The 115,343-nt window shown below is 60.2% G+C and carries 95 protein-coding genes and 1 pseudogene (2 of these 96 running past the window's edge); 45 read left to right on the forward strand and 51 right to left on the reverse strand.

Going from position 1 to position 115,343, the window contains the following annotated elements; genetic code table 11:
* From RMQ97_RS02215 to RMQ97_RS02235, 5 genes are all read right to left on the reverse strand, one after another.
* Positions 1-2,014 carry the 5' portion of an efflux RND transporter permease subunit gene (locus RMQ97_RS02215; RefSeq protein ID WP_413659196.1) on the reverse strand. 356 nt of this gene lie to the left of the window's left edge, so 2,014 of the gene's 2,370 nt are visible here — the first part of the coding sequence; it begins with the start codon at positions 2,012-2,014; the stop codon falls past the left edge of the window.
* Positions 2,015-2,266: 252 nt separating this feature from the next.
* Positions 2,267-2,722 (reverse strand): RrF2 family transcriptional regulator, encoded by a 456-nt coding sequence (locus tag RMQ97_RS02220; protein ID WP_413659197.1) that lies wholly within the window; start codon positions 2,720-2,722, stop codon positions 2,267-2,269.
* Positions 2,719-3,246, reverse strand: a complete 528-nt coding sequence (locus RMQ97_RS02225; RefSeq protein ID WP_413659198.1) for a hypothetical protein — start codon at positions 3,244-3,246, stop codon at positions 2,719-2,721. Before RMQ97_RS02225 ends, RMQ97_RS02220 begins: the two co-directional genes overlap by 4 nt.
* Positions 3,236-3,622: a group III truncated hemoglobin gene (locus RMQ97_RS02230; RefSeq protein WP_413659199.1), complete on the reverse strand. Its 387-nt coding sequence runs from the start codon at positions 3,620-3,622 to the stop codon at positions 3,236-3,238. The genes RMQ97_RS02225 and RMQ97_RS02230 overlap by 11 nt, the downstream gene beginning before the upstream one ends.
* The gene (locus RMQ97_RS02235; RefSeq protein WP_413659200.1) at positions 3,612-3,929 is read right to left on the reverse strand and encodes a DUF1971 domain-containing protein; all 318 of its coding nucleotides are present in this window, start codon (positions 3,927-3,929) and stop codon (positions 3,612-3,614) included. Before RMQ97_RS02235 ends, RMQ97_RS02230 begins: the two co-directional genes overlap by 11 nt.
* A gap of 235 nt (positions 3,930-4,164) precedes the next feature.
* Between RMQ97_RS02235 and RMQ97_RS02240 the strand changes: the two genes are divergently transcribed.
* Entirely contained in the window at positions 4,165-6,432 is a 2,268-nt protein-coding gene (locus RMQ97_RS02240; RefSeq protein WP_413659201.1) for a nitric-oxide reductase large subunit, read from the forward strand.
* Positions 6,433-6,525: 93 nt separating this feature from the next.
* Here the strand turns inward: RMQ97_RS02240 and RMQ97_RS02245 are convergent, their stop codons facing one another.
* From RMQ97_RS02245 to RMQ97_RS02280, 8 genes are all read right to left on the reverse strand, one after another.
* On the reverse strand, positions 6,526-7,701 hold the full coding sequence (locus RMQ97_RS02245; protein WP_413659202.1) for a saccharopine dehydrogenase family protein: 1,176 nt from the start codon (positions 7,699-7,701) through the stop codon (positions 6,526-6,528).
* Between the two features lie 75 nt (positions 7,702-7,776).
* Positions 7,777-9,396, reverse strand: coding sequence for an NTP transferase domain-containing protein (locus RMQ97_RS02250; RefSeq protein WP_413659203.1), 1,620 nt, complete (start codon positions 9,394-9,396; stop codon positions 7,777-7,779).
* Entirely contained in the window at positions 9,386-10,348 is a 963-nt protein-coding gene (locus RMQ97_RS02255) for an XdhC family protein (protein WP_413659204.1), read from the reverse strand. Before RMQ97_RS02255 ends, RMQ97_RS02250 begins: the two co-directional genes overlap by 11 nt.
* A 24-nt stretch (positions 10,349-10,372) precedes the next feature.
* Entirely contained in the window at positions 10,373-10,996 is a 624-nt protein-coding gene (locus RMQ97_RS02260; RefSeq protein ID WP_413659205.1) for a hypothetical protein, read from the reverse strand.
* A gap of 9 nt (positions 10,997-11,005) precedes the next feature.
* On the reverse strand, positions 11,006-13,216 hold the full coding sequence (locus RMQ97_RS02265) for a molybdopterin cofactor-binding domain-containing protein (protein WP_413659206.1): 2,211 nt from the start codon (positions 13,214-13,216) through the stop codon (positions 11,006-11,008).
* Positions 13,217-13,219: 3 nt separating this feature from the next.
* Positions 13,220-13,681, reverse strand: coding sequence for a (2Fe-2S)-binding protein (locus RMQ97_RS02270; RefSeq protein ID WP_413659207.1), 462 nt, complete (start codon positions 13,679-13,681; stop codon positions 13,220-13,222).
* 108 nt (positions 13,682-13,789) lie between these two features.
* Complete coding sequence (locus tag RMQ97_RS02275; RefSeq protein WP_413659208.1) at positions 13,790-14,803, reverse strand: AraC family transcriptional regulator ligand-binding domain-containing protein; 1,014 nt, start codon at positions 14,801-14,803, stop codon at positions 13,790-13,792.
* 52 nt (positions 14,804-14,855) lie between these two features.
* On the reverse strand, positions 14,856-15,680 hold the full coding sequence (locus RMQ97_RS02280; RefSeq protein ID WP_413659209.1) for an SDR family oxidoreductase: 825 nt from the start codon (positions 15,678-15,680) through the stop codon (positions 14,856-14,858).
* Positions 15,681-16,047: 367 nt separating this feature from the next.
* Here RMQ97_RS02280 and RMQ97_RS02285 point away from each other — a divergent pair, with 367 nt between their 5' ends.
* Together RMQ97_RS02285 and RMQ97_RS02290 are read left to right on the forward strand one after the other, a co-directional pair.
* Positions 16,048-17,163 (forward strand): efflux RND transporter periplasmic adaptor subunit, encoded by a 1,116-nt coding sequence (locus RMQ97_RS02285; protein WP_413659210.1) that lies wholly within the window; start codon positions 16,048-16,050, stop codon positions 17,161-17,163.
* Positions 17,160-20,282 carry an efflux RND transporter permease subunit gene (locus RMQ97_RS02290; protein ID WP_413659211.1) on the forward strand — a complete coding sequence of 1,041 codons (3,123 nt, stop codon included), beginning with the start codon at positions 17,160-17,162 and terminating at the stop codon, positions 20,280-20,282. The genes RMQ97_RS02285 and RMQ97_RS02290 overlap by 4 nt, the downstream gene beginning before the upstream one ends.
* A gap of 15 nt (positions 20,283-20,297) precedes the next feature.
* Here the strand turns inward: RMQ97_RS02290 and RMQ97_RS02295 are convergent, their stop codons facing one another.
* Together RMQ97_RS02295 and nhaA are read right to left on the reverse strand one after the other, a co-directional pair.
* Positions 20,298-20,975 carry a tellurite resistance TerB family protein gene (locus RMQ97_RS02295; protein ID WP_413659212.1) on the reverse strand — a complete coding sequence of 226 codons (678 nt, stop codon included), beginning with the start codon at positions 20,973-20,975 and terminating at the stop codon, positions 20,298-20,300.
* Positions 20,968-22,206, reverse strand: coding sequence for a Na+/H+ antiporter NhaA (gene nhaA, locus RMQ97_RS02300; RefSeq protein WP_413659213.1), 1,239 nt, complete (start codon positions 22,204-22,206; stop codon positions 20,968-20,970). Before nhaA ends, RMQ97_RS02295 begins: the two co-directional genes overlap by 8 nt.
* A gap of 379 nt (positions 22,207-22,585) precedes the next feature.
* Here nhaA and RMQ97_RS02305 point away from each other — a divergent pair, with 379 nt between their 5' ends.
* The 4 genes from RMQ97_RS02305 to RMQ97_RS02320 all read left to right on the forward strand — a co-directional run bounded on the left by RMQ97_RS02305 (position 22,586) and on the right by RMQ97_RS02320 (position 29,337).
* Complete coding sequence (locus tag RMQ97_RS02305; protein ID WP_413659214.1) at positions 22,586-23,500, forward strand: LysR substrate-binding domain-containing protein; 915 nt, start codon at positions 22,586-22,588, stop codon at positions 23,498-23,500.
* 87 nt (positions 23,501-23,587) lie between these two features.
* The gene (locus RMQ97_RS02310; protein WP_413659215.1) at positions 23,588-23,899 is read left to right on the forward strand and encodes a DUF4212 domain-containing protein; all 312 of its coding nucleotides are present in this window, start codon (positions 23,588-23,590) and stop codon (positions 23,897-23,899) included.
* A 9-nt stretch (positions 23,900-23,908) separates the two neighbouring features.
* Entirely contained in the window at positions 23,909-25,828 is a 1,920-nt protein-coding gene (locus RMQ97_RS02315; protein WP_413659216.1) for a sodium:solute symporter family protein, read from the forward strand.
* 104 nt (positions 25,829-25,932) lie between these two features.
* On the forward strand, positions 25,933-29,337 hold the full coding sequence (locus RMQ97_RS02320; protein ID WP_413659217.1) for an ATP-binding protein: 3,405 nt from the start codon (positions 25,933-25,935) through the stop codon (positions 29,335-29,337).
* Here the strand turns inward: RMQ97_RS02320 and RMQ97_RS02325 are convergent.
* Positions 29,334-30,008, reverse strand: a complete 675-nt coding sequence (locus RMQ97_RS02325) for a response regulator transcription factor (protein WP_413659218.1) — start codon at positions 30,006-30,008, stop codon at positions 29,334-29,336. The genes RMQ97_RS02320 and RMQ97_RS02325 overlap by 4 nt on opposite strands.
* A gap of 220 nt (positions 30,009-30,228) precedes the next feature.
* Here RMQ97_RS02325 and RMQ97_RS02330 point away from each other — a divergent pair, with 220 nt between their 5' ends.
* A complete protein-coding gene (locus RMQ97_RS02330) occupies positions 30,229-31,599 on the forward strand; it encodes a DcaP family trimeric outer membrane transporter (RefSeq protein ID WP_413659219.1) in 1,371 nt (456 codons plus the stop codon).
* A gap of 30 nt (positions 31,600-31,629) precedes the next feature.
* Positions 31,630-33,603, forward strand: coding sequence for an acetate--CoA ligase (gene acs, locus RMQ97_RS02335; RefSeq protein WP_413659220.1), 1,974 nt, complete (start codon positions 31,630-31,632; stop codon positions 33,601-33,603).
* Between the two features lie 93 nt (positions 33,604-33,696).
* Here the strand turns inward: acs and RMQ97_RS02340 are convergent, their stop codons facing one another.
* The 8 genes from RMQ97_RS02340 to RMQ97_RS02375 form a co-directional block, all read right to left on the reverse strand.
* Positions 33,697-35,169: a PepSY domain-containing protein gene (locus tag RMQ97_RS02340; RefSeq protein WP_413659221.1), complete on the reverse strand. Its 1,473-nt coding sequence runs from the start codon at positions 35,167-35,169 to the stop codon at positions 33,697-33,699.
* Positions 35,170-35,173: 4 nt separating this feature from the next.
* Positions 35,174-35,755 carry a hypothetical protein gene (locus tag RMQ97_RS02345; RefSeq protein WP_413659222.1) on the reverse strand — a complete coding sequence of 194 codons (582 nt, stop codon included), beginning with the start codon at positions 35,753-35,755 and terminating at the stop codon, positions 35,174-35,176.
* Positions 35,756-35,817: 62 nt separating this feature from the next.
* Positions 35,818-37,956: a TonB-dependent siderophore receptor gene (locus RMQ97_RS02350; RefSeq protein WP_413659223.1), complete on the reverse strand. Its 2,139-nt coding sequence runs from the start codon at positions 37,954-37,956 to the stop codon at positions 35,818-35,820.
* Between the two features lie 209 nt (positions 37,957-38,165).
* Positions 38,166-39,329 carry a CaiB/BaiF CoA transferase family protein gene (locus RMQ97_RS02355; RefSeq protein WP_413659224.1) on the reverse strand — a complete coding sequence of 388 codons (1,164 nt, stop codon included), beginning with the start codon at positions 39,327-39,329 and terminating at the stop codon, positions 38,166-38,168.
* Entirely contained in the window at positions 39,322-40,107 is a 786-nt protein-coding gene (locus tag RMQ97_RS02360; RefSeq protein ID WP_413659225.1) for an enoyl-CoA hydratase/isomerase family protein, read from the reverse strand. The genes RMQ97_RS02355 and RMQ97_RS02360 overlap by 8 nt, the downstream gene beginning before the upstream one ends.
* A 61-nt stretch (positions 40,108-40,168) precedes the next feature.
* On the reverse strand, positions 40,169-42,565 hold the full coding sequence (locus tag RMQ97_RS02365; RefSeq protein ID WP_413659226.1) for an alpha-amylase family glycosyl hydrolase: 2,397 nt from the start codon (positions 42,563-42,565) through the stop codon (positions 40,169-40,171).
* Positions 42,566-42,631: 66 nt separating this feature from the next.
* Positions 42,632-43,579: a sulfite exporter TauE/SafE family protein gene (locus RMQ97_RS02370; RefSeq protein ID WP_413659227.1), complete on the reverse strand. Its 948-nt coding sequence runs from the start codon at positions 43,577-43,579 to the stop codon at positions 42,632-42,634.
* Between the two features lie 30 nt (positions 43,580-43,609).
* Positions 43,610-45,235, reverse strand: coding sequence for an alpha-glucosidase (locus RMQ97_RS02375; RefSeq protein ID WP_413659228.1), 1,626 nt, complete (start codon positions 45,233-45,235; stop codon positions 43,610-43,612).
* A 142-nt stretch (positions 45,236-45,377) separates the two neighbouring features.
* Between RMQ97_RS02375 and RMQ97_RS02380 the strand changes: the two genes are divergently transcribed.
* The gene (locus RMQ97_RS02380) at positions 45,378-46,850 is read left to right on the forward strand and encodes an MFS transporter (RefSeq protein ID WP_413659229.1); all 1,473 of its coding nucleotides are present in this window, start codon (positions 45,378-45,380) and stop codon (positions 46,848-46,850) included.
* Positions 46,850-48,358 (forward strand): tryptophan halogenase family protein, encoded by a 1,509-nt coding sequence (locus tag RMQ97_RS02385; RefSeq protein WP_413659230.1) that lies wholly within the window; start codon positions 46,850-46,852, stop codon positions 48,356-48,358. The genes RMQ97_RS02380 and RMQ97_RS02385 overlap by 1 nt, the downstream gene beginning before the upstream one ends.
* A 1-nt stretch (position 48,359) precedes the next feature.
* Here the strand turns inward: RMQ97_RS02385 and RMQ97_RS02390 are convergent, their stop codons facing one another.
* Positions 48,360-49,874 (reverse strand): tryptophan halogenase family protein, encoded by a 1,515-nt coding sequence (locus RMQ97_RS02390; protein ID WP_413659231.1) that lies wholly within the window; start codon positions 49,872-49,874, stop codon positions 48,360-48,362.
* Positions 49,875-50,005: 131 nt separating this feature from the next.
* Positions 50,006-52,762, reverse strand: coding sequence for a TonB-dependent receptor (locus RMQ97_RS02395; RefSeq protein WP_413659232.1), 2,757 nt, complete (start codon positions 52,760-52,762; stop codon positions 50,006-50,008).
* Positions 52,763-53,103: 341 nt separating this feature from the next.
* On the opposite strand from RMQ97_RS02395, the gene RMQ97_RS02400 reads away from it, so the two are divergent.
* Positions 53,104-54,741: an alpha-glucosidase gene (locus RMQ97_RS02400; RefSeq protein WP_413659233.1), complete on the forward strand. Its 1,638-nt coding sequence runs from the start codon at positions 53,104-53,106 to the stop codon at positions 54,739-54,741.
* Here the strand turns inward: RMQ97_RS02400 and RMQ97_RS02405 are convergent.
* Positions 54,738-55,751, reverse strand: coding sequence for a LacI family DNA-binding transcriptional regulator (locus tag RMQ97_RS02405; RefSeq protein ID WP_413659234.1), 1,014 nt, complete (start codon positions 55,749-55,751; stop codon positions 54,738-54,740). The two genes, RMQ97_RS02400 and RMQ97_RS02405, sit on opposite strands and share 4 nt — an antisense overlap.
* A gap of 277 nt (positions 55,752-56,028) precedes the next feature.
* Between RMQ97_RS02405 and RMQ97_RS02410 the strand changes: the two genes are divergently transcribed.
* Positions 56,029-57,546 carry an MFS transporter gene (locus tag RMQ97_RS02410; RefSeq protein WP_413659235.1) on the forward strand — a complete coding sequence of 506 codons (1,518 nt, stop codon included), beginning with the start codon at positions 56,029-56,031 and terminating at the stop codon, positions 57,544-57,546.
* 75 nt (positions 57,547-57,621) lie between these two features.
* Here RMQ97_RS02410 and RMQ97_RS02415 read toward each other — a convergent pair whose 3' ends face one another.
* From RMQ97_RS02415 to RMQ97_RS02430, 4 genes are all read right to left on the reverse strand, one after another.
* Entirely contained in the window at positions 57,622-58,029 is a 408-nt protein-coding gene (locus tag RMQ97_RS02415) for a RidA family protein (protein WP_413659236.1), read from the reverse strand.
* A gap of 8 nt (positions 58,030-58,037) precedes the next feature.
* Positions 58,038-58,910 carry an RNA polymerase sigma factor SigJ gene (gene sigJ / locus RMQ97_RS02420; RefSeq protein ID WP_413659237.1) on the reverse strand — a complete coding sequence of 291 codons (873 nt, stop codon included), beginning with the start codon at positions 58,908-58,910 and terminating at the stop codon, positions 58,038-58,040.
* A 13-nt stretch (positions 58,911-58,923) separates the two neighbouring features.
* On the reverse strand, positions 58,924-59,298 hold the full coding sequence (locus RMQ97_RS02425; protein ID WP_413659573.1) for a carboxymuconolactone decarboxylase family protein: 375 nt from the start codon (positions 59,296-59,298) through the stop codon (positions 58,924-58,926).
* A 137-nt stretch (positions 59,299-59,435) separates the two neighbouring features.
* Positions 59,436-61,328, reverse strand: coding sequence for an alpha-amylase family glycosyl hydrolase (locus RMQ97_RS02430; protein ID WP_413659238.1), 1,893 nt, complete (start codon positions 61,326-61,328; stop codon positions 59,436-59,438).
* A gap of 151 nt (positions 61,329-61,479) precedes the next feature.
* Between RMQ97_RS02430 and RMQ97_RS02435 the strand changes: the two genes are divergently transcribed.
* From RMQ97_RS02435 to RMQ97_RS02470, 8 genes are all read left to right on the forward strand, one after another.
* A complete protein-coding gene (locus RMQ97_RS02435) occupies positions 61,480-63,570 on the forward strand; it encodes a glycoside hydrolase family 97 protein (protein ID WP_413659239.1) in 2,091 nt (696 codons plus the stop codon).
* Positions 63,570-64,589 (forward strand): alpha/beta hydrolase, encoded by a 1,020-nt coding sequence (locus RMQ97_RS02440; protein ID WP_413659240.1) that lies wholly within the window; start codon positions 63,570-63,572, stop codon positions 64,587-64,589. The genes RMQ97_RS02435 and RMQ97_RS02440 overlap by 1 nt, the downstream gene beginning before the upstream one ends.
* A gap of 159 nt (positions 64,590-64,748) precedes the next feature.
* The gene (gene glk / locus RMQ97_RS02445; RefSeq protein WP_413659241.1) at positions 64,749-65,723 is read left to right on the forward strand and encodes a glucokinase; all 975 of its coding nucleotides are present in this window, start codon (positions 64,749-64,751) and stop codon (positions 65,721-65,723) included.
* Between the two features lie 351 nt (positions 65,724-66,074).
* On the forward strand, positions 66,075-67,448 hold the full coding sequence (locus RMQ97_RS02450) for an alginate export family protein (RefSeq protein ID WP_413659242.1): 1,374 nt from the start codon (positions 66,075-66,077) through the stop codon (positions 67,446-67,448).
* A 55-nt stretch (positions 67,449-67,503) separates the two neighbouring features.
* Positions 67,504-67,704 (forward strand): hypothetical protein, encoded by a 201-nt coding sequence (locus tag RMQ97_RS02455; RefSeq protein ID WP_413659243.1) that lies wholly within the window; start codon positions 67,504-67,506, stop codon positions 67,702-67,704.
* 129 nt (positions 67,705-67,833) lie between these two features.
* Positions 67,834-68,898: a LacI family DNA-binding transcriptional regulator gene (locus RMQ97_RS02460; protein WP_413659244.1), complete on the forward strand. Its 1,065-nt coding sequence runs from the start codon at positions 67,834-67,836 to the stop codon at positions 68,896-68,898.
* 2 nt (positions 68,899-68,900) lie between these two features.
* A complete protein-coding gene (locus tag RMQ97_RS02465; RefSeq protein ID WP_413659245.1) occupies positions 68,901-70,346 on the forward strand; it encodes a sodium/proline symporter in 1,446 nt (481 codons plus the stop codon).
* A 140-nt stretch (positions 70,347-70,486) separates the two neighbouring features.
* Positions 70,487-70,828, forward strand: coding sequence for a MerC domain-containing protein (locus RMQ97_RS02470; protein ID WP_413659246.1), 342 nt, complete (start codon positions 70,487-70,489; stop codon positions 70,826-70,828).
* Between the two features lie 14 nt (positions 70,829-70,842).
* On the opposite strand, the gene glp is transcribed toward RMQ97_RS02470, so the two are convergent.
* The 13 genes and pseudogenes from glp to RMQ97_RS02535 all read right to left on the reverse strand — a co-directional run bounded on the left by glp (position 70,843) and on the right by RMQ97_RS02535 (position 80,769).
* Entirely contained in the window at positions 70,843-72,024 is a 1,182-nt protein-coding gene (gene glp / locus RMQ97_RS02475) for a gephyrin-like molybdotransferase Glp (RefSeq protein WP_413659247.1), read from the reverse strand.
* Positions 72,021-72,506 (reverse strand): cyclic pyranopterin monophosphate synthase MoaC, encoded by a 486-nt coding sequence (moaC, locus tag RMQ97_RS02480; protein WP_413659248.1) that lies wholly within the window; start codon positions 72,504-72,506, stop codon positions 72,021-72,023. The genes glp and moaC overlap by 4 nt, the downstream gene beginning before the upstream one ends.
* Before the next feature lie 3 nt (positions 72,507-72,509).
* Positions 72,510-73,034: a molybdenum cofactor biosynthesis protein B gene (gene moaB, locus RMQ97_RS02485; RefSeq protein ID WP_413659249.1), complete on the reverse strand. Its 525-nt coding sequence runs from the start codon at positions 73,032-73,034 to the stop codon at positions 72,510-72,512.
* On the reverse strand, positions 73,031-73,495 hold the full coding sequence (locus RMQ97_RS02490; RefSeq protein ID WP_413659250.1) for a molybdenum cofactor biosynthesis protein MoaE: 465 nt from the start codon (positions 73,493-73,495) through the stop codon (positions 73,031-73,033). Before RMQ97_RS02490 ends, moaB begins: the two co-directional genes overlap by 4 nt.
* Position 73,496: 1 nt before the next feature.
* The gene (locus RMQ97_RS02495) at positions 73,497-73,742 is read right to left on the reverse strand and encodes a MoaD/ThiS family protein (protein WP_413659251.1); all 246 of its coding nucleotides are present in this window, start codon (positions 73,740-73,742) and stop codon (positions 73,497-73,499) included.
* A gap of 9 nt (positions 73,743-73,751) precedes the next feature.
* Positions 73,752-74,774, reverse strand: coding sequence for a GTP 3',8-cyclase MoaA (gene moaA, locus RMQ97_RS02500; protein WP_413659252.1), 1,023 nt, complete (start codon positions 74,772-74,774; stop codon positions 73,752-73,754).
* Positions 74,775-74,856: 82 nt separating this feature from the next.
* Positions 74,857-75,486, reverse strand: a complete 630-nt coding sequence (locus tag RMQ97_RS02505) for a TOBE domain-containing protein (protein WP_413659574.1) — start codon at positions 75,484-75,486, stop codon at positions 74,857-74,859.
* Positions 75,477-75,930 (reverse strand): annotated as a pseudogene (locus RMQ97_RS02510) (ATP-binding cassette domain-containing protein); the annotation flags it as partial. The pseudogene RMQ97_RS02510 and the gene RMQ97_RS02505, both read right to left, overlap by 10 nt.
* Positions 75,927-76,586 (reverse strand): molybdate ABC transporter permease subunit, encoded by a 660-nt coding sequence (modB, locus tag RMQ97_RS02515; RefSeq protein WP_413659253.1) that lies wholly within the window; start codon positions 76,584-76,586, stop codon positions 75,927-75,929. The pseudogene RMQ97_RS02510 and the gene modB, both read right to left, overlap by 4 nt.
* Positions 76,583-77,356, reverse strand: coding sequence for a molybdate ABC transporter substrate-binding protein (gene modA / locus RMQ97_RS02520; protein WP_413659254.1), 774 nt, complete (start codon positions 77,354-77,356; stop codon positions 76,583-76,585). Before modA ends, modB begins: the two co-directional genes overlap by 4 nt.
* 46 nt (positions 77,357-77,402) lie before the next feature.
* Positions 77,403-78,641 carry a class I SAM-dependent methyltransferase gene (locus RMQ97_RS02525; RefSeq protein WP_413659255.1) on the reverse strand — a complete coding sequence of 413 codons (1,239 nt, stop codon included), beginning with the start codon at positions 78,639-78,641 and terminating at the stop codon, positions 77,403-77,405.
* Positions 78,641-79,408: a DUF1365 domain-containing protein gene (locus tag RMQ97_RS02530; RefSeq protein WP_413659256.1), complete on the reverse strand. Its 768-nt coding sequence runs from the start codon at positions 79,406-79,408 to the stop codon at positions 78,641-78,643. The genes RMQ97_RS02525 and RMQ97_RS02530 overlap by 1 nt, the downstream gene beginning before the upstream one ends.
* Positions 79,405-80,769 carry an NAD(P)/FAD-dependent oxidoreductase gene (locus RMQ97_RS02535; protein WP_413659257.1) on the reverse strand — a complete coding sequence of 455 codons (1,365 nt, stop codon included), beginning with the start codon at positions 80,767-80,769 and terminating at the stop codon, positions 79,405-79,407. Before RMQ97_RS02535 ends, RMQ97_RS02530 begins: the two co-directional genes overlap by 4 nt.
* Before the next feature lie 126 nt (positions 80,770-80,895).
* On the opposite strand from RMQ97_RS02535, the gene RMQ97_RS02540 reads away from it, so the two are divergent.
* The 18 genes from RMQ97_RS02540 (at position 80,896) to RMQ97_RS02625 (ending at position 98,390) form a co-directional block, all read left to right on the forward strand.
* Positions 80,896-81,549, forward strand: a complete 654-nt coding sequence (locus tag RMQ97_RS02540; protein ID WP_413659258.1) for a sigma-70 family RNA polymerase sigma factor — start codon at positions 80,896-80,898, stop codon at positions 81,547-81,549.
* Positions 81,546-82,229, forward strand: a complete 684-nt coding sequence (locus tag RMQ97_RS02545) for a ChrR family anti-sigma-E factor (RefSeq protein ID WP_413659259.1) — start codon at positions 81,546-81,548, stop codon at positions 82,227-82,229. Before RMQ97_RS02540 ends, RMQ97_RS02545 begins: the two co-directional genes overlap by 4 nt.
* A gap of 254 nt (positions 82,230-82,483) precedes the next feature.
* A complete protein-coding gene (locus RMQ97_RS02550) occupies positions 82,484-82,822 on the forward strand; it encodes an Hpt domain-containing protein (protein ID WP_413659260.1) in 339 nt (112 codons plus the stop codon).
* Positions 82,819-83,121, forward strand: coding sequence for an STAS domain-containing protein (locus tag RMQ97_RS02555; protein WP_413659261.1), 303 nt, complete (start codon positions 82,819-82,821; stop codon positions 83,119-83,121). Before RMQ97_RS02550 ends, RMQ97_RS02555 begins: the two co-directional genes overlap by 4 nt.
* Positions 83,114-83,479, forward strand: a complete 366-nt coding sequence (locus RMQ97_RS02560) for a response regulator (RefSeq protein ID WP_413659262.1) — start codon at positions 83,114-83,116, stop codon at positions 83,477-83,479. Before RMQ97_RS02555 ends, RMQ97_RS02560 begins: the two co-directional genes overlap by 8 nt.
* 8 nt (positions 83,480-83,487) lie before the next feature.
* On the forward strand, positions 83,488-85,515 hold the full coding sequence (locus RMQ97_RS02565; protein ID WP_413659263.1) for a chemotaxis protein CheA: 2,028 nt from the start codon (positions 83,488-83,490) through the stop codon (positions 85,513-85,515).
* A gap of 20 nt (positions 85,516-85,535) precedes the next feature.
* A complete protein-coding gene (locus RMQ97_RS02570) occupies positions 85,536-86,066 on the forward strand; it encodes a chemotaxis protein CheW (RefSeq protein WP_413659264.1) in 531 nt (176 codons plus the stop codon).
* A gap of 24 nt (positions 86,067-86,090) precedes the next feature.
* The gene (locus tag RMQ97_RS02575; protein ID WP_413659265.1) at positions 86,091-88,985 is read left to right on the forward strand and encodes a methyl-accepting chemotaxis protein; all 2,895 of its coding nucleotides are present in this window, start codon (positions 86,091-86,093) and stop codon (positions 88,983-88,985) included.
* Positions 88,986-89,010: 25 nt separating this feature from the next.
* A complete protein-coding gene (locus tag RMQ97_RS02580) occupies positions 89,011-89,871 on the forward strand; it encodes a CheR family methyltransferase (protein WP_413659266.1) in 861 nt (286 codons plus the stop codon).
* Positions 89,871-90,497 carry a chemotaxis protein CheD gene (locus tag RMQ97_RS02585; protein ID WP_413659267.1) on the forward strand — a complete coding sequence of 209 codons (627 nt, stop codon included), beginning with the start codon at positions 89,871-89,873 and terminating at the stop codon, positions 90,495-90,497. The genes RMQ97_RS02580 and RMQ97_RS02585 overlap by 1 nt, the downstream gene beginning before the upstream one ends.
* Complete coding sequence (locus tag RMQ97_RS02590) at positions 90,494-91,552, forward strand: protein-glutamate methylesterase/protein-glutamine glutaminase (protein WP_413659268.1); 1,059 nt, start codon at positions 90,494-90,496, stop codon at positions 91,550-91,552. Before RMQ97_RS02585 ends, RMQ97_RS02590 begins: the two co-directional genes overlap by 4 nt.
* Before the next feature lie 17 nt (positions 91,553-91,569).
* Complete coding sequence (locus RMQ97_RS02595; protein ID WP_413659269.1) at positions 91,570-92,613, forward strand: methyl-accepting chemotaxis protein; 1,044 nt, start codon at positions 91,570-91,572, stop codon at positions 92,611-92,613.
* 10 nt (positions 92,614-92,623) lie between these two features.
* Positions 92,624-92,929, forward strand: coding sequence for an STAS domain-containing protein (locus RMQ97_RS02600; RefSeq protein WP_413659270.1), 306 nt, complete (start codon positions 92,624-92,626; stop codon positions 92,927-92,929).
* Positions 92,930-92,940: 11 nt separating this feature from the next.
* Positions 92,941-94,146 carry a PP2C family protein-serine/threonine phosphatase gene (locus RMQ97_RS02605; RefSeq protein WP_413659271.1) on the forward strand — a complete coding sequence of 402 codons (1,206 nt, stop codon included), beginning with the start codon at positions 92,941-92,943 and terminating at the stop codon, positions 94,144-94,146.
* Entirely contained in the window at positions 94,146-95,015 is an 870-nt protein-coding gene (locus tag RMQ97_RS02610; RefSeq protein ID WP_413659272.1) for an ATP-binding protein, read from the forward strand. The genes RMQ97_RS02605 and RMQ97_RS02610 overlap by 1 nt, the downstream gene beginning before the upstream one ends.
* Positions 95,016-95,125: 110 nt before the next feature.
* Positions 95,126-96,019 (forward strand): peptidase, encoded by an 894-nt coding sequence (locus RMQ97_RS02615; protein WP_413659273.1) that lies wholly within the window; start codon positions 95,126-95,128, stop codon positions 96,017-96,019.
* A 455-nt stretch (positions 96,020-96,474) separates the two neighbouring features.
* The gene (locus RMQ97_RS02620) at positions 96,475-97,386 is read left to right on the forward strand and encodes a dihydrodipicolinate synthase family protein (protein ID WP_413659274.1); all 912 of its coding nucleotides are present in this window, start codon (positions 96,475-96,477) and stop codon (positions 97,384-97,386) included.
* Between the two features lie 5 nt (positions 97,387-97,391).
* A complete protein-coding gene (locus RMQ97_RS02625; RefSeq protein WP_413659275.1) occupies positions 97,392-98,390 on the forward strand; it encodes a 4-hydroxyproline epimerase in 999 nt (332 codons plus the stop codon).
* Here the strand turns inward: RMQ97_RS02625 and RMQ97_RS02630 are convergent.
* Together RMQ97_RS02630 and hemN are read right to left on the reverse strand one after the other, a co-directional pair.
* Positions 98,387-99,064 carry a GntR family transcriptional regulator gene (locus RMQ97_RS02630; protein ID WP_413659276.1) on the reverse strand — a complete coding sequence of 226 codons (678 nt, stop codon included), beginning with the start codon at positions 99,062-99,064 and terminating at the stop codon, positions 98,387-98,389. The genes RMQ97_RS02625 and RMQ97_RS02630 overlap by 4 nt on opposite strands.
* 71 nt (positions 99,065-99,135) lie before the next feature.
* The gene (gene hemN, locus RMQ97_RS02635) at positions 99,136-100,467 is read right to left on the reverse strand and encodes an oxygen-independent coproporphyrinogen III oxidase (RefSeq protein WP_413659277.1); all 1,332 of its coding nucleotides are present in this window, start codon (positions 100,465-100,467) and stop codon (positions 99,136-99,138) included.
* A gap of 429 nt (positions 100,468-100,896) precedes the next feature.
* Between hemN and RMQ97_RS02640 the strand changes: the two genes are divergently transcribed.
* From RMQ97_RS02640 to ppa, 3 genes are all read left to right on the forward strand, one after another.
* Positions 100,897-102,327 carry an NAD(P)-dependent oxidoreductase gene (locus RMQ97_RS02640; RefSeq protein WP_413659278.1) on the forward strand — a complete coding sequence of 477 codons (1,431 nt, stop codon included), beginning with the start codon at positions 100,897-100,899 and terminating at the stop codon, positions 102,325-102,327.
* Positions 102,324-106,862 carry a glutamate synthase large subunit gene (gene gltB / locus RMQ97_RS02645; RefSeq protein WP_413659279.1) on the forward strand — a complete coding sequence of 1,513 codons (4,539 nt, stop codon included), beginning with the start codon at positions 102,324-102,326 and terminating at the stop codon, positions 106,860-106,862. The genes RMQ97_RS02640 and gltB overlap by 4 nt, the downstream gene beginning before the upstream one ends.
* Positions 106,863-106,981: 119 nt before the next feature.
* Positions 106,982-107,509: an inorganic diphosphatase gene (ppa, locus tag RMQ97_RS02650; RefSeq protein WP_413659280.1), complete on the forward strand. Its 528-nt coding sequence runs from the start codon at positions 106,982-106,984 to the stop codon at positions 107,507-107,509.
* A gap of 126 nt (positions 107,510-107,635) precedes the next feature.
* On the opposite strand, the gene RMQ97_RS02655 is transcribed toward ppa, so the two are convergent.
* The 5 genes from RMQ97_RS02655 to RMQ97_RS02675 are packed head-to-tail and all read right to left on the reverse strand — an operon-like array spanning position 107,636 to position 111,269.
* On the reverse strand, positions 107,636-108,028 hold the full coding sequence (locus tag RMQ97_RS02655; RefSeq protein WP_413659281.1) for a phosphate acetyltransferase: 393 nt from the start codon (positions 108,026-108,028) through the stop codon (positions 107,636-107,638).
* On the reverse strand, positions 108,025-108,393 hold the full coding sequence (locus RMQ97_RS02660; RefSeq protein ID WP_413659282.1) for a MaoC/PaaZ C-terminal domain-containing protein: 369 nt from the start codon (positions 108,391-108,393) through the stop codon (positions 108,025-108,027). The genes RMQ97_RS02655 and RMQ97_RS02660 overlap by 4 nt, the downstream gene beginning before the upstream one ends.
* On the reverse strand, positions 108,390-109,889 hold the full coding sequence (locus RMQ97_RS02665; protein ID WP_413659283.1) for a class I adenylate-forming enzyme family protein: 1,500 nt from the start codon (positions 109,887-109,889) through the stop codon (positions 108,390-108,392). Before RMQ97_RS02665 ends, RMQ97_RS02660 begins: the two co-directional genes overlap by 4 nt.
* Position 109,890: 1 nt before the next feature.
* Positions 109,891-110,661, reverse strand: coding sequence for an enoyl-CoA hydratase/isomerase family protein (locus RMQ97_RS02670; RefSeq protein ID WP_413659284.1), 771 nt, complete (start codon positions 110,659-110,661; stop codon positions 109,891-109,893).
* Positions 110,658-111,269, reverse strand: a complete 612-nt coding sequence (locus tag RMQ97_RS02675; RefSeq protein ID WP_413659285.1) for a TetR/AcrR family transcriptional regulator — start codon at positions 111,267-111,269, stop codon at positions 110,658-110,660. Before RMQ97_RS02675 ends, RMQ97_RS02670 begins: the two co-directional genes overlap by 4 nt.
* A 157-nt stretch (positions 111,270-111,426) precedes the next feature.
* Between RMQ97_RS02675 and RMQ97_RS02680 the strand changes: the two genes are divergently transcribed.
* The 3 genes from RMQ97_RS02680 to RMQ97_RS02690 all read left to right on the forward strand — a co-directional run.
* Positions 111,427-112,260: an alpha/beta fold hydrolase gene (locus RMQ97_RS02680; RefSeq protein ID WP_413659286.1), complete on the forward strand. Its 834-nt coding sequence runs from the start codon at positions 111,427-111,429 to the stop codon at positions 112,258-112,260.
* Positions 112,257-114,569, forward strand: a complete 2,313-nt coding sequence (locus RMQ97_RS02685; protein ID WP_413659287.1) for a TonB-dependent receptor — start codon at positions 112,257-112,259, stop codon at positions 114,567-114,569. The genes RMQ97_RS02680 and RMQ97_RS02685 overlap by 4 nt, the downstream gene beginning before the upstream one ends.
* Before the next feature lie 82 nt (positions 114,570-114,651).
* Positions 114,652-115,343, forward strand: the 5' portion of a protein-coding gene (locus RMQ97_RS02690) for an alpha/beta fold hydrolase (RefSeq protein ID WP_413659288.1). 244 nt of this gene lie beyond the right edge of the window; the window shows 692 of its 936 coding nt (coding positions 1-692); it begins with the start codon at positions 114,652-114,654; its stop codon lies beyond the right edge, outside the window.

Consider the following 115,343-nt stretch of genomic DNA (forward strand, 5'->3'; position numbering starts at 1 on the left):
CAGCTGCCACCGAGAAGCCAACCGTTCCGACCAATAAGGCCCAGGCCCCGAATGTGGTCAGGATCGGCAGAGTATTGGGAACCAGGCTCATCAGGCCCAGACCGAAGGACCGCAAGGCCAGCATCATCACTAGGCCAATGGCCAGGATGGCGATGATATTCCCGCTGATCATGCTCTCGACATTGCGCTCGGCAACAAAGGCGAACATGACCTGGGCGCCAGTCGCCTGGGTGTGCATATAGGTCGGTGTATTGGCCGCCAGCCAGGTTTCGGCGTCGGTCAGGAAGTCCTTGGTTTCTTCCGTGGTGACATTGGCCAGGGTGACAGTCAGCCGGCTGGCGGACTTGTCGATATTGATGCGGTCATTGAGGTCCAGGCCGTAGGGCAGGGAGAGCTCGTACAGCAACAGATATTGAGCGGCCAGATCGCGGTCTTCAGGGATGCGATAGAAGCTGCGATCATCCTCATGCAGGTTCTGGTTCAGGCGCCGCATGATGTCCGTGATTGAATAGACGTGGGTCACGTGTTCCTGGGTGCGCGCCCACTGGGCGAACTCATCCAGATGTTGCAGGTATTCAGGATCCTGAACGCCACCCGAGCCATTGGCAGGCACGGAGAATTCGATCGGATAGAGTCCGAAATGTTCCAGCGCGATGTCGTTGGCTTGCCGGACCTCCAGGCTCTCATCGAAGTAATTCACCCACTGGTCGTTGAACTGGAGCGTCGGGATCATCGCGACCAGTGCGAGACTGGCGAAGCTGGATCCAAGAAACACCACACGACTGTTGCGGTTCACGAAATTGGCGAAACCCTCCATCAGGTCGCCGGCATCCCCCTTGCCTTCTGATTTGGGCGCAGCCTTCATCGGCAACAGGCTGACCAGGGCTGGCAGAAGCGTCAGGGACAACAGCCAGGCTGCTGCGATACCGATCGCTGTCATGGTGCCGAGGTGACCAAACGGTGGGCTGTCAGACAGGTTCAGCGCCATAAAGCCGATGATCGTTGTGACCGATGTAATGGTGACGGCCAGGAAGTTGATCCGCACGCCGTCAATAATGGCGTCACGCTTGTTCATGCCGTTGCGCATGCCTTGGCGGATACTCAGGAGTATGTGTATCGAGTCAGCGATGGCCAGGGTGAGGATGACCGTCGGAGCAGAAGCAGAGACCGGTGTGAGCCCGATACTCATATAGCCCGCTGCGCCCATGGCGATCATCGTGCAGAACATGATCAGGATGAGCGTGGCCGCTGTACCGCTAAACGAGCGGATGGACAGCAGCATGATCACCAGGAGCACGCCATACATCATCGGAATCAGGGTCGCCATGTCATTCATGCCCGATTCCATGAAACCGTTATTCATCATGGAGATGCCGGACAGGGCGATTTCGATGTCAGGATATTCAGCCTGGATCTCGTCGCGCATGGCGCGCAGGACGGCCACGGCTTCGGGGACTTCGAACGCGCTCAGTTCAGGATATTGAAGCACGATGTTCACGGCCGTGACATCGGCGTCGGGTGTGATCAACTGGTCGCGCAGGAGCGGTTCATTGACAGCGATCTGGCGGCGCTGGATCAGGTCCGCCTCGCTCAGCGATGTCGCGTTCCGCACCAGGTCCTCGACAATCAGATTGTCGCCTTCGGCATAGGTGTGCTGGAAATTGGTGATGGAATCGACGCGGATGGCATAGGGGATCTGCCAGCCGCCTTCGGTAATGGCCTCCACGGCCGCAAGGGTCTCGCGCGTGAAGACCTGGCCATTCGCCGGGCGGATGACGACAAGGAAATTATCATTCTTGGTATAGGTGGCCTGGAATTCCTCGAAGGCCGCCAGTTCGGGATTGGTTTCGGAGAAGAACGCCCGGTAATTGGTATCGAAGCCCAAGCGCGGCATGCCGCTGGCAAAGCCGAAAGTCATAATCACCGACGCCAGCAAAATGAGCCAGCGGAAACGGATCACCGTCTCGGCCAGACTCGTGGCAAATCTGTCGGTGCGATTTCTGATCGCGCCCATAGTCTATCCTTTCTTGCGCAGAAAGACCGTACTTGCCGTCCGGCATCGGCCCCCCTCATGGACAAGCCGGGTCCATTTCCGGGACGTGTTGCGGTTCACCGCATGCCGCAGGCACAGGCGGGTACGGGAAACATCCGTACCGGCAATCACGTCGCGGACTATTTGGGGGACGCCCGATATTACGCAAATAAATGAGGGCTATATCCGATATTCCCGTGACGAATATCGAAGGGCGCCACAGGTGGCCCAGGATTATTGTTCTGAAATTACAGGCGCTTCAGGCTCCAGCAGGGCTTTGAGGGTGTCGCGATTTGATATGAGATCTGCGATCGTATAGCGGTCGAGCACTGACAAAAATTGCCCCAGCGCCTCGCGCAGGACGAAGTTGAGCTGACAGGCGGGCGTGATACGGCACGTATTGCTGCCCGGTGAGAAGCACTCGACCAGATCGATATCACTTTCTGTCAGGCGGATGACCTGACCGACGCGGATCTTGCCTGCATCCCGGCCCAGTTTCAGGCCTCCGGAGCGACCCCGGGTCGACTCGACCAGTCCGGCGCGTGCCAGATCCTGCACGAGTTTCATCAGGTGATTGCGGGATATGTCATAGGCTTCGGCGATCTCGGCGATCGTGCTGCGTCGATCATCATGCACGGCCAAATACATCATCACTCTCAGGGCATAGTCGCTATAGGTGGTGAGTTTCATGATGACGTTCTCTCCCGGTGGGCGGAAAACGCGCGAATTTGCGCTGCAATGATCCCGCCCAGAGCCATGATTTTGGCGATCTCGAGCGTGGCATAAAGCATGTGATGCAGCGAAGACGGCTTGGGCGTGCCCGCTTGGACCGCAGAGACACGCTCGAACAGGGTGGGGAGCAGCCAGGTGGTATCAAGGATGAGTGTCGTGCCCAGCGCCATAACGGCGCAGCGAGCGAGACCTGATCGCAATGGCAAGACCAGGACCGCGAGCACCGCGAAAACACCCCACTCGATCCGGTTGAAGAGGGCGAACGTGACGCGCCCGACATCCAGCGCTGCGGCCAACTCCAGGCTCGGGGCCAGGAACTTGGCCGGGGTTGCTATCAGGCTGACACCCAGGACCAGACCTAGATAGAGCGTCGCGACGAGAAGCCGACTGAAAAGGCCGGCCTGTGTATGCACGAAGGCTTGAGAGACTGATCGGGCGTCGGGCTGTTCGGTCAAGATGTCGATCTCCGTGCTAGCGAGCATAAAGGACGCCTCGTAGATTGCTGCCCATGCGGTGAGCGGCAGACCGGAAGGTCAAGGCGGCATGACCTTCAGCCAGCTCGGCCACCGTTTCGTCCCAGACTGTGAGCCACAGGTCGAAATGCTCAGGACGTATGGTTTTGTGTCGCATATGTGCGACCGCCGGATTGCCTTTGAAGCGGCCGGTGCGCAACGTGATGCCGGACCAGAAATCGCACATCCGTGCGAGATGTGGATCCCATTCATCGCCGATCGCGTGGTTGAAAATGGGTCCCAGCACAGGATGTTCCCGGATGCGACCGTAAAATGTGTGGACCAGGTCTCTGATCAGCACTTCATCAATGGCGGCGCGGCGTGGGGGAAGGATTTCAGCTTGCATCGGTCAACGCCTCGCTCGTCTCGGTAAGTCGCAGGAAGTGAACACGAAATTCGACCGGCCCTTCCAGTTCCAGGTGGTGCCAGCGGGTGGGGGCGATGACCGCGCTCTGTCCGGCATTGATCCGATGGGTTTCCGGCACGTCTTCGTCCATCACGTAGTCGAGGTGTCCGGCATAGACATCCAGTCGCCCCCATACGCCGGCCTTGGTGTTGTGACGTGTGAGGAGCGCAGCGGGCACGCTTGTCTCGGTGAACAGGGGGGTCTGCGAATAGACGCGGGCCAGTTCGGGGAGTTCGGGCATAGGCATGATGGCCTCCTTTCCACCAAACATATATCCAAAATCCTTTTTAAAAGAAATGCACCTGCTACAATTTATCGCGGCGGAGCGCCTTTTGATCCTAGTTAGCGCTTTATTTCAGGCATTTATATTTCGGCTTCGGGTGAAGCCTAAGGCCCTCGGTTATTAAAAAGGTATCTAGAATATTGCATTAAGGAATATCGAGGCGTATCGGGGAGCCGTTTGAAACACAAAGGAGACCTTTATGACGTCCACTCGACGCTTGTGGGTGATCCTGGCCACCCTGGCCACGATTTCCTTCGGGGCGTTGCTCCTCATTGGCGCACAGATCGTGCGCGAGGCGCCGCCCATTCCGCTCCGGGTCGAAACCCCGGACGGACATGTCGTCTATACACATGATGATATCGAAACGGGCCGCCAGGTCTGGCGATCCATGGGCGGTATGCAGTTGGGATCCATCTGGGGTCATGGCGGCTATGTTGCGCCCGACTGGTCCGCAGACTGGCTGCACCGTGAAATCACCGCTCTGCAGACCCTATACGCGACTGACCTGGGCGCGATTGATTACGACACCGTTTCGGAGGACCAGCGGGCCATTGTCGATGCGCGTGTGCGAGCGATCATGCGGACCAATACCTATGACCCGCAAACCGAAACACTGACTGTCAGCCTGGAACGGGCGAGTGCGATAGCCCGGGTTGCAGATCATTATGTGGATCTGTTTGGCGATGCCCACGCCCTTGAGGGGTTAAGGGAGAGTTATGCGGTCGCCAATAATGCCGTCCCGGATCCGTCCCGGCGTGAGGCTTTGGCCGCCTTCTTCTTCTGGACGTCGTGGGCTGCAGCGACGGAACGGCCGGGGCAGGATATCACCTATACCTCGAACTGGCCGCACGAACCACGGATCGACAATGTCCCCACGCCGGGCGCCATCAGCTGGTCGCTGATCAGTATCGTTCTGCTGATTGCCGGGATCGGCGGGCTGGCATGGTATTACGCCGGTAGCCGTGAGGAAGCGCACCTTCCGGCTCCGGAAGCGGACCCGTTGGGAGCCGAGCGCCCCACCCCGTCCATGCTGGCCACCCGTAAATACTTTATCACGGCAGCGGCGCTGTTTCTCACACAGATCGTTCTGGGTGCCCTGACAGCCCACTACGCGATTGAGGGGCATGACTTCTACGGCATTGATATCGCGTCGTGGATACCCTACGCGGTGACACGCACCTGGCACACCCAGCTTGGAATTTTCTGGATCGCGACGGCCTGGGTGGGAACGGGGCTCTATGTGGCCCCGCTGATTGGTGGCGCAGAACCGCGCTGGCAGGCTCTGGGTGTCAATCTGCTATTTGGTGCCCTGCTTGTCGTGGTGATTGGAAGTTTCGCCGGTGAATGGTTGGCGGTGCAGCAGGTGCTGGATCTGAACATGAATCATTGGTTTGGCCACCAGGGATATGAATTCGTTGACCTGGGGCGCTTCTGGCAGATCCTCCTCTTTGTCGGACTGTTGATCTGGCTCGTCCTCGTTGCCCGCGCCCTGGCCCCGGCACTCAAGCGTCCGACCGAAGTACGGCCGCTGGTCATCATGACCTTGCTGTCCACGATTGCGATTGGTCTGTTCTACGGCGCCGGTCTGAACTGGGGAACCGATACACACCTCTCCATCGTCGAATATTGGCGCTGGTGGGTGGTCCATCTGTGGGTGGAGGGTTTCTTCGAGGTCTTCGCCACGACGGTGATCGCCCTGTTGTTCGTTCGGATCGGGCTTTTGCGCCCGGCACTGGCCAGTCAGGCAGTGTTGTTCGCCACGGTTGTCTTCCTGTTTGGCGGCATTCTGGGCACTTTGCATCACATCTATTTTGCGGGAACACCGCAGAGTGTGCTGGCGGTCGGGGCCTCGTTCTCCGCGCTTGAAGTGGTGCCGCTCAGCCTGATCGGTTTTGAAGCGATGGAGCACTACCGGCTGGGTAAACAAAAGCCCTGGATTGCGCGCTACCGGTGGGCGATCCTGTTCTTTGTCGCCGTGGCAGCATGGAATCTGATCGGTGCCGGAGTGTTCGGATTTCTCATCAATCCGCCCGTGGCCCTGTATTACCTGCAAGGCCTGAATACGACGCCGGTGCACGCTCACAGCGCACTTTTTGGTGTTTATGGCATGCTTGGCTTGGGGCTGATGATCTTCTGCGCCCGGGGTCTGGCCGCTGACCATCGCTGGGATGATCGTTGGCTGAAATACGGGTTCTGGAGTCTCAATATCGGATTGACGCTGATGATTGCCTTGTCGCTCCTGCCGTACGGTATGTTGCAGGTCTGGGCCAATCTTACGACGGGGTTCTGGTATGCCCGGTCCGCGGACTTCCTGGATCAGCCCATTTTCGACCTGCTGGTCTGGATGAGGGTGATCGGCGATGTGGTCTTCGCAGCCGGAGCTGTGGCGATTGCCGGCTTCATGGTGCGGCTGTGGATTCTGCCGAAACCGGACAGGAAACCGACAGCGGCCTTGCCTGCCGAATAATCCTGTGAAGAGAGCCGGACCTGGGGGTCCGGCTCTCATCTTTGGCTATACACGGTCTTTGGGTTCAACCGGGTCAGGTCCAACCAGGCGCGGTCAGTCCGCCGGGGACATGGAGAATGTCATGCCGGCATCCCGAGCCAGGCGCTTGATCAGGGGCTCGCCCATGGCTGGTGCGCTGGTCCAGACGCCGCCGGGCGTATCTTCCCGGTCCACATCCTGAACGAGGCAGAGTGCGCTTTCGGCAATCATTTTCGAGGTGCAGCCATAACCCGGATCCTTGTCGCCGGTGACGATGGCGGTGTGGCGTTTGCCGCTGGCATCCTCACCGGTGAACATTACGTCGAAATGGCCGGCTTCACGCTCCTCCTTGCTCGGACCTTCGCCGGGCTTGGGGGGATTGTCCGCCATGGAGCGATCCTTGGCGACATGATTGGCGATGGCCTCGCCCTGTTCGCCCGGTCCCGTCAGCAACATCTCGTCATAGACAAAGTCCTCGCCATAACGATGACCCAGGAGTGCGTTGGAGCGGTGCACATTCTTGGTGTTGATCGAGGCCATGATGAAGGGGGCCGACCACGATCCCAGATCGTCTTCATAGACCGGTTTGGATCCGCTGGGCTGTTTGGGCCCTTCAAAATCCGGAACAAGGCTGAACGGATCTTTCAGACGGGCAATCACCTCGGGTTCTTTGGCCGCGCGGGCCATGGTCTGGGCGAAACTGGCCGCGGTCCCGCCGGAGAATGTGCCCTTCATCTTGCGAACGCGGCCCTTGACCCGCGAGAGGGGTTGTCCGGTCTGGGCGATCACGGCCTGCTGCAGATAAAACACGCCCAGGTCAAAGGGGATGGAATCAAAGCCGCATGACAGCACGATCCGGGCTCCGCTGGCCTGGGCGGCGTCATCATAGGTCTGGATGATGTCATGCATCCAGGCGGGTTCGCCGCACAGATCGACATAATCGGTTCCGGCCACCACACAGGCCTTCACCAGCGGCTCACCATAACTTTGATAGGGGCCCACAGTGGTGATGACTGCCCTGGTCTGTTCTGCCAGACGCGCCAGGCTCCCGGCGTCAGCACTGTCAGCGACCAGAAGCGGTGTGTCCTCGGGCGCACCGATTTCGTCGCGCACAGCCGCCAGCTTGTCTGCCGAGCGTCCGGCCATGGCCCAGGCGACATCACCATGCTGGTTGGCCAGGTATTCCGCGACCAGGCGTCCGGTAAAGCCCGTCGCTCCGAAAACAACGACATCGTAAGTCCGGTTTTCCATTTTTCTCCCCATATTTATGTTTGTCTTTATCGACCGTTTTGGGCCGCCATCATGGACGCGGGACAAGGGGCCTGTCTATGGACGTCTCTGCGCCTCATAGGCTGACCAGGCTTCCGGCGTATCGAGATCGAGCGTGGCGGCATAACCCTCGATCCGGACAAGGCAAGTTTGCTCGCGATGGCGGCGGATCAAGGCCTGTGCGCCGCTATCGCCTTCCAGACCACGCAAACTCTCGAAGAAACGCCGGTCGAACAGAGTCGGGTGTCCGCCTTGTCCGTCTTGATCAACAGCCCGGAAAATCCCCTTGTCAGGCGTTTGGCGATAGGCATCCACGACCTCGTTGATGGCTGCCATACTCATTTGAGGCAGGTCGGCCGGAAGGATCAGCACGGCCTCGGCAGTATCGGGCAAATCGGCCAGGCCGGCGCGAATAGAGCCCGCAATGCCTTCGAGGTGAAGCCGGGTATCGATCCGACGCCAGTTCTCAAGCCCATTCAATGCCGCGCGGCGTGCCGTGTGACCATCGGGCAAAACAACGTGGACATGGTCTGCCGCACTGCACAGGGCTGTTTGCACGCTCCGTCGCAGCAGGGGTGTGCCATCGATGGGACGCAAAAGCTTGTCCTCGCCCTGCATGCGCCGGGACGCCCCGGCCGCCAGAACAATCAGATGGACACAGGCCTGGCGGCGGTCGACGGTTCCACGATTGAGCCGGGGTATGGCCCGGTCCGGATTCTCCTTGATGAGCCCACCGACACCCAGTCCCGCCATGTAGGAGGGTGTGACCGGCAGGTCGGCCGCGAGCCGTGCGAGGATACGATCGGCACCATTGGGCGCGGGAGAACGAACACAGCCTGGCAAGCCGACCACATCGTGTCCCTCTCGGGTCTGACCCAGCACCAGGAGATTGCCCGGATCGACAGGCAGGCCGAAGCGCGTCACCGACCCGCCTGCCGCGGTGAGCGCAGCGGGAATTGTATCGCGCCGATCACTTGTCGCGCTGCCGCCCAGAACAAGAATGAGGTCGGCGTCAGCCTGCGTGAGCGCGTCACGCAGGGCGCCGGTCTCATGCGGCAGGGTTTCGACGCCATTGAGTGACAAATCCCATCGGGCCAGTCGCGCCTCGATTTGAGTACGGGCCTTGGTGAGCAGAGAGGATTTGAGCCCCGGAGTTTCAGTTAGTATGAGCTGGATGGAGCGGTCGCGAAACCGAGAAAGGCGCAAACCGGGGGAGCGCGCGTGGGAGACCGCCGTATCGATCAGAGACCGGGGCAGGCCATAAGGGATGATCTTGATACTGGCGGCCAGTTCGCCCGTCTGCAGCACGGCGTCGTTCTCTCGCGTGGCGAGGCTGATACCCTCATCCAGCGCGTTGATCGCGTGAACCGTGTCCGCTTGGATCTGGAGAAGGCCGGGATGTTCGGCCATCAAATTGACCCGGCCATTGATGGGCGGCGTGGCGTTCAAGCCTGACCCTGACAGTGCCCGGGCCAGTGTTGTGGCGGCGTCAGCCTCTCCCATATCTGTTTGTGACAGCCGCGCGATGGTGACCGTGTTTTGCCCCGCGTCCAGCAGGGCGTTCACATCGTCCGCTTCGAGCACATGACCCTTGAGCCATCGGCGATCTCCCAGACGCAGGCTGTGCGCCAGAATACCGCCCTCGGCCTCGCGCGTCGGGCAGGTCCTAAACTCCATGGGATGCTCGTTTGGAATGCAGGATGGCTGTCAGTTCAGCCGCGATCGAGAGGGCAATTTCCGGAGCGCTTTTCGCACCGATGTCGAGGCCCACGGGCGCGTGAATCCGATCGATCTCATCCTCTGTCCGGCCCGCAGCCTTGAGGCGCTCGACCCGTTTTGCGTGTGTGCGTCTGGATCCCAGGCACCCGATATAGCAGGCCGGGCTGTCGAGTACGCCAAGTAGGGCCTCGTCGTCGAAATCGGCATTATGGGTCAGGGTGATCACTGCCGTCCGACTATCGATTTCAACTTCTTGGAGCGCGGCCTCCGGCCAGGCATTGATCAGGCGTTCTCCGGGAAACCGTTCCGTCGTGGCAAAGGCCGCACGTGGATCGATAATCACGCTCTCATGTCCCAGACTGCGCAAGAGCGGCGCCAGGTGCTGGGTGATATGAACCGCGCCAATAATGACCACCCGCAGGGCGGGCAGAAGGCTGAGCGTGAAGGTCTTGCCATCAATGCCTGTTGCAGGGAGCGGAGCGCCGGTCTTGAGCGTGCGTGTCCAGTTCTCAAGGTCCACCTGATACGCCACCGGCGTGCGGCTGCGGCGGGCAGAGAGCAGTTGTTCAATATCCGTCGAGGCGGGGCCTGAACCGGTATCGAGAGGTTCGACAAGGACCTTGATCGTCCCGCCACACGCCAGGCCGGCGGCGAAGGCGGATGCGTCGGAGACACCGAATTCCATTAGGCGACATTGACCATCGTCCAGACTGTCCAGAGCGCCGGTGATTACATCGGCTTCCACACATCCCCCGGAGATCGAGCCGGCAAACTGCCCGTCAGCGGCCACGGCCAGGTGGGCGCCCACCGGCTGGGGCGCCGATCCCCAGGTTTCGACAACCGTGGCCAGGGCCGCCGGTGTCCCGGCAGCCCTATAGGCGAGGAGTTCGGACAGAATATCGCCCGGCATTGTCATTCGGCTAGACCGGTTCGATCAGCCAGCCGGACAGGGCGCGCCGGCGGCACCCCAGGTCCGCACAAAACTGGCCAGTTCGGAAGCGGAGTACGGGGCCGGTTCGCGGCCGGGACCTGGATTCCAGCCCCACAAGACAAGCGCGTCGAATTCAACATGATGGGCAAGATCCTCGATCGAGCGGAAACCGTTCCGTTCGGGATCCTTGACCTGTTCGCAGATCTCCTGCGAGGTTTTTTCCCACCAGACGAACTCCACCGGAGCCAGCATCCAGACCTCTGCGCCGGGTGGACCGTGCAGGACTTGCGCGTTCTCGGTGGCATGGCAGGTGGTGCAGGTGATGCTCTCCACACCGAACCGGCTGTCATCACCATTCACGAACATGCCGTGATTGCGCGGTTCATCGCCGTAATGCGGTCCGGACCAGCGGGGGATGTTGTCCTCGCCCACATGGCAATTGGCGCAGCGCGGGTGCGAGAAGACTTCGTGGATCTGGTTCCAGGCGCTCAGACCGTCTTCCAGGGAGACCTGGCTTGCGACCGGCTCGGGAGCAACATGGTCATCCTGGGCCAGCGCCGGGGCGGCCAGTGTCGGAAGGGCGAGGGCAAGCGTGGCTGTGAGAGCCAGAGAGGCAAGGGCTTTCATGACCATCTCCTAGACGAAGGCAATATGCTTGTTGAACGGCATTTCGCGCAGGCGCTGGCCGGTCGCTGCAAAAATGGCATTGGCCAGGGCGGGCGCGGCCGGTGGTACCGGTGGTTCACCAATGCCCGAGACGCGTTCGCCGTTTTCCAGCCCCCGAACCTCGATAGGCGGGCATTGATAGAGCCGCATGCCTTCGTGGGCGTGGTAATTGCCTTGCTGAGCGATGCCGTCCTCATAGGTGATTTCGCAATTCATAGCGTGACCCAGCCCCCAGACGACACCGCCTTTGACCAGATTGTCGAAATTGACCGGATCGACCACCCGGCCCACATCGGCCGCAACATAGACGGCGTCGAGCTTGATGCCGGCGGGGGTGCGTGTCACCTCGACGACTTCCGCGACCGGGGTGCTGAAGGACCGGCAGAAGGCGACACCACGCCCTCGGTCCGGTCCAAGATCACTGCCCCAGTCCGACATCTCGCCCACGGCTTCGAGAACCTGTCGGGCGACCGGATCATTGATCAGACGCAGCCGTTCTTCCAACGGGTCCAGACCGGCTTCGACAATCAATTCATCCAGGAAGCCTTCATGGAAGAAGGAATTGGACGAGGCTCCAACCGAGCGCCAGGAACTGATGGGCGCCAGGGGCGGCGCGATATAGCCCCGCACGCGGTAGTCGGCCAGGCCATAGGGCTGGTCTGCCGCGCCCGCGATGACCTGGGTGTCGGGAATGGACAGGTTTGAGCCCAGACGACCGAACTGGCTGGCCATGACGGAGGGCGCGGAAATCGCCATGTCGAAGGCTTCAACACCGGTTTCGTTGTAACTGCCCTGCAGGCGGCTCATCGCAATCTGGCGCGGGAAGTCATGGGTCATGTCTTCTTCGCGGCTATAGGTCAGCTTGACCGGCGTGCCGCGCTGGCTGAGTGCAACCTCGATAGCGAGGATCATCTGCTCGTGCTCCAGCCGATGGCCGAAACTACCGCCTACCATCTGCACATGCAGGTGGATCTGCTCCATGGGATAACCCGAGACACGCTCGATGATCTGCTCGGCAAAACGTGGCATCTGGGTGCAGGTCCACACATCAAGCCGATCATCCGAGGCAAGCACGACCGCGCTGAGCGGTTCGAGCGGGGCGTGGGCCACATAAGGCGCCCGGTATTCTGCCGCCAGCTGATGGGGTGAGGCCGCGATGACTTGGTCGACATCGCCGTCCTCGCGTTTGGGGCCGAGCAGATTGTCTTCCACAAAAGCGTTGGACAGGGTCTCCCAGTGCTCGTCCATGGTGGCGGGAAAGGAGGCGGGTCCCCAATCCACGTCGACGGCCTCGGCAGCCTTCATGGCCCGCCAGGTATTGTCGGCAATGGCCGCAACGCCTCCGGTGACCGGGACGATATCGACGACGCCGCGCATGGAGCGAGCCTGTGTAGCATCGAAGCTGTTCATGGCTCCGCCCTGGTGCGGGTTCAGCTGAACGGCGGCGTGCAGCATGTTTTCAAACTGCAGGTCGATGCCATAGGTCAGCGTGCCGGTGGATTTGGCGACGATATCCAGCCGCTCCATCGTCTTGCCGACCATGCGCCATTGTGACGGATCACGCAGTTCGACAGAGTTGACGGGGCTTATCTGGCTCGCCGCTTCTGCCAGCTGGGTATAGGGAATGGAGGTTCCATCAGGCAGATGGACAGCGCCATTGGACGTTGTCAGCTCGCTCACGCGAACCCCGGCCTCGCGGGCGGCGGCTTTTTTCAGTGTTTCACGGGCAACAGCCCCGGCCTTGCGCAGTTTTTCGTAGGAATCCGGAACACTCGACGAGCCCCCCGTACCCTGCAGGCCCATCATCTTGGTGGCGACGCTCATGACGGTTCTCATCATGGCGTTGGGCGCTTCTGCGGCAAATGCGGTGTTGTAGTAGGCCGGTGCAGGAACGCCTGGCGAGACATCAAACTGACCGAATTCGATGTCGAGTTCTTCTGCAATTAAGGCAGCCTGCATGGAATAGGCGCCTTGGCCCAAATCGGTGTGCGGCGTGATCAGCGTGACGCCCTCGTGGGTGATTTTCACCCAGGGGGTCAGCGCGGCCTCACCCTCGGCAAGCTGGGCGTCCAGCGGATTGGGATGAGGTTTGGTGATGCTGTAATAACCAAAAGCGACCCCGCCTGCGACAGCAACAGATCCGACCAGCAGGGCACGACGCGTAATTTTTCCTCCAGCCATGATCTAGCCCTCCCGCAGTTTGGCGGCTGCCAGGTGCACGGCTTCACGAATACGCGGGAAGGTTCCGCACCGGCAGAGATTGGCGGACAAAGCCCGATCGATGGCGTCATCGGTCGGTTCGGGATTGAGCTCGAGGAAGGCCGCCGCCGCCATGATCTGGCCGGACTGGCAATAGCCGCACTGGGCGACCTGCTTCTCGATCCAGGCTTCCTGCACTACGTGCAGCGCATCGGGTGTACCGAGTCCCTCGATCGTTGTGACGTCGCCGCCATCGGCCTGGTGAGCGCGGATGGAGCAAGAGCGCACCGGCATGCCGTCGAGATGGACCGTGCAGGCCCCGCATTGTGCTACGCCGCATCCATACTTCGGACCGGTGATGCCCATTTCATCCCTGAGGACCCACAGAAGGGGCATGTCGTCCTCGACATCCACTTCTCGCTCGACACCGTTCACACGTAAACGCATGGACACTTCCCTCCAGCTTGAATTCGCCCGAGAGGAAGAATAGCGAGCCCTCCCGTGGTGGCATAATCATATTACGCCAATCTTGTTCGTGATGATTGCTGCGCCGCGTCAGGCGTAGCGAGCCTGGTCATTGGCCGGACTATCGCCATTGCGCACGCGATCCGGTGTGGAACCTGTCCATTCCGAGAAGGCCCGGAAGAAGGAGTTGGGTTCCACATATCCCAGAAGATAGGAGATATCCGCCGTCGTATTGTCGGTGTGGCGCAGATAATGGAGCGCCAGATCGCGCCGCAAATCCCGCAGCACATTGTTGAAATTTGTGTCTTCGGCGGAGAGCCGACGTTGCAGCGTGCGGCTGCTCATGCCCAGCGATCGGGCGATCTCGTGAATGGAGACCTGGCCGCCCGGAAGGTTTTCGGCGAGGGAGGTCCGGACCCGATCCACAATACTGGTATCCGCGCTGAGGTCGGACATGCGCTGGATCAGTTCGGCTTCAAACAATTCCCACATCACCTCGTCGGCTGTCAGGAAGGGGCGCCGCGCATCGATCGCGTCAAATACCAGCGAGGTCCTGTCCGACTTGCTTAGCGGGCATTGGAAATAGTCTTCATAGACCGCTGTGTTTGTCGGCAGGACTTCAAGTTCCACCCGTTTGGGGCGGATCGGCTGGCGGGTGGCCAGGCGCGCGACCTGGGTCAGAAAGACCAGTTCCATGAGAAGAAAGCCAGCCGGGGGCGGTGTTTCACGGGGCAGGCCCTTGAGTGCGATCTGTGTGTGAGTGGCCTGGATATCGATATCCAGACACAGGGGGCCGACCAGGGGTTTGTACTGGCTCAGACGGAAAAGAGCCGTGTTCATGTCCTTGCTGGACAGGCAAGCGAGAATGGGCGTGGACAGCATTTCGACGCGTAGAGCGTCGGCCATTGCGATGGGAATATGGATCTCGCCACTCAACTCGCCCACCGCTTCCCAGTATCGGTAATACTCGGCCACAGAGAGTGTGGGCCGTTTTCTGGCCATCAGGTCAAGCGGCAGGCCCGCACGGCGGAGAACAGCCATGGGGTCGACGCCGAGATCGCTCAACAACAAGCCCCATCGCGGATCAATGGCAAATTGCTTCATGTCTTTTCTCTCCTGCCGCGTTCGCTGCCAGTCCTTGTGCACCGGATCTGTCTTACAGGCCCAGCTGGCTCTTGAGGCCACCGATAAAATCGTCGTCAGACAGGGCCTTGCGATTGTCGAGCAATTCGACCGCATCAGCACCCGCGCGATAGCGTAGCGTGGTCGTGCCATCGGTGACGGCCGTCCAGATAACATCTGCGACCACTTCCGGTGCAGAACTCCGGCTGGTGTCATCGGCAGCGCCTCCCCAAGTGGAGAATAGGGCGTTGACGACAGGCTGGTAGGCCTCGAGCGTCTCGTCATTCTGGAAGTCGAAGGAGCGGCCACCAAAATCGGTCCGGATCATGCCGGGCTCAACGATTTTTATCTTGATGCCGGCGGCTTCGAGCTCGTAGTGGAGGGCTTCAGACAGGCCTTCCACAGCGAATTTCGTACCGTGATAAAGCGTGCCGAGGGGGAAGGTCATCTGGCCGCCGATCGAGGAGATGTTCACGATTGTGCCTGAAGCCCGGGCCCGCATGTGGGGCAGAACGGATTTGGTGACGGCCAACAGGCCGATGACATTGGTGTCGAACTGTCGACGAATGCGCTCCATGGAGAAAGCCTCGAGCGGCCCATAGGCGCCGTAGCCCGCATTGTTGAGCAAAACATCGATCGCCCCGAAACGCTCGAGCCCGGCAGAGATGGCGCTGTCGATGGAGGCTTGGTCCAGGACATCGAGGCGGGTCACGAGCACATTGTCGAGCGCGGCCAGATCTGAGCCGGCGTCGGGATTGCGCATGGTCGCAATGACATTCCAGCCCTGGGCCTGGAAGTGCAGTGCGGTGGCCTTGCCGATACCTGTTGATGCACCGGTGATGAGAATGGTCTGCGTCATGAAATCTCTCCTGCAAGGGGCCGACCTCACTGACAGGGACAGGGGGACGCCAGTGAGGTCGGTCTTTCAAGGTGGGAACCTTGTGGGCTTTACATGCCCATCCAGGTCCGACGTCTCAATTGCACTTTGTGCCAATATGCTATCGCTTCCCGCCAACGGTCGCGAATTTCGACTCTTTCGGAATTGTAATGCAGATGCGTGCATTGGAAATGAGGACCACGGGAACCGCGTAGCGCTTTATTTTTACGCAAATCTGTGAAAAGCGCTGGATCAGACATCGGGCCTGGTCGCGGGAATGTGATCCGCCAGGCTTATCCAACTTGATATGCCATCGCCGCGCGCCATATGCGCCGCGAGGAGAATTTTGATGCGTCGTGCCGGTTTTTTGATTGTTGTTGGCCTGGTCTTTGCGGCCATGACGGCTTTGGTTGTGGTGCGGGCGGTTCAGCCGGAAGAGGCCCGTCGCGGTTTCGCCGGACGGCAAACCCCCGTCGCTGTTTATGATATCGAAACCCATGAGTTTGCGGATATTGTTGAGGCCTTGGGCACAGCCCGCGCCGATGAAACCGTGACCATTACAGCACGCGATTCCGACACGATTTCCCGCATTGATTTTGAGTCCGGCGATCAAGTCGAAGCGGGAACTATTCTCGCCGAGCTGACAGATCGCGAAGAAGCGGCCAGCCTGGCTGAGGCCCGCGCGACATGGCGCGAAGCCCAGCGCGAATATGAGCGGGCGGTCGATCTGCTGGAACGCGGTGTGTCCACCCGCCAGCGTCTGGATGAAGCCAGCTCGACGGTTGAGAGAGCACGGGCGCGTGTCAATTCCATCGAAGCCCGATTGGCGGACCGGATTATCCGCGCACCCTTTTCCGGTGTGATCGGTCTGCGCGAGGTCAGCGTGGGACAACTGGTCCGCCCGGGTGATGCGATTGCCAGCCTGGACGACACACGGATTATCAAGCTCGACTTCACTGTGCCTGAGCGTTTTCTGGCGGCATTGCAACCGGGTTTGACGATAGCGGCGCGAACCTCCGCCTATCCTGATCGGGTGTTTGAAGGTGCGATTACCCAGATCAACAGCCGCATCGACCCGATCACCCGCGCCGTGACCGTGCGGGCAGAGATCGACAATGAAAGCGGCCGTCTTTTGCCCGGACAATTGATGACGGTAGAAATCCGTCGCGATGAACGCCTGCGCCCGGCGGTGCCAGGGTCTGCCATTACTCGTTATCTGGACCAGGCCTTCGTGTTTGTTGTCGACGAGACAGACGAGGGTGCCAGCGTCCGCCAGGTGGAGGTCGAGCTGGGCACGGCGTCCGGTGACATGGTGGAAATTGTCCGGGGTGTTGGCCTGGGCGATGTGGTCGTCAGTGAAGGGACCCACCGCATCCGTGACCGGATGCCGGTCGTCGTGACCGAACGCATGGCGCCACGCCGCGTGGGCACGGGTGCAGCGATCAGCACGGCGAGCCAGCAATGACCCTTTCCGAGATTGCCGTACGCCGCCCGGTCCTGGCCTTTGTGATCAGCGCCCTGATTGTCGTTTTCGGCGTGCTGGGCCTCCGGGACCTGCCGCTGCGTGAACTGCCCGACGTGGATCAGCCCATCGTATCCGTTTCAGCCTCCTATCCGGGAGCCAATGCGGAGGTGGTTGAAAACCGGGTCACCCAGATCATCGAGGACCAACTGTCCGGTATTGATGGTATTGATACGATCAGCTCCTCTTCACGGGACGGAACCTCGCGCATCTCCGTAACCTTCACCCTGGAGCGTGACATCGAAGCCGCTGCAAATGATGTCCGGGATGCCGTATCACGCATCATCGATCGTTTGCCGCCGGATGTGGATGACGTTGAAGTGCGCAAGCAGGACGGCGATGCCCGTCCGTTCATGTGGTATTCCCTCATGTCGGATCGCATGACGTCCGAAGAATTGTCCGATTATGCTGCCCGCGTTCTGGTTGACCGGTTCAGTGTGATTGACGGCGTGGCCAGCGTGCGCATCGGCGGTGAGCGACGTTATGCTGTGCGTGTCTGGCTGAACCCGCAGGCCATGGCCGCGCGGGGTATCACGGTCGCTGATATCGAACAGGCCCTGCGGACCCAGAATGTCGAAGTGCCCGGCGGGTCTGTCGAAACCTCCGATACGCAAATTGTTGTCCGGGTGGAGCGTCTGTTCTCCGATCCTGAGAGTTTTGCCCGCTTGCCTGTTGGCAACAGTCAGGACGGACACGTCATTCGTCTTGGCGAGGTGGCGGATGTGTCCCGCGAGGCCGAGGAGCCCCGAACCCTGTTCCGAGGAAATGGCGACAACATGATCGGCCTGGGATTTGTGCGTCAGAGCCAGGCCAATTCTGTCGCTGTGGCGGATGCGATCAGCGAACAGGCCGACCGGATGCGCCCCTCCCTGCCCGAAGGCATGCAGTTGATTGTCGCGTCCGACGACACCGTGTTCATCGAGGAATCCATTCGGGAGGTCTGGCGCACCCTCGCTGTGGCAGCGACGCTTGTCGTGCTGGTGATCTATCTTTTCCTGGGCAGTATTCGGGCTGCGATCATTCCCGCGGCGGTGGTGCCGGTGTGTCTGATCGGCGTCTTTGCCGCCCTGTCGGCAGCTGGATTTTCGATCAATATCCTCACCCTGCTGGCGCTCGTTCTGGCGATTGGCCTGGTGGTGGATGATTCCATCGTGGTCCTGGAAAATATTCAGCGCCGAATGGATCTTGGCGAAGGTCCGGCCCTGGCCGCATTGCGCGGTGGCGGGCAGGTGTTCTTTGCTGTGATTGCAACGACGGCGGTTCTTGTCGCAGTGTTTGTACCGCTCGTTTTCCTGCCCGGCTTCATCGGCCGGATCTTTACGGAACTGTCTTTGACCATCGCCGCAGCCGTGGTTTTGTCCAGCTTTGTCGCCCTGACCCTGTCGCCGATGATGGCTTCAAAACTGCTCAAGCCCACCGGTCAGGCGCGCGGGCCCGCCCGATGGGTGGATCTGGTGGTGACACGTTTGCGCAACAGCTATGCCGACAGCCTGGCCATCGCAGTGAAAATGCCCTGGATGATCCTGCCCATGATTGTCGTGGCGATGGGCGGGTCAGCCTATCTGCTGGGCCGATTGCCCTCCGAACTGACACCGCCGGAAGATCGCGGCTCATTCTTCGGATTCTTCTCCGGTCCGCAGGGGGCAAGCTTCGACTACATGGCCGAACAGGCCACCGAGGTGGAAGACATCGTTCTAGATTATGTTGAAGCGGGTGAGCTACGCCGGGCGCTGGTCATCTCTCCGGGATTTGGTGGAGGCGGGACGGCATCAGGTATTGTCATTGGCACGATGATTCACTGGGATGACCGGCGGCCGGGCGGCGAGCTTCTCGGAGAGATTAATGGCCGGTTTGGCCAGCTGACCGGTGTGCGGGCCTTTGCCTCGATGCGCTCGTCCATTAGCGGCGGCGGTGGCGGCGACGACATCCAGTTTGTGTTGCAAGGACCCGATTATGCCAGTCTGGATGCGGAGGCCGAGCGATTGCTGGCCGCCATTCGCCAGGACAACCCGAATTTGATGCGGGCTCGCAAAGATTATCAGCCCAATAGCCCCCGGCTGGTGGTCGATATTGATCGCGAACGCGCTGCCGCTTTGGGCGTATCCGTCTCCGAGATCGGTCAGACCTTGCAAACCCATCTGGGATCTCGGCGGGTCGGGCAGTTCATCGAACGCGGTGAGGCCTATAACGTCATTCTGGAAAACCGACGCGAAGAGCGCATGAACAGCCAGGATCTGGAGACCCTCTATGTGCAGGGAGCCGGAAACCAACTGATCCCGCTCTCCAACCTGGTTTCAGTGCGACAGGTCGGTGAAGCAGCGACGCGCAATCGTGTCGACCGGCAGCGTTCGGTGACGGTGTCTGCGACGATTGCTGAGGGCTATACCCTCGGTGAGGCGGTCGCCTGGCTGGATGACTGGGCCGTGCGCGAGCTGGCGCCGGGCATGACAACCACGTACCTGGGCGGCGCAAAGGAATTTCTGGAAGCCAATTCCGCCCTGCTCTTTGCCTTCGGCATGGCGCTTTTGATTGTTTTCCTGGTCCTGGCGGCCCAGTTTGAAAGCCTGATCCAGCCGCTTGTGATCATGCTCACTGTGCCATTGGCCGTGGCGGGCGGATTGTTCGGTCTCGAAATGCTCGGCTCCAGTCTCAATATCTATTCCCAGATCGGCCTTGTCATTCTGATCGGGCTGGCCGCAAAAAATGGTATCCTGATCGTGGAGTTTGCCAATCAACTCCGTGAGGAGGGGCGGGACCTGGCCCAGGCGACCATCGAGGCCTCGGCGACACGTTTCCGCCCGATCCTGATGACCGGTCTGTCGACGGCCATTGGCGCGGCTCCCTTGATGATGGCGTCGGGGCCGGGAGCAGAAAGCCGGATCACAATTGGTGTCGTGATCTTTGCAGGGGTGAGCGTCGCCACGCTATTCACGCTGTTTGTCGTCCCGGTCGCCTATTCGGTTCTGGGTCGGTTCACGAAGACGCCCAATTGGATGTCGCGCAAGCTTCAATCCGAAGCCGAGGATGCCGGTGGCCAGCCGGTGGGCCAAGCCACCGACTGACCTTGAGCGGCGTCCTCAGGCGGGAGCCAGTCGGTCGGCGGCGGCACAGTCATGTAACCGGTCGACCAGCTCCGGATCCAGGCCGAGCCGGGCGGAGAGCATGCCAAGATAGGCCTGTTCCGCTCGACCGTGAACGTCAATGGCCACAAGCGACGCCGCGTAGACTTCCGCGGCCTCCTCCGGTGTCTGGACAGCGGCAACCAGGCCATCCAGATCCATGGGACCTGAGAGTTGTTCGGCGACAAAATTGCGGCTTTCCGCATCCAGTCCCAGCTCGAACATGCGCTCATGAATGCGCAACCGTTCAATCTCGGTGATCGCTCCATCCGCTTTGGCGGCTGTGATCATGGCACGCACGACCAGCCGGTCCAGCGTGTTTTGCGCCTCGGTCTGACCGGGTGCAGGCAGGAAAGCTGTTCCGGGTTTCGCGGCGTCATAATCCGGCGGTACCGGGCTCGCAGACGCCGGGGTAGGAGCCTGGCCACCCTGGCGACGGGAGATGGCATGATAAGCCAGCCCACCCAGTGCTGCGACCGCACCGTATTTGGCGGCCTTGCCCAGAAGCTTGCGCCCCGGTTTTCCGGTCAGCATGCCGGCAGCCAGGCCGGCGGCGGCAGCACCGCCTCCGACCATGGCCATATTGCGTGCGGGTTGTCCCTGCAGGGCTCCGAGTATTCCGTTCACATCAAGCATGGGTGCGGTCCTCATTCTTCCGAGCCGAGAAATTGGCCATGGCGGCTGCCGGGCGTGCCCGGTTTGCAGCCCGTTCTGGACGCACGGCAGGCTGGCGGGTCAGGAAGGCGATCGCCATGCCGGCCGAGGCCAGCGAGCCTGCGATCACACCCACACGGACCTGGTCCATCAGTCGTGCATCATCAAAGGCCAGACCACCGATGAACAGGCTCATGGTGAAACCCACACCGGTGAGACACGCCAATCCGTATAGCTGGGCCCAGCTGACACCGTCGGGACGTGGAGAGAGGCGTGTCTTCACGGCGATGATCATGGCGCCGAAGACGCCAATCTGCTTGCCGAAGAACAGGCCGGCGGCGATGCCAAGGGTCAACGGCGAGATCACATCCTCCAGGCTGAGACTGGTGAGGGTGATGCCGGAATTGGCAAAGGCGAAGATCGGCAGGATCAGGAAGGCGACATAGGGCTGGATGGCGTGTTCCAGCGTATCCAGCGGTCGCACGTCGCCCTTTTTCAGCGGTATGGCCATGGCCAAGAGGACGCCGGCGAGTGTGGCATGCAGGCCGGATTTGAGCACACACACCCACATGATGGCGCCCACCAGAAGATAGGGCAAAAGCCGTGTCATACCGGCCCGGTTCATCAGGATAAGACCGCTCAGACAGACCGCAGCGAGACCCAGAGAGACCATGGACAGGCTGTCGGAGTAAAACAGGGCGATGAGGGTGATCGCGCCGAGATCATCAATGATGGCAATGGCCAGCAACAGGATTTTGAGTGCAGCTGGGATGCGCGACCCCAACATCATCAAAATGCCCAGGGCGAAGGCAATATCTGTGGCAGCGGGGATGGCCCAGCCATTGATCGTGGCCGGAGAAGACTGGTTGATGGCCCAGAAGATCAATACCGGTCCGGCCATGCCACCCACGGCGGCAAGCAGGGGCAGGCTGGCCTTGCGCGGTGTGGAGAGCTCTCCCTCCAGGACTTCCTTTTTGATCTCCAGTCCGACAAGCAGGAAGAAGATCGCCATCAGACCATCATTGATCCAGAGCAGGGATGGTTTCTGGATAGAATACTCCCCCGCTCCGAGGGTCAGCGGGTGGGCAAAGATCGTGTCATACAGCGCGGCCAGAGGCGTATTGCTGATGATGAGGGCTGCTGCGGCGGCGGTCATCAGGACCAGGCCAGCCAGGATGTCCCGGTTCGCAGCTGCGGGCCGGTGTTCACTCATAGGAACCTTTCAGAGTCAAAAACAAGGGATCAAACAGTGACGGCCTGGCTGATCGCGCGCGGGGGGTGCTGGTCGATCAGTCCAGGCCGTGGAGGGTGAAGCGGGTTGAGAACAGTTAGAGGGGGCTGTTCTGCCGTGAGGTCTTCACCAGATAGATGTCCGCACGTCGGGCGAGGACGGCGGTGTGGTGGTTCTTCGCGCGCTCGGGAAAGCGGCAACATCCCGTGAGCCTGCGGGTACAGGGATAGCAGGCTCAGTCGCGGAACTCACCGTTTGGGGCCATTTCGTTTCTCCGTTGTCGTTCTTGATGATTTGACCCTATCGAGGCACGGTGATTAGATAAAATATAAACAAACAAAATCAGCCTTAGGAAAAAGCTATGAAGCCGACTCTGCGTCAGCTTGAGTATCTGGTCGCGATTGCAGAGACGGGACGGTTTTCCGAGGCGGCGCGGCGCATGAATGTCAGCCAGCCTTCCCTGTCAGCACAGGTCGCAGACGCGGAAGACCATCTGGGGGTGACAGTCTTCGAGCGGGGTCGGGCCGGTGCCATCCTCACGCCTGTGGGGGCTGATATCATTCGTCATGCCCGGGACGTGCTGCACCGTATGGATGACCTCAAATCTGTGGCGAAACACGGGGAAGGCCGTTTGTACGGTCGTATCCGGCTGGGTGTGCTGCCCACGATCGGACCCTATCTCCTGCCCCTGTGCTCCAAGGATTTGCACACACGTTTCCCCGACCTGCGACTGGTGATCCGGGATGAGGCCCCGATCGACCTGGCTCAGGGTCTGGAGGAAGGGCGTCTTGATGCGGTGATCTCGACCTGGGAGGAGCATCCAGGATATCAGGGCGTTCGGCTGTTTCAGGAGAGCCTGTCCATCGCCATTGCACCGGATGATCCGCTGGCGGACCAAGAGGGGCCTGTCGATCTTGGTGACCTGGCCGGCCGCGCGTTTTTGACTTTGGGTCTGGGCCATCGACTGACCCTGTTGGTGCAGCGTCTGGCGGAACAGGCGGGCGCTTATATTTCAACGGACTATCAAGGGACCTCTCTGGATGCGATCCGTCACATGGCGGCGTTGGGGGGCGGCGTGGCGGTGTTGCCGGAACTGTATCTGACGACCGAGGCTGCGCGTGATGACAGCCTGGCCTTTCGTCGGATCAACCATCCTGAAGCACGACGGGATATTGCGTTAATCTGGCGCGAAACCTCGCCGGTAGCGCTGCGCTTGCCAGAACTGGCCGATCAGCTGTCCAAGGCGGCGAAACATATCCTGGACGGCGCGTTCTAGACCAAAGTCGGCCTCCCCACGCGTGTCCTGAAGGTTCAGGATATGCGGCAGGCTGGAACAACCAGTCACACGTGGGAGGTATTCACAATGACGGATTTATCCGCATCCACGCCCGAGACGACACCGGATCATGACGTGTCGGCCCAGGCGGTTCGCGCTTACTGGCGCGAAAACCTGACCCTGATGGGGATACTGCTGGTGATCTGGTTCACCGTATCCTTCGGGTTCGGCATCCTGTTCCGTGATGTTTTGGACCAGGTCTCGATAGGCGGTGCACCGCTGGGATTCTGGTTTGCGCAACAAGGCTCGATTTTCGTCTTCGTCATCTTGATCTTTGTTTATTCCGTACGGATGGGCCAGATCGAGAAGAAGTACGGAATGAGCGACGAAAACGACTAGGAGGCTGTTATGGATCCGACTTTGATCTGGACGGCCACTTTCGTCATTTTGACGTTTGGCCTTTACATCGGCATTGCGGTCTGGGCCCGTGCCGGTTCAACCGACGAATTCTATGTGGCGGGCCATGATGTGCCGCCGCTGTTCAATGGCATGGCAACCGCCGCGGACTGGATGAGTGCGGCGTCCTTCCTGTCGATGGCGGGCATTATTGCCTTTGCGGGTTATGATGGCTCTGTCTATCTGATGGGATGGACCGGGGGATATGTGCTCCTTGCCCTTTTGCTCGCGCCCTATCTGCGCAAGTTCGGCAAGTTCACAGTGCCTGATTTTGTGGGGGATCGGTATTACAGCCAGGCTGCGCGTATCGTGGCCGTTATTTGTGCGCTGTTTATCTCGTTCACCTATATCGCCGGTCAGATGCGCGGCGTGGGCATCGCCTTTTCCAACTTCCTGCATGTGCCGATCGAGATCGGCGTGATTGTGGGGGCGATTATCGTGCTGTTCTACGCGGTGCTCGGCGGTATGCGCGGTATCACCTATACTCAGGTGGCCCAGTATTGCGTGCTGATTTTCGCCTTCATGGTGCCGGCCATTTTCCTGTCCTTGCAGATCACCGGCACGCCGATTCCGCAATTGGGTTTCATCGGCAATGCGCAGGACGGAACCCCGCTCTTGCTGAGTCTGGACCGAACCCTCGTGGATTTGGGCTTCCAGCCCTATACTGAGGGGATCAAGTCGAAGCTGGATGTGTTCGCCATCGCGCTGGCCCTGATGGTCGGAACGGCCGGACTGCCGCACGTGATCATCCGCTTCTTCACGGTGCCCAAGGCATCTGACGCGCGCAAGTCTGCGGGTTGGGCGTTGGTCTTCATCGCCGTGCTCTACACAACTGCGCCGGCGGTGGCGATCTTTGCCCGTTCCAACTTCATCGATACGGTCAATGAGAGCGTGTATTCCGAGGAGTATGCGGCGGGTGCCATCACCGCAGCCGAGCTGCCCGAGGATGCGACTCCGGCCTGGTTCTATAACTGGGAGAGCACGGGGCTGTTGGGCTTTACCGACAAGAACGGTGATGGCCGTATCCAGTATCGAGCCTCGGCAGACGAGAATGAGATGACCACGCTGGACCGCGATATCTTCGTGCTGGCAAATCCGGAAATCGGCAATCTGCCCGCCTGGGTGATTGGGCTTGTTGTCGCCGGTGGGCTTGCCGCAGCCCTGTCGACCGCGGCCGGCTTGTTGATGGTGATCTCGTCGGCTGTCTCCCATGATCTGTGCAAGAAGGTTCTCGCACCGAATATGTCGGAGAAGCAGGAATTGCTGGTGGCGCGGTCGGCGGCCGTGGCGGCGGTCCTGATCGCCATTCTGGCCGGCATTTATCCTCCGGGCTTCGTGGCGGCGGTTGTGGCCTTTGCCTTCGGGCTCGCGGCGGCCAGCTTCTTTCCGGCCATTTTCCTGGGCATTTTCTGGAAGCGAATGAACAAGGAAGGTGCTGTTTCGGGCATGACCGTGGGGCTGTTGACCACGGGCATGTACATCATCCACTTCAAGATCGGCTTCTCGTCGATGGTCGTGGGTGTGGTCGCGCTGATCCTGGCGATTGCGGGCTTTATCCTGTTCATCGGGACCCGCAACGAAGCGGGCAAGGGATCGGTCCTGGTTGCCGCCGGTGCAGGTCTTCTGGGTCTGGTCGGTCTGCTTGGTGTCGTGGGTATCCTGCCTGACATCGCCCGCGGCTCGGCGGACAACTGGTTCCTGGGCATCTCTCCGGAAGGCTTTGGCAGTGTGGGCATGTGCCTGAGCTTCCTGGTCTCAACCGTGGTGGCCCTGTCGACCAAGGCGCCGCCAGCCGAGGTTCAGGATCTGGTCGAGGAGATTCGTATCCCCTCCGTGCGGGCCCATCCCCCGCACCAGACTCCGGCTGAATAGATACCGAGTGATCGGATCGCAGACTGTCCCGGGATTTTCCCGGGGCAGTTTTTCTGCTTTGGTGATGTCATGACCGACACTCTCTTGATGCCGGAGCGCAAACGGTGAACATCGCCGCTTTTGCCCTGGCGGCCTATGTCGCCATTCTGTTCGGCATCGCTGCCTACGGGGATGCCCGCTCTGTTGTGTTTGACAGGAAACGCAGTGTTCGGGTCTGGTTGCTGGTCCTCTCCCTCGGTGTGTATTGCACTAGCTGGACCTTCTATGGCGCAGTCGGTGAGGCTGTTCGAAATGGATGGGACTATCTTCCGATCTATCTGGGCCCCGCTCTCGTCTTCCTCCTGGGCGCACCTGTGGTGCGCCGTCTGGTGTTGCTCGGCCGGCGACTGAATACCGGTTCCATTTCCGATTTCCTGTCAGCCCGCTATGGCAAGTCAGCCAGTGTGGCGGCCATCGCTGCTGCCATTCTGGCGCTCTCGGCCCTGCCCTATATCGGCCTGCAATTGCGATCCGCGCAGGCCTCGCTCTCCCTGTTAATGCCCCAGATCGAGCGCCAGGACTGGGGCGTAGTCCTCGTGCTGGCATTCTCCGGCTTTGCCATGCTGTTTGGCGCCCGTCAGGCTGATACGAAAAAGGGCAATCGGGGGCTGGTGCTCGCGTTGGGGCTGGAGTCGATCATCAAGCTCGGGGCAATGCTGGCGATCGGAGTGTTTGCGCTGGGTCTGTGGAGTGACCTGCCCGCCGCGGCGCGCGAGAGCCTGTGGTCGGAATCAGTGCTGGCGCGTCCCGAGCTGGATCTTCGTTTCTTCACTCTGACCCTGCTCGCCGCCGCCGCGATTCTGTGTCTGCCCCGACAATTCCATGTCATGGTGGTTGAGGCCCGGGAGCCGGGTGATATTCGACCCGCTCGCTGGCTGTTTCCGGCCTATCTTGGTTTGATTGCCCTGGCGGCTCCGCCGGTGGCTCTGGCCGGTCAGGCCTTGCTCTCAGGGGTCAATCCAGACGCCTATATCCTCGCCCTGCCGGTCTCCGAGGGCGAAAGCCTGCTGGCCATTCTGGCCTTTCTGGGTGGATTTTCAGCCTCAGCCGGGATGATTACCGTGGCGGCCCTGGCCGTTTCGATCATGTTGGTGGACGCGATCCTGGCGCCGCTCGCCTTGAGGGCGGGACTTACGCCCCAGGGATCGGGCCTCGCCGGGCGATTCCTCAATATTCGCCGCGCGATGATTGTCCTTCTGATTTTCGGGGCCTGGCTGTTCAATCTTGGTCTCAGCCCCAGCTTGGCTCTGGCGGATATAGGCCTGGTTTCGTTTGCCGGGGCCGCGCAATTGGCGCCATCACTTTTGTTTGGCCTGTTCTGGCGCCGGGCCAATCGTGCGGGTGCGATGGCGGGCATGCTGGCCGGCGGATTATCCTGGCTCGGACTGGTCGTCGTGCCGGCCTATACGGGCTGGTCCTATGTGCTTCCGTTTGATGTGGACCCATTTTCCTCGGCCGCGCTGACAAGTCTGGCGATCAATGTCACGGCCTTCATTTTTGGCGTCGCATTCATGCCCGCGACGCTGACAGATCGCCTTCAGGCTGACCGGTTTCAGACGGAGGATCATGAACACTGGCCCCCGGATGGCCATCGGGTTCGCCTGTCCGATGTCGAAACGATTTTCCGGCGGGTTTTGGGGGATGATGAAACATGGATCGCCCTGGGTGAGTTGCGGCGTCTGGCTGGACGGCCCCTGTCCGCGCTCGACTTGCTAGAGACGCGGGAAGTGGGTTGGTGTGAGGCGCGTCTGGCTCGGGCTGTGGGTGCTGTCGCGGCCCGTATCCTGATGTCGCAGGTGCTGGCGGGGAGTCAGGTCAGCGCTGCGGATGTCGTGACCTTGCTGGATGAGGCCTCCGAAAAGATCCGGACGTCGGAAACGGCGCGCGTGGAGACCCAGCGTTCGGCCCAATTCTATATGGATCATGTCCCGGCGCTCATCACCTATTCCGACCAGGACGAACATCTGCTGTTTGCCAACCGTGCGTATCTGCGCTTTTTCGGGCTGAGCGAGCGCGCGATCGGACGCACAATTGCCGAGTGCCTGAGCCGTCATGACTACGCGGAGCGCCAGCCCCATATTACCCGGGCTCTCTCAGGAGAACGTCAGATTTTCGATATCCGCCGGATGAGTGAGGATGGCCAGTTACGCACCTGGCAGGTCTTCTACCAGCCGCGTTGGGAGAATGATGAGATCGTGGGTTTCTTTGGCGTCTATCAGGACGTGACGGAGCGCCAGCTCGCCGAGGATCGATTGAAGGAAGCCTACGAGACGCTGGAAGAAAAAGTGGCCAGCCGGACGCTGGAGCTTCAGATCGCGCGGGCCGATGCAGAGGCGGCGACACATTCAAAAACACGTTTCCTCGCCGCAGCCAGCCACGATCTTCTGCAACCATTGTCAGCCGCCCGTCTTCTGACCTCGGCTCTTGCTGCCGACATGGCAGATCAGCCCCAGGCGCGCCGGGATCTGCTCGACCGGGTGGACCAGTCGATCGAAAATGCGGACCAGCTCTTGCGAGCCCTGCTCGATATCACCCGCCTGGACGCGCGCGGGGTCACGCCTCAACTGAGCCGGTTTTCGCTTGATGCCCTAATCCTGGAAGTCCTCGGGACACTGCAGGACAAGGCCCAAGCGAAGGGATTGGCGCTTAGAGCCGTTCAGAGCGGTGTCTGGGTCGAGAGTGATCGTGGATTGATGATGAGTGTGCTCCAGAACCTGTTGGCCAATGCGGTGCGATACACTCAAAGCGGAGGGATCGTGGTGGGCGCGCGACGTCGAGGCCAGAAGGTCGCCCTCCAGGTCGTGGATACAGGTCCCGGAATTCCCCGGGCGCAAAGGAAAATCATCTTCAGGGAATTCGAACGCGGAGAGGGGGCAGACGCGCGGGATCGTGGATTGGGTCTGGGCCTGGCGATTGTTGATCGCATTCTCGAGCGACTGGATCATGCGATCACGGTTCAGGACGGGCCGGATGGTGGTTCGGTCTTCTCGGTGGAACTGCCCCGTGTGGCGGCTGAACAGCGACAGCCGGGTGCGCTCGGCCGACGGCGGACCGTGTCCAGTCTGGACGGTCTGAGTGTGCTTTGTCTGGACAATGATGAGGATGTCCTGATCGGTCTGGAACACCTGCTCAGCCGCTGGGGGTGCCAGGTCGTGACGGCCCGAACGCAAGCGGAGGCCTTGCAGGCCTTTCCGCAGAGCGCTCCGGATCTGGCTGTGATCGATTTCATGCTGGACGACGGAGACACGGGACCGTCCGTTTATGCGCGCCTGTGCGACGTCTGGGGGGCACGGCCGCCGGCGGTGCTGGCCACGGCGGAACGAGCGGACCGCATTATGGAAATGGCGAATGCGGCGGGTATGGAATTTATGGCCAAGCCGATCCCGCCGGCCGGTCTGCGGGCGGTGCTGACGGAAATGCGGTCGCGGATACGTCGTTTGGACGACGACGAGGGTTTGGGCGAAGACTAGGCGCCCTGCTCGCCGGCATCCACGAACAGGGATTGAGCCAGCAGCACGGCCTGTGTGCGGTTGATAACGCTCAGCTTGCGAAAAATCGCGGTGACATGGGCCTTCACCGTCGCGATGGATACGTCCATTTCATAAGCAATCTGCTTGTTGAGCTTGCCGCTCGCCAGACCTTCCAGAACGCGGAGTTGCGCCGGTGTCAGGCTTGCAATCCGGGCCGCGGCTTCCAGCGTTTCGTCGTTCTCGGGTTCGGCAGAGTCTTCGGGGATCCACACCTCGCCCTGCCGGACCGCATTGAGCGCCTCACACATCGTGTCCAGATCGGCGGTTTTGGGAATGAATCCGGAGGCGCCGAATTCCAGAGCCCGATGGGCGATGCCCGGCGTCTGGCAGGCTGAGACCACAACGACGGGGATAGCGGGAAAACTGCGTCTGAGCTCTGTCAGGCCGAGAAATCCGCTGCTGTCACTCATGTGAAGATCCAGGCAGACCAGGCTCGCGGGCGCGTCTTTCAAAGTGGCACGTGTCTCGGCCAGGCTGGACGCATCGAGAGTCTCGATTTCGCTGGACAGGCGTCGGACGGCTTCGCGCAGGGCTGCGCGGAACAAGGGGTGGTCATCGGCCAGTACAATTCGATCGGACTGTGAAACGGTCCCGGACTGTGTGACGGACATTGTGAGCCTCTTCTTCCAGATCGCCCACGCGATTCTGGCGCCAAGCATCCAGATTATGTCAATTCATAACAAATGTCGTCTCAGACTAAAGTATAGTCTTCGTTTCGGCCTGTTTCGACCTTTGGCCAATACCGCTGTTCAGCCCTGCTCAAGATAATCCCAGTAACCGGATTAGACGGCCGAGATGTCGCGCCCGGACCTGGCACATGGGGAGGAAATGATGACCTTGCCGGAATTTGATAAGTCCACAATCCTTGCATCTGCAGCTTTGGGCGCCCTGATGTGCGCGCTGCCCGCATCGGCTTATGCCGATGACACGCAAGACCTGGAGGCGCGGATTGCTGCGCTGGAAGCCATGATCGCGGAGCTGCGGGCCGAGGTCAGCGCGTCGCGCGAGGCAAGCTCGCAAGCCGTGCAAACGGCTGCGGATGCAGTGGAAACCCTCGAAACTGTCGAGGCCCAGGTACAGACCGTGGCCGGAGCGGCTCGCTCCAGCGATGAAACCGGCTTCATGATGGGCAATACGCGCGTAAAGTTTGGTGGTTTTGTCGATGTCGACCTGCATGTGACCGATCTGTCGGATGGCGATTTCGGGTCCACATCCATCGCACGTGATTTCTACATCTCCGGCGCCACGCCGGTGGGAGGGGCAGACGGCAATCTGGAAAGCGATGTGACAGCCGAGGCGACGCGCTTCTTCTTCACAACGGAGACCCCCACAGAACACGGTCCTGTCCGCGGCCGTATCGAGATGGATTTCCTGGGATCTGTGGGCGGCAATGAACGGGTGTCCAACTCCTATAATCCCAGACTGCGTGTTGCGTGGCTGGAACACGGCAATTGGCGTGTGGGTCAGGACTGGTCGACGTTCCAGAACACCAGCGCCATTCCGGAGAGTGCGAGCTTCCTCGTGGCGTCTGACGGTATGACATTCGTCCGCCAGCCGCAGATCCGCTACACGAATGGAAACTGGCAGATCGCGCTGGAGAACACACAGACCACGACGACTCCGTTTGGCGGCGGTGGCCGGATTACCACCGAAGATACGGCGGTTCCCGACCTAGTCGTGCGTTATAATCACCGAGGTGAGTTCGGAAACATCTCATTCGCGGGTATCGCACGCCAATTGTCCACGGATACGGCCGGGATCGATGGAGACGCGACCGGCTGGGGTCTGTCGGCCTCCGGTCGGCTGAACCTCACCGAGACGGGCGATCTGCGCTTCAACATCGTGGGGGGCGAAGGCCTTGGACGGTATGTCGGTCTCAATGCCATGAATGCCGCTGTGGGCACATCGACCGGTGATCTGGAGGCGATATCCTCGCTCGGAGGACTAGTGGCCTGGCGTCAGCAGGTGGGCGAGGGACGCCGGTTCAATGTCGGCTATTCCTATCTGGAAGCGGATAATGATGTTGCCCTGACCGGTTCGGGAGTGACACGGGTCGTGCAGTCCGGTTTTGCCAACTACATCGTGACGGTTCTGCCCGGCGTGAATGTGGGCGGTGAGTTGCTGTTTGGCGAGCGTGAGCTGGAAAACGGGGACAGCGGTACGATCACACGTTTCACCTTCTCAACCAAATACGCCTTCTAGGCACACAATCAGACACGACGGGAGATGGTTATGGATGGTTCCAACCCGGTATCTTCAGCCCCGGAGAGGGTGGATATCCGCGAGGCCTATGCGTCTCACACCACGCTTGATGAAGCGGGTTATGAGGCCCGATACCGGAAATCGATCGAGGATCCGGACGGGTTCTGGCGTGAGGAGCTGACACGCCTCGACTGGATCCGGACCCCGGAGCGGATCAACGAAACCCGCTGGGATCCTGACCACCTTGAGGTCTCCTGGTTCGCGGATGGCGTGCTCAATGTGACGACCAATTGCATTGACCGCCACCTGCCGGATCGCGCCAATGACATCGCGATCGTGTGGGAAGGAGATAACCCCGCTTATCACCACGCGATCACCTATGCCCAGCTGCACAATCATGTGTGCCGCTTTGCCAATGAGCTCAAGTCTCTGGGCGTGGCCAAGGGTGATCGAGTGATGATCTACATGCCCATGGTGCCTGAAGCGGCCTATGCCATGCTGGCCTGTGCTCGCATCGGTGCCGTGCACACAGTCGTGTTCGGCGGTTTTTCACCGGATGCGATTGCCGGACGGATCGAGGATTGTGGCGCCCGTTTTGTCGTCACCGTCGATGAAGGTGTTCGGGGCGGCAAAGGTGTCGCACTCAAGGCGAATGTCGACAAGGCGCTCGACCAGGTCGAGGGCGTGGAGGCGGTCCTGTGTATCCGCCATACCGGCGCGGATGTGCCCTGGGTCGAGGGGCGGGATCACTGGCATCATGATCTGGCTCTAACCGTGGATGCGAAGTGTGAGCCAGAACCAATGAGTGCCGAGGATCCGCTATTCATCCTCTACACTTCGGGCTCTACCGGCAAACCCAAGGGCGTATTGCATACCACTGGCGGTTATCTCCTGTGGGCGGCATTGACGTTCGACACGATTTTTGACGTGAAGCCGGGCGAGGTCTTCTGGTGTACCGCCGATATCGGCTGGGTGACCGGGCATACCTATTTGATCTATGGACCTCTCGCCAATGGCGTCACGACGCTGATGTTCGAGGGTGTACCCACTTATCCCGGTCCGGACCGGTTCTGGCGGATTGTCGCCAAACACAAGGTCAACATCCTCTACACGGCTCCGACCGCGATCCGCGCGCTGATGCGAGAAGGCGATGGGCCGGTTCAAAAACATGACCGGTCCAGCCTCCGCTTGCTGGGAACGGTGGGCGAACCGATCAATCCGGAGGCCTGGTCTTGGTATTACAGCGTGGTGGGCGAGGAGCGTTGCCCCATCGTGGATACCTGGTGGCAGACCGAGACAGGGGCCTGTCTGATTACGCCGCTTGCCGGCGCGCATGTGCTCAAGCCGGGCGCGGCCTCCAAACCGATGTTCGGGATCGAACCGGCGTTGGTCGATCCTGAAGGCCATATGGTCGAGGGTGACGGGGTGATTGAGGGCAATCTGGTTCTGACCGGGTCCTGGCCCGGCCAGATGCGCACTGTTTACGGCGATCACCAACGGTTCATCGACACTTATTTCACCACCTATCGGGGTTTGTACTTCACCGGTGACGGAGCGCGCCGCGACGCAGATGGATACTGGTGGATCACCGGTCGTGTCGATGATGTGCTCAATGTCTCCGGTCACCGTCTGGGTACGGCCGAGATCGAAAGTGCGCTGGTGTCTCATCCGCTGGTCGCCGAGTCTGCGGTGGTTGGCTACCCGCATGATATAAAGGGACAGGGCGTGTATTGTTACGTCACCTTGAAGGCGGGCCTTGAGCCGACGGAACAGACCGCGCACGATTTGCGCCAGCATGTGCGCCGCGAGATCGGACCGGTTGCGTCGCCCGATCTGATCCAGTTTGCGCCGGGTCTTCCCAAGACGCGATCCGGTAAAATCATGCGCCGTATCCTGCGCAAGATTGCGGAAGATGAATTCTCCAGCCTCGGAGATACGTCAACGCTCGCCGATCCGTCCGTCGTGGATGATCTGATCGAAGGTCGGTTGAACCGGCCAGACTAACCCCCCTCGGGCCGCCCCTCTTCGGCCCGATTGCTGCGACCCCTCCCCGGCCGCGCAGCGGTGGGCCAGTTTCTGGGCAGACCTCGTGTCGGTTCAGGAGCTGGCCCGCTTGCGTTTAAGGCGTACGCCATAAGCGAGCAGAGCGATTGAAAGACCGGCCAGTGCGGCCGTAAAAAGCCCGTGTTCCCCGTTTTCCAAGGTGTCCGGGTGGTGTGCCACATGCAGGCTGGTTCCGATCAGGAGACACAGGCCAGTCAACCGACGAAGAACACGCCCCCACGATTGCGCTGCAGGATTGGGTAAACACAGGCCAAGCACCATCAGTCCGGAGAGGCTGATCCAGAACACCCAGGCCAAGGGCAGCTCAACCAACTTTAAAAGAGGTGTTGCGCAGAGTGTCAGGCTGATGGACAGGGGCGCACCCCAGATAATGCCGGTCCAGGCGCGTTCGAGACCCGGCGCGGGACGTCCCCTCTGCCTGCGCCGAAATAGCCAAATGCGAATGCCGCTGGAGCAGATCAGACATAGCAACATTCCCAGCGCGATATAGGCCAGTTTCACCGGCACCCCTCCGTAGTTGCCGAAATGGAGAGAATAGACGGAAGCTGCGACTTGTTGACCGGTCTCGCCAGAGATCAGGCCGAGTGTGGAGACCGGGGTACCGGAAGGCGAGTAGACATATTCCTCGTAATAGGCCAGGCGCCCGGTCGGTCGAGCGAGAATCTCGATGGATTGCTCCGTTGTGCCTGCCCCATTGATGTGTATGAGCCACGGTGTTTCATCCGTGTGGTCAGAGGTGAAGCGTGCAAGCGCCGGGCGAATGTCAGGGGCAATGGAGGCCTCTGCCTGTACGCCGTTATCCGTGCCGAAAATCGGCGGAAAGACGGCGTTAAGATCCCCGTCATGGACTGCGTAGGCCAGGACAGCCCCTCCGATCGAGGCGAGGCCCAAAATGGCTCCCGTAAGCGCACTGGTCAGGTGAAAGGGTAGTGTCCAAACAGCTAGTCGATTGTGCAGGTCGGTTTCCGAGAGGAGCGCGCTCGATCGACGCATATGAAATGCATCTTTGAATATTCGAGGGTGAGACAACAGTCCCGAGAGCGTCAGGCCGAGCAGGATGACGCCAAGCGCGCCCACCACCGTGATACCAAGCACACCGGGCAGATGCAGATACATGTGCAGACTGACCAGAAACTCGGCAAAAGGGTGTTCAACTGGATCCGCCAGATCTCCGGCCTCTGTGATCCGGAAATAGGTTTCCCCCGAACCGATCAGCATCCGAGGCATGTCGTGTGTAGGCAGGACCAGGCGGACTGTATCGGGCAAGTCTGATTGGTGTGCCAGATAAGCCTCGAGCCCCGATTGCAAGGCATCCGGGTCGACAATCCGGTTTTCGCCCCGCACGGGTTGCTCCCAGCGTGCTGTCTCGTTGTGGAAGACGATCAGTGTGCCGCTAAGGCAGATGATGTAAAGCAGCCCGCCCACGGCCAGCCCCAGCGCGGTATGGGCGGACAGGAAGCGCGAAACAAACACGCCACTCAGGCGTGGCCAGATCGATGTCGACATAGGATCAGATCACTGTCAGGAGGAAGAAGGATGTGGCGAAAACCAGGCCTGTACCGGCGAGGATGAGCGCTCTGCGCCAAAGGGCCAGCTTGATCACGCTGATGACGGCCAGACCGGTCCAGCACAGCGGAAGAAGGAAGAGGGCCAAGGCCAGCTGATCGGCAGCAGAGGCCCCGAGAGCGTGGGCCAGTTGATGTCCCGTAAGCATGCCCATTGCAGCGATGAGCAAAGAGATCGGGCCACTCAAGAGGATGACCACCGGGAGCCGCCAGGAGCGGCCCGGCTGTGTCTCAGTGACAAAGGTCGAGGGTCGGTTTTTGGGCACCAGAGGTGTCCAGTCACGACCAGTTAAGAGGACCACTGGAACCAACAAGGCGATACCCAACACAGCGATCGCTACGCCCCAGGCTTTTCCCGCGAGTTGGCTGAAACAGACAACACCCAGAAGTATGGCTGACCAGCCGAAGGCCAGTGCTGTTGCCGAAGTGGAATCGCGTGCGTTTCGAGCCCGCCATGAACGGTAAACAATGCCCAAGCCTGCCAAGAGGCTGGTCAGACCTGGAATGAAAAACAAGGCGCTGGTCAATGGGGCCTCCCAAAAAATGCCCGGACCACAGCAATGGTCCGGGCCAGGGGTCAGAGACTGTCTTAGAAGCGGCGGCTGAGGCGGGCCGCGACGGTGCGATCTTCACCCGGGAAACAGTCTCCCCGAGCCAGACACGTCGCGATGTATTGCTCGTCCAGAAGATTGCGGGCCGACAGGGTCAAGCCCCATTGATCCGTTTGCCAGCCGATCATGGCATCCACCAGGGTGTAGTCCGGTGTTTCCAGGCTATCGGCCCCGTTTTGCGAGGCGCCGACATAGCGCACGCCCAGACCGGTAATCAGCTTGTCCAGGCTGGACGGAGTGTAGCGGACCCAGGCAGACGCCTGGCTTTCGGGGATGCTAGGCAGTTGATAGCCATCGCTAGTCTCGTGTGACAGGTGGGAAGCGTTCAGCTCGAAGCCGAAGTCCTGCCAGCTCCATCGAGATTCAAGTTCGACCCCCTGGATCTCGACGTCGCCAGTCTGGACCTGGAAACCCGCATTGACAGGATCCGTAGTGAGCAGATTGCTCTGTTCAATGTCAAACACCGCCAGCGTGATCTGTGCGTCAGTCCCCTCGGGCTGGATCTTCACGCCCAGCTCGTATTGGCGGCCCTCTTGCGGATCGAAACTCGACCCGTCGAACAGTGTGCCGAGGATGGGCTCGAAGCTCTCGGAGTAGGATGCGTAGGGCGAGATCCCGTTGGCGAAGCGGTACATGACAGCAAAACTGCTGCTGACGGCGTCATCGCGCTGACGACCGCTGCCCGGATTGGTGTCCACGCGATCCGCACGAAGGCCGGCGGTCACGAGCCAGTTACCAATTTCCATCTGGTCGTGCAGATAGAGTCCCAAGTCTTCCGTCTTGGCTTGTGGATTATCAGTCCAGATTGAATCGATCAGAGCTTGCGGTGGCACGTTGCCGTACACAGGATCAAAGGGATCGATCCAGTATGTTGTCCCGAAAATCACATCAGGCTGACGTGTCTGCCAGTCAAAGCCAATCGCGCCGCCATAGGCAAAGTCATTCTCCGTTCGGACGTCTTGATATTGCAATCCGACAAGCAGGGAATGGCGAATGTCGCCGGTGCTAAAACGGCCGCGCGCGCGCAGATCCACGGCCAACTGTTCGGAAGACGCGTCCGAGACATAGAATGTGCGAGGCAGAAGTCCCCCGCCGTACAGCGTGCCATCCGGATTATAGACCCAACGATCACCGCCGATGAACGAGACCCAGGCCTGGGCATAGTCCGCTTCGCTTTCGCTGCGACGCAGAGTGGCCTCCAGAAGCAGATTATCATTCACCCGGTGTTCGGCCAAAAGAGTGAAATCGGTCGATTTCGTATCATAGCGGTCGAAGCCTGGCTCGGACAGGAAGGCGTTGGGATCGATGTACTGTCCGTTGGGGGCTGGGAGGAGAGTGCCGTAGACCGGCAGAAACTGTGCGCCCGCGTTCGATTCGGTATCTTGATGGTTGACCAAAAAGGTGATGGACGTTGCATCGCCGGGACGCCAGGTCAAGCTCGGAGCAACAACCATGGCCGTTTCGTCCACATGATCGACCTGCGTTCCACCCTCGCGATAGACGCCGACCAGTCGATAGAGCAAGTCACCACCATCGCTTGCCGGACCGGTCACGTCGCCTTGGACTTGGTATGTGTCATGGCTCCCTACAGAAATCGCGAGTTCACCGCCGAAATTGTCGCGCGGGGTTTTGGACACGACATTGACCAGACCCCCGGGTGAACCTTGGCCGTAGAGAACGGCGGCGGGACCGCGCAGGATCTCAACTTGTTCCAGAGTGTAGATGTCAGAGCGGCTATTGTTGTAGCTACCAAACAGCGCCTGGAGGCTATCGCGGTATTCCGGGGCACTCAGGCCTCGTACTGCGATCCAGTCACCGCGTGTAGCAAAGCCGAATGTTTCCCCTGTGACGCCCGCTGAATAGACATAGGCGTCCGCGAGGTTCAAAGCGCCGCGTTCTATCAGTTCGGCTCCGGTCTCGATCGAGACGGAACGCGGCGTCTCCATGACCGGGATGTCAGATTTTGTTGCGGAGTAACGACCCAGCGTGCCGGTGACATGAATGACTTCCATATCCTCTTCGGATTGAGACAGAGCTGGGGTTGTGAGCAGGGCCGTAGAGGCCAGCCACAGGGCAGCGTTCACGCGCACCGGCGGCATGATATTGAAACGCAACATTATTTTCCTCGAGTGGGAGAGAATGAGAGTGAGGATCTGCTAATGCGAGTGACTCTCAAAGTCAACCCAAGTTGAGAATGTTTCTCAGTGAGTGTTGCGTGGTTGTCTGCGGCGAGAAGCGGGTCTGTGTCCAACTGATGGAGTACGCTTACACCGACCCCTGTGTCGCACAACGCAACCCAATAGGGTGTGACGATCAACCTGCGGGGCTAGTCAAACCCGCTCGAGCCACACGCCAGGGCGTGGCGGATGCGATCCCCGTGCTCATTGAGCCCGGGGGCTCGTGTGCCCGGGTGTAGATCCGCGTCAGTGAAGCGCAGAGGCATGCGCAAACCTGGAATGCCATCCGGCTCAATGACCAGGTTTCGAGCCCGCGCCTGCTCGCTCCTAACAGCTTCGCGCACTGTATTGATCGGCCCGGCCGGGATGCCGGCCAATTCAAGTTGCGCTAGCAGGGTGTCGCGTGGGAAGCGGCGTGTTTGATCATTGATGAGCGGGATCAGCGTGGCGCGTTGTGCCACGCGTTGCGCATTGGTGCGATGGTCCTGAAGGACGGCCTCGCCGAGTTCGAGCACATCGCACAGGCGTTCGAACTGGCGGTCATTGCCGCAGGCGATGATGAGATGGCCATCGAGAGCCGGGAAATCCTGATAGGGGACGATATTGGGATGGGCATTTCCCATGCGGGTTACGGCCATGCCGCTGGCCAGCACATTCATCGCCTGATTGCCCAGGACACCGATCATGCTGTCATAGAGCGCCATGTCGATATGGCGTCCCGCGCCTGTCCGCGTTCGTTCGGCCAGCGCAGCCTGAATACCGATGACACCATACAGGCCGGTGAAAATATCGGCAAAGGCAACCCCCATTTTCTGGGGCGGACCGTCAGCAGCGCCGGTGAGGTCCATGATACCGCTCATCGCCTGGATCATCACATCATATCCGGCACGATGCGCCCACGGGCCGGTCTGGCCAAACCCGGTGACCGAACAGGTGATCAGGCGCGGATTGCGAATGCTCAGACTGTCATGGTCCAACCCATGCTTGGCCAGACTGCCCACCTTGAAATTTTCGATGAGAATATCGGCTTCATCGAGCAGGGACAGCAGGACGGCTTTGTCCTCGTCCTGGGTGAAGTCGAGCGTGATCGAGCGTTTGCCACGATTGGCTGCATGAAAATAGGCTGCCGAGCACCCGCTTTCATGCTCGATGAAGGGCGGGCCCCAGGTGCGTGTGTCATCGCCGTCAGGGCTCTCCACCTTGATGACCGTCGCTCCTAGATCGGCCAGACACTGGCCGATCCACGGGCCGGCGAGAATGCGGGCCAGTTCGACGACTTTCAGCCCGGCGAGCGGTTTGACTGTTTCAGTCATGGCCGGGGAAAACCGGTTTGCGCTTGGCGAGGAAGGCGGCGAAACCCTCTTTGAAGTCCGGCGCGGCGAACGCATCCAGATAGAGGGCTTCCACCTCCGGGGTTTCCTCGGTGATCCCGCTTTCAATAGCGGCCATCATCGCCTTGGTCTGGCGGGCGGAATAGGGCGACAGCGTCGCCATGTGGTCGCAATAGGCGGCGACTTCAGCGGCAAGATCTGTGGCCGGGACTATACGATTGATGAGGCCGGTTTGCAGCGCTTCCTCGCTATCCAGGGCGCGGGCGGAAAATAGCATGTCTTTTGCCACGGCCAGGCCCACACAGTCGATCAGGCGCTTGGTGTCGCGAAACGGGTAGACGAGGCCCAGCTTGGCCGGGGTGATGGCAAAACGCGCCCCGGGCGCTGCAAATCGCATATCACAGGCCAGCGCCAGGCCGCATCCTCCGCCCACGCAGACCCCTTCGATCTGGGCGATCGACGGTTTGGCGAAATCGGCCAGTGCATTGAGCCCGGCGCCAATGGCCCGGGAATAGGTGTCCGAACTCTCAGGCGTCGCGTAGACGGTTTCGAACTCGCCGATATCAGCCCCGGACGCGAAATGTCCGCCCATACCGCGCACAATCAGGGTTCGAATGCGGGTATCGGCCTCGGCCTCCGCCAGCAGGGCCGGCAGGGCCGACCACATCGCGGCACTCAGCGCATTGCGCTTGTCCGGCCGGTTCAGCACGAGATGGGCCACACAGCCCTGGCGGTCGAGATAGAGATCAGTCTGGGTCATGGGCTGTGCATGGCATGCACAGCCCGACCTGCCAAGACAGGGCGTGGGCCGGAGCGCCCCCTCAAGCGTCGTCGCGGACCCAGATCTGCAGACTCAAAGCGGGAAGGTCAAAGCCATCGCCCGCATCGCGGGATGTAATGCCAGATGGGTCGACCTGTCTGCCGTCGGCAATCTGGGTCCAGCGGCCTTGCGGCAGGTCTGCAAGCTCCATCCGATCGTCCTGCTCACCGACATTGACCAGTACCAAAACACTGTCACCGGCAGTGTAGGCCAGCAAGGCCTCGTCATCCGGCGTAAAGAAGCGCAGATGCCCTTCAGGCACATCCGCCCGCCGGAAGACAGCTCCTGCCTCGCTCAGGCGGAACCGGATCAGTCCACGCCACCAGGCCTGCATCGCGGCATAATCGGACGGTGCCACATCTGCGCTCGCCCCGACATCAGACCAGACAAACTGATTGGGAGTGCGAACATTATAGGTGTCATCCCGCCCCTTCAGGTGGATCTCTCCGCTTTCGGTTTCCACGACGCTTTCCGCGATCGGGGCAGCGCCTTTCGAGCGCATGATCTCGGATCCACCATGCAGCACGATGGGGCCCATCGACGTCAGCAGCAGGCCGGCGGAAATCCGGTAGGGCGCCTCATCCACACCGCGCCGCCCGTCCCAGTCGGTCAGGGCGAAACGATCAGCGAGGGTCCAGTTGTCGTGAATATCCATATAGTTGATGCCCTGGAGCGTGCTCTCGCTCTCCTCGGCATAATCATTGGCAATCGCCCGGATGGCGTCGGCCCGAAGGCGGGTATTGCCTCCCGCATATCCACGATCGGTTGCCGGGTCTTCCAGCACAAACGGAGAGCCGACGAGGGCATTGCGTGCATCATCCTGGAAGAAGGTGATCGGGGCGTCTTCCTTGTACCAGTCCCACTCGGGATTGGAGCGGATGAAGGGGTCGTTCACATCGATCCAGGGTTCGCCATAGATGATGACATCCTCGCCCAATTCCTCACGCAGACGGATGAGAGTCTGTTCATCTATCTGTCCGGCGAGGTCGATGCGAAACCCGTCAATGCCAAACTCTTCGATCCAGTGTCGGCATTGATCGATCAGCCAGCGCTGAACCATCAGGCGGTCCTCGGTTTTGACCTCATTGCCAAACGCACCGATGTGCTGGCCCTCTTCGTCCAGCCGGTAGTAATAGTGGCGGGCGAAGCCGCTGAAATTGAACGGCATATCCCGGCCGTCCATGTTTTCACCGGTATGATTGGGAACAATGTCGATAATCACCGCCATGCCCTGGTCGTGGAAGGCCTGGACCAGGTCGCGGAACTGGTCGCGTTCAGCGCCCTGTTCGGTCCCAAGTTGGCGAAAGCGCGTCTCCACCGCGAAGGCGTGTGTGGTGCGATAACCCCACTGGTAATTCTCCTCCGCAATACCCATGGCCTGCATGTCCGGATCTTCGGCGAAGGCGGTCTGCCACTCCGCGTCGGGATAGTGGAGATACTCCTGCATGGGCATCAGGTGCACGACATTGACGCCCAGATCGACGAGATAGTCGAACCCGATCGCTTCGCCGCGTTCATTGACGAGTCCCGGCTGGATCATGGCTGGAATTCGCCCGGTCAGACGGTCATCCACCGGCAGGAGGTCAGTGAAATCCTGCAGATGGACTTCGTAGGCGATGACGTCTTCCAGGGGCGGTCGGCCATCGTCAAGCGGGGTTGCGGGTGTTGTGGCCCGCCAGATGCGCGATCGCCCCTGGGCATCATCATTCACGCGGGCATAGGGGTCAGACAGATGAACCGGATGGGTGTCGTAAAAGCGATCGCCGGGATCATTGGGTCCGGTCACCACAAAATCATACCAGGTTCCATGCAGATCACCGGGGAGGCGGATCTCCCACACGCCCTGGTCATCCCGCGTCAGGTCGTGTTCGGCAAAGGACGGGCCGTCCGCTGTGGAATAAAGGTGAAGGGTGACGTCATGCGCCCGCGGCGCGAAAACGCGGATATCGGTAGAACTGCCATCGGCCGCAATCTCGGCCCCCAGCGCCTTATCGCTGTAGAGGTCACGGAACCAGCCATCAAAGCGCAGGTGCGCACGGGTGTTCCAGTGCGCATGTTCAACGTGGTGAACCCGCGTGATGTCCAGATTTTCGGCAGGGACCAGGCGGAGTTCGGTGTTCGAGATCCGGTCGATCCTCTCGACTGTGATCTCCCGCCCGTCCGCACGTCGGATTAGAAAGTCCTCTGCAGCGGCATCATCAGGAATTGCAGACATTTGCAGGTAGCGAGCTTCCCGGTCGGAAACCAGTTCACCGCGCGCCAGAACGGGGTCTGAAATCGCCGCAGCGGGCGCTGAGTTTCCTGTATTTACACTGTCTGCCTGGTGGTCGGTAGAATCGCAGGCGGCAAGTGCTAACAGGCCGGCAGAGGCCAGGGTCACGTGTTTGACAAAATCCATATCACTCCCCGTTTGTCATTTTTTGCAATCATGCGGGGAAAACGCGGTGCTGGCAATCAAAACCGCCTAACTGGTCAGCAACAGAATGGTACTCGACAAGATGATCCAGCTGCCCGTCGCCAGCTTCAGGCGTATGGCGCCCAGGGCATGGGCCACCTGCCGGGCCAGATAGCCGCCCAGAACCACGGCCGGTGCGGCATAGATCAGGATTTCCCAAAGAATATGTCCGGCCTGGATATGAAAGCTGAGCCCGGTCCATACGGACAGGGCCGAGGCGATCACGGCGCTGGATACGGCGACATCGACCGGCATGCGCCGAATAAACAGGTAAAGCGCGAGCAACTCCCCTGTTCCTACGGAAAACAGTGCTGTCGCCACGCCGCCCACCAGGCCAATCAGGCACAGGCTGATCCAGTCGAGCGTATTCAGTCTGAGCCGGTCGGGACCGCCATAGCGCATGATCGCCAGTTGCAACAGTAGGGCGGCTCCCAGGGCGATGGAAAACAGCTTGAACAGGAGAAAGGCGAACTGGCTATCGACGCGCAAGGCATATTGGGTCAACAGCAGGCTCGGCAAGCCGATGCCCAGAACCGGAAGGAGAATCTGTCCAACCAGGTGTCGCCAGGCCTTGTGTCGACGAGAGACCCGGTCCCGGAAGAGCTGGTTGAGCCAGGTCAGGCTGCCAGACGTCATGCCGAAACACTGGATGGCGAAGCTGATCCCAACCGCCGCAGCCGGGCTGATCGGTACGGTTCCGGTCTCCCGCAGAAAGGCAAAGGCCGGGATGAAGACCACGCCGCCACCCACGCCGGTGGAATTGGCCACCAGGGCTCCGGCCAGTCCCAGTCCGCCAAAGGGCCAGAATTGACCCAATAGATCGTAGGACAAAGGCGCGACGAGCCAGATCAGAAGGTAGGCGATACCCAGAGCGCAGGCGCCAGCGATCGTCACCGCACGAATGCCCGCGGGAGAGAGGATGGCACGGGCCAGGCGAAAACGTACGTTCAGACTCATCAGATCTCCCCGCTATTTCGGGAAGATAGGTCAGTGCGAGCGTTCGACAAACAAAAACCCGTGGGCTGGAAGATGGGCGCAGCTGCCCTCAAGCACGCCTCTCTGGGGCAGGTCTTTGGCAAGTGCAGCGAGACGGTGTGGGTCCAGTTGAAACTGGATGGACTGATCCGAGAGGTTGAACAGGCAGGTCAGCCGTTCATCGGTGTTGAACCGGTCGAAGGCCAGCAAGGCGCTGTTGGTTTCAATGAACTCGATCTCGCCGGTTTTCAGAACGGGCCGTGTCTTGCGAACCGCAAGAATAGCCCGGGTGAGGTTCAGTGTACTGCCGTCGTTTTTGTCCTGCTGATCCACCGCCAGGGCAGGGTGTTGGCTGTCAATGGGCAGCCAGGGCTCATGCGTTGAGAAGCCGGCATGGGGGGATGAGCGATCCCACGGCATGGGAGTGCGTGCGCCGTCGCGTCCCAGAGTGCGCGGCCAGTTCTTGATCGCTTCAGGGTCAACGAGACGTTCATAGGGCACATGAGTCTGATTGAGGCCCAGTTCCTCACCCTGATACAGGCAGACGGAACCGCGCAGGCTCAACAGCATGAGATTGAGCAATTGCGCAAAATCGGGCGAGGCCTCGGCGGCCACACCTTCGGTTGCCCACCGCGTCACGGCGCGGGTGGCATCGTGATTGGAGAAGACCTGTGTCGGCCAGCCCTCCGGGTGGCGTGTGGAGGCATCCTCCAGCCCGTCGCGGATAAGCGTCGGTGTCAGAGGGCCCTGGAAAAGGAAGGTGAAGGAGTAATAGGTCTGCAGCGTCCGCGCAGGGTCGGCATAGGTTATGGCCTGGCCCAGCGGGTCCGCGCCGCCAATCTCACCCACGGCGAAACGCTCCGGATAGGCATCGAGGACAGTGCGGATCTCGGCCATGAAGTCGGCGATCTGTGGCAGGCCCACTGTGTGGACCATGTCCTGAAGGTCGCTGGGTTTGGCGGGCGCCGGGTGATCCTTAGGCGGGTTGTCGCGAAAATCCGGATCCTGGAGGTAGTGGCTGATGGCATCGAGGCGGACACCATCCACGCCCCTGTCCAGCCAGAAGCGGAGCGTGTCCAGGATTTCGGCGCGGACGTCCGGGTTCCAGAGGTTGAGATCGGGTTGCTCTGGCAGGAAGTTGTGCATGTAGTACTGGCCGCGCCGGGCGTCCCAGGTCCAGGCCGGGCCATAAAAGAAGGACTGCCAGTTTGTCGGCGGCCCGCCGCCCGGTGCCGGGTCGGCCCAGACAAACCAGTCGGCTTTGGCATTGGTGCGGTCCTGGCGGCTTTCCTCGAACCAGGCGTGTTGATCGGATGTATGGGAATAGATCTGGTCGATCACGACCTTCAGGCCCAGGCTGTGAGCCTTTTCCAGTAGCCGGTCAAAATCCGCCAGGGTGCCAAAAAGCGGATCGACATCGCGGAAATCGGCGACGTCATAGCCAAAATCGGCCATGGGCGAGGTAAAGAAGGGCGAGATCCAGATCCCGTCCACACCCAGATCGGCGATGTAGTCCAGCCGGTCAATAATACCGGGCAGGTCGCCCACGCCGTTTCCGGTGGTGTCTTGATAGCTGCGCGGATAGATCTGATAGATCACCGCCCCTTTCCACCAGTTCGTGTCGCCTGCCGTCAGCATGTGTCTTCCCCCGAGTTTTGCGGAAATTTGTCATTCCGGACTCACGCTGTAAACCCATAAGGACAATACAAAGTCCGTGACGCACCCGGAAAATTCTGCCAAGGTTTTGCGCAAAATAACATGGCGGCGGGGAGGCCGTATCATGCTTGATATGCAAAAAAGGCTCACCCGGCCTTTCTTCGCGCTTATGGCGCTGCCAGCCACGGCCATGGGGTTCGCGCTCTCGGTCCAGATTTCGGCGCTCAGCTGGATCCTGCTGACCAAGTTCGGTCTGGAAATCTATCAGCTTGGCCTGGTCTGGGCCGCAGGCCCGATTGCCGGCATTCTTGGCCAGCCGATCGTGGGTATTCTGTCTGACAAGCTCTGGTTCTGGGGTGGACGGCGGCGACCCTTTATCCTGATCGGCGGCGTACTCACGGCGATGGCCCTCTTGGCCTTGCCCAATATCGGCATTCTTTCGGAGATCACGGGAATTGGCGGCATAGTGGGCATCGCGCTCATCGTTGTTCTCACTCTCGATCTGTCGATCAATGTCAGTTTCAACCCGACGCGGGCCGTTATTGCGGATCTGACGCCGGAAGGGGATGAGCGTACCCGGGGGTATACCTGGATGCAGACCATCTCCGGCAGTTTTGGCGTTCTGGCCTATTTCATCGGTGGATCGTTGGGCAATGAGTTCCTGATCTATTTCGGTGCTGTTCTGGTCTTCGTGTTCGCGATCATCCCGCCCTTGTTGATGACCGAACCGCGAGAGATCCCGCAGCCCGAAACGGCCGAGAAAGATGCACATGGCGGTGATCTGGGGCGTCTCATCCGCGCGACCCTGCCGCTTTGGGCCGTGTTTGCCTATGATATCTACGTGCTTGTTCTGCGTGTCCTCGGCGTTGAGCGTGAAGGTTTTACCGCTGAATGGATTGCCTTGGCTGCCACCGCCGCGCTTGTCGCCTATGTCTTGCGTCCCTTGCCCAAGGCCGAGCAGGTGATGGGAGAAAATCTGGGTGAGTTCCAGAAGATCATGGCGGCGCATGCCTTCTCCTGGGTGGGGGTGCAGACCATGTTCATCTACATGGTGGCCTTTCTCCAGTTTCGCATGCCGGGCATCGAGGACGGCACTCTCGGACAGGTCACATCCTACGCCTTTCTGGTCTTGAGTTTTGTCTCGGCTGTCCTGCCCGCCCTGGTCTTCACACCGCTGGCGATGCGCATGCGCCGGACACGGCTGCACGCGGCCTGTCTGGGTATTATGGCCGTGGGTTATGCGGCTGGATATGCCTTTGGTTACAGCCCGGTCGCCATCTATATCGTCATGGCCGTGCTGGGTGTCGGCTGGGCCGCGATTGTCTCTTTGCCTTTCGCGATCATGTCGCTGCGTGTCTCCAAGACGCGGATGGGGCTCTATATGGGGATATTCAACCTCTCTGTTGTCCTGCCGCAGCTGGTCGCCAGTCTGGGCGTGGGTGAGATCGTCTATCGGGTTGAAGACAAGGGTGTCGTTTTTCTGATTGGCGCCGTATCGCTGGCCGTGTCCGCTGGTTTGTGGCTCACTGTCAGGCCCTTGCCCGAAGGAGCCGACACGGCGCCCGAGGCGGGCGAATCTGCAGCCGGAGGGCATTGATGGCGCACCAGCCACTGCGCAAGATCGTTGTTGTCGGGGGTGGGTCGGCCGGTTGGATGGCCGCGGCCGCCATTGCGCGCACCACGCAAGGCAATTGTGCTGTTGAACTGGTGGAATCCGAGGCGATCGGCATTGTCGGTGTGGGTGAAGCGACCATCCCGCCCATCCGGCTGTTTAACGAGATGCTGGGCATTTCCGAGGCGGAGTTCGTGCGAGAGACGCAGGGCTCGTTCAAGTTGGGCATCCAATTTGTGGACTGGTCACGCAAGGGCCAAAGCTATTTCCACCCGTTCGGCACACATGGTCGCGACTTTGATCGTGTGGCCCTGCATCACTGGTGGTTGAAAGCGCGATCTCAGGGCGATGAGACTCCGTTCGACGAATACGCCATGGGCTGGCATATCGCCCGCGCAGGCGGATTTTCACCGCCAGCCCAGGACAAGCGTCTGGTCCAGTCAACCTTCGACTATGCCTATCATTTCGATACCCAGCTCTATGGCCGGTTCCTGCGGCGTTATTCGGAGGCGCGCGGTGTCGTGCGCACTGAAGGACGGGTCGTTGAGGTAGAGCAGCAGGCGGATAGCGGGCATGTCGCGGCCGTGGTGCTGGAGGATGGCCGCCGGGTGGAAGGTGATTTCTTCATCGATTGCACCGGCTTTTTCGGACTTCTGATCGAGGGCGCCCTGAAAACCGGGTATGAAGACTGGACACACTGGCTGCCGTGCGACCGGGCGGTTGCGGTGCCCTGTGAGGCAGTCGGCGAGCTGATGCCCTATACGCGCTCAACTGCGCGGGAGGCGGGGTGGCAATGGCGCATCCCGCTGCAGCACCGCACCGGTAATGGTTATGTCTATTCCAGCCGGTTTATTGAAGACAGCCAGGCGTCGGATACACTCTTATCGAACCTGGACGGTAAGCCGCTTGCCGACCCGCGCCTGCTCCGCTTTGTCACCGGGCGACGCAAACAGTTCTGGAATGGGAATGTGGTGGCCATCGGCCTGTCGGCCGGTTTCATGGAGCCGCTCGAGTCGACGAGCCTGCATCTGATCCAGACCGGGATTTCGCGCTTTCTCACCCTGTTTCCGGCCCGGGACCAGTATGCCCTGGCGGCCGCAGAGTATAATCGCATCACGGCCGAAGAGTATGAGCGAATTCGCGACTTCATCATCCTCCACTATCACGCCACCACGCGGGATGATTCCGAGCTCTGGCGCTATGTCTCGACCATGTCGATCCCGGACACCTTGGCCTACAAGATGGCGCATTTTCGAGAGAATGGTCGTCTGGTCTCCGAGGGACCGGAACTGTTTCTCAATCCAAGCTGGCTGGCGGTCTATCTGGGCCAGGAGATCCATCCTCAAAGTTGGGAACCGCTCCTCGATCACCGAACGGATGTGGATGCGCCGGCCCGCCTTGCCGGATTGCGGCGGGTGATGGGCGAAGCCTTGGCTCCGGTTCCCTCGCATCAGGCCTATATCGACCGGTTCTGCAGGGCAGATCCGGTTTGAGCTAGGGTTTGATCTCGGGACAGCGCGCCTGGATATAGTCGGCATGGCTGGGCATCTGGGTGGCGGCCTGGGTGACCAGAGTACGGATATTGCCCAGGAATTCGGACAATTGAGCGTCGCTGATGGAGTTGGCCATAGGATGAAAGCCCTTGGGGGTCAGGCCCTGACCCATCATGACCTGAAGCCAGCTGGAATCGGTGAACAGGTCTTCCTCGCGGTGATAAAGGCGTCCATTCGCACCAAACAATTCTATTTTTTCGCGCAGGGTATCGGGCACGGTCATGGCTCTGCAATCGCGCCAGAAGTCGGAATCATCACGTTCATTCAGGTGGTAGTGAAGGATGATGAAGTCGCGAATGCGCTCGAACTCCAGGATCATCTGACGATTATACTCATTCACATCCGGAGCGGCGATGCCGTTGAGGGGGAAGAGGCTGACCAGTCGACTGATGCCGGACTGGATCAGGTGAATGGATGTTGATTCCAGCGGCTCCAGGAAACCGCTGGCCAGGCCCAGGGCGACCACATTGCCCGACCAGAACCGGGACCGTCGACCCGTTGTGAAGCGTATCAGGCGCGGATCGGCCAGGGGCTCGCCCTCGACCGTCTCCAGCAGGATGCGTTCGGCCTCGCTCTCGCTCATATGGGCGGAGGAAAAGACATGGCCATTGCCGGTGCGGTGCTGCAGCGGAATGCGCCATTGCCATCCGGCCTGATGGGCGATGGACTGGGTGAATGGGCGAATTTCGCGTCCCGGATTGGCCGTGGGAACAGGCAGGGCCCGGTCGCAGGGCAGCCAGTGTGTCCAGTCTTCATAACCGGTGTTCAGTGCTTCCTCGATGAGCAGGGCACGGAAGCCTGAACAGTCGACAAACAGGTCGGCGTCAAGCGATCGCCCATCGTCCAGATGGACCCGGATCACCTCTTCTGCGGTGTCATTGGTCTCTGCCCGCGCGATCTTGCCCTCAACCCGTTTGACGCCGGCCCGTTCGGCATAGTCGCGCAGGAAGCGGGCATAACGCGACGCGTCGAAATGATAGGCGTAGGCTATGCCGGCCATGGGTGATGTGCCGACCCGTTCGATCGGCGCGAATTTTCCGGCCCGTGCGGCGGCGGTATTAATGCAATGATCCCAGAGGCTGTGGGTCTCGCCATTCGCCCGAGCGCGCATCCAGTATTGATGGAAGGCTGTCTGGTTCAGATTGAAGCCGATATTGCCGAAATTATGCAGATAGGCTTCGCCCGGCTTGCGCCAGTTGATGAATTCAATGCCCAGCTTGAAGGTGCCTCCCGTCCGGGCGAGGAAGTCGTGTTCGTCGATGTCCAGCGCAGCATTCAGGCGTTTGATCTGCGGAATCGTGGCTTCGCCCACCCCCACTGTCCCGATCGCGTCGGACTCGACCAGGGTGATCGACAGGCTGTGGCCAAGAAACTTGCTCAAAGAGGCCGCGGCCATCCAGCCGGCGGTGCCGCCGCCGACAATCAAGACAGACTGGATGCGTTTGGGCTGGGTCATGTCGCTTCCCTGTGTTGCCACTTACGGAGTGTGGCGAAAATTGCGGTTCGGGCAAGGGCTTGCCCTCAAAGAGAAAGCCCCCGCCGGCAGGCCGGCAGGGGCAGGGTCTCTTTGGACAAGAGAGAGACGTATTAGTGACGCCAGGACAGGCCGATCAGATAGGTCGAGCCATACTGCTGGAAGTCTTTCACCTGACGCGGATCATCGTTCAGCGTGGTGACGAATTCCTCGTCCGTCAGGTTATTGCCCTGCAGGTAGACGGTCAGACCGTCCAGGCGTCCCCCAGCGAACTCGTAGCCGATCTGGGCGTCGACAACGGATTCAGCTTCCACATTGCGGAACTCACGGCCCGCGCCGAAGCCCGTGACCTCACCCAGGAAGTCCGAACGCCAGCGGTTGGAGACACGAGCCTCAAAGCCGTTGCGTTCGAAATAGAGCGTGAGATTGCCCACGTCTTCGGACAGGCCCGGGATGGGGATCAGACCGCCGGAGCCGTCGGAGATTTCACTGTCCGTGTAGGAGTAGGAAGCGTAGAGGCCAAAACCGTCCAGCCAATCCGCAACAGCATCCCCGGGGATGTTGGTCGCAAACTCGAAGCCGGACAGGGAGCCGCCCTCGGTGTTGACCGGCTCGTAGAGCACGCCCTGCGTGATCCCCGGATTGGCGCTGACAAAGGCGCTGCCGAAGATCGCCGTCGCGGCGTCCGTCATGTCGACTTCACGGGCGGAAGACCCGAACACCCAGTCCGAGATTTCCTTGTGGAAGGCGGCGACAGAAACATAACCGGCGCCATCGGCAAAGTAGTGTTCGAAGGAGACGTCAAAGGCGTCGGCTTCGTAGGGACGCAGGATCGGTGAGCCACCGGACACGGACAGGCAGGACTGGCCATTGGCGACATCCTGCAGTGTCGGGTCGAAGGTCGACGGGTTGGCGCCATCGGTGACCGTACAGATCTGGTTGTTGATGCCGATTTCCTGGGACGCGCGCATCTCGTCCATCCGCGGGCGGGCGAGTGTGCGTGCTGCACCGACGCGAATATACGTGTCTTCCATGATCTCGAACGAGAAGTTCGCGCTCGGCAGGACATTCGTATAGTCGTCACCCTCGGTGTAGGAGAGGACAGCGCCCTGACCTGCGCGTGCGCCGGTCGAGGATTGGTCGGAATTGACAACCTGGACACCGAAATTACCGCGAACCGGAACCTGACCCAGCTGGCTGTCGACATTGAACTGGAGATAGGTGATGAGCTGTTGCTCCTCCACCTGCCAGGACTTGGTCAGAACATCCGCATTGAGGTTCGGGCGCAGGGTGTAGATGCCGGAGTTGAGCATGGCGACCGGGTCATAGCTGACCATGCCGGAAATGCCGAGGAAGTCGAGCGAGGTCGGCTCCAGCAGCAGGTCCGTCGGGATCGCAGCCGTGTTGTTGGCGCCCGGATTGGCCAGATCGATGAAGTCTTCAACAGACGTCTTCACCTTCTCGCGGTCGGTATAGTAGATGCCGCCCTCGATGGAGGAGATCCAGCCCTGGTCGAAGCTGCGCTCGGCGCTGGCGCGGAAAGCCGTCAATTCGTCTTCCGTGGACGGGCGTTTGATGAAGCCAACCTGGCCCCAGCCCTGCGGGTCGGTCAGCAGGATCAGCGACGGATCTGCATAGTTCAGGCTGGAGTCGAAGATGAAGCCGCCATTGCCCAGCGAGAAGCCGAGATTGTCGGAGGCGCCATTGCCAAAGCCTGCGCCGGTACCGGCATAGGTTTCCAGGTCCGTATCGTCGCGATCCACGCTGGAATAGGACAGGTCTGCTTCCAGGCTCCAGTGATCGTTCAGCTGGAACTGGTGATTGATGCCCAAAGACAGGACATCGGCTTCGCGGAAGCGGGTGTCGTTGCGGACCACGCCTTGCACGCCGTTGAACTGGCCGGAGGTGATCAGGCCGTTCTCGGCCGTGTAACCCGGCTGGAGCGATGCGCCAGACCATTGCAGCGGCAGTTCGATGCCGCGCAGGATGCCGGTATCTTCAAAGCTCGAATACAGGGCGTCGATCACAGTGTGGTGGCGATCATTCGGCTCGAATTCCAGCGTGCCGACAAAGGCGGTGCGCTCCAGTTCGTTGGAGGCCACATACGGTTTGGCGCCACCGAGCACCAGATCACCGGCCACGTCCGGATAGCCCCACGCGTCCCAGCGTTCGGCCTGGGTCGGGGAGGATTGCTGGGCGAAACCCAGGGCAAGACCGACCGTGTCATTGGCAAACTGGTCGATGTAGAAACCGGTCAGACGATAGCCATTGTCTTCAGCGCCGGAGTTCAGTGCGCCGTATTCATTCCACTCATAACGCGCGGACAGAGCAATCGTACGCTCATCCTGCTCGAGCGGGCGAACGGTGCGCAGGTCAGCGGTGCCGGCGAGGCCCTGGCCGACAAGAGATGCGTCCGGTGTCTTGTAGACAACGACGGAGCTGAGGAGTTCAGACGGATACTGGTCGAATTCGACGCCGCGGTTGTCGCCAGCGGTGACTTGCTCACGACCGTTCAGCAGGGCCGTAGTGAAGTCCGGGCCGAGACCGCGAACGGAGATCGCCTGGGCGCGACCGCGCAGACGCTGGGCAGCCAGACCAGGCAGGCGCGCCAGAGATTCAGCGATCGAGTTGTCCGGCAGCTTGCCGATATCTTCCGCCGAGATCGCTTCCACGATCGACGAGGACTCACGCTTCGTCTCGATTGCGCTCTCGATTGCGGTGCGGAAACCGGTGACGCGGATGACTTCCGTGTCATCATCGCTTCCATTGTCCTGCGCCTGGGCTGCGGACCCCATTGCGGTTGCCAGAGCCAGCGTTGACGCAGCACTCGCCATAAGCCACGTGCGACGTGACCGTCCAAAATTACTCATAAATTCCTCCCTCCGGCGCGTTGTTTATTTTGCCCAACGCCGCCTGTGTCGCAAATTATTGAAAAAAGTCGAAAGGCGCAATCCACAAAAAAATGCAATTGAGGAATTCCGGGTCATGTGGTGCGGATTTGCTACACCGGAATTTTCGCCATTTACTGTTACACGTAAGGCTCAAAGAGAGGTCGGGCGGAAAAATCTGCGGTTTTCAGTATTGCAAATAATTGCAAAATGATGCGAATTATGGGATAGAAAATCATGGTCGCACTGTGTTTGTGGCGAGATCAAAACAAAAAGAGACGGCTCTGAACCCTTTGGGGTTGGGCCTGTCAGGGAGATGTGCGGTGACTCTGGAATCGCTGAATCGAGTGTCGGACAAAACGGGCGCGGCCGGGGAGTGGTGGCGTGGTGCGATCATTTATCAGATCTATCCGCGCAGTTTTGCCGATACCAATAATGACGGTATTGGTGACCTGCCGGGCATAACCGCACATCTGGATTATGTTGCCTCGCTGGGTGTGGATGCGATCTGGATCTCGCCGTTTTTCACATCGCCGATGCTGGATTTCGGATATGACGTCTCTGATTATTGCGATGTGGACCCGATTTTTGGTCAGCTTTCCGATTTTGATGCATTGCTGGAGAAGGCGCATGGTCTCGGGCTGAAAGTCCTGATCGACCAGGTGTATTCGCATACGTCAGACCAGCACCCCTGGTTCCAGGAAAGTCGCGCCAGCCAGGGGAATGACAAATCTGATTGGTATGTGTGGGCGGATGCCAAGCCGGACGGGTCTCCGCCGTCGAACTGGCAGTCTGTCTTCGGTGGCCCGTCCTGGACCTGGGATGCGCGTCGTGGTCAGTACTACATGCACAATTTCCTGCCACAGCAGCCCGATCTCAATGTTCATAATCCCCAGGTCCAGCAGGCGATCCTGGATGTGATGACGTTCTGGCTCGATCGCGGGGTGGACGGCATTCGTCTGGACGCGGTCAATTTCATGATGCATGAGCGCGGCCTGACGGATAATCCGCCCGTTCCGGCGGGTGTGGGCAAGCGGACACGCCCCTTTGATTTCCAGCATCACTACAACAATCAGTCCCAGCCCGAGATTCCGGCTTTTCTCGAGCGAGTTCGCGAGCTGGTTGAAGGATATGAGGGCAATCGTTTTCTCGTTGCTGAGGTTGGTGGCGAGCAGGCCCAGTCCGAGATGGTGCTCTATACCCGACCGCCCAACCGGCTGCACAGCGCTTACGGTTTTCTCTACCTCTATGCCGAACAGCTCAATGCGGCCTTGGTGAAGGAGGCTGTGCGTCTTTGGCCGGACAATGAGACGATGGGCTGGCCCAGCTGGACATTCTCCAATCACGACGCGCCACGCGCGGTTTCGCGCTGGGCGTCGGATGAGAACCGCAAGGCGTTCTCCGATATGGCGCTGCTTTTGCTGACGGCCATGCGGGGCAATATCATCGTCTATCAGGGCGAGGAGCTGGGTTTGCCGCAGGCCGTGGTGCCGTTCGAGCGACTTCAAGATCCCGAGGCTATCGTCAATTGGCCGCAAACGCTGGGCCGCGATGGCGCGCGGACGCCCATGCCCTGGACCAAGGCCTCAGCCTATGCCGGTTTCTCTTCGGCTGAGCCCTGGCTGCCGGTTGATAGTCGTCATTACGACCTGGCTGTTGATGCACAGGAGGAGGATGGCGACTCCACGCTGAATATTGCCCGTCGCATCTTGCGCCTGCGCGCCATCCACCCGGTGCTGAAGTCCGGCGATATGCGGGTCATCGACCAGACCAATCCGGCACTGCTGGTGTTCGAGCGCGGGGATGGACAGGATGCTATCCTGTTCGCGTTCAACCTGTCTGAAGAGGGTCAGGCCTGGACACTGCCGGAGGGCTGGGATGTGATCGAAGCGGTCAACCAGCCAGAAGGGTCGGGGCCGGAGCTTGAGCCGTATGCCGGTATTGCGGCGCGGAGAGCCTAACCGCCGCAGCTTTCCCGGATAATCAGATCGGTCGGCAGGCGTTCCGAGCGGCGCGCCTGTGGACCACGAAAATCGAGCAGTTTGGACAGCATCAGTCGTCCGGCTGTCCGCATTTCCTGGTCGATTGTTGTGAGCGCCGGATTCGAATAGCGGCTGAACGAAATATTGTCATAGCCGACAACGGACACATCGTCCGGCGCGCGCATGCCGGCCTGTTGCATGGCGCGGATTGCGCCCATGGCGATGACATCGCTGGCGGCGACCATGCCATCGAATTTCACGCCATTCTTGATCAGAGCTTCGGTGGAAGCTTCGGCGCTTTCAATGTCGAAATGAGCCGGAATCACGAGGTCGTCGGGGGCATCCAGTCCGGCTTCCTCCAGGCCGTCCCGATAGCCGCGATAGCGTTGCATCACCTCGGGCGCGTCGGAATGGCCCAGGAAGGCAATCCTCTTGCGGCCCAGGCGGGCCAGGTGTTGGGCGGCGCGTTTTGCACCATGAACATTGTCACTGCCGACCGAGCAATAGCGCTGCTCTGGCAGTTCGGCACCCCAGACCACAAAGCGCCCCTCAGTCTCGGCGAGCTTGTTGAAGGCGTTGTGCAGGGTCGACTGACCGACAAAGATCACCCCGTCTGCCCGATGTGTCGTGAGCGCGTTGTGCAGGTCTTCATAGGAGCCGGGAGCGACGTGGGAGATGTGCACATCGCACTCGCGTTCGCGTGCCGCATCGCCCACGCCTGCGAGCAGTTCGAAGAAGAAGGGGTCGGACAGGCGGGTGTCGCGTCCCTGAGGGCGTGGCACGACAATGGAGATGGTGGCTTTGGCGCCGACGGGGCCAGCCGGCATGTGCCGTCGGAAGGGATAATCGAGCTCACGTGCCAGCTTCCAGATCGCCTGTTTGGTCCGAAGATTGACCGACGGGCTGTCATTCAGCGCCCGTGATGCGGTTGAAACGGATACGCCTGCCAGCTTTGCAAGGTCTTCCAGTCGAGTAGTCTTTTTCGCCACGAGATGCGCTGCCCTGTCCTATTTGTTTCAGGAATGCACTTCGTGTCCGTGATTTTCAAGGGGCAGGCGTATTCCATACGGTTTGAAAAAAATGAAAAAAGCCTCCGTGAATTGGATGGTAGAGCAAGTTGGTTTCATCGGGGGTGATCACTAGGCTTGATCGAAAACCTAGGCTATACAACATAAAGATAGAGAATTCAGGCGCTGGTTTGGTTGGGGAAGCTACGTATTTGCCCGTGCCTGAATCTGAAAAATAATGAAAATCGGGGAGGTTGGCATGCAGAAGCCAGCACTGAGTATTGGTCAGATCTGGACGATTTCCTTCGGGTTTTTCGGGATTCAGATGGCCTTCGCCCTTCAGGGGGCAAACATCAGCCGAATCTTTCAGACCCTGGGGTCGGATGTCTCCAACCTGGCGATCTACTGGTTGGCGGGGCCGGTCACCGGGCTTCTGGTCCAGCCTCTGATCGGACATTTCTCGGACCGAACCTGGGGTCCGATGGGGCGTCGTCGACCCTATTTTCTCGCGGGTGCGATACTTTCCACGCTGGCCCTGTTCATCATGCCGCATTCGCCCACCCTGTGGTTCGGCGTGGTGATGTTGTGGATTCTCGATGCCTCGATCAATGTCTCGATGGAGCCGTTCCGGGCCTTTGTCGGTGACATGCTGCCCTCGCGCCAGCGTACCCAGGGTTTTTCGACACAGACCATTCTGATCGGTTCAGGGGCATTGATCGCTTCGGCCATGCCCTGGATCCTCGATAACATCTTCCAAATTGCATCCGAAGCACCTGAGGGTGTGGTTCCGGATTCGGTGAAATACTCCTTCTACATTGGTGGCATCGCCCTGTTCTTGACGGTCGGATGGACGGTTTTGCGCACCAAGGAATACTCCCCCGAGGAGTTGGAGCGTTTTGAGGAGCCGGAGGATCACTACCGTGATGACGCGGTTGAGGAGCAGGTGGCCGAGCGCTCCGTCGCCTATTTCTTCGCGACAGGCGGCAGTTTCATTATGGCGGCGATCTTGGCGTCCATCGCGATCTACAAATTCTCCATGGCGGCCCAGTTCTATGTCCTCACGGCCACGGCAGCCGGTGTCGGTGTGGCCTTCCTGGCGCATGGGGTGTTGAAGGCCAATGCGTTGGTCGACAACATGGTCAGTCATGTGATGACTGATCTGGTATCCATGCCCAAGGTTATGCGCCGCCTCGCCGTGGTTCAGTTTTTCTCCTGGGGTCCGCTCTTTATCATGTGGGTCTACACCACACCGGCGGTCACGGCGCATCACTATGGCGCTGTCGACACATCCGGAGCGCTCTACAATGAAGGTGCGAACTGGGTCGGCTGGATGTTCGCGACCTATAACGGAGTGTCGGCCGTCTGGGCGCTGGCCCTGCCGCTTGTCGTCAAAGTGCTCAACCGTCGCATGGCCCACGCGATCAGCCTGCTTGCCGGGGCGTGCGGATTTGCGAGCCTATACTTCATCTCCGATCCGGTCTTGCTGCTCGTGCCGATGATCGGGGTTGGTATGGCATGGGGCTCAATTCTCACCATGCCTTACGCTATTCTCTCTGATGCGCTGCCCGCGAAGAAAATGGGTATCTATATGGGCATCTTCAACTTCTTCATCGTGCTGCCGCAAATGGTTGTCGCCGGGGTGATGGGGCCTGTTCTGACGGGTTTTCTCGGCGAGCAGGCGATTCTGACTTTCTTCATTGCGGCGGGCAGTCTGGTGGTCTCTGCTTTGTGTCTCGCCTTCGTGCCGGGCAAGGGGCAGATCAAGCCGGCGGCCTAGGTCTGACACCCACGTTTATCACCGAGCTGTGAAAGGAAAGGCCGATCTCATTGAGACCGGCCTTTTCTCTCTGGTTCAGGATGCGTTCGGAAGGACGGCTATGGCGTCGACTTCGAACAGCATGCCCTCCAGCGCGAGGCGCGGTACGGGGACAAGGGTCTGGGTCGGCAGATACGGGCCGAACATGCGTTTGATGATGCGGGTGAGGGGCTGATGCAGCTGTCCGTTATAGCCCACAAGATAGGTTGTCAGTCGCACGACCTGGTGGGGTTCGGCGCCGACAGATTGAAGGGCGATGGACAGATTGTTGAAGGCATTCTGGATCTGGTCCTCGGTCCGCGGGGGCAGGATGCCGGAGCGATCCTCCCCGCCCTGACCGGCGATGAAGACCAGACGGGACGCACCATGCACCTGGGCGATATGGCTGTACCCATTCGGCGATGGATCATAGAGACCGGCGGGATTGAGGCGTTCAATGGTCATTGTGTGTCCTATTGGATGGCCGTTGAGCCGAGTTCGAGCTTGTCCGGATTGCGCACGATGAAGATTGTGCGCACCTGGCCATTGGCGGCGTAGTCAAACGAAATCGCGGCGTGATAGGTCGGCCCCTCTCCGATCAAAATGCCTAGCGCACCATTGATGCGGGCGAAGGACCAGGCCTGATCTTCCCAGAAATGGCGCAGGCGCAGGGTCGCGAACCGGCTGACATCCTGGTCTCCGACAACGGGGTCGAGCACCGCAGGGACTTTGCCGCCGCCATCGGCCACAAGGCGAACATCGCGTGACAGCAAGGTGCTCAGAGTGCCGATATCTCCGGACTGGACGGCGGACTGGAAGGCTTCAAGCAGTTCGGTCTGTTTCTCGATGGGAGGGAGGGCGCGAGTGGAATCGGTCTGAACCTGCGCGCGGGCACGGGAGACCAGCTTCCGGCAGGCTGCGGGCGAGGTATCAAGGGTGTGAGCGATCGTGTCATAGCTCTCATCAAACACATCATGCAGCAGGAAGGCGGCGCGCTCCTTGGCGGTGAGCCGTTCCATAACCATGAGGAAGGATGTGGTGAGTGTGCGGGCGAGATCCAGGCGATCCTCCGGATCATCTGCCACGGGTGTGTGCAGGGGCTCCGGCAGCCAGGCCCCGACATAGTCTGTGCGTTGTCGCTGGGCATTTCGGCGCAGATCCAGGCAACGCCGGGTGCACACTGTGGTCAGCCAGGCGGCCGGGTCCGTGATGGACTCAGTATCCGCCTGGGACCAGCGCACAAACGTATCCTGAACGGCGTCCTCGGCCTCACTCAATGTGCCCAGTATGCGATAGGCCAGGCCCATCAGGCGGGGGCGGTGGGTCTCGAGTTCAATATACGGCATGACGGGACTCATATCAGTGGGCCGAGGCCTGGATTCGATTCCACAGATTAATCTGTGCGATCGTGGCTGTCAGAAGTCCAATATCCGTCTCGGAGAAATGCACACGCAGTTCGGCGCGCAGAGAGCCGAAATCCGTGGTCTGCTCGATCACGGTTAGCGCTTCGGTCCAGGCCAGGGCGGCGCGTTCGGCGGGGGTGAAATCATCCACATGACGCCAGACGATCAAGCGATCGAGGCGGTCCGAGGTCTCGCTATCTTCACGCGCCTCACGGGTGTGAAGTTTGACGCAATAGCCACAGCCATTGATCTGGGAGGCGCGCAGCTGAACCAGGTGGTACAGTGTTCGGTCAAAGCCGAGGTCTCCGATGGCCGTGTTGACATGGCTCATGGCGCCAAGCACAGGGCCGATGGTGTCGGCATAACGGGGGGCAGAGGTGTCACTCATTCTCAAAACTCCGGTTTGGGCCCCCGAAGCGGGGGCCTCTACCGGAATTGACGATTGACACGCCCGGTTTGTGACGTCGCCTAGCGGTCAGCGCGGCAGATCACATAATCAAGTGCCGGAATGGTCAGGGAGTAGCTGCCTGGTGCGTTTGACGCAGAGGCGCATTGGCCAGCAAGGGAGGACCAGCGCGTATTGCGTCCATCGGTGATGACGTTGAGGTTGCGGGCTTCGTTCTCCGCGTTGAATGCGATGAGGATTTCCTCACCGGTTTCAGAGTCGAGGCGCGAGAGTACCAGAAGGGCATCCTCGTGGTCGGCATGTCGAACGATCTGGTCGCCATGGCGCAACAGGTCGTGGGTCTGGCGGATACCGGACATTTCAGCAATGGCCCGATAAAGCGGGTGCTCCGTGTCGAAATTATTGTCGGCTGTTGTCGCATCCGTGCCGATCAGCTCGTTGTCATTGTATTCGGGAATGACGCTGGGGAACATGTTTTCCCGGGCCTGCCGGTCATTGCCATCGCTGACAAAACCCTGTTCGTCGCCATAATAAATCGTCGGAACGCCGCGCGAGAACATCATCAAGGCGTGCGCCAGACGCAGGCGGGCCACCATCTCGTCATCCGTGGCGTCCGGATAGGCTTCGCGAATGAAGGAGCCGATACGGCCCATATCGTGATTGCCGAGGAAGGTGGGCAGGATGGCGGCCGTTGCTGTGCCTTCGGCCAGAACATGGTCGAGGCGGAACAGCGACTGGAAGTCCGCTCCGGTTGCGTTGCCGGTCATAAAGCCGCGGGCTGTGCCCTGGAAGGCAAAATCCAGATAGGCCGGCAAGCGCGCCTGGGTGGTGTAGCGGGCCAACTGGCCGGCATCAAATTCATAGACCTCGCCAAAAACGTGGAAATGCTCGATGCCTTGAGAGCGGGCATGGTCCATGATGGCCGGGGTGAATTCAGCCCAGAATTCTGGCTGGACATGTTTGGCTGTATCGATGCGATAGCCGTCGATCCGGAAATCCGTGATCCAGGATTTGTAGATATCGATCATGCCGGCGACCACCGTGGGGTGCTCGGTATTGAGATCATCCAGACCGGCAAAATCGCCATACAGCTCGCTCTCGCCAAACCAGAAGCTCTCGCCCCGATTGTGATAGAGCGTCATATCGTTGAGCCATTCCGGATTTCGGTTTGGCGCGCCGTCGGGCAGGTAGGGCGTATAGGCCCAGTTGGGATCGGCCAGGCGGGAAAAGTTTTCAGCTGTTTGGTGCTGGGGATCGTCACCCAGAAAACCCGGATTGATGGCCTCACCGTTGACATCACCGCGGGTGGTGTACGGATAGTCGGCGCGAGAGCGATAGGGGCAGGGGCCTTGTGGGTCGATATAAAGGTCCGAGCTGGCGTCATGGCATTCACGCAGCGCAAAGACATCAGCCGTGTGATTGGTGATGATGTCCATATAGACTTTCATGCCACGGGCATGGGCGGCCTCTACAAAGGCGCGAAACTCGTCCCGGCTGCCCAGATGCGCATCCGGACGCAGGAAGTCTGTGATCCAGTAGCCATGATAACCGGCTGAGACATCATCGCCGGACCCTTGAACCGCCTGGTTCTGGAAAATCGGCGTCAGCCAGATGGCCGTGGCGCCCAGGCCCTGAATGTAATCGAGGCGAGCGGTCAGGCCGGCCAGGTCGCCGCCATGATAAAAGCCGGTATTGGTGGGGTCGAAGCCATGTTCCAGCGGGCCGCCTTCAATACCGCCGCGATCATTGCGGGTGTCAGCGTTTTCAAACCGGTCCGGCATGACGAAATAAATGATCTCGTCCTGGGGCAGGCGATCATTGATCGTGGACGGGCTGATGGATGCGGTGGTCTCCACCTCTTGCGCCGTACTGCTGGAGGCGCCGCAGGCGGCCAGCAGGCTGGCGCTGGCAAAGAGCATGGCTTTCCAAGAATTTGTCTTGATTTGCGGTGTCATGATCCGCGTCCTCCCCTGTGATGAGTGGCCATTTATATCGACCGTTTTGCGTATTAAAGCTGAAAACAGTGCCGGTTTCAAATCTAGAATATTGCAAAAATTTGCAAGGCTGGGCATGATGCGAAAAACAACATCGATCAGGGGAGTGATCATGCGATACGCAGCCCAGCCCATCGTCGGACTTCTGGCGTTGGCTCTTACCGCGTCCGCCGCCTCGGCCGGGGTGGCCCAGCTGTCCGGGGATGCCGGTGTCGGGACCGAGAACGCGATTGTCGTGACCTCTCCGGACGGTCGCCTGAGTTTCAGGGTCTGGTCGGACCAAGGCGCGCCGCGCTATGAGATCCTGCAGGATGACGACCGTGTTGTGTCTCCTTCAGCGCTGGGCCTGCGTTTTGCCGAAGCCGTCAATCTCGACACACGTCTCCAGGTCACCTCTGTCGAGCGGGGTGCACGGGACGAGACCTGGGAACAGCCCTGGGGTGAGCGCCAATTTGTGCGGGATCGCCACAATGAACTCGTGGTGTCTTTCCGCCGCACGGACGCGGAAAACGACGGTTTTGACCTCCGCGTGCGCGCATTTGATGGCGGTGTCGGTTTTCGTTACGAGGTCCTGGGAGACGCCGGAGAGGCGCGGGCCCTCGTCGACGAGGTGACCGGGTTTGCCCTGCCTGAAGAGAGTGAGGCCTGGTGGATTCCCGCGGCCGGATGGAACCGGTATGAATATCTCTATGAGACAACCCCGCTGGGCGAGGTTGACCGGGCGCATACCCCGTTCACCGCCCGCCTGCCGGATGGAGGCCCGCATGTGGCGATCCACGAGGCGGCCCTGGTCGACTATTCGGGCATGTATCTCGATCAGCGCCGCGGCGGCGCCTTCGAGGCCGAGCTGGCCCCGGGATCCGATGGTGTCAAAGTCCACGTCACCGGCGAATTCGTGACCCCCTGGCGGACAATCCAGATTGCCGATGATGCCGTGGGACTGATCAATTCAGATCTTATTCTCAACCTCAATGAGCCCAATGTTCTGGGTGATGTCTCCTGGGTCGAGCCGGGGAAATATGTCGGCATCTGGTGGGGGATGCATATTCGTACGATGAGCTGGGGATCGGGGCCGATCCACGGTGCCACCAACGAGAATGTCCGCGAATACATCGACTTCGCCGCCGAGAACGGTTTTGACGGTGTTCTTGTCGAGGGCTGGAATTATGGCTGGGACGGTGACTGGTTCTCCAACGGGGCGATCTTCAGCTTTACCGAATCCTATCCGGATTTCGATCTCGAGGCCCTGTCAGACTATGCGCTCGAGCGCGGTGTCCGCATCATCGGACATCATGAAACGTCGGGCCATCTGACCAATTACGAGAACCAGATGGAAGACGCTTTTGATCTCTATCAAGAGCATGGCGTGACGCAGGTGAAAACCGGCTATGTGGCGGATGGTCAGGATCTGATTCGGCTGGATGAGAATGGGGAAGAGCGCCGTGAATGGCATTACGGCCAGTACACGGTGAACCATCACATTCGCGTTCTGGAGGCCGCCGCTGAACGTCAGATCTCGATCAATGCTCATGAACCAGTAAAGGATACGGGCCTGCGTCGGACCTATCCCAACTGGATTTCACGGGAAGGAGCGCGGGGGCAGGAATTCAATGCCTGGGGCGTGCCGCCCAATCCGCCCGAACATGTTCCGCTTCTGGCCTATACACGCATGCTGTCCGGCCCGATGGATTTCACGCCCGGCATTTTCGATCTGACCTTTCACGGGTTTGATGCACCGTCGCGGGTGGAAACCACTTTGGCCAAACAGCTTGCCCTGTATGTGGTTCTCTACAGCCCGATCCAGATGGCCGCAGATCTGCCGGAAAATTACGAGGCCCGTCCCGATGCCTTCCAGTTCATCCGCGATGTGCCGACGGACTGGGCCCACTCCGAAGCGCTTGCCGGAGAGGTCGGCGATTTTGTCGTGTTTGCGCGGGCCGCGCGCGACAGTCGTGAATGGTTTGTCGGAGGGGTGACGGATGAGGATGCGCGTGAGGTTGAGGTGAATCTGGACTTCCTTGAGTCGGGTGAGACCTATCTGGCGCAGATCTATCGCGATGGTGCGGACGCCGATTGGGAGACGCGCCCCTACGACATCGAAATCGAGTCACGCCAGGTCAATGCGCAAGACCGTCTCTCGGTCCATATGGCGCCGGGTGGCGGGTTTGCTGTCCGTCTGGTACCCGTTTCGGAGGGTGAATAATGCAGCAATCATTCTGGGCTCTGTGGGGTTTTCTGATTGTGAGTGTGGTGGCCTGTTCACCCGCCGCGGACCCGGGCGTCTCCAGCGACGACAGCGCGGGAACCAGTTTGAATGTCAGCCGGAATGAAGTTGTCACGCGGGTGCCCTCTCCACCTCAACTCATCGATGTCGAGGCGTTTGAGAGCGTGCATGTCGCATCGCGCAATCTGACCATTTGGCTGCCGCCGGGATATGAGGACGGGACACGCGCTTACCCGGTGATCTATTTCCACGATGGGCAAAACCTCTTCCGTCCCGGCTTCTCCTATGCCGGCGAGGAATGGGGTGTTGACGAAGCCATGACAGAGCTCGTGGCAGAGGGTGAGATCGAGCCCGCCATTATCGTTGGAATCTGGAATACACCGCTGCGAGCTCGCGAATATGGCCCCCAGGCGCTGTTCGAGGCGCTGCCAGAGGCGGAGCAAGCGGGTGTTGCGGGATATTGGGGCGGAGCGGCGCTCAGCGATGCCTATCTCCGATTTATCGTCGAGGAGCTCAAGCCGCACATTGATACGACCTATCGGACCCGACCGGGCGCGGCGTCGACCTTTTTGATGGGATCCTCGATGGGGGGCCTGATATCACTCTATGGCCTTGCGGAGTATCCGGACGTGTTTGGTGGTGCCGCGGCGGTGTCCACGCACTGGCCGCTGGCTGTGCTTCATGACTGGGAGGATGGGCAGGCCGCAGAGCTATGGTTCCAGACGGTTCTTCCGGTCTGGCAAGACTATCTGTCGGATGCCGGGCTGGATGCGTCTCGTCATCGCCTTTGGATGGATCATGGGACCGCGGATCTGGATGGCCTCTATCCGCCTTACCAGCGCGCTCTTGAGCCAGATTTTGCCGCGCTTGGTTTTGTGGAAGGGGCTGATTTTACGGTCAAAGTCTATCCAGATGCGCCGCACAACGAGGTCGCATGGCGTGCCCGTGTGAAGGAACCGCTGCGTTTCCTCCTGCCCAATTCAACTGAGTTGGACTAGATACTGTCCTCTGATTATTCCGGTGTTAAGAGCCAAAAGGCTTGAAAAACATGCTGTGTGAGCGCTAACCTATTTTCCGGTTGAGCCTCCCGCAAAGATGAGGCAAACCGGTCCAGGTTTCGTGATCGCTCAGGCGATCGCGATGAGGGGGAGTGAATCATGGGTGCGCCAGCCAGCTATCTGGTTGCCGATATCGGCGGCACAAATGCACGGTTTGCCATTGCACGCGGATCGGCTGAGCACGGTTTCGAGCTTGATCAGGTGAAGCGACTGAAGAACCAGGATTTCGAGGAATTGCGTGATGCAGCGCAAGCCTTTCTGGAGAGCTGTACCGGTGATCGTCCTGAAAGCGCCTGTTTTGCCGTCGCTGGTCCGATCGCGCCGGGGCGTGTGAAACTGACCAATTCCACCTGGAAATTCGATCCGGAAGACCTCGCCCAGGAACTGGGCATGACGGGATTGGTGCCGGTCAATGATTTTGCAGCCCAGGCTCGAGGAGCTCCGCTCGCACCCCGGATTGAACTGGCGACTTTGCTGGACGGTGAGACCCATGCTGATTCACCCGTGGCAGTGCTGGGGCCGGGGACGGGTCTGGGATTGGGTCTTCTGGTGCCGCGTCCGGGGGGGATCACCGTCGTGGCGACCGAGGGCGGGCATGCCGGATTTGCACCGCGCACCAATGAGGAAATCGAGGTCGGTCGGTTCATTGCGGATGAGTATGGTTATGTCTCCTGGGAACGCCTGTTGTCCGGCCGCGGCCTGGTTAACATTCACCGCGCGTTGTGCCAAATCGAGGGTGTTCGCTGGCCGGGGCATCGCCCCGAGGATATTACGACAGAAGCCATGAATGACCCGGCCAGTCTCAGTCGGCGGGTTGTGGACATTTTTTGCGCAGTCCTGGGATCCTACGCCGGTGATGTGGCCGTGATGGCCGGTGCGCGGGGCGGGGTGTATCTCGGCGGGGGTATTTTGCCCATGATCCGGCCGATCCTTGAAGACAGCCCGTTCGAAGCACGGTTTTGTCGCCGGGGACCGATGACAAAATTCACCAGCTCCATCCCGGTCCATCTCATCCTGTCGGACAGTGCCGCACTGCTCGGTGCGGCTGCGCTCGCGGAAGCAGGCGGGCTCTAACTCTTTGGACTCTGCCTGTGTGTTCAGCTGTTCTGCCTGAATGTCTGTCACCTGGCAGTGGTGAGGCGCGCAGCTGAATGCGGGACTGGTGTTCTGTCACAAAACTCGATTATTGCTCTGCCGTACACGGACATGTTTGCTAGCCTGCAAGCGCGAACATGTTTCCGCTTGGACTTCGGCTTGGCCCACAGCGCCTCCCCACCGACAGAGGTTGCCGTGGGTCGGGCTGAGGCGTGTGTTTCCTGTTACACTTTTCCAACAAAGCGCCAACTCGCGGATTCGTGCGTTGCCGGATCGACGATTCGCCATCACAACGCGCCAAAGTTTGCAGCAATGTCATCGGGGTCTGACATGTCCGCGCGATTATCCTCCACTCTTGTCGTCTCATTCACACTCGCAGGCCTGGTGTCGCCGACCGCTTTTGCGTCCGATCCGGCTGATACATCGGGCATGTTTACGCTGGATGTGTCCGGCTATACGCGGTGGCGCTATGAGACAACCGACGGGCGTTTCCGGGGCGGACGCGAAGGCTCGGACCAGGCGGTGTCGGGGCGCACGCTTCTGACGCTGTCCCTAGATAGCGAACCGGTTGATGTCACATTAGAATTTGTCGATTCCCGCGTCTATTTCGAGGATGAGGGGTCGCCGCTCTCCGTGAATAACGTCAACACGTTCGACATTCTGGAAGCCAATGCCGCGTTCAATCTGGACGAGCTGATGGGCGAGGGGCGTGGCGGTTATCTCAAACTGGGTCGTATGACCCAGACCTATGGCAGCCGGCGCCTGGCGGGGCGTAACGGCTATCGCAATACGATCAATGCGTTCACCGGGGCGGAATGGCAGGTTGAAGGCGCGGATGACTGGTCGCTTCGCACATTCTACGTCGTACCGATCGACCGTTTTCCGAACGACCGGGCCTCCCTGCGCGACAATCAGCAGGATTTCGACGAGGAAAACTGGGATCAGCAATTCTGGGGTACGTTTTTCAATTATGAGCCTGATCGCTGGAACGCCAGTCTTGATCTCTATTTGTTCGGGCTGACCGAACAGGACACGGATGAGCGCCCGACCGCAGATCGCGAACTGTATACGCCCGGTGTTCGATACTTCCGGGCGCCTTCTGCAGGTGTCTGGGATTTTGATTTTGAATATGCCTACCAGTTCGGAGAGCGCCGGGCCGGGCGGGATGACACCACCCCGATGCTGGACGTCTCGGCATCCATGCTCCACGCGGAAGTCGGTTATTCCTTCCAGTCAGCCTGGTCGCCGCGTGTGAGCCTGGAAGCGGAATGGGCTACGGGCGATGATGATGCGGCTGATGGTGAGTGGGGTCGTTTCGACCCGCTTTACGGCCTCAGGCGTCGTGATTTTGGCCAGACAGGGATCGCCGGGCCGCTGCGCCGTCAGAATGTTCAGGCGCTGGGGTGGCGTGTCTCAGGTCGTGAGGGGGATTTCCGCTTCATGTTCCTGCACAAAGCCGCCTGGCTGGATAGCGAAAGCGATCTCTGGCGTGATGCCGGTTTGATCGATGCCGCGGGTCAATCCGGGGATTTCCTGGGGCATCACCTCGATGCGCGCTTCTACTACAGCCAGTCATCGACCGGGATCGACTGGGAGTGGGGCACGTCTAGCTTCGTCAAGGGGGAGTTCGCCGAGGATGCTCCGGGCGCCTCGACCACCGGCAATACGCTCTATGGCTATCTGATGGCGACTTACCGCTTCTGATTGAGGGGCCCGCGACGTCATCACCGTTAGCGGCTCCTGCGGCGGCGGGAGTGACATGGTCTTCAATGAGGCCCATGGCATGAAGAGCATGCTCAACGAGCGGGAATCGACACACATCTTTATTGCGGAGCTAAGTGACGGGTCGACCGAACCCGAAGCTCGTTACGACGTTGTGGGTCGTTTCGAGGCTGTGGAATCCAATATCGACACCTCAATCGATTGCTCATGCGTACGGCAAGCCAGGCCCTGTGGTTGAGGGTTTCTATTGGGGCATGATCAGGCGGAATTTACAGGTTTTCGGGTGTTTCCTGCATCGAAATGATGAAACCCCGGGCAAGCCATGACATTGTTGCGACAGATGTCGAATGACTGATCGGGGGGGCGCATGGCGCGATCACGCAGACGAGTAAGCTGGCAAAGTGGTGCAACCATCAAGGATGTGGCGCGGGAAGCTGGTGTGTCGTCGATGACAGTCTCGCGAGTCCTCAACAAGGTTGGCAGTGTGCGTGACGAGACGCGCGAACGTGTTATGGCCGCGGTGAAGGCGCTGGACTATAAGCCGAATTTCTCGGCGCGCAGTCTCGCCAAGGCCCGGTCATTCCAGCTCGGTCTTTTCTATGACAACCCGTCTGCGGGATACATCTCCGAATTCCTGACCAGCGCTGTTCGGGCGTGCCGTGAGCAGCGTTATCACCTCGTTCTCGAGAATTGCGGTGCCACTGAGGACGACTGGGCTGATGCAATCGAAAACAATCTCGCCGAAGCCAATTATGATGGCATCATCATCCTGCCGCCAGTCAGTGATTTTACAGGCGTGATCAATGCCATCGAAGCGCGCGGCATTCCCTATGTGCGGATTGCTCCGACGCTTGAGAGTACGTCAGCTCATTCCATCACAATCAATGATGAGCAGGCCGCCCAGCAGATGACAGCGGCTATGATTGCAGAAGGGCATAGGCGAATTGGCTTTATCAAGGGCCATCCGGATCACGGGGCCAGCGAAGCGCGCTTGCGCGGTTTCATGGCGGCCCATGAGGAGGCGAAGCTGGAGCTTGATTCCGAACTCATGGTCCAGGGTTATTTCTCCTATCGTTCCGGCCTGGAGGGCGCCGAAAGCCTGCTCAATCTGGATGCGCGTCCGACGGCCATCTTTGCCTCCAATGACGACATGGCCGCTGGGGCCCTGGCGGCGGCCCACCGCTTTCGCATGAATGTGCCAGACGAATTGAGCGTGGTCGGGTTTGATGACACGCCGCTTGCTCGCGCCGTCTGGCCCGCGCTGACCACCATGCGTCAGCCGATTGCCGACATGGCCGAGAGTGCCGTGGAGGTGTTGATCCAGTCGCTGTCCTCAAAAAGGACGGAGGCCGATCGTGTTCCGCCGCAACACAGGATTTTGCCGTGTGAACTGATTGAGCGGGAATCTCTCGTTCCGCCCGCCCGGGACTGATCATGACAGGACAAACCGCACTCATCCTGACCAGCCTGGTCGTCTACAAGCTGGTTTTGGTGGGCGTTGGGGTCTGGGCCAGCCGACTGAACCGGTCAGAGAGTGATTTTTTCCTCGCCGGGCAAGGTCTGGGCCCGTTGGTCGCCGGCTTGTCCTATGCAGCATCCACATCTTCGGCCTGGGTTCTGCTGGGCTTTTCCGGCTTTGTCTTCACAACCGGCCTGTCTGCACTCTGGATGATCCCGGGTATCTGGATGGGCTATGCGGTGATGTGGCTCGGGCTGGGTCGACGGCTGCGTGAGGAGACGGCACAAGAAGGCCACGTCACCCTGACCGATTTCATGACCGCCCGCACGGCCGGTACCGGGCGTCTTGTGCTGCGTCTGGTCTCAGCCCTGCTGATCCTGTTCTGTTTTGTGTTCTATATCGCGGCCCAGTTTGGTGCGGCCGGCATCGCTTTCCAGTCGGAATTCGGACTGGGGCGCACGGAATCGGTTCTGATCGGTGCGGGAGTGGTTCTTGTCTATGGCCTTCTGGGCGGATTCTGGGCCGTCAGCGTAACAGACACGCTGCAGGGCCTGGTCATGGCGTTGATTGCCATTCTCCTGCCCGTTGCCGCCTTGCTGGCGGTTGGCGGTCCGGCGGGCCTGGCCGCAGGCCTTTCAACCCTCCCTGTCGAGGGTTTCGCGGATCCGTTGGGCGGGATGGGTCTGTTCGCCTTCCTAGGGTTTGTCGTGGGGGTGAGTGGTGTCGGCCTGGGGCCGTTTGGCCAGCCTCACCTGATGTCCCGTCTGATGGCTGTGCGTGATGATAAGTCCCGACGTCAGGGCTTTGCGATCGCGATGGTTTGGGCGGTGGTGATCTATCTGGGCATGGCGGTTCTCGCACTGTCGGGTCGCGTGCTTGTGGGCGAGTTGGCGAATGGCGAGACGATTTTCTATCGCCTTGCGGCTGATCTTCTTCCTGCTGCACTGGCAGGTATTGTGATCGCCGCGGTCTTGTCCGCCGTGATGTCGACCGTGGATTCCATTCTTTTGTCGGCTGCGGCGGCCGTGTCTCACGATATGGGCATCAATTCACGCTTTGCCGGACACGAAGTGCTGGTGTCGCGTATTGTGATGTTTGTGATTGCCGTCCTGGCCATTGTCATGAGCCTGACGCTCGACTCCACCATCTTCAATCAGGTTCTGTTTGCCTGGTCGGCCCTGGGGGCGGCGTTCGGACCGATTGTCATCATGCGTGTGATCGGGCGTGAACCATCGGCGCCAGCACTTCTGGCCGCCATGTTGACCGGGTTTGCGCTGACGGTTGTTTTCTATGCGCTTGGGCAATCGGGAGGTGAAAGTGTGCTCCACGATCTCGCCGCTTTGCCGGGCGATCCATTCGAGCGGGTATTCCCCTGGGGACCGGCCCTGCTGATCCTGTATCTCGGTCAGTCTCGCGCCTGACTCTTCTATTGGGCCAACACAGAATCCCGCTTGCTCGCCGGTCCTGCGTGACTATATATCGCTACGTTATTGTGTAACGCGACCGAGGCAAGGCATTGGCTGACAATTCTGCAAATTCGACCCCGTCACTGGCGGCTGACATGACCGGCATGGGACTGTCCCTGGTCTGTCTGGTTCATTGCCTCGGCCTGCCGCTGGTCATGACAACCGTTCATGGTCTGGCGTGGACGCAGCATGTGGCCTTGCATGTGCTTCTCGCGGTCAGCGCAATTTTGGTCGCCGCCTGGGTGTATCGCCGGACCCCGAATGCCCGCCATCGCGGTGTGTTCGTTACGCTTGCGGCAATCGGTATTGTCGCACTGTTCGCGGGTGTGTTCTGGCCAACGGAACTGGGTGAGCGCGTGATCACGATTGGCGGTGCGCTTGTGCTGGGTGCGGCCCATTTTTTCAACTGGATGATGATGCGGCCCCGCAAGGCCTGATCTGGACGCGGCTGTTACCGGGTGAAGTCCAGCCACTCAATCGATGAGCCGGCCGAGGCCGCCGGCGCGTCAACCTCTCGGACAATCAACCCGTCTGCGCCGATCAATCGCGTGAGGGCCGAGGAATCCTGTGTGTCGACCGGGTGAATACGCCCGGCTGCGTCACGCCGGGCGCGCATGAAATGTGCACGATTGCCATTGGCCTCCAGATCCGCGCCCAGCTCGGCCGTTGCATAGAGGGGCAAATCGGAGCCGCCCTGTAACACCGCCAGAGTGTGCCGGAGTGTGATTTCGGCCATGACCCAGGCGGACACCGGATTGCCCGGCAGTCCCAGCACACGGGTTTTGCCCAGTCGACCAAACCAGGTGGGTTTGCCCGGTCGAACGCGGATTTTTTCAAACACCAGATCTCCGCCGAGCCGGGCGAAGGCCGGACGCAGATGGTCGTGATCCCCCACGGAGGCACCACCGACCGTGACAATCAGATCGGCGGATTGCGCCGCGTCGCGCAGTAGGCGGCTCACGGTGTCCCGATTGTCCCGGGCATGGTGGGTCGACACGAGCTCACCGCCCCATTGCGCCAGGCGAAGTCCCAGGCCCGGTGTCAGACTGTCGATGATCTGGCCGTCGGCAGGCTGTGTGCCGGGTGCGACCAGTTCATCGCCGGTGGTGACAAGCACAACGCGCGGCGCGGGGAAGACCGGCAAGCGGGCATACCCGGCGGCCGCGGCGAGTGAGATGTGGCGGGCTTCAAGGCGCGAACCGGCCTCCAGCACGGTCTGACCTGATTGAAAATCAAGACCCGCGCGACGAATGTGTTGACCGGGGTGCGCCGTCGCATCGAACTGTACCGTGTTTGCGTCGCGCTGAGCGTTCTCCTGGATCACGACCTGATCGGCTCCGACCGGCAGAACAGCCCCTGTCGATACCCGAATGGTTTGTCCTGCTTCCAGGACATGAGAAGACGCGTGCCCGGCGCGCGATTCATCCACCAATCGAAGTGGAAGACCGGTCAGATCCGAGGACCGGACCGCATAACCGTCCATGGCCGAAGCATCAAAGGGCGGTTGTGTCAGTCGGGCCTGCAGCGGTTCCGCCAGACGGCGTCCAAGGCTTTGCGACAAGCCCACTGACACGGGTTCGAGCGCAGATGTGTGTGCGCTGATCCGGGCCAGCGCCTCCTGCAGTGCGATCATGCGGGGGCTCGCTGGTAATCGCCCGATTGACCACCGGACTTGGCGACCAGGCGCACAGTCTCAATCTCGATGGCCTTGTCGAGTGCCTTGGCCATGTCATACAGCGTCAGCGCTGCCACAGAGCAGGCTGTCAGGGCTTCCATCTCCACCCCTGTCTTGCCGTCTGTACGGACCTCTGACGAGATGTGAAAGCTCAGCGTATCCGGTTCGGGGTCGATGGCCAGCTTCACCTTGGTGACGGGCAGTGGATGGCACAGGGGGATGAGATCCGAGGTCCGTTTGGCGCCCATGATCCCGGCCAGTTCGGCGGTCTGAAGGGCATTGCCCTTGGGCCCCTGACCCTGGGCGATGGCCGTGTAGGCTTCGGACGACATGCGGACCCGCGCTTCTGCCCGGGCGGTGCGAGTGGTGACGGGTTTGTCGCCGACATCCACCATGCGTACACGACCGGTTTCGTCCTGATGGGTCAGTCCCTTGGACATGTGCTAGCGCTCCGTGAGGCGGGGAATGAGTTCGACCAGATTACAGGGTTTGTGGGTGCGGTCGAATTCATGTCGCAGGACCTGGTTCCAGGCATCCTTGCAGCCCCCCTTCGAACCCGGAACGGCGAAGATATAGGTTCCACCAGCAATGCCCCCACAGGCACGCGATTGCAGGGTCGACACCCCGACCGACTGGAAGCTGATCTGGTGGAAGACGACGGCAAACCCGTCGATTTCCTTGTCAAACAGCGGACGTACGGCCTCTGGCGTCACATCCCGTCCTGTAATGCCGGTCCCGCCCGTCGAGATGATGGCGTGGATGCGCGGATCATCGATCCAGGCGCGCATCTGGGCCTGAATGGCGTCGATATCGTCCGGTGTGATGGCGTGATCCACAATGGCGTGACCATCTGCTGTGATCGCTTCACGTAGCCACGGCCCGGTCTGGTCGGTCTCTTCTGTCCGCGTGTCCGACACGGTCATGACAGCAAAGCCTAATGTCTCGGGTATGTTGGGAGTCTCGCTCATTCTATCGTCTCCTGCCAGTGGCGGGCGCGATTCTCATCGCTCGTCCGGGCTTCGACCCAGCGTGTGGTGTTGTCGAAATGCTCACGTTTCCAGAAGGGCGCTTCTGTCTTGAGAACATCGATCATATAGGCGACCGATTCCAGTACCGCGACCCGGTGCGCAGAGCGCGCACCCACAAATACAATCGGCTCACCCAGAGGCATGAGGCCGGACCGGTGATGGATCATGGCGAGCTCCAGCGGCCAGCGTTCCTGCGCTGTGCGGGCGATCTGCTCGAGCGAGAGGCGGGTTACCGGTTCATAGGCTTCAAGCTCGAGGGCGGTCAGCCCTTCACCGCCCCGAACACGACCGACAAAGCTGGAAATGGCACCGCTGCTTGCATCATCTTCCTGCAGGCGATCATGCAGGCGAGTGAGGTCAAGCGGAGAGGTTGTCACTTCCACATCGATGAATGGGATCATGTCATCCACCGGTAAAGGGCGGACACGCGGCAAACCGCGCATTGTCCGGGATTTCGGTCTGGGCATCCACGATGGTGTCGTTATGGATGAAACGCAGGGAGGGAGCGGTCAGCTCATCGAGCGCGCCCTCGCGTTGACCGATATCCGTCATGATGTCGGCAATGCGGCGAGCCGCACCGTCATAGGCATACGGATCCGAGCCCATTCGGTCGCGCAAAGCGGCGACAAATTCAACGTAGATCGTCATGCGGGAAGACTAGCCTCCTGTGTGGGCCATGTCGCGCGGGACATGGCCGGCGACGCGATCTGTGCCGATGGCAAAGTCATGCGCCCGGGGTTTGATCTGCATGGCCTCATCCAGAGCGCGCTCAACGGCCAGACGTCCGCCGTCCCGCAAGGCCGCACGTAAGTCCACGCGGTCGAGTTGGCCCAGACACAGATAGAGCTGACCGGTACAGGTCAGTCGAACCCGATTGCAGCCTTCACAGAAATTCTGGGTCAGCGGCGAGATGAAGCCCAGCCGGCCCCCGGTCTCTTCGACCCGGACATAGCGCGCCGGCCCGCCGGTGGAATCGGAGACATCGGTGAGTGTCCAGCGTTCTTCCAGGGTTTGACGAACAGATTGCAGGGAGAGGAACTGATCCGGACGCGCCTCGTCGACCTCGCCCATCGGCATGATTTCGATCAGGCTGAGATCATAGCCCCGACCATGGGCCCAGGCGACGAGGTCGGGGATCTCACGGGCATTGCCATTGGCCAGTGCCACCGTGTTGATCTTGACCTTGAGCCCCGCTTTGTCGGCGGCATCCAGGCCGCGCATCACTGTGTCGATCTCGCCGATCCGGGTCAGGCGACGAAAGTGATCTGCATCGAGGGTGTCTAGGGAGACATTGATACGCTCCACGCCCGACGCCGCCAGCTGATCCGCATAACGATCCAACTGGGTTGCATTGGTCGTCAGGGTGAGTTCCCTGAGGGGGGTCACATGACGCCATTGACCGATATGTTCGATCAGCTTGACCACATCCCGGCGGACCAAGGGTTCACCGCCCGTGATACGGATCTTGGTCACACCACGCTCGATGAAAATTGCGCAAAGCGTTTCCAGCTCTTCCAGGGTGAGGACTTCGCTCTTGGGCAGGAAGGTCGGGCGAGCGGACATGCAATACGTGCAGCGAAGATCGCATCGATCCGTCACAGACAGGCGCAGATAGGAAATCGTTCGGCCAAAACCATCGATCAACGGCGTCTGGCCGGAGGTGTCATCATGCGCGCTCATGCAGAAGAAGTTAGTCGAGCTTTGGCTGTGTGCAATATCAACACGCGCCAATTCCACTCACGCCGCAGTGAGGCTCCTGTCATCACATGCGGGCGAGAGGGTCGGCAAGGTGGGCGGTTCGGATCAGGGCGAACACGTCGGACCCGGGTCGCAAGTCGAGCGCTTTCAGGGCGTTGTGCGTGATGCGGGCTTTCAGTCGCTGGTCGTCCGCGATGAGATGCACATGAACCTGGCCCATATGAGCGGCGCTCTCGCAGACCGTCTCGATCCGACAGGGGATCTGGTTCTGGATACTCACACCCTCCACCGGATCACGCGACAAGGCCACATCACGCGCCAGCAAGCGCAGACGGATCCTGTCTCCCGTCTTCCGATGCGGCAGTCCGGGCAGATGGAGGGGCTGACCGGCCAGTTCAAGTGCACTCAACCCGTTTTCATTCATGGGGATTTGCAGGACAGCCGTGATGAGGACACCGGTCTCGATAAAACCGGCTTCGGCCAGGTCGTCGCGGGCAAAAAACCCGGATGCGGATTGGGGAGTGCCCAGCGCGCCGGCCTGCATCCATGTGATCTGATCGGCCAGATAGGCCATTTCATCGATATTATGGCTGATAAACAACACGGGTAGCGCATGGTCGTGCGCCAGTTCTGACAGGGCCGGTATCAGCTGTCGGCGCGTGGCTGTGTCCAGGGCCGTAAACGCCTCATCCATCAGTAAAAGGCGCGGTTGCCCAAGAAGGGTCCGGGCCAGCGCGAGCCGCTGAGCCTCACCTCCGGACAGAACACGCGCCGGGCGATCTAGCAAGCGACCCAGTCCCAACCATTCAACCAGGGTACCGCGATCGAATACACCCGAGGGATTGCGATGTTGGGCAAAGTCCAGATTGCCGCTGACACTGAGATGTTCAAAAAGGCCGGGTTTCTGGGTGACAAAGCCGATCCGGCGCATGTGGGGCTTGATCAAATCTAGCCTGTCACCCTCCAGCCGGATCTCTCCGTCTTTCACGCGATCATACCCGGCCAGGAGCCGCAATAATGTGGTCTTGCCGGCTCCATTTGGACCGGCTAGCGCTGTGAACCCGTTCAGATGCAGGGACTGCTCGATATTGAGGGTGAAATCGCCCTGGCGGTGGGTCAGCTGAATATCCAGTTTCATGATGTTCGCTCCTGGCGCCGGTTCAGCACGAACAGGGCCGAGAGAACGACAAAGGCGAAGACCAGAAGTCCGGCCGACAACTGATGCGCCGACGCATAATCCAAGGTTTCGACATGTTCGTAGATGGCAATGGAAATGACGCGGGTGTGACCCGGAATATTGCCACCGACCATCAAGACAACACCGAATTCGCCCAGCGTATGAGCGAAGGTCATGACGCCGCCCGTGAGCAAGCTTCGCCGGGCAAGCGGCAGGGCCAGGCTGAAAAACCGATCTATGGGCCGGGCACCGAGGGCCGTGGCGGCCTCGAACGGGGCCGACCCGAGGCGTTCGAAACCGGCCTGGACGGGTTGCACCATGAAGGGCAGGGAATAGAGCAGGGAGGCGACCCACAGGCCGGTGAAGGAAAAGCTCAGCGTGTCACCGGTCAATGTGACCCAGATCGCCCCCACCGGATTGTCCGGTGCGAAGAGGATAAGCAGGTAAAACCCCAGCACGGTCGGCGGCAAGACCAGGGGCAGGGCGGTTATGGCCTCGATGAGGGGTTTGGCGGGGCTGCGGGTCTGCGACAGCCACCAGGCGAGCGGCACACCCAGTACAAACAAGCCGACTGTGGTGGCGAGCGCCAGGGTCAGTGAGAGCAGGACCGGATTCATTCGGCTGGACCCGGTGCATGTGTGGCATACCCCAAAGACTGGATTTCGGCCTGGATATCATCCCGGATCAGAAACATCAGAAACTCGGCAGCCGCGTCGGTTGCGTCGCTGCGGGCCAGAATGACACCCCCCTGATGGATCGGGTCGTGCAGGGTTTGCGGCACAGGCCAGGCACTGCCTGAACGTGTCGTGTCGAGGCCCATCCATTGGGATCGAGCGATGAAACCCGTCTGAGCGGACTGTGTCGCGACCATGGCAAAGACCTGACCCACATTCTGGGCGGTGAGCTGGCGCTGCTGGGATGGCGGATCCGGCTGAAGCCGGGCGAGGACCTGGTGCGCGGCACGGCCATAGGGGGCAAGATCGGGATTGGCCAGGGCGAGGCGACGCACCCTCCCCTCAATCAGTTCAGCCTGGATATCCACGCCGGGACGCGCAGACCATAGGACCAGGGCGCCACGTGCATAGATGACCGGGTGATCACCCAGGGCTTCGTGATCGTCGATCAGGCGCTGGGGGCGTTGCATATCGGCAGAGAGGAAGACGTCATAGGGCGCGCCCTGACGGATCTGGGCATAGAGCGATCCGGACGAGCCCGCTGACAGCACCAGCTCATGTCCAGTCTCGGCCTCGAAGAGAGGAGCAAGGTGTTCGATGACCGGATTAAAATTGGTCGCGTAGGCGATGTGCAGCCGGTCTGCACTGGCTGAGGACAGGCCCCACAGACAGGTGAGGCCCAGACTGACGACATGAAAAAGGGCGCGGATCATGTCTGATACATGAGCCACGCCCCTCATCCTGGCAAGTCTTGCACCCTCACGCCTCGGTGAGAGGTTTCTCGTAGAAGAACTGGCCGACATCAATGCGACCCGTCGCAAAGCCGGCTTCGCAATAGGCCAGGTAGTAGCGCCAGATCAGGCGGAAGCGTTCATCAAAGCCGAGTGGCTGGATCTCAGGCCAGGCCCGCTCGAAGGCCGTCAGCCAGTCTGACAGGGTGCGGGCGTAATCGATGCCGAACATGCGCTGATGAATGGGCGAAAGACCGGCTTCGCGCGCCATGTCGTCCAGCCGGGTGCGCGGCGGGAGCATGCCGCCCGGGAAGATGTATTTCTGGATGAAATCGACATTGCGGCGATAGCGTTCGAAATCGCCCTCGCGAATGGTGATCACCTGCAAACCGGCCCGCCCACCGGGTTTGAGAACCTGTGTGAGGGCGTTGAAATAGATCGGCCAGTGTTCCTCACCGACGGCCTCAAACATTTCGATCGAGGCAATGGCGTCGAAACGCTCGTCGACATCGCGATAATCCTGGATCCGGATCTCGACCTGATCACTCAGACCGGCCCGGGCCATGCGCTCGCGGGCATAGGCATGTTGTTCGTTGGAGAGCGTGATGCCCGTGACCTTGCAGCCAAAATCGCGTGCGGCGATCTCGGCGAAACCACCCCAGCCGCATCCCACTTCCAGCACATGCTGGCCGGGTTGCAGTTGAAGCTGTTCACACAGGTGACGGTATTTACGGGTCTGGGCAGCTTCCAGGTCCAGCGTCTCCGGTTCAAAGAGCGCGGAAGAATAGGTCATGCTGCGATCCAGCCAGCGCGTGTAGAAGGCATTGCCCAGATCGTAGTGGAATTCGATATTGCGCTTGCTGCCGCTCTTGGTGTTGGCATTGCGCCAGTGTTTCAGACGCCCCATCAGGCGGCTGGGCGCCCAGGGGTTTTCCCGGGGTTCCACCCGATCGAGTTCGCGGGCCAGCTGGGTCAACAGGTGAGGCAGGTCCGGCGTTGTCCACTCGCCATTTATGTAACCTTCCGCAAAACCCAGCGCGCCGGAATGGGCCATGCGACGCAGGGCATTCCAGTCCGAGATGATCCAGTGAATCTCGGTGTCGGCATCGTCCTTGCCTGCGAAAAACTGGTAGCCGGATGGCAAGCGCAGCTTTACGCGGCAATGGCGCAGGCGCGACAGTGGCAGGCGAAAGAAGCGTTCTGCCAGGCGATCCCGCCAGCTGGGGGTTGAGACCAGAGTGTCTGTTCCGGACGAATAGATATCCATCATCGTCTCCAAGCCAGTGTATCAACAGTACCACGTCTTGGCCGGTTCAGGGGCAAACCTTTTGCGAAAAGCCGGAAGGCTTCGAACAGGATGGCTCCGACAATGCCAAGCGTGTTGAAGGGGTGTTTCAATTGTGCCTTGCGCACATGGGCCGCGGTGAGCGGGGCGAGGCGGGCATCATGAATGGCGCCCATGACGCACTGACCATCGCGAAAGAGCTGAATGCCCAGGCGGTAATGATCGTGCGACCGCTCCAGACGGAAGCGATAGATCCCGTTGGTGTCGTTGAACGGCGAAACGAAAAAGTCCTTGGGACATTCAAAACGCAGTGTTCGGGCGTCTGGATCATCGACGGCGAAGGCATAGGTGTGACGGCCGGCATGGAAATTACTCACCTCGAAGGCCACACCCACCAGGCGATCCTGCGGGTCGTGAACAAAGAAGACGCTCAGGGGATTGAAAACCAGACCGAAAACCCGTGGGGCGGTCAGAATCTGGATGCGGCCGATCGGGCCCGTCAGGCCGACCTGTCGCATCTCATCGGTGATCCAGCCCCGCAGATCGCCATCTCCGCGCCCGTGATCGCCGGGCCAGAAACTGACAAGATTCACCCGGCCAACTGAAAACAGTCCTGCTGACGCAGCCGAATGGGGACCGTCCACATCGAGTAGAACCGAGAACAGGCGGTGACGCAGGGCGTGGCGTCTGGGGCCATGTCGGACATGGGCGACCCGGCCGTCGAGGATTTGGGGGGCAAGCGGGGTCATTCTGCCGCTTCGCGCAGGTGAGGTGAACGCGTTTCGGCCGAGGGGATGTGTCCAGGCCAGTGAATTCGAGTCAGGCAGTTGTCCAGACCCCACGGACGGACCGGAGCCCCCAATGCTTCGGCGACCGCGAGACCGGACTGCAACCCGTCCTCGTGAAAGCCAAAGCCCAGCCAGGCTCCGGCGAACCAGGTGTTGTTTTCGCCCTGGATCGTCCAGATCTGTTCCTGTGCCGCGACCGCGTCGGGCGTGTAGACTGGGTGGTCATACTCATCCACATGCAGGACCGTGTTGGCTGCCGGCTCAATATCCGGGTTTAACGTCACGAGAACCGGCGTTTCAGTCGGCAGGGGTTGCAGCCGGTTCATCCAATAGGTGAGGCTGATCTTGTCTTGCGGGTCATCTGCAACGGTCTGGCTGATATAGTTCCAGCTCGACCAGACGGATCGCCGCCGGGGCATCAAGCGGGTGTCGGTGTGCAGCCAGGCCGTATTGGGCTGATAGCGGATAGCCCCCAGCAACTGGCTTTCTGTCTCGGTCGGGTTCTCGATCAGGCGCAGGGCCTGGTCGGAATGACAGGCAAACACAACGTCGTTGAATGTGCGTGCGGGGTGATCGGCGAAATGAAGCGTGACTTGTCCGGTGCCGCGCCGCACTGACGTGATCGGGTGATTGCACTCGAGTGTACCCTTGAACGCCTTGAGCAGGGCATTGACGTAATTGCGGCTGCCATTGCGAATCGTGCGCCAGGCAGGCCGATCCGAGAAGTTGAGCAGGCCGTGATTGGTGAAGAAGTCGAAAAAAGTCCGAGCGGGATAATCAGCCATGGTCGCTGCGGGCGAGGACCAGATGGCCGCGCACATCGGCAGAATGTGGTCATCGCGAAATTCCCGGGAAAACCCGCGTTCGGACAGGAATTCATCGAGTGTCTGGTTGCGGGCCCGTTCGCTTTCCTGCTCGGCATTGCGGTAGAGGCGAATGATGTCGGACAGCATGCGCCACATGCGCGGGCGCAGGAGATTGCGTTTCTGGGCGAACAGGCTGGTGAGGCCGGACCCGGCATACTCGAACCCGCCATCATTCAGTGAGGCCGCAAACGACATGTCCGAGGCCGCCGTTTCGACGCCCAGATGGTCGAGCATGGGTGTGAAATTGGGATAGTTCAGCTCGTTATAAACAATGAAGCCTGTGTCCACAGAGACGGGCTGACCCTCAATCGAGGTGTCCACGGTGTGGGCATGGCCACCTGGTCGAGAATCCGCTTCAAACACCGTGACGTCATGCGTTTCAGCCAGGCGCCAGGCGGCGGACAGTCCGGCGATCCCGGATCCAATGACAGCAATGGTCTTGCGCTGTTCGTTCATGTTCTCCGCCTCCAAAACGCAGATCGTGTGTGCAGACCTTTACGCTGGGGCGGCTGCGACGGATCACCGCAGAAAAAAATCTCATCAGTTGTGATCCACCTGAATGCTGGACGCGTAAACCCGGTCATGTACGCTGAAGCCGATACGTTAATCAGGGTCGCGTCCGATGTTCGTTCGGAGGCGTTCGGAGCGATGTGCATGGGCAAGGGCGAGACAGAACGAACGGATTCGGCCGCAGCGGAACTTAACCGCCTGCTGGTTCGGGTTGGCGCCGACGCGGATCGGGCAGCGTATAAACAGCTGTTTGATTATTACGCGCCGCGCATCCGTGCTTTCTTGCGCGGTCGTCGTCTCTCCGGCCCGCAGGTCGATGACCTGACGCAGGATGCTCTGCTGACCATTTGGCGGCGTGCCAGTACGTTTGACCCGGCCAAGGCTTCGGCCTCGACCTGGGTGTTTACCGTGGTCAGGAACCTGCAGATCGATCTTTACCGCAAGGAAAAGCGTCGGGGGGACCTGCCCGAGCATGAACCGGAATTGCAGGCGCCGGAAACGCCTCAACCCGATCAGATGCTGACACGGTCAGAAGATGTGGGGCGTGTGAAAACCGCCATGATGGAATTGCCAGCGGACCAGAAAGACGTGCTCGATCTGGCGTTTGGCCAGGGGTTCAGTCACCGCGAGATCGCGGACCATCTGGATCTGCCGCTGGGAACTGTGAAGTCGAGGGTTCGTTTGGCCATGGCCAAGATGCGAGTTCTGATAGGAGACTGGGAATGAGTGCGACCGGCCGACAGCTGGGCGAAGCGTGGTATATGGATTACGCCTCAGGTGGTTTGTCTGAAGGCGAACGTGTCCTGCTGGATGCCCATATCGAAATCTCAGATGCCGCGTCAGCGATTGTCGCTGACCATGAAGCGGTGGGCGGGGCTTATCTGGACAGCCTGGCGGCGAATGATCACGGCGACGAGGATTTGCCGTTTTCCGTCGAGAGCCTCTTCGCGCGCATAGAAGTGGATGGCGAGATCAGAAATTTGCAGCCGGATGTTGCTGCAGTCGATGATGGCGGGCTCGGCCCGATCATGCCACGTGCGCTTCATGATTTTTTGCAGGAGAAGCAAAAAAATGTGAACTGGGGCTTTTTGGGCCCAGGCCTGCGTAAAGCCATCCTCTGGGACGGGCCGGATGGAAGCCGTCTCTGGCTGCTCAAGGCACAGCCGGGCGTGTCCATTCCCCAGCACGGTCATCGCGGCAGCGAGCTGACCCTGGTGTTATCTGGCAGTTTTTATGATGGCGAAGAACGCTTCTCCCGCGGAGACGTGGAAGAGGCGGATGGCGAAACAGAACATGCCATTCAGATCGGAGAGGACGGCGAATGTGTCTGTCTTGCTCTGACTCAGGGTAAGTTGCGTTTTGACAACCCCTTGCTCAAAGGGCTGCAACTGGTCACCGGTCTCTAATTGGATCCAAAAATCTGACACTTAGTGCCGCCCGGACACCGTTCGGGCGGTTGTCATTTTTTATAACTCAGCGTCCTATCGTGTGGTCGGAATCGCGAAAAGCACAACATGTGTTCGTGCTTATGCGGTTTCGTATGAGAACCTGATGCGACCGACAGGTTGCGTGTTAGGACTTTGTTATCTGAATCCGCAAAACCCTGAAGGCGAGTATGGTTGTTTGCGGATCTCGATCAACCATGGATAGCGGGGAAGCTATGAGCGACTGGACAGACAAGCCGGAAATGGATCGCACGACGATCGGTGTTCTGCGGACGGCCATTGGAGATGTCGCATTCACCGAAATGCGCGGGAAATTCGTGGAGGATCTCCAAAACCTCCACCAGCGTTACGGCGAGGCTGTCGCGTCGGGCGATACCCAGGCGCAACGCGAGACCGCTCACGCACTCAAGGGCGCGGCGGCCAATATCGGTTTGCAAAAACTTGCGGCCCTTGCCGCCTGTCTGGAGACAGAAACAGATCTGGACGCGGCCCGCGCTGAGATGAGCAGCGTTTTCCAAAGCGCGATTTCTGCCTTGGAGATGGATACGGCATGACGAGCGGGACCGCATCCAACCCTGACGTGGCCTATGTTCTGCCGTCGCGTCTGGACGCCCCGGCCGCGCCGGGTCTGGCGGAGGATTTGCGGTCTCATATGGCGGATGCTGCGGGCGTGAAGATCGATATCAGCGCGGTGGCGTTGATTGATACACCGGCGATCGAAGTACTTCTGGCGGCCGACCGCCAGCTGGACGGACAGATCACATTGACCGGGACGGGAGAGACAGTCTCAGCCGCCATGACCACTCTGGGCCTGGCGGAGGTTTATCAACGCTGGAGGCAGGCGGATGGGTAAGCGTGTATTGGCGGTGGATGATTCCAAAACCATGCGGGACATGGTCGCCTTCACCCTTAAACGCGAAGGTTTTGAGGTTGTCGAGGCCGAAGACGGTCTGGCGGCTCTGGAGGCCAGCCGCGGGGGTGGTTTCGACCTGGTGATTTCAGACGTCAACATGCCGCGCATGGATGGGATAACCCTGGTCGGACGTCTGCGCCAGGATCCGGCTTTTCGAGGCACGCCTATCCTGATCCTCACCACCGAGGCCGATGCCGACAAAAAGGCGGCAGGCAAGGCGGCGGGCGCGACGGGCTGGATCGTGAAGCCTTTTGATCCCAGTCAGCTGGTGGATGTTGTCCAGCGCGTGTGCCGCTGAGGTCTTCCATGAATGAGCTCGAGCAATTCCGCAAAACCTTCTTTGAAGAGTGTGAGGAATTGCTCCAGCGGTTCGAGCAACTGGCGCTGGATCTGTCGCCGGGGCCCATTGACCGCGAGGTCATGGGGGAAATCTTCCGCAGCGTGCACTCTATCAAGGCGGGCGCCGGGGCGTTTGGTTTCCACCGACTGGTCGCCTTTAGCCATGATTTCGAGACCTTTCTGGACCAGGCCCGGCAGGATGGAGCCACTTTGACCCCGTCCGACCCGGCGCTGATTGTTCAGGCCGGCGATATCCTGGCGGATCTGGTGGCGTGTGCCCGCCAGGGAGACGACGCGCCGGAGGGCCACGAGACGCAGATGTTGACCCGCATCCAGGACCGTCTGGGGCGTGAGACGTCAGAGGCTGCGGATGTCGAGGCGGCTGAGATCAAGGCTGCGCCACGTGACTTTTGTGTCCGTTTTAAACCCTTCGCTTCGCTCTATGACTGCGCCAACGAACCACAGCTCCTGTTGCGCGCGCTTGAAGGTCTTGGCGCGTGCCGCATTACGCCCGTGCTTGATGATATCCCCACGCTGGATGACATCTCGGGAGAGGGTGGGCATCTGTCCTGGACGATCGAATTGCGCGGTGTCGAGACGGAAGACGCCATTCGCGAGATTTTCGAGTTTGTCGAGGATGAGTGCGAGCTGACGATCACGGCGCTGGAGACGGATGCGGATGTGCCGCAAAACGATACTCCAGCGCGTGTGTCAGCCATCGAGACAGGCAGTGCGCCGGATGTTTCGCCGGAGCGGTCCCTGTCGACACCGCAATCGGTGAACCGGGGCCAGGTGACGTCCATTCGTGTCGATCTCGATCGTATCGACCGGCTGGTCGATATGGTGGGTGAGCTGGTGATTGCTCAGTCCATGGCGCTGGAATCGATTTCCCAGGAATTGGGCATTGGCAATATCCGCCACCTCCAGAATCTGGAGGACCTGGCACTGCGAACCCGGCAATTGCAGGAAGGGGTGATGGCGGTTCGGATGCAGCCGTTGAAGGCGCTGTTCTCCCGCTTCCCCCGTGTTGTGCGCGATCTTTCAGGCAAGCTTGGCAAGTCTGTTGAACTTGTCCTGGAGGGAGAGGCAACCGAGGTCGACAAGACGATTATCGAGGAATTGTCGGACCCTCTGACCCACATGATCCGCAATTGTATCGATCATGGCCTGGAAGATCCGTCGGCGCGTGTCGCAGCCGGCAAGCCTGAACAGGGCACGATCCGTCTTACGGCGGAGCAACGCAATGGTCGGATCCTGATCCGCGTGTCCGATGACGGTCGTGGACTGGATCCTGACAAAGTCCTCGCCAAGGCCGTCGAGAAGGGCCTCGTATCGCCTGACGAAGAGCTTGGGTCCGACGATATCGAGAATCTGATCTTCATGCCGGGATTCTCGACCGCCAGCTCGGTCAGCGACGTATCCGGTCGCGGTGTCGGCATGGATGTGGTGCGCAGCAATATTCACAAGCTGGGCGGTCGTGTGAGCGTTGAATCGCGCGTGGGCAAAGGCACAAGCTTCACTCTGGCCTTGCCGCTGACGCTGGCAGTGCTCGATGGCATGCTGGTCAAGGCGGCCGGTGAAAAATACGTCCTGCCGCTTTCGGCCATCATCGAGACCGTGTGTCCGGAACCCGGTCAGCTGCGCGAGGTGCCGGGAGGGGGACAGGTTCTTGCTGTTCGCGGAGAGGTAATCCGCCTCGTACCGGTCGATCAGGTTCTGGGACAAAATCATGAAAATCCAGACACACACCAACGGGGTTTGGTTGTGATCTGCGAGACAGAAATGGGCCGGAAAACCGGCCTGGTGGTGGATGAGTTACTGGGTCAGCAACAGGTCGTGATCAAGAGCCTGGAGACCAATTATCGCCGCATCAGCGGTGTCGCCGGAACCGCCATCCTGGGGGATGGCCGTGTCCGGCTCATACTCGACATCGACGGCATAGCCGCCATCGACACCACCCGGTCGGAGACAGAGGAGTTCGCCCGATCGGCCTGAGCCTGAGGAGGACGGCCCGTATGCGTACACAATCAGCCAGTCCGGACATTGATCGGGAGATCGAGCTCGGACGACATTCCGGTTCCGACGGGAGCCGACAGTATGTGAGTTTTGCCTCGGGGGCGGAGCAATATGCGGTCGACATCATGTCGGTTCGCGAAATCAAGGGATGGACCGAGGTCACAGGCCTGCCCAATCAACCCGATTATGTGCGCGGCGTGCTCAATCTGCGCGGCGCTGTCCTGCCGATTATCGATCTGCATCGACGCCTGGGCGGCGGTTTCACGGAAACCACCGAGCGGCATGTGATCGTGATTGTCTCGATGGGCGAGCGCCTGATCGGCCTGCTGGTGGATGCCGTGTCCGACATCCTGTCCGTGGGTGAGGGCGAGATCCAGCCCGTCCCGGAAACCTCAGGGCGAGACGACAACCGCGTATTTTCAGGATTTCTGACCGAGCAGGAGCAAATGGTCGCCATGCTCGATCTGGACCGTCTGTTGTTGGAAGAGGCGCTCGACGAGGCGGCCTCTGACACGGGCGCTCTGCAGTAAACGGCGACTGGAAGGATGAACACCATGACTTATTCACATCAGAAAGTCGCGGCATCTCCCGAGGCTCAACTCGAGCAGATGCAGCGTATCATGTCCGTTGGACTGCGTTTTGCTGGCGCGGTCGCCGCAGGCGGTTTGGTTACTCTCGGCGGGGCCCTGGGAGGCTGGACAGCGGCTATGCTCGCCACCTTGCTGGTCGCTCTGGCCTATGGTGGCTGGGTGCTGACACGCACGCAGGAGGCTCGGCTGTCCGTTGACGATGAGCGGGTCAAGGCCGCACTCCAGACCTGCCAGCAAAACGTCATGATTGCGGACGCAAACTACGACATCGTCTACATGAACGAGACCATGCAGGAGATGATGCAGGCGGCTGAGGCGGATCTGCGCGAGGAGTTGCGCAATTTCGACAGCCGCACCCTGCTGGGTGCGAACATCGACATCTTCCACCGCAATCCCAGCTATCAACGCGGCTTGCTGGACCGTCTGAATGCCCCGCACCGGACCAAGCTTACTGTGGGCACGCGCAATTTCGGGCTCATCGCGACCCCGGTCTTCGATGGATCCGGGCAGCGCACCGGTACAGTTGTCGAATGGGAGGACCGGACCGCTCTGGAGCAGGAATTGCGCCGCCAGGCCCGGGATTTTGCAGAGGGCGAAGCCAAGCTTGCAGCCCTGGACCGGGTGCAGGCTGTCATCGAGTTCGAGCTGGACGGCACGATCATCACGGCAAACGAGAACTTCTGTGCGGCGATGGGCTATAGCCTCGACGAGATCAAGGGGCGTCACCATTCCATGTTTGCGGAACCCGATTATGCGGGCAGCGCAGACTACAAGGCTTTCTGGGATCGACTGCGTGCGGGAGAGTTCGCGTCAGGCGAATACAAGCGCCTAGCCAAGCATGGTCGCGAGATCTGGATCAATGCATCCTACAATCCGATCCTGGATGAAGACGGCAAGCCCTACAAGGTCGTCAAGTTTGCGACGGATGTGACCGCGCAGAAAACCCTGTCGGCCGACATGCAAGGCCAGATCGATGCGATCAGCAAATCCCAGGCGGTGATCGAGTTTGAGCTGGACGGGACGATCATCACGGCCAATGAAAACTTCTGCCAGACGGTGGGTTACAGCCTTGAGGAGATCAAAGGGCGTCACCACTCGATGTTTGCAGACGCTGACGTCGCCGCCTCGCCGGAGTATCGCCGCTTCTGGGACAAGCTGGGGCGCGGTGAATATGACAGCGGTGAATATGAACGTGTGGGGCGGGGCGGACGCCGGATCCTGATCCAGGCCTCCTATAACCCGATCCTGGATCTTAATGGCAAACCCTACAAGGTCGTCAAATACGCCACGGATCTGACCCAGAGTGAACGGATGAAGGAAAATGCCCGCATTCGTTCAGCGCTCGACAATACCACAACCAATGTGATGGTCGCCGATGCCGGCTTCAACATTGTCTACATGAACCACTCCCAGCAGGAGATGATGCAGGAGGCCGAGGCCGATCTGCGCAAGGTTCTCAAGAACTTCAACGCGGATCGTCTGCTGGGCGAGAACATGGATGTCTTCCATGCGAATCCGGCGCATCAACGGGGCATGTTGGAACGCCTGACCTCGTCCTATCAAACCGAGATTAAGGTGGGTGGACGCAGTTTCGAACTGATCGCCTCCCCGGTCATGGATGATACCGGCGAACGTGTCGGGACAGTCGTCGAGTGGAAAGACCAGACCGCCGAGAAAGCGATCGAAGCCGAGGTGGATGATGTCGTGGCGGCGGTGTCGCGCGGGGATTTCTCCAAACAGATCAATCTGGATGGAAAATCCGGCTTCATGCGGGCCCTGGCCGAGAACATCAACCAGCTTTCGGGAACGGTTTCCGGCGTGCTCGATGGTGTCAGTACAATGCTGCGCACCATGTCGGAAGGCGATCTGACGCGCCGCATAGAAGGAGAGTATCAGGGCGTTTATGCGACGCTGCGTGACAGTGCCAACGAAACCGCAGAACGCCTGGCCGATACCGTAAAGGATATCACCCTGGCCTCGACGGAAGTGGCGTCGGGTGCTGACCAGATCTCCACCGGGGCCAATGACCTCTCGCAACGCACGGAGCAACAGGCCGCCAATCTGGAGGAAACGGCCGCGTCCATGCAGGAGATGGCAGCCACCATCAAGCAGAACGCCGATAACTCGCAACAGGCCAGCCAGTTGGCCGTTACGGCGCGCGATGCGGCAAACAAGGGCGGTGACGTGGTCAGCGATGCCGTCGGGGCGATGGGCAAGATCGAGGACTCCTCCCGCCGGATTTCCGACATTATCGGAGTGATCGACGAGATTGCCTTCCAGACCAATCTCCTGGCCCTGAATGCGGCTGTTGAGGCCGCGCGGGCGGGTGATGCCGGGCGCGGATTTGCGGTCGTCGCATCCGAGGTTCGGTCCCTGGCCCAGCGATCCGCACAGGCCGCCAAGGATATCAAGGACCTCATCATCGATTCAACTGAGCAAGTCCAGGGCGGTGTTGAACTGGTCAACCGGACCGGTGAGGCGCTCGAGGAGATTGTCGACTCGATCAAGCGTGTCAGTGACATCGTGGCCGAGATCAGCGCGGCGTCTCGCGAACAGGCGACCGGCGCGGATGAGATCAACACAGCCATCACCCAGATGGATGAGATGACACAACAAAACTCGGCCCTGGTCGAGGAGAATGCGGCTGCAGCCCGGACGATGACCGATCAGGCGGTCCGCATGCGTCAGCGTGTTGATTTCTTCACCGTGGACGGTGTCGAGCCTTCCGGGGCCGTCACTCCTCATCCCGCCTCCAGCGCTCCACGCTCCGCACGGCGGGCCGTGGGAGGTGCACGCGGCCTCCAGAGTGCGCTCGCCGAGAGCGTGATCGATGAGGAGGATGACTGGACGGAGTTCTGATCTGTTCGGTCAAGGGAGTGCCGATATGTCCGCGCAACGTCAAATGATGGATCCTGATCGTCGCGAGTTCGATATGAACGATGCGGACTTCCAGGCGATCTCTGATCTTCTCTATCGGCGGGCGGGCATCGTGCTGGGCGATCACAAACGCGAGCTGGTCTATGCCCGGCTCGCGCGTCGCCTGCGAACGCTGGGGCTGGGGGATTTCCAGTCCTATCGTGCAGTGCTGGAAAGCGAGTCCGGTCAGAATGAACAGAATGTCCTGATCAATGCGCTGACCACCAATCACACACGGTTCTTCCGGGAATCCCATCATTTCGACTATCTGGCCAACAGTCTGGTGCCACTTTGGCTGAACGAGATCCGGATGGGGCGACGCAAGCGCGTGAGGATCTGGAGTGCCGGCTGTTCCTCGGGAGAGGAGCCCTATTCGATTGCCCTGGTTCTGGCTCGTTTTCGGGACCTGATGTCGCGCGCTGACGTCAAGATCCTGGCAACGGACATCGATACCCAGGTCCTCGCGACCGCCCGTGCCGGTCTCTATCCTGCCAATGCTGAAACCACGCTGGATGCACCGGCTCAAAAACGGGTTGAGCATGTCGGTGGACAGATTGGCATGCCGGAACTGGAGCGCGGACTGATCACATTCAACAAGCTGAACCTTCATGGTCCCTGGCCGATGAAGGGGCTGTTCGACGTCATCTTCTGTCGCAATGTGACTATCTATTTCGACACTCCGACCAAAACGCGCTTGCTGCAGCGGTTTCACGACCAGCTCACGCCGTCAGGCCTGTTGTTCATGGGCCATTCCGAAAGCCTGGTCAGTGGGGAGACAGGTTTTGTGTCCGCGGGGCGCACGGTGTATCGCCGTCGGGAGGCGGATTGATGGGCGTGGCGCTGAAACTGTCTTCCACAGAAGCGCACCAGCACCGCGATCCGGCTTCGGGTCGCTGGGTCGTGAAGGTTTTGCCCGGCGGTCAGCATATAGGACCGCAGGACAACGAGCTGATCGCCACCGTCCTGGGCTCGTGTGTTGCTGCCTGTCTCTATGATCCCGTTCTCCGTCTGGGCGGGCTCAATCACTTCATGCTGCCCGAAGACGAGGCCGGGCTATGGGGCGGGGCGAGCCTGGCCTTGCGTTATGGCAATCATGCCATGGAGGCCCTGATCAATGCATTGCTGGCACGCGGTGCGGATCGCTACCGTCTGGAGTGCAAGCTGTTTGGTGCCGGAAATGTCGTCCAGGGCATGCGCGGTGTCGGAGATCGCAATGCGGAGTTTGTGCGGCGGTATGTGGCCGATGAAGGCTTGCGTGTCATCAGCGAGGATCTGGGCGGGCATCGAGGCCGACGTGTGGTTTTTGACCCGGAGACGGGTCAGGTCTGGCGTCGCCTGCTGAAGTCCGATGCGGTGGGTGAGCTGGCACGCAATGAGGTGAAGCTGCGGGCTGCGCCTCCCCTGCGCCGGGAGACCGGCTCTATCGAACTTTTTGACACGGAGGACGGGGCATGACCGGTCAGCCCATCCGTGTTCTGGTTGTCGATGACAGCGCGCTCATGCGCGATGTCATTCCGGCTATTCTCAATCGCGCATCCGATATTCAGGTGGTGGCAACAGCGTCTGATCCCATGCAGGCGCGCGCTCTGATCAAGCAGCTCAACCCGGACGTTCTCACGCTGGATGTCGAAATGCCAAAAATGGACGGGGTGAGTTTTCTGGAAAAGATCATGACCTTGCGTCCGATGCCGGTTGTAATGCTGTCCTCCCTGACCCAGGCCGGGACGGAGACGACATTACGCTCGCTCGAGCTGGGGGCGGTTGATTTTATCACCAAGCCTTCGCTGGATCTGGCAGCCGGACTGGATGCCATGGCCGAGGACATGATTGCAAAAGTGCGGGCTGCTGCCCGCGCCAAGGTGCGTCGTACGACGGTCCGTAGTGAGCTCAAACAGGTCGCGCCTCTGGGGCTGAAAACCTCGGAGGCAGTTATTGCTCTGGGTGCATCGACCGGCGGTGTGGAAGTCCTGGGTCGTTTGATCGCGGCCTTGCCCGCCGATGCCCCGGGCATCGTCATCACCCAGCACATGCCGCCAAAATTCACTGCAAACTTTGCCGCGCGCCTGGATCAAAACGTGGCCCTCGCCGTGAGTGAGGCCGAAACCGGTCGTCGTCTTCGACCGGGACAGGTCGTTATTGCGCCGGGGGATCGGCATCTGGTGCTCAAACGATCCGGGGCTGATTTTGTTTGTCATCTGGACGACGGGCCGGCGGTGAGCGGCCATAAACCCTCGGTGGATGTCATGTTCCGCTCGGTCGCCCGGGCCTGTGGGGCCAACGCCATTGGCGTCATCCTGACCGGCATGGGACGTGATGGCGCCGACGGTCTCCTGGAAATGCGGCAGGCCGGCGCCCATACGCTGGGACAGAATGAGGACAGCGCCCTGGTCTATGGCATGCCGCGCGCGGCGCAGGAGGCCGGTGCGGTCATGGAAGAGATGGCAGACCAAGCCCTGCCAGCGCGTTTGCTGGCCCTGGCGGCCAAACGCAGCCCGGCGGTGCGTATCTGATGGGAGAGGCAGGACCGATGAGCGGTGATACCCAACGCGAAGAGGCTGTGGCGGCTGAACCGGTCTCGCATTTCGCGACCCTGATCATTGCCACCATCCGCAGTGCAAACGATATCCTGCTGGAAACGGTCGGAGATGTGGAGGTCGAGGCCCAGCGCCTGTCCGAACTCTTCACGCGCCTGACCGGCAGTACGGATGCCCAGGATGAGCGTCTGCGCACCCTGCTCAAACAGATTACCCGACTTGAGCATAATGGCGAAGAGATCGAACTGACGCGGTTGCCGGCCATTCTCCAGGAGACGCTGGAAGATGTTACCGAACGTATCCTGGTGCTCTCCAAACAGGGTGTGGAACTGATCTATGCCCTCGACGAGATTTTGGAAGAGGTTGACGAGCTGGGTGCGTGTATCAGCGAGATCGAGGCGATCAATCGCCAGACTCGTCTATTATCCCTGAATGCCCAGATCGAGGCCGGGCGAGCAGGCACGGCCGCGCGGGGTTTCCAGGTTGTGTCTACGGAAATGCATGTCCTGTCCAAGCGGATCGATTCCCTGGCCGAACGCATGCGCCGCTCGATCGGTGCTGTGACAGGCAAGATCCAGGCTGTGATCGGACAGATTCGCGACGAGTATCACAAGATGAGCGAAATCGGGGCCATGGACCTGACCCGTCAGATCGATGCGCGCGCCCACCTGGAAAGATTGCTCGAGGCGTTGGTCAACCGCAATACCGAGATCGAGCTGGCCCTGGGGGATTCGTCGCAGATCGCCCAGTCGATTGCTGCCGACATCAATCAGCTTGTGACCAGCATGCAGTTTCAGGACCGTATGAAGCAGCGCTCCGAGGCGATCGCCAAGGCGTTTGCGGCGATCTCAACCTTTTTGGAACAGGGAGCTGAAAGCATGACGGACGAAGATGCGTGTTCGGCTCTTTCAGAATCAATAGTTGCAGGAATAGACTTGTTTGAGGTTCGACGCCGGTTTGAGCGGGAATTGCTGGGTGTGTCCGATGCGGCCGCTCCAGCAGAATCCGACACCGAAAATGGAATCGAATTGTTCTAGAGAGGGCAAAATGGAATTTACGATTGAATCCCAGGGCGGGCAGGCCGTGTGTCAGTTGCGCGGTGTTCTGACCTTTGACGATCACGACAAGTTCAAGAGCGTCGTTCGCGAGCTGACCGGGCATGATGCAAGCGAACTCGTGCTGGACCTGGCCGGTCTCAAGATGATCGATTCCGCAGGTATCGGCATGCTGCTTTTGATGAATGACCGGGCGAGCAAAGGGGGCAAAAGCCTTCGCTTGATCGGTGTCACAGGGACTGTGGCCAAGGTCATCGAACTGTCCAAGGTCGATCAGCTGATCCCGGTTTCGAGCTAGGGGTCGGGCGCATGACTGACAAGGCAGCGATTTCGGACAGTGGTGCGCTGATGGACAGTATCGTCACAGAGGATGCGCGCATCCTGATCGTTGACGATCTGCACTCCTCCCGCATGCTGATCGGGTCTGTCCTGTCCGCGGCGGGTTACAACGACCTGCACTATGCCGCTGACGGTATCGAGGCGATGGCGGCGATCGGTGAGCTGTCTCCTGATCTTGTGGTGCTCGATCTGATCATGCCCAACAAGGACGGCTATGCCGTGTGTCGGGAAGTGCGCGAAGACCACCGGCTGAATGTGCCAATTATCGTGCAATCGGGGCTGCAGGAGGCTGATCAGCGCCTCAGAGTGTTTGATGACGGCGCGACCGATATCATCACCAAGCCGATCAATGCCAAGGAACTCCTCTCGCGGGTCAAGCTCCACCTGGAAAGACGGCGCCTGATCGATAGTCTGGAGACCTATCACAGGCGCATGCAGGACGAGCTGGGCATGGCCGAATCCATGCAGCTTGAGCTCTTGCCGACCTCTGAACACGTCGATCGTATCGTCCGGGAGCGCGCCTGTCGTTTGCAGAGCTACTACAAGGCGTCCAACAGCCTGGGCGGTGATCTGTGGCAGATCTTCCCGGTTGATGAGGACCGGTTCAGCCTGTTCATGCTGGACCTGTCCGGACATGGTGTGTCTGCAGCCATCAATGCGTTCCGCGTTCATATGATTGCCTCCGAACAGGTGGAATGCCGGGACGATCCGTCCTCCTGGCTCGAAGCCTTGAACCGCCGCTTGTGCGATATCCTACATGTCGGACACTTTGCGACCGCGTTTTACGGGGTTTTTGACCGCACCGCGTCCCGGCTGGACTACGCCGCAAGTGCCGCGCCTCAGCCGGTTCTGGTGCGTGGGGATGGCCAGGTGGACGTGCTGGAATCTTCCGGGCTTCTGCTGGGGTGTTCTTCCGTGGCCACGTATGAGCGCCGCAGTGTGACGCTTGATCCCGGCGACAGCCTGTTTTTGTATTCCGACGCCCTGGTTGAGGACTTCAACGACCCGCTGGCCTGTCTGGAGCCGGGTGATGTGGCGGACCTTGTACGCGAATTGCTCGAAAAGGGTGGCAGCGAGCATTTCATGGATCGTATTCTCTCGACGCGTTTTGGCGCCCGGACCGAGGATCTGTCCGATGACCTGACTCTGCTTTTGCTCCAACGGGAGTCGGCCTGATGACGCGCCCCGGCATGTCAAAACACGCGATCTGGCTGGGTCTGTCCGATCAGACGCGTATAGACGCGTTAAACCGTCTCGCCCAGGCCGACGGGTTGCATGTCATCATGGGTGACTGGCCAGGCGGGCATGTCGATCTGGATATCATTATTCTGGACGATGCTCACTTGTCGCTTCGCGATCAGCTCCCGTCAGAAAACGGTGAAGCGTGTCAGCTGATCATCCTGGCGGCCGATCACAAATCGTGGACGGATGCCGACTTCGCTTTGCCTGATACGGTCAGCCTTGAAACGCTGACATCCGTCTATCGGGCCGCGCGGGACTTCCAGCATCAGGTCTCGGGCCTGCGCCGTGAAGTGGCTCAGCGCAAGAGTGCAATCGGGACCATTCAATCGGGCAAGTTCAGCCTGCGTACCCTGGAAGAAGCCCGCAATCTGGCCACGATGCTGGCCCTGGCCTGCCCACGCTCCGACATGGTGGCGGTCGGGCTCCAGGAATTGCTTATCAATGCCGTCGAGCACGGCAATCTGGAGATTACCGGCTCGTATAAGCAGGAACTCTTGATGAATGGGGGATGGCGTCGGGAAATCGAGGATCGACTGGAAATGCCGCTCTATGCAGACCGCGAGGTCATCGTATCCTTTTCCCGAGGTCACAGAATGATCTCCATCACCATCCAGGATGACGGTCCGGGGTTTGACCATGAAGCCCTGCTCGGTCGTGATATGCCGACAGCGGGCTATCGTGGACGCGGAATAGCACTGGCACGTGACCTGGCGTTCGATAGTGTCACTTATATGGGCACGGGTAATATTGTTGAAGCCATACTGGTTACGGATACAAAAACTCCAGACCAGGCGGCCCAATAAATCGACATTAGAGGTCAGAATTCACTTCGAGTTCATGCCCGAGTCCGTTTAGTTTCTCCCAGGATCTCCTTCTCAGGGGGTCGGGACAGAGGAACAGAACTGGGGACACCATGAAAACTGTCTATCTTGCGGCTGTGGCTGCGATTGCCGTAACCGCGGCGGGTCTTGCACAGGATCCGGGGGCCGCGCCGGCTTTTGGGAGTGTCAGTCTGGATGTCGGCTTCACGCCTGATCCCTACACCGTCAACATCACCTCCGGCGGAACGATCAATGCCCGCAATCTTGGTGGAAACTGCCGGGGTTGGGTGGCGCGTGCGCCGGATTTCGACCTGTATTATGGAGCGGGCTCGCTCCCGCTGACGATCGCCGCCGACAGCAATTCAGACACGACACTGGTCATCAATGGGCCGGATGGTCGCTGGTATTGCGATGATGATGGCGGTGATGGCCTGAACCCGGAAATTACTTTTGGCAGCCCGCAATCCGGTCTCTACGACATCTGGATCGGATCCTATAGCGAAGGCGATTATGCGGATGCCACGTTGTCCATCTCCGAGCTGGGCCAAACAGCCAGCTATTCATCGGGCGGTGGTTATTCCGGCGTGGATATGTCGCTCCCCGCTACCTATGGATCCCGTCGTCTGAGCGCGGGTTTCTCTCCGGACCCTTATGTTGTCAACATGACATCGGGTGGCGGGAACCGCGCCAGCGATGTGGCGAGCGGGTGTAACGGCTGGGTCGCGAGCGCGCCGGACTATGAACTCTCCTTTTCAGCGGGCAGCTTGCCGCTCATTCTCTCCGTTGCCTCCAATTCCGACACCACATTGATGGTGAATGGTCCGGATGGTCGCTGGTATTGCAATGATGACGGCGGCAGTGGCACGAACCCGTCTCTGCGGTTCGACAATCCCCAGTCTGGTGTTTACGACATCTGGGTCGGCTCCTATAGCCAGGGCGGTGGCGCGAATGCCAACCTCCACATATCCGAGCTCTACAGCCAGTAAGTGCTCTTCGGTCTGAGATTGAGAGGGGGATCAACAATGTTGATCCCCCTTTTTGCTTCGGTCTGAGCAGTTTTATGACCTAAACAGGCATAATCCGTTGTTTGACGGTGGACCGTCGGCCGTTGCTTGACCGTCGCTGAGTGCAGTGCAGCATGGAGATCGCGGATGCCGACGGGTATCGCGACTCTGTGGATTGAACTTCCCTGGTGGCGGCCGACACCAGGACCTTTCAAATCCATAAGACACTCAAGTTATCCTCTCCGCTGGGTCGGCAGAGGTTAATCTTGTTGCTTTGTGCTCCCTTTGTGCCATATCCCCTCACGGTCCACGTGTTGCGATCGGCCATGTCTTTGGTCGGGCACGTATAATTCGTGTGATGAGGGCCAGCCTTGTCGAGTTGAGCTGGGAATGTATATTGGATCCAATATTGGTGATGCGGGTCGAAGGATAGCGATATGAGCCAAACTACCTGGCGGGGTGTTTTTCCCGCAGCCACAACGCAATTCGATGCAGGTTATGCCGTTGATCTGGACGCGACCCAGTCCGTGGTGAACATGTTGGTGGAAGATGGTGTCCACGGCGTTATCGCCATGGGCACAGTCGGCGAGAATAATTCCTTGCGTGCCGAAGAGAAACGCCAGGTGCTGGCCGCTGTGGTTGAGGCGGTGTCCGGGCGGGTCCCTGTCGTCACCGGCGTGTCAGAACTGACGACCGAGCTCGCCTCTGAATACATTCGTGACGCGCAGAGCATTGGCGCTGATGGGGCCATGGTGCTGCCGGCCATGGTCTATGTGCCGAGCGAAGCCGAGCTGGAGGCTCATTTCCGCCTGGTCGCCGCAGCCTCGGATCTGCCGATCATGTTGTACAATAATCCGCCCGCCTATCGGGTCAGCCTCTCTATCGAAAGTCTGCAGAGACTGGCGGATGTGCCCACTCTGCGGACGATCAAGGAAAGCGCACCCGACAGCCGGCGGATTACAGACATTCTCAATGCCTGTGGCGACCGCTATCAGGTCTTTGCCGGACTGGATGATATCGCGCTGGAAGGCTTGCTGCTCGGTGCCGAGGGCTGGGTGTCCGGTCTCACCAATGCCTTCCCGCGTGAATCCATCGCGCTGTGGGATGCGGTTCAGGCCGGGCGACTTGACGAGGCCCGCGCGATCTATCGCTGGTTCATGCCGCTTCTTCATCTCGATGCGGACCATGATCTGGTCCAGTCCATCAAACTGTCCGAGGCTGTCATGGGGCGCGGGAGTGAGCGCGTACGCATGCCGCGTATGGAGTTGAGCGGGCAAAGGCGTGCGGATGTCATCCGCATGGTCGAAACCGCGCGTGACACGCGGCCAAGTCTGATCGCCGCCGAGTAGGCTTTATGCGTCATACGTTTTTATGTCTGGACGGACATACCGGAGGTAATCCGGTCAGGGTTATCGCAGGTGGGGGGCCGGTCCTGAAGGGACGAACCATGAGCGAGAAGCGTCAGGATTTCCTGGCGCATCACGACTGGATTCGCACAGCCCTGATGTTCGAGCCGCGCGGTCACGATATGATGTCGGGGGCGATCTTTTATCCGGCGTGTTCACCCAATGCTGATGCGTCCATTCTTTTTGTCGAAACATCGGGATGTTTGCCGATGTGTGGTCATGGAACGATCGGTGCCGTGACCCTCGCGCTCGAGAATGGTCTGATCCAGGTGCGTGATCGCAACCAGATCATTCTGGACACGCCCGCGGGGCAGATCCGAGCGGACATTGAATGGGATGGCGCGCATGTGGCCGGTGTTCGCATTTTCAATGTCACAAGCTTTCTGGCGCATAAAGCCGTTGAGATCCACTCCCCCGAGCTGGGTCGACTGACTGTCGATATCGCCTATGGGGGGAATTTCTATGCGATCATCGAGTCACAGGACGGCTATCGGGACCTCGCGGATTACACACCGTCACAACTTGTCAGCATGAGTCCGGCCATTCGGGCGGCAGCCGGGGCGGCGGCCGAGTGTGTCCATCCCGATGATGCTACGGTTCATGGCGTGAGCCATGTCATGTGGACCGGAGCGCCGACCGTTGAGGGAGCCCACGCCCGTAACGCCGTATTTTACGGTGAACGTGCGATTGACCGCTCGCCGTGCGGCACGGGCACGAGCGCGCGGATGGCGCAGCTTGAGGCGCGCGGTGATCTGCGGGTGGGGGATGAATTCATCCATGAGAGCGTCATTGGCTCGCTCTTTCATGGTCGTGTCGAGGCGGCCGATAGTCTGGGTGGGCAGCCGGCCATACGTCCGAGCATTCGGGGATGGGCGGTACAAACAGGCATCAACACGATTTTCGTGGATGACCGGGACCCGTTCCGGGACGGGTTTCAGCTCAGCTAGCCCGCGTTGTCCGCGGTCATGGTGCCCAGCAGATCCTCGGCGGCAAAACGAATGTGGGCCGCCATCGTCGAGCGACCTTGGTCCGCATCACCGCGGGAGAGGCAGTCATACAGGGCCTCATGGTCCTTCTTGGCCTGGATCAGCGCCTCGGGACGCGCGGAGAGTTGGATCCGGACATATCGGTCAATCTTGCGATTGAGGTTTTCGACCAGTTCCAGTGTCAGCGGACGTGCTGCGCCGGCGTACAAGGCCTTGTGATAGGTCCAGTTGGCGATGCCCCAGCTGTCGCGTTCTCCATTGGTATAGGCCTCGTTGACCACGGCCAGCGCTTTTGAGGCCTGCACGATTTGTTCCGGCGTCGCATTGAGGCAGGCATGGTGGAACAGGTGGGGTTCGACCAGTTGGCGCAGGTCGAACAACTCCGTCGCTTCATCCACAGACATCGCGCTGACCACCGCCCCGCGATGCGGGTGGAAAATCACCAGACCTTCCGATTCCAGCTGGCGAAGGGCTTCGCGGACGGGCATGCGACTGACACCAAAAGCCTCGGCCAGGGCCTCCTGCCGCAACTGAGTTCCGGCCTCGATCTCATTGTGGAGAATACGGTCCCGCAGCTTCTGGGCGAGCGTGTCGACGATGGTCGTCTTTTGAACCGGGTCCGAAAAGGCGCGCATGAGTGTTCCGTAGCTGAATCAAGTGGCTCAGGGTAACCATAAAATACGCTGACAGGAAGTCAGCGTGCTCACTACACCGAGCGCGAGTGTCGAGCCGGGCCCTGGCCCAGCCGATTGTCAAAGCGCGCAGCCACATTGCGGGCCAGCATTCGGTAATCGGGGGATATGCGAATAGCGCTTTCATCGATCTGCACAATGCCGTCTGCGACCAGATCGTCCAGATCAGCCTCCGGCAGCTCGCCAAATCGTGCGCGCAAGGCGGGAAGGTCAGCTTCAAGGTCGCACATCAACCGCTCGATGATGGCAGCCCTGCATTCGTCATCTTGGTCCAGGGCGTGCCCGCGCGCAGTGGCCAGCTGACCCTGCTCGATTGCCCGGGACCATGTCGCGACATCCGGAGTGTTTTGAACAAAGCCCCGGGGCAGACGACCGATGGCACTCGCCCCCAGTCCGATCAGCGTCTGGGCGCGGTCTGTCGTATAGCCCTGGAAATTGCGGTTCAACCGGCCCTCACGAAGCTGGATGGCCATGTCATCATCGGCGCGGGCATAGTGATCGATGCCGATGGCCACATAGCCGGCATTCTCCAGTGTTTTGGCGATCAGCCAGGCCTGTTCGATCCGGGCTTCGGCGCTGGGTAGGTCGTCGGCTTGGATCAAATTCTGATGCTTGCGGATCTGAGGCACGTGGGCGTAGCCAAAAACCGAGAGCCGGTCCGGGTCAAGTTCCAGTGCCTGCAAGACGGTGTCCCGGCAATCGGTCAGGGTCTGACGTGGCAGGCCATAGAGCAGGTCGAGACTGAGGCTCTGAATGCCTCTTTCGCGCAAGCGCTTGGCGCAGGTTTGTGTGGTTTCAAAGTCTTGGACCCGGTTGATCGCCTTTTGCACATGCGGGGCGAAACTCTGAACGCCCAGGCTTGCCCTGTTGATACCGGTGGCGGCGAGACTGTCCACCAGGGTCTCATCACAGACACGCGGATCAATTTCAATGGCGCGCTCGGCGTCGGGAAGAATGTTAAAGTGCGCCTCCAGCAGCGCGCTGAGGGCTTCAAGGCGGGGCTGGGGCAGATAGGTCGGTGTGCCGCCACCCCAGTGCAGGTGGGCCACAGGTTGTCGACGTCCGACATGATTCGCGACGCGCCGGATCTCCTGTTCCAGCAGGTCTGCATAACGTTCCAGCGGTGCCGTGTTGCGGGTCGCACGCGTGGAACAGCCGCAATACCAGCACATGTCGCGACAATAAGGGATGTGCAGATACAGCGAGATCGCGTCATCATCCGGAATGTCGGCCAGCCAATGCGCATAGGTGTCCGGCGTCAGGTCCGAGAAATGGGGCGCCGTTGGAAAACTTGTATAGCGCGGTGTGTTGGTTTTGGCGTGACGGAGCAGAACCGGATCCAGCATGCGATAATCCCTATTTTTCTAGGGTCTTATCAATCCGTGCCGGAGCGGTCAGGGTGGCAAGGCGCCGCAGGGCAAACTGCCACATATTTGTGCATGGCAGCATTTATCGCTGAAGACAGAGAATTTCGCCTTGAATTGAAGGGCATGCCTGCTGGCGCAATAAAATGGCGGCTTTTGCGCCCGACTTGACACACAATTCCAGAATGGATGAGTATAAGCGCCCTTCGAAGGAAGAAGGTGCCGCGTCGCTCTGTGTTGCGCCGCAGCAGCCGGGACTGGCGCATCGCCTGACGATCGGGCGGGATGCGGCCGTCACGACTTACCGGCAAAATCTGATGTTCAGGACACACCCGGTCGGGGAGACGAGGGTGCGCTTGAGTATCCCTGTTTCCGGCTCGCCGGGAATGATGTCGCAAGAGGAGGTGCGGTGTGCTGAGATTTATCGATACGGACCAGTCTCGTCCGGACAAGCGCAGCGAAGCGGAGCGTCGCACGGATTTTGCCGAGATCTATAATCCGTTCGAGGATGGTCCGGCCAAATCCCAGGCCTCACGGTGTTCCCAGTGCGGTGTACCATTCTGTCAGAGCGGTTGCCCGCTCCAGAACAATATTCCCGACTGGTTGAAACTGGCGGCTGAAGGCCGCATGCGCGAGGCCTATCTGGTCTCCTCGGCCACGTCCACCATGCCGGAAGTGTGTGGTCGCATCTGTCCGCAGGACCGTTTGTGCGAAGGAGCGTGTGTGATCGAACAGTCCGGTCATGGCGCCGTGACTATTGGATCCGTGGAACAATACATCACCGAGACCGCCTGGGCCGAGGGCTGGGTCGAACCGGTCCGTATCGGACCCGACCGGGGCGCCTCTGTGGGCATTATCGGCGCTGGGCCTGCCGGGCTGGCAGCGGCTGAACGCCTGCGGGAAGCGGGTATCGCTGTCACGGTGTATGATCGGTATGACCGCGTCGGCGGATTGCTCATCTATGGGATTCCCGGCTTCAAGCTCGACAAGTCTGTCGTTGCGCGCCGGGTGGAGCGGTTGAAGGAGGCGGGTGTCGAGTTCCGCCTGAACTTTGAGGTCGGCCGCGATGCCAGCCTGGAGGAGCTCCGGGCCCAGCACTCATCCATCCTGATCGCAACCGGTGTGTACAAGGCGCGCCAGCTCGCCTGTCCGGGCGCGGGAGAGGGTAGTGTGATCCAGGCCCTGGATTATCTGACCCAGTCCAATCGAACCGGTCTGGGTGACACGATCGACTCGTCCAGCCTGGATGCCCTGTCCGCCAGCGGCCGCAATGTTGTGGTGATCGGCGGGGGCGATACGGCGATGGATTGCGTGCGTACGGCCATCCGCCAGGGCGCCAAGTCGGTGAAGTGTCTTTATCGCCGGGACCGGGAAAACATGCCCGGTTCTGCCCGCGAGGTGAACCACGCCGAGGAAGAGGGAGTCGAGTTCGTCTGGCTCTCTGCGCCGCAGGCTGTTCTGACCAAGGGTGATGCTGTCAGCGCGGTCCGCGTCCAGCGCATGAAACTGGGCGATCCCGATGCGTCAGGACGCCGTTCGCCGGTGGCCATCGAGGGTGATGTGTATGACGAACCGGCGGACATGGTGATCTCGGCGCTAGGCTTTTCACCGGAAGACCTGCCGGTGATGTTCGACGCACCCGGACTGGAAGTCTCGCGCTGGGGTACCGTCGAGGCGGATGCCGATACGCTCATGACCGCTCTGGACGGGGTGTTTGTCGCGGGGGACATCTATCGCGGGGCTTCCCTGGTCGTCTGGGCCATGCGCGATGGCCAGGACGCGGCGCGGTCCATCACCGCTTACATTGACAATCGCATGCAGGTTCTGGGAGCTGCCGAATGAGCCAGACAGCCAAGCCGAACTCGAACTGGAATCCCGCGCGCCACAAGGCGGCGCTGACCTATCTCGAAGAGACAGGGCTCTATGATCCGTTGAGCGAACGGGATGCCTGTGGTGTCGGGCTTGTCGCCGATATCAAGGGCGAGGCCCGCCGGGAAATCGTGACGCTGGCCATTGATGCGCTCAAGGCGGTCTGGCACCGCGGCGCGATTGATGCGGATGGCCGTACCGGTGATGGCGCGGGTCTGCGTGTCGGCGTGCCGCAGGCGTTTTTCCGCAAGGCGGTGGCGCGTACGGGCCATGAACCGGAATCGGGTGATGTGATCGTCGGCATGGTCTTCCTGCCGCGGACAGATTTTGCGGCCCGCGAGCGTGCACGCTCGATCATCGAGGCGGAAATCTTGCACGAGGGTTTCCAGTTTTATGGCTGGCGGCAACCACCGGTCGACCTGTCGGTTCTTGGTGAGAAGGCGCGTGCCACACGCCCCGAGATCGAGCAGGTCCTGCTGCGCGACCCTCAAGGACGCGACAAGGAAACCATCAGCCAGATCCTGTACATCATTCGACGCCGGATCGAACGCCGCGCCCGGGAAGAAGGGCTTCAGGATCTCTATATCTGTTCGCTCTCCTCGGATGATATCATCTACAAAGGCCTGTTCCTGGCCCAGGATATTGACCGCTTCTATCTGGACCTAGCGGATCCGGAATTCGTGTCGCCCTTTGCCATTTTCCACCAGCGTTATTCCACCAATACCTTCCCGGAATGGCGTCTGGCCCAGCCCTTCCGCATGCTGGCGCATAATGGCGAGATCAACACAATCCGGGGCAATATCAACTGGATGAAGAGCCATGAGATTGTCATGGCGGCCACGGCCTTTGCCGGTGCAGAAGACGATGTGAAACCGGTAATCCAGCCGGGCAGTTCAGACAGTGCGGCGCTTGACCAGACTTTCGAGGTTCTCGTGCGCGCCGGACGGTCCGCGCCGATGGCCAAGACATTGCTCATCCCCGAGGCCTGGTCGAAACGCACAGGTGTGATCCCTGCCAAATGGCAGGCGCTCTATGAGTATTGCAATGCCGTTATGGAACCGTGGGACGGCCCCGCTGCGGTGGCCGCCTATGACGGGCGCTGGGCGATTGCCGGTCTGGACCGCAATGGTCTGCGGCCGATGCGCTACAGCGTCACCACTGATGGTCTGCTGGTGGTCGGGTCTGAAACGGGCATGGCGCCGATCGATCCTGATCGTGTGTGTGAGCGCGGTGATGTGACCCCGGGGCGTCTGATTGCTCTCGATCTCAAGGATGGCAAATTCTACCGCCCCCACGAGATCCTGGATCAATTGTCCGAGGCGCATGCCTATGAGGACTGGCTGACCGAGATGCGCGACATCGAATCGGTCATCGGGCCGGGCACCGAAGATCAGGCGTTCACCGAAGACAGTATGACGCGTCGCCAGATTGCGGCCGGTTTCACGTTTGAAAGCATTGAGTTGGTGATCGATGCGATGGCGGCTGACGGCAAGGAAGCCGTGGGGTCCATGGGCGATGACACTCCGCTGGCGGTTCTGTCGGAACAGTCGCGGCCCATGTCGCACTTCTTCCGTCAGGGATTCAGCCAAGTCACCAATCCACCGATCGATCCTCTGCGCGAGGGGCGGGTGATGGGTCTGAAGACCCGTTTTCGCAATCTCGGCAATATCCTGGCCCAGGACGAAACCCAGGCGGATGTCCTGGTGCTCGACAGTCCGATCCTCACCAATGGCATGTATCAGCGCTGGCGCGATTATCTGGGCGGCGCGGTCAAGGATATTGACTGCCTGCTCGATGTGTCTGTCGCCAGTGGCGATGGCGCGGCCATGGGCGAGGCCATCGAACACATTCTCGAAGAGGCCGAGATCGCGGTCAGTGACGGGGCGACCCATCTAGTGCTGACGGATCATCGCCAGGATGAAAAACGCGCCGCCTTGCCGATGATCCTCGTTGCGGGGGCGGTTCATGCGCATCTCGTCCGCAAGGGGCTGCGCAATTCCTGCTCGTTGAATATTCGGTCCGCCGAGTGTTTCGACCCGCATTATGCCGCTGTCCTGATCGGGCTGGGCGCGACCACCGTGAACCCCTATCTCGCATTCGAGACCGTCAATTGCCGCAATGGTCAAAACGATCTCAAACGTCGCGAGACGGCCAAGCGGATGAAGGCGGCCTTTGATGCCGGTCTCCTGAAGATTATGTCCAAGATGGGCATTTCCGTGATCTCCTCCTATCGCGGAGGCTGTAATTTCGAAGTCATCGGCCTGTCTCGCGCTTTGGTGGACCGATATCTGCCCGGCGTGGTGAGCCGGATCTCCGGCATTGGCCTGCCTGGTCTGGAGCGGCGCACCATTGATCTGCATCGCGAAGCGTGGAGCGGCCGTCCCGTTCTGTCGATCGGTGGTTTTTATCGTCAGCGGGCCTCGGCCGAGCATCATGCGCTGACATCGGATGCAATCTCCAACGTGCAACAGGCGGTTCGCCAGAATGATCCGATCGCCTGGGGCAAGTATCGCGATGGTCTGCTTGCGCAGGGGCCGGTTCACCTGCGCGATCTGATGGATTTCCGCTCCCTGGGCAATGCCCAGCCGCTGAGCGAGGTGGAATCCATCAACGCCATCCGCCAGCGTTTTGTCACACCGGGCATGTCGCTGGGGGCCTTGTCCCCGGAAGCACACGGCGCGCTGAACGTGGCGATGAACCGGATCGGCGCCAAATCCGTCTCGGGTGAGGGGGGTGAGGATCCGGTTCGCTACAAGCCCTTGCCCAATGGCGACAATATGAATTCGGCGGTGAAACAGATCGCCTCGGGCCGGTTTGGCGTGACCGCGCGTTATCTCAATGAATGCCGTGAGTTCGAGATCAAAGTGGCCCAGGGCGCCAAGCCGGGCGAAGGCGGGCAATTGCCGGGTTTCAAGGTGACCGAGTTCATCGCCCGCATGCGACATTCCACGCCGGGGGTGCCGCTGATTTCACCTCCGCCGCACCATGATATCTATTCGATCGAGGACCTCGCCCAGCTGATCTATGATCTCAAACAGATCAATCCGACAGCGCGGGTCGGCGTGAAGCTCGTGGCGTCGGCCGGTGTGGGCGCGGTGGCGGCCGGTGTCGCCAAGGCCAAGGCAGATATCATCAATATCTCCGGTTCGGTCGGAGGCACGGGTGCAGCCGCGCTGACATCCATCAAGTTTGCCGGTGGTCCGCTGGAATTGGGGCTGGCCGAAGCCCATCAAATGCTCTCGCTCAATGGTTTGCGTGACCGGGTGACTCTGCGCGCGGACGGTGGCATTCGGACCGGGCGGGACATTGTCATGGCTGCCATGCTGGGCGCTGAGGAGTTCGGCATCGGTACGACAGCGCTCATCGCGCTGGGCTGTTTGATGGTGCGTCAGTGTCATTCCAACACCTGTCCGGTCGGCGTATGCACCCAGGATGAGGCCCTGCGCGACCGCTTCCATGGCATCCCCGATCACGTCGTCAATCTGATGACCTTCCTGGCTGATGATGTGCGCCAGATTCTGGCGGATATCGGTGCAACGTCGCTGGAAGATGTCATCGGCCGGTCCGATCTTCTGGCCCAGGTCTCCCGGGGCTCCGGAGCTCTGGACGATCTGGACCTGGCCGCCATCATGGCTCGCGCCGATGGGGCTGACCGCCCGGTCCGGTCAACCCGGGTCCAGCGCAATGATGTGGTCCCGGCCCTGGACGAGCAGATCCTCAAAGATGCGGCAGCGGTCTTTGAACGACGCGAAAAAATGCAGCTCGACTACTCGGTGCGCAATACCGACCGGGCGGTGGGCACACGCACGAGTTCGGAAATCATCCAGCGGTTCGGTGAGGACGGCCTGGCACCGCATCAGTTGACCCTCAGACTGCGTGGGTCGGCCGGTCAGTCGCTCGGGGCGTTTGCCGCCCGGGGCTTGCGGATCGAGGTCGATGGCGACGCCAATGATTATGTCGGCAAAGGTCTGTCCGGTGCCACGCTTGTGCTGCGTCCGTTCAAGGCCAGCGAGGCCCGTGCGGCTCAGAGCGCGATTATCGGCAATACATGCCTGTATGGTGCAAGTTCCGGATCATTATTTGCATCCGGCCGGGCCGGGCAGCGTTTCGCGGTTCGCAATTCGGGCGCCATCACGGTTGTCGAGGGCTGCGGGACCAATGGATGTGAATACATGACCGGTGGCATCGCGGTCATTCTGGGGGATGTGGGCGATAACTTCGCTGCCGGCATGACCGGGGGTGACGCCTTTATTTATGATCCGTCGGATCGCCTTGGTGAGCGACTCAATCGAGAGACAGTGACCCAATTGCCGCTGGCGGGTGATGCAGAGATCCGCTGTAAGGCCTTGATCGAACGACATGTGGTTGAAACCGGCTCGGCACGCGGCCGCGCACTGCTGGATGACTGGAACCGGGTCCGCACAGACTTCGTGCACCTGCGCGGTCAGGAAGAAATGAGCCGGTCCGGCGGGCGGGACCTGGCCTGGGATGAGCAGAAGACGGCTTGAGACCAAAGTTCACCTGCTGCACTGCAATAGAGGCATTGGTTAGGGGCCGATTACGCGCTAGGTGATCGGCCCCGCCTGTTTGAACAACGGGCCCGTCTTGTCTTGGAAGGATCAGGGACATGCGCATCGACAAGATCTCGCTCGGTGAAAATCCGCCGGAAGATATCAATGTGATCATCGAAGTGCCGGTGGGTGGCGAGCCGGTGAAATATGAAATGGACAAGGATTCGGGGACGGTATTTGTCGACCGCTTCCTGCACACGCCGATGCGCTATCCGTGTAATTACGGATTCATGCCGCACACCCTGTCCGATGACGGTGACCCGATTGATGTGATGGTTTTGGGCCAGACGACCCTGGTGCCGGGCTGTGTTGTCCGTGCCCGTCCGATCGGCGTGCTGATGATGGAAGATGAAAGCGGTCTGGACGAGAAAATCCTGGCAGCGCCGCACAGCAAGATCTCAGCGATGTATGATGACATTCGCGACTATACCGATGTTCAAAAGGCGCTGATCGCTCGCATTGGCCATTTCTTTGAACACTACAAGGATCTGGAGCCGAACAAGTGGGTGAAAGTCACCGGCTGGGAAGGCGCGGAGAAGGCGCAGCAGCTGATCATGGAAGCGATCGAGCGCGCGCAAAAATAATCCATCCGCTGGATTGAAATGACAGAACCCGCTGACCCCGGTCAGCGGGTTTTTTGTTTGATCCTGCAGTGAGGGCCAGTGCTGCGGTGAGGGTCGATCTGTCGCGCGCGTTTCAAAGCGTTCAGGTCAGGCCGTTTCCGGCGTGCTGAAGGCGCCCTGAACATCCTTCACATAGACCAGTGCGCGACCGCTGGCGACGATATCACCCGTGTCGGACCGGCAAGTGGTCTCCAGATCAACCAGGAATTTTTCCGGACGGAGCTGGGTGATGGCGACGTCGGCCGTCAGCGTTTCGCCTGGCCGGACCGCCCGGTGAAACACGGTTTCCTGTTTGAGATAATTGGTGCCCCGCCCGGGCAGGTCCACGCCCAGCAGGTCGGAGAACATGGCATTGATCAGGGCCTCGGGCACCACATCCTGCGGGACCGGCGCGCCGGTCAGCGCGGCGAAACGTGCGCTGTCTGTGTCGGAGAACATACGGGTGCGTCGGGCGCTCTGGCCCAGGGCGAGCGGTGTCATCGGGCGAGCTCCGTCTTGCCGCGGCAGGTGATGGTCTGGTCATTCAACCGGGTGATCATGAGGTCGAGCTGGACCGTGTCGGCCTGCACGGCGGTGATCTCGGCAGAAAACTGCAGCGGTTCACCCACAGGCGAGGGGGCCGGATACATGGTTTCCTGGCTCAGCTGACGACCGCCGGGCACCAATTCCTCCACGACACCGCGCAGGACGGCACAGAGCAGGGCGCCGTGTGCGACGGTCTTGCCGAAGCGGGTCGTGCCGGCAAAAACCGGATCAACATGTATGGGGTTGTTATCGCCGGACAGCTCGGCGAAGGCGTCAAAATCCGCCTGGGTGAAGGTCTTGTTCAAAGTGGCGCGGGTCACGATACAAGCTCGGGTCTGGGGAGAAGATGTTTCTGGACTTTTCCGGCGGCGGTGCGCGGGAAATCATCGAGGAACAGAACGTATCGGGGGACTTTGAAGGCGGCGAGATGATCTCGGCACCAGGTGCGGATCTCCGTCTCGTCCAGCGCCACCCCGTCCATCAGGATCAGGCAGGCGCATCCAACCTCGCCCCATTTTTCATCAGGGACGCCGATGACTGCCGCCTCGCGAATGCCGGGATGGGCTTCGAGGATATTCTCGACCTCGGCCGGATAGACGTTTTCGCCGCCGGAGATGTACATCTCCTTGATCCGTCCCGCGACAAAGCAATAACCGTCCTCGTCCATGCGGCCCAGATCACCCGATTTAAGCCAGCCATCCGCCGTGTAGAGTTTCTCGGTCTCGTCAGGGCGATGCCAGTAGCCTGGTGTCAGTCCGGGGCCCTGGAACTGGATCTCGCCGGTGTCGCCTTGCGGTAATTCACGATCATCCGGACCGGCAATCCGAACATTGATCATCACCTGGGCCTTGCCGACTGAACCGATCTTGGTGAGCACATGATCCGGGTCGGACAGGAAGGCGGTGGGACCGGTTTCGGTCATGCCAAATCCATTACACACCCGCGCACCGTGATCCGCGAAGGTGCGCACCAGATTATCGGGCAGGGGCGCGCCACCACAGGCCCAGTTGCGGACACGGGTCAGATCGGTCGCAGGGAAACGGGGATGCAGGCTGAGTTCACGATACACGGCCGGAACGCCGATAAATACGTCCAGCTGACCCGTATTGACCAGGCCGAGGAGCGCGTCGGCGTCAAAGCCGGGCAGGACGTGGACGAGCCCGCCATTGAACAACACCGGCAGGGTATGGAGATTAATCCCGGCCGTGTGGAAGAGAGGCAGGAAGTTCAGGGTACTATCCCCGACACGCAGGCCGATCGCCTGACCGATATTGATCGCATTGATCACGGCCATGCCATAGGTCTGGATCACGCCCTTGGGACGGCCGGTCGTGCCGGACGTATAGATCAGATACCAGCACTCATCGGCGGGCCAGGACAGACGGCCTGGATCGACGGGCGACGCATCGCGGGCGGCGGGATAGGCCTGTTCCAGGTCCAGGCCGCGGATATCAGTGTTGAGGCAGGCGGACGCGGTGTCCGCATCCTCCCGGCCATAGGCCAGGAGGGTCGGTGAGCAATCCTCCAGCAGCCCCGCCAGTTCCGTAGCGGGCATGCGCCAGTTCAGGGGAACGAGGATCGCCCCGATGCGGGCACACGCAAACAAAAGCTCGAAAAACTCCACTCGATTTCGGCACAGGATCGCCAGCCTGTCCCCGGGCGCTAAGCCTTTCGCCTTAAGCAGATGCGTGGCCTGACCGATACGCTGGTCCAGCTGGGCATAGGTCAGGATCTGCCCGGTTTCCACAGTGTGGAAGGCCGGAGCATCCGGGGTGATGTGGGCGCGTCGCGCCATGAAATCGGTGAGGAATTTCATCTTAGCCGTCCACGAAGCTGATCATCCGTTGGTGAGTATCCGAGCGTTGAACCAGATCCAGAAAAGCCTCGCGTTCGGCCTCCAGCCGGTGGGCCAGATCCGGCGGGCCAAGCAGCCGGCGTGCTGTGATGAGCGTAGCAGCGTCGTGATGGGCCAGGCGCTCGGCTTCATCCTGAACGCGGTCATGGAAATGCGCGTCACTGACGGGACCTTCGCCCAATCCCATCCGGGCGAGGCGACCGGCATTGCGTTTTTCGTCGCGGGCAATCCAGCTTCGTGCGTCTGCTGCGGCCACAAAGGCAGGCAGAAGGGCCGTCCATCCCCCATCCGGAGCAAAACCCATCTGGGCATAATAGGGCTGGATCCAGGCCTGTTCGTGCAGGACGCGAACATCACACGCCAGCGCCAGTCCTAGGGATCCTCCGGTCAGGGCCCCATTCATGCCGCAGACCGTCGGGACGGGCAGGGTGTGGAGTTTGAGAATAACCTCATTGAGCAGGCCCACCAGGCGTGCGGAATAGACGTGTAGCTCGGCGGGTCGTCCGATGCGCTCGCGGAATTCGCGCACATCGCCCCCTGCAGAGAAAACCTGGCCCTTGCCGGTCAGCACCACCGCCCGGGCGCCCGAGGATGTGGCGGTGTCGAGCGCGGCAGATACCGCATCCAGCAGATCCGGAACCAGGGCATTGGCACGGGGCGATCGCGCCAGGGTGATCCAGGCGATGTCACCGCGCTGCGTGATTTCAACAAGGGGGGCGGTTGTGATCGTCATCGCGGTTTGAGCCCCTGTCCGATCAGGTCAACGGCACGCTCGGCAATTTCGCTGGCCTGGGCGTCTTCGTCCCAGACCCCGAACCGCAGGCCCAGGAACACACTCATGCCGATCAGCGACCAGGCGCGCACATCCACATCACCTTCGGAAATCTCGCCGCGCTTGGCCGCCTCGGTCAGATTGCGTCGATAGCCTTCGGCAAAGTTTTCATAGTGTTCGCGATAGGCATCCGGCGCCACAAACTGGGCTTCCATGATGATGCGGTAGAGGTTCTGGTGTTGACGCACGAAGTCGATGAAGGAGGACAGGCCCAGCTCTTCCGCTTCGATACGGTCCTTGGCCTCAGCCGCGTGTTCCGCCACCCATTGTCGCGTCATGCGGCTCATATGCCCAACCAGGGCGCGGAAGATCTCATCCTTGGATTCGAAATACACATAGAATGTGCCCAGCGCGACTTCGGCGCGGCGTGTAATCTCCCCAATCGAGGTTTCATAGAAACCCTTGCTCCCAAACTCCCATTCAGCCGCTTCCAGCAGCTTGTTCCGAGTCCGGACGCCGCGGGCGGTTTTCGGGATTTTATTCGTTTCGGTCGTCTTCAAAGTTGACATATGATTCAGTTTTCACAAAATGGGGCGCAATGCAAGAACCGGTCGAAACAAGCGAACCGGAGATATGGGGAGACTACTCGTGCTCACTGCGCTTGGCAGCAGTAAAGCGCCGAACACACCTGCCTACGGTCACGTCACGTGCCCGGACGGGTTGCAAATGGCGTATACGGATCAGGGCATTGGTCCGGTTCTCCTGTTGCTTCACGGGTGGGGTGTTGATGGCAGTTTTTTTGCCCCGCTCCAGGACAGGCTCGCGCAAACCTGCCGAATCGTGACCCCGGATCTGCGCGCACACGGACGAACGCCGGCTGGCGACAGCGAGCTGCGGTTCGATACCCTGGCGGGCGATCTCCACACACTGATTGAAACCTTGGATCTGCACGATGTCACTCTGCTGGGGTGGTCCATGGGGGCGATGGTGGCCTGGCGCTATATTGAGCGTCAGGGCACCGCGCGCCTGGCCGGCCTCGTCGTGGAAGACATGAGCCCGCGCATCGTGAATGATGAACACTGGCGGTTGGGTGTCTCCAGCGGCATGTCGCTGGAAGCCAGCGACCATCACGGCCAGGGCATGATCAGCCAGTGGCCGGACTATGCCGCGAGCTTCGCTCCGCGCATGTTTGCGCGCTCCGTGCGTGAAACCCATCCCGATCTGGTCAAGGCGGCTGTCGAAGGCATGGCGGCGCAGACCGGGGCCGATATGTCGACCTTGTGGGATGCGATGGCGCGCCAGGATTTTCGGGCCATGCTGCCCTCCATCGATATCCCGACACTGATTGTTTTCGGCGAGCTGAGTCAGGTCTACGGGCCTGAATCGGGGGCCTATCTCGCCGACCTCATTCCGAATGCAAAAGCGCTCGGCTTTGCGCATTCGGGCCATGCTCCGCACCTGGAAGAACCGGAAGAGTTCGCGAGTGCGGTTTCAAACTTTGTCCAGACCGCCTGCCCGGCACCGGACACACGCATTCACCCAGAGGGGAGGAAACTATGAAAACCCGTCTCGTGACCAAGGCGTCACTTCTCGCATCCACACTTCTACCCGCCATGCTCGTCACCGTTCCGGCCCAGGCCCAGGACGAACCGAGCGTGATCGGTGACACCATCACCGTCACGGCCCGCCGCCGTGAGGAAAGCCTGCAGGACGTGCCGCTCTCCGTCAGCGCGTTCACCGGTGACCAGCTTGAAGATCTGGGCGCACCGGACATTACGGGCCTGGCCGAGGTGCTGCCGAACGTCACTTTGGAAGTCTCTCGCGGTACGAATTCCACGCTGTCGGCCTTTATTCGTGGCGTGGGTCAGCAGGACCCGGTGGCCGGTTTCGAAGCTGGTGTCGGCATCTATATCGATGATGTCTATCTGAACCGTCCGCAAGGCGCTGTTCTGGACATTTTCGACGTGGAGCGGATCGAGGTTCTGCGCGGACCGCAAGGCACGCTGTATGGTCGCAACACGATTGGGGGTGCCGTCAAGTTTGTCACCCGTCGTCTGGACGCCGAAAACCCGACCTTCAATGCACGCATCAATTATGGCGAGTACGGTCAGTTTGATCAGATCGTTTCCGGCTCTGTGCCGCTGGGAGACTATTTCCGGGTGGGTGGCGCTGTTGCCAATCTGACCCGCGATGGTTTTGGCGAAAACCTGCTGACGGGCGAGGACAATTACAACAAGGATGTCCTGGGGCTGCGGGTCTCGGCCGAATTCGAGCCGACCGATAATCTGTTTTTCCGCGTCTCTTATGATCGCACGGAAGATGATTCGAACCCGCGTCATGGTCACCGCCTGATCCCGGGGGTCCTGTCCGGTGCACCGGTGCTCGACAATGTCTTCGACAGCCGGGCCGGTCTTTCTGTGCCCGAGCAAAGCGTTGAGGCTGAGGGATATTCCGTCCTGGCCGAGTGGACGATCAATGAAAACTGGACGGTGAAGAATATTTTCGCGGAACGCGAAGATGACACCTCTTCTCCGATCGATTTCGACAGCCTGCCGTCCGGCGATCTCGATGTTCCGGTGATCTACACCAATGAGCAGCTGACCGAGGAATTCCAGGTTCTCTACACCGGTGAAAAGCTCGCCGGCGTGATGGGCTTCTTCTATATGGATGCCAATGCCTTCAACGTCTTCGACGTGCTCCTCGACAATGTCCTGCCGGGTTTGAACGCGCAGACCTTTGGTGATGTGGACACAGAGACCTGGTCGCTGTTCGCCAACTTCACCTACGACATGACTGATGAGCTGAGCCTGACACTGGGTGGACGGTACACCGAGGATGAGCGCACCTCGCGCGTGCTGCGCCGGACCTATCTGGGAGGTTTCTCCGAATTCTTCGGAGGGACAGGCGCGGTCATCGCGACCACCTCGGATTTCAATGACTCCAACAGCTGGGACGATTTCTCTCCGACCGTCTCACTGGCCTGGCAGCCCGATGCGGCCAACAACTACTATGTGACCTTCAGCCAGGGCTTCAAGGGCGGGGGTTTCGACCCACGTGCCCAGTCCACGGCCGCCCCGGATCTCGATGGTGATGGTGTTGGTCTGACGACCAATGGCACGACCGACCCGGATGACGTGTTCGAATTCATGTCCTTCGACCCGGAACAGGTCGATAGCTATGAAATCGGCTGGAAATACGCATCCTCCAACTACCAGCACTCCCTGGCCCTGTTCCATATGGATTATCAGGATGTCCAGGTCCCCGGTTCCGTGGGTATCGATACCGATGGTGATGGTGTGTCGGACTCCTTCACCGGTGTGACGACCAATGCCGGTGCTGCAACCATTCGCGGTATCGAGTATGAGGGTCTTGCCCAGCTGGGCGATGACCTGTTCAACGATGGTGACAGCCTGAGCATGAACTGGGCGATCGGTATCCTGGATGGTGAGTACGACGAGTTCATCAACGCCTTTGGTGTCGATGTCTCCGAAGATGTGGTGATCCAGAACACGCCGGACTACACGGCCTCTGTCCAGCTTTCCTACGTCACGCCGGCCTTTGGCGGTGATATCGCGTTCAACAACACGCTGTCCCTGCGGGGCGATTCCAGCCAGTTCGAATTCCCGTTCCCGGAACTCGATCAGAGCTCTTACGCGCTCTGGAATGCCTCCCTTCTGTGGGAAAGCACGGATGGTCACTGGGAGCTGGGTCTGCACGGTCGAAACCTGACCGACCAAGAGTATCGTGTGTCGGGCTATGACTTCGTCAACAATGATACGCTGGCTCCGGAACTCGGCCTGGAAGGCACGCTGACGGCCTTCTACGGTGCTCCGCGTACGGTCACGGCCACCGTCGCCTGGCGCTACTGAGTGTGAGAATGGAGAGCGGTAAAAGCTTCATTTGACCGCTCTCCATTTTTTATTGAGCCTCGCAGCACCGAAGGAGAGGACGATGCGGCGCGTGATCTGGCTGATTGCAATTCTACTGGTCCTGCTGGGCCTTGTTGTGGGTGGCTGGCTGTTGTCCCGTGGCCCGGCACCTTCGCCCTATGTGGCTGATGCCGTGGTCGACTCGCCCTATTGGAGCGAGCATGACCGATTGATCGAGATTGACGGTGTCACGCTTCGGGTTCGTGAGAGCGGACCGGAAAACGCCCAACCCGTTCTTTTGATCCATGGGTTCTCTTACTCCCTGGAAAGCTGGGACGCCTGGGCGCAGATCCTGGATGACACGTATCGGGTGATCCGCTTCGATCTGCCTGGGCACGGGCTCAGCGGCCCTGACCCAGACAATGCCTATGCCGTATCCGATACGGTCGAGGTCTTGGACGGTCTGATCACGGCGCTGGATCTGAACAACACCGTCCTTGTCGGTAATTCCCTGGGCGGGCTTGTGGCCTGGCGTTACACCGCTGACAATCCAGATCGTGTGGCGCGGCTGGCCCTGCTGGCTCCGGGCGGATATTCCATCAATGGTGTCACAGAGGAGCCGGTCGCTGTGCCGGTGGCGGTCTCCTTCTATCTGCGGTCTGCCCCCCTGCCCATGGTGCAGGGAGCGACAGCGCGATTGTTTGGCGACGCGTCACGCATGCCAGAGGGCATGTCCGAGCGGGTTCGCGATTTGATGCTGCCCCAAGCGGACGC

This window comes from Maricaulis sp. D1M11 (genome assembly GCF_047308265.1).
Taxonomy (GTDB): domain Bacteria; phylum Pseudomonadota; class Alphaproteobacteria; order Caulobacterales; family Maricaulaceae; genus Maricaulis.

What these genes read in the sequence shown, in the direction of transcription:
- RMQ97_RS02220 (WP_413659197.1), bottom strand. Translation starts at nt 2,722, where the DNA reads ATGAAACTCACCACCTATAGCGACTATGCCCTGAGAGTGATGATGTAT.
- RMQ97_RS02225 (WP_413659198.1), bottom strand. Translation starts at nt 3,246, where the DNA reads ATGCTCGCTAGCACGGAGATCGACATCTTGACCGAACAGCCCGACGCC.
- RMQ97_RS02230 (WP_413659199.1), bottom strand. Translation starts at nt 3,622, where the DNA reads ATGCAAGCTGAAATCCTTCCCCCACGCCGCGCCGCCATTGATGAAGTG.
- RMQ97_RS02235 (WP_413659200.1), bottom strand. Translation starts at nt 3,929, where the DNA reads ATGCCTATGCCCGAACTCCCCGAACTGGCCCGCGTCTATTCGCAGACC.
- RMQ97_RS02240 (WP_413659201.1), top strand. Translation starts at nt 4,165, where the DNA reads ATGACGTCCACTCGACGCTTGTGGGTGATCCTGGCCACCCTGGCCACG.
- RMQ97_RS02245 (WP_413659202.1), bottom strand. Translation starts at nt 7,701, where the DNA reads ATGGAAAACCGGACTTACGATGTCGTTGTTTTCGGAGCGACGGGCTTT.
- RMQ97_RS02250 (WP_413659203.1), bottom strand. Translation starts at nt 9,396, where the DNA reads ATGGAGTTTAGGACCTGCCCGACGCGCGAGGCCGAGGGCGGTATTCTG.
- RMQ97_RS02255 (WP_413659204.1), bottom strand. Translation starts at nt 10,348, where the DNA reads ATGCCGGGCGATATTCTGTCCGAACTCCTCGCCTATAGGGCTGCCGGG.
- RMQ97_RS02260 (WP_413659205.1), bottom strand. Translation starts at nt 10,996, where the DNA reads ATGAAAGCCCTTGCCTCTCTGGCTCTCACAGCCACGCTTGCCCTCGCC.
- RMQ97_RS02265 (WP_413659206.1), bottom strand. Translation starts at nt 13,216, where the DNA reads ATGGCTGGAGGAAAAATTACGCGTCGTGCCCTGCTGGTCGGATCTGTT.
- RMQ97_RS02270 (WP_413659207.1), bottom strand. Translation starts at nt 13,681, where the DNA reads ATGCGTTTACGTGTGAACGGTGTCGAGCGAGAAGTGGATGTCGAGGAC.
- RMQ97_RS02275 (WP_413659208.1), bottom strand. Translation starts at nt 14,803, where the DNA reads ATGAAGCAATTTGCCATTGATCCGCGATGGGGCTTGTTGTTGAGCGAT.
- RMQ97_RS02280 (WP_413659209.1), bottom strand. Translation starts at nt 15,680, where the DNA reads ATGACGCAGACCATTCTCATCACCGGTGCATCAACAGGTATCGGCAAG.
- RMQ97_RS02285 (WP_413659210.1), top strand. Translation starts at nt 16,048, where the DNA reads ATGCGTCGTGCCGGTTTTTTGATTGTTGTTGGCCTGGTCTTTGCGGCC.
- RMQ97_RS02290 (WP_413659211.1), top strand. Translation starts at nt 17,160, where the DNA reads ATGACCCTTTCCGAGATTGCCGTACGCCGCCCGGTCCTGGCCTTTGTG.
- RMQ97_RS02295 (WP_413659212.1), bottom strand. Translation starts at nt 20,975, where the DNA reads ATGCTTGATGTGAACGGAATACTCGGAGCCCTGCAGGGACAACCCGCA.
- nhaA (WP_413659213.1), bottom strand. Translation starts at nt 22,206, where the DNA reads ATGAGTGAACACCGGCCCGCAGCTGCGAACCGGGACATCCTGGCTGGC.
- RMQ97_RS02305 (WP_413659214.1), top strand. Translation starts at nt 22,586, where the DNA reads ATGAAGCCGACTCTGCGTCAGCTTGAGTATCTGGTCGCGATTGCAGAG.
- RMQ97_RS02310 (WP_413659215.1), top strand. Translation starts at nt 23,588, where the DNA reads ATGACGGATTTATCCGCATCCACGCCCGAGACGACACCGGATCATGAC.
- RMQ97_RS02315 (WP_413659216.1), top strand. Translation starts at nt 23,909, where the DNA reads ATGGATCCGACTTTGATCTGGACGGCCACTTTCGTCATTTTGACGTTT.
- RMQ97_RS02325 (WP_413659218.1), bottom strand. Translation starts at nt 30,008, where the DNA reads ATGTCCGTCACACAGTCCGGGACCGTTTCACAGTCCGATCGAATTGTA.
- RMQ97_RS02330 (WP_413659219.1), top strand. Translation starts at nt 30,229, where the DNA reads ATGACCTTGCCGGAATTTGATAAGTCCACAATCCTTGCATCTGCAGCT.
- acs (WP_413659220.1), top strand. Translation starts at nt 31,630, where the DNA reads ATGGATGGTTCCAACCCGGTATCTTCAGCCCCGGAGAGGGTGGATATC.
- RMQ97_RS02340 (WP_413659221.1), bottom strand. Translation starts at nt 35,169, where the DNA reads ATGTCGACATCGATCTGGCCACGCCTGAGTGGCGTGTTTGTTTCGCGC.
- RMQ97_RS02350 (WP_413659223.1), bottom strand. Translation starts at nt 37,956, where the DNA reads ATGTTGCGTTTCAATATCATGCCGCCGGTGCGCGTGAACGCTGCCCTG.
- RMQ97_RS02355 (WP_413659224.1), bottom strand. Translation starts at nt 39,329, where the DNA reads ATGACTGAAACAGTCAAACCGCTCGCCGGGCTGAAAGTCGTCGAACTG.
- RMQ97_RS02360 (WP_413659225.1), bottom strand. Translation starts at nt 40,107, where the DNA reads ATGACCCAGACTGATCTCTATCTCGACCGCCAGGGCTGTGTGGCCCAT.
- RMQ97_RS02365 (WP_413659226.1), bottom strand. Translation starts at nt 42,565, where the DNA reads ATGGATTTTGTCAAACACGTGACCCTGGCCTCTGCCGGCCTGTTAGCA.
- RMQ97_RS02370 (WP_413659227.1), bottom strand. Translation starts at nt 43,579, where the DNA reads ATGAGTCTGAACGTACGTTTTCGCCTGGCCCGTGCCATCCTCTCTCCC.
- RMQ97_RS02375 (WP_413659228.1), bottom strand. Translation starts at nt 45,235, where the DNA reads ATGCTGACGGCAGGCGACACGAACTGGTGGAAAGGGGCGGTGATCTAT.
- RMQ97_RS02380 (WP_413659229.1), top strand. Translation starts at nt 45,378, where the DNA reads ATGCTTGATATGCAAAAAAGGCTCACCCGGCCTTTCTTCGCGCTTATG.
- RMQ97_RS02385 (WP_413659230.1), top strand. Translation starts at nt 46,850, where the DNA reads ATGGCGCACCAGCCACTGCGCAAGATCGTTGTTGTCGGGGGTGGGTCG.
- RMQ97_RS02390 (WP_413659231.1), bottom strand. Translation starts at nt 49,874, where the DNA reads ATGACCCAGCCCAAACGCATCCAGTCTGTCTTGATTGTCGGCGGCGGC.
- RMQ97_RS02395 (WP_413659232.1), bottom strand. Translation starts at nt 52,762, where the DNA reads ATGAGTAATTTTGGACGGTCACGTCGCACGTGGCTTATGGCGAGTGCT.
- RMQ97_RS02410 (WP_413659235.1), top strand. Translation starts at nt 56,029, where the DNA reads ATGCAGAAGCCAGCACTGAGTATTGGTCAGATCTGGACGATTTCCTTC.
- RMQ97_RS02415 (WP_413659236.1), bottom strand. Translation starts at nt 58,029, where the DNA reads ATGACCATTGAACGCCTCAATCCCGCCGGTCTCTATGATCCATCGCCG.
- sigJ (WP_413659237.1), bottom strand. Translation starts at nt 58,910, where the DNA reads ATGCCGTATATTGAACTCGAGACCCACCGCCCCCGCCTGATGGGCCTG.
- RMQ97_RS02425 (WP_413659573.1), bottom strand. Translation starts at nt 59,298, where the DNA reads ATGAGCCATGTCAACACGGCCATCGGAGACCTCGGCTTTGACCGAACA.
- RMQ97_RS02430 (WP_413659238.1), bottom strand. Translation starts at nt 61,328, where the DNA reads ATGACACCGCAAATCAAGACAAATTCTTGGAAAGCCATGCTCTTTGCC.
- RMQ97_RS02435 (WP_413659239.1), top strand. Translation starts at nt 61,480, where the DNA reads ATGCGATACGCAGCCCAGCCCATCGTCGGACTTCTGGCGTTGGCTCTT.
- RMQ97_RS02440 (WP_413659240.1), top strand. Translation starts at nt 63,570, where the DNA reads ATGCAGCAATCATTCTGGGCTCTGTGGGGTTTTCTGATTGTGAGTGTG.
- glk (WP_413659241.1), top strand. Translation starts at nt 64,749, where the DNA reads ATGGGTGCGCCAGCCAGCTATCTGGTTGCCGATATCGGCGGCACAAAT.
- RMQ97_RS02450 (WP_413659242.1), top strand. Translation starts at nt 66,075, where the DNA reads ATGTCCGCGCGATTATCCTCCACTCTTGTCGTCTCATTCACACTCGCA.
- RMQ97_RS02455 (WP_413659243.1), top strand. Translation starts at nt 67,504, where the DNA reads ATGGTCTTCAATGAGGCCCATGGCATGAAGAGCATGCTCAACGAGCGG.
- RMQ97_RS02460 (WP_413659244.1), top strand. Translation starts at nt 67,834, where the DNA reads ATGGCGCGATCACGCAGACGAGTAAGCTGGCAAAGTGGTGCAACCATC.
- RMQ97_RS02465 (WP_413659245.1), top strand. Translation starts at nt 68,901, where the DNA reads ATGACAGGACAAACCGCACTCATCCTGACCAGCCTGGTCGTCTACAAG.
- RMQ97_RS02470 (WP_413659246.1), top strand. Translation starts at nt 70,487, where the DNA reads ATGACCGGCATGGGACTGTCCCTGGTCTGTCTGGTTCATTGCCTCGGC.
- glp (WP_413659247.1), bottom strand. Translation starts at nt 72,024, where the DNA reads ATGATCGCACTGCAGGAGGCGCTGGCCCGGATCAGCGCACACACATCT.
- moaC (WP_413659248.1), bottom strand. Translation starts at nt 72,506, where the DNA reads ATGTCCAAGGGACTGACCCATCAGGACGAAACCGGTCGTGTACGCATG.
- moaB (WP_413659249.1), bottom strand. Translation starts at nt 73,034, where the DNA reads ATGAGCGAGACTCCCAACATACCCGAGACATTAGGCTTTGCTGTCATG.
- RMQ97_RS02490 (WP_413659250.1), bottom strand. Translation starts at nt 73,495, where the DNA reads ATGATCCCATTCATCGATGTGGAAGTGACAACCTCTCCGCTTGACCTC.
- RMQ97_RS02495 (WP_413659251.1), bottom strand. Translation starts at nt 73,742, where the DNA reads ATGACGATCTACGTTGAATTTGTCGCCGCTTTGCGCGACCGAATGGGC.
- moaA (WP_413659252.1), bottom strand. Translation starts at nt 74,774, where the DNA reads ATGAGCGCGCATGATGACACCTCCGGCCAGACGCCGTTGATCGATGGT.
- RMQ97_RS02505 (WP_413659574.1), bottom strand. Translation starts at nt 75,486, where the DNA reads ATGGATGAGGCGTTTACGGCCCTGGACACAGCCACGCGCCGACAGCTG.
- modB (WP_413659253.1), bottom strand. Translation starts at nt 76,586, where the DNA reads ATGAATCCGGTCCTGCTCTCACTGACCCTGGCGCTCGCCACCACAGTC.
- modA (WP_413659254.1), bottom strand. Translation starts at nt 77,356, where the DNA reads ATGATCCGCGCCCTTTTTCATGTCGTCAGTCTGGGCCTCACCTGTCTG.
- RMQ97_RS02525 (WP_413659255.1), bottom strand. Translation starts at nt 78,641, where the DNA reads ATGGATATCTATTCGTCCGGAACAGACACTCTGGTCTCAACCCCCAGC.
- RMQ97_RS02530 (WP_413659256.1), bottom strand. Translation starts at nt 79,408, where the DNA reads ATGACCCCGCTTGCCCCCCAAATCCTCGACGGCCGGGTCGCCCATGTC.
- RMQ97_RS02535 (WP_413659257.1), bottom strand. Translation starts at nt 80,769, where the DNA reads ATGAACGAACAGCGCAAGACCATTGCTGTCATTGGATCCGGGATCGCC.
- RMQ97_RS02540 (WP_413659258.1), top strand. Translation starts at nt 80,896, where the DNA reads ATGTACGCTGAAGCCGATACGTTAATCAGGGTCGCGTCCGATGTTCGT.
- RMQ97_RS02545 (WP_413659259.1), top strand. Translation starts at nt 81,546, where the DNA reads ATGAGTGCGACCGGCCGACAGCTGGGCGAAGCGTGGTATATGGATTAC.
- RMQ97_RS02550 (WP_413659260.1), top strand. Translation starts at nt 82,484, where the DNA reads ATGAGCGACTGGACAGACAAGCCGGAAATGGATCGCACGACGATCGGT.
- RMQ97_RS02555 (WP_413659261.1), top strand. Translation starts at nt 82,819, where the DNA reads ATGACGAGCGGGACCGCATCCAACCCTGACGTGGCCTATGTTCTGCCG.
- RMQ97_RS02560 (WP_413659262.1), top strand. Translation starts at nt 83,114, where the DNA reads ATGGGTAAGCGTGTATTGGCGGTGGATGATTCCAAAACCATGCGGGAC.
- RMQ97_RS02565 (WP_413659263.1), top strand. Translation starts at nt 83,488, where the DNA reads ATGAATGAGCTCGAGCAATTCCGCAAAACCTTCTTTGAAGAGTGTGAG.
- RMQ97_RS02570 (WP_413659264.1), top strand. Translation starts at nt 85,536, where the DNA reads ATGCGTACACAATCAGCCAGTCCGGACATTGATCGGGAGATCGAGCTC.
- RMQ97_RS02575 (WP_413659265.1), top strand. Translation starts at nt 86,091, where the DNA reads ATGACTTATTCACATCAGAAAGTCGCGGCATCTCCCGAGGCTCAACTC.
- RMQ97_RS02580 (WP_413659266.1), top strand. Translation starts at nt 89,011, where the DNA reads ATGTCCGCGCAACGTCAAATGATGGATCCTGATCGTCGCGAGTTCGAT.
- RMQ97_RS02585 (WP_413659267.1), top strand. Translation starts at nt 89,871, where the DNA reads ATGGGCGTGGCGCTGAAACTGTCTTCCACAGAAGCGCACCAGCACCGC.
- RMQ97_RS02590 (WP_413659268.1), top strand. Translation starts at nt 90,494, where the DNA reads ATGACCGGTCAGCCCATCCGTGTTCTGGTTGTCGATGACAGCGCGCTC.
- RMQ97_RS02595 (WP_413659269.1), top strand. Translation starts at nt 91,570, where the DNA reads ATGAGCGGTGATACCCAACGCGAAGAGGCTGTGGCGGCTGAACCGGTC.
- RMQ97_RS02600 (WP_413659270.1), top strand. Translation starts at nt 92,624, where the DNA reads ATGGAATTTACGATTGAATCCCAGGGCGGGCAGGCCGTGTGTCAGTTG.
- RMQ97_RS02605 (WP_413659271.1), top strand. Translation starts at nt 92,941, where the DNA reads ATGACTGACAAGGCAGCGATTTCGGACAGTGGTGCGCTGATGGACAGT.
- RMQ97_RS02610 (WP_413659272.1), top strand. Translation starts at nt 94,146, where the DNA reads ATGACGCGCCCCGGCATGTCAAAACACGCGATCTGGCTGGGTCTGTCC.
- RMQ97_RS02615 (WP_413659273.1), top strand. Translation starts at nt 95,126, where the DNA reads ATGAAAACTGTCTATCTTGCGGCTGTGGCTGCGATTGCCGTAACCGCG.
- RMQ97_RS02620 (WP_413659274.1), top strand. Translation starts at nt 96,475, where the DNA reads ATGAGCCAAACTACCTGGCGGGGTGTTTTTCCCGCAGCCACAACGCAA.
- RMQ97_RS02625 (WP_413659275.1), top strand. Translation starts at nt 97,392, where the DNA reads ATGCGTCATACGTTTTTATGTCTGGACGGACATACCGGAGGTAATCCG.
- RMQ97_RS02630 (WP_413659276.1), bottom strand. Translation starts at nt 99,064, where the DNA reads ATGCGCGCCTTTTCGGACCCGGTTCAAAAGACGACCATCGTCGACACG.
- hemN (WP_413659277.1), bottom strand. Translation starts at nt 100,467, where the DNA reads ATGCTGGATCCGGTTCTGCTCCGTCACGCCAAAACCAACACACCGCGC.
- gltB (WP_413659279.1), top strand. Translation starts at nt 102,324, where the DNA reads ATGAGCCAGACAGCCAAGCCGAACTCGAACTGGAATCCCGCGCGCCAC.
- ppa (WP_413659280.1), top strand. Translation starts at nt 106,982, where the DNA reads ATGCGCATCGACAAGATCTCGCTCGGTGAAAATCCGCCGGAAGATATC.
- RMQ97_RS02655 (WP_413659281.1), bottom strand. Translation starts at nt 108,028, where the DNA reads ATGACACCGCTCGCCCTGGGCCAGAGCGCCCGACGCACCCGTATGTTC.
- RMQ97_RS02665 (WP_413659283.1), bottom strand. Translation starts at nt 109,889, where the DNA reads ATGAAATTCCTCACCGATTTCATGGCGCGACGCGCCCACATCACCCCG.
- RMQ97_RS02670 (WP_413659284.1), bottom strand. Translation starts at nt 110,661, where the DNA reads ATGACGATCACAACCGCCCCCCTTGTTGAAATCACGCAGCGCGGTGAC.
- RMQ97_RS02675 (WP_413659285.1), bottom strand. Translation starts at nt 111,269, where the DNA reads ATGTCAACTTTGAAGACGACCGAAACGAATAAAATCCCGAAAACCGCC.
- RMQ97_RS02680 (WP_413659286.1), top strand. Translation starts at nt 111,427, where the DNA reads ATGGCGTATACGGATCAGGGCATTGGTCCGGTTCTCCTGTTGCTTCAC.
- RMQ97_RS02685 (WP_413659287.1), top strand. Translation starts at nt 112,257, where the DNA reads ATGAAAACCCGTCTCGTGACCAAGGCGTCACTTCTCGCATCCACACTT.